This window comes from Sulfitobacter sp. G21635-S1 (genome assembly GCF_027213915.1).
GTDB lineage: Bacteria > Pseudomonadota > Alphaproteobacteria > Rhodobacterales > Rhodobacteraceae > Sulfitobacter.
This window is the reverse complement of sequence record NZ_JAPWGV010000003.1, coordinates 1-114,143: the sequence shown is the minus strand read 5'-3', so window position 1 is coordinate 114,143 and position 114,143 is coordinate 1. Positions and strand designations below refer to the sequence as shown.

General features: G+C 63.2%; 109 protein-coding genes and 1 pseudogene (1 of these 110 running past the window's edge). 37 read left to right on the top strand and 73 right to left on the bottom strand.

Annotated elements, in window-relative coordinates; translation table 11 throughout:
• Both gltX and gltA read left to right on the top strand, forming a co-directional pair.
• Positions 1–112: the 3' portion of a glutamate--tRNA ligase gene (gene gltX / locus O4H53_RS04650; RefSeq protein WP_269361706.1), read on the top strand. Its footprint begins 1,289 nt before the window's first position; only the last 112 of its 1,401 coding nucleotides appear in the window; the start codon falls outside the window, past its left edge; it ends in the stop codon at positions 110–112.
• A 117-nt stretch (positions 113–229) separates the two neighbouring features.
• A complete protein-coding gene (gene gltA, locus O4H53_RS04645; protein ID WP_269361705.1) occupies positions 230–1,525 on the top strand; it encodes a citrate synthase in 1,296 nt (431 codons plus the stop codon).
• 23 nt (positions 1,526–1,548) lie between these two features.
• On the opposite strand, the gene O4H53_RS04640 is transcribed toward gltA, so the two are convergent.
• Positions 1,549–1,890 (bottom strand): hypothetical protein, encoded by a 342-nt coding sequence (locus tag O4H53_RS04640; protein ID WP_269361704.1) that lies wholly within the window; start codon positions 1,888–1,890, stop codon positions 1,549–1,551.
• 133 nt (positions 1,891–2,023) lie between these two features.
• On the opposite strand from O4H53_RS04640, the gene O4H53_RS04635 reads away from it, so the two are divergent.
• Positions 2,024–2,335, top strand: coding sequence for a hypothetical protein (locus O4H53_RS04635; RefSeq protein WP_269361703.1), 312 nt, complete (start codon positions 2,024–2,026; stop codon positions 2,333–2,335).
• Positions 2,336–2,950: 615 nt separating this feature from the next.
• Here the strand turns inward: O4H53_RS04635 and O4H53_RS04630 are convergent.
• From O4H53_RS04630 to O4H53_RS04585, 10 genes are all read right to left on the bottom strand, one after another.
• Positions 2,951–3,727 (bottom strand): enoyl-CoA hydratase-related protein, encoded by a 777-nt coding sequence (locus O4H53_RS04630; RefSeq protein ID WP_269361702.1) that lies wholly within the window; start codon positions 3,725–3,727, stop codon positions 2,951–2,953.
• Between the two features lie 75 nt (positions 3,728–3,802).
• Positions 3,803–4,255, bottom strand: a complete 453-nt coding sequence (locus O4H53_RS04625; RefSeq protein ID WP_269361701.1) for a cytochrome c-type biogenesis protein — start codon at positions 4,253–4,255, stop codon at positions 3,803–3,805.
• Positions 4,252–6,219: a heme lyase CcmF/NrfE family subunit gene (locus tag O4H53_RS04620; RefSeq protein ID WP_269361700.1), complete on the bottom strand. Its 1,968-nt coding sequence runs from the start codon at positions 6,217–6,219 to the stop codon at positions 4,252–4,254. Before O4H53_RS04620 ends, O4H53_RS04625 begins: the two co-directional genes overlap by 4 nt.
• Positions 6,220–6,304: 85 nt before the next feature.
• Positions 6,305–6,877 carry a holin family protein gene (locus O4H53_RS04615; RefSeq protein WP_269361699.1) on the bottom strand — a complete coding sequence of 191 codons (573 nt, stop codon included), beginning with the start codon at positions 6,875–6,877 and terminating at the stop codon, positions 6,305–6,307.
• Complete coding sequence (locus tag O4H53_RS04610) at positions 6,868–7,479, bottom strand: holin-associated N-acetylmuramidase (protein ID WP_269361698.1); 612 nt, start codon at positions 7,477–7,479, stop codon at positions 6,868–6,870. Before O4H53_RS04610 ends, O4H53_RS04615 begins: the two co-directional genes overlap by 10 nt.
• Before the next feature lie 79 nt (positions 7,480–7,558).
• Positions 7,559–8,002: a cytochrome c maturation protein CcmE gene (gene ccmE / locus O4H53_RS04605; protein WP_269361697.1), complete on the bottom strand. Its 444-nt coding sequence runs from the start codon at positions 8,000–8,002 to the stop codon at positions 7,559–7,561.
• A 15-nt stretch (positions 8,003–8,017) separates the two neighbouring features.
• The gene (gene argC, locus O4H53_RS04600) at positions 8,018–9,046 is read right to left on the bottom strand and encodes an N-acetyl-gamma-glutamyl-phosphate reductase (protein ID WP_269361696.1); all 1,029 of its coding nucleotides are present in this window, start codon (positions 9,044–9,046) and stop codon (positions 8,018–8,020) included.
• 38 nt (positions 9,047–9,084) lie between these two features.
• Positions 9,085–9,894, bottom strand: coding sequence for a glutamate racemase (locus O4H53_RS04595; RefSeq protein ID WP_269361695.1), 810 nt, complete (start codon positions 9,892–9,894; stop codon positions 9,085–9,087).
• 9 nt (positions 9,895–9,903) lie between these two features.
• The gene (locus O4H53_RS04590; RefSeq protein WP_269361694.1) at positions 9,904–10,785 is read right to left on the bottom strand and encodes a lysophospholipid acyltransferase family protein; all 882 of its coding nucleotides are present in this window, start codon (positions 10,783–10,785) and stop codon (positions 9,904–9,906) included.
• Positions 10,786–10,849: 64 nt separating this feature from the next.
• The gene (locus O4H53_RS04585) at positions 10,850–14,263 is read right to left on the bottom strand and encodes an indolepyruvate ferredoxin oxidoreductase family protein (protein WP_269361693.1); all 3,414 of its coding nucleotides are present in this window, start codon (positions 14,261–14,263) and stop codon (positions 10,850–10,852) included.
• 164 nt (positions 14,264–14,427) lie between these two features.
• Here O4H53_RS04585 and O4H53_RS04580 point away from each other — a divergent pair, with 164 nt between their 5' ends.
• From O4H53_RS04580 to purL, 3 genes are all read left to right on the top strand, one after another.
• Positions 14,428–15,333 carry a LysR family transcriptional regulator gene (locus tag O4H53_RS04580; protein WP_269361692.1) on the top strand — a complete coding sequence of 302 codons (906 nt, stop codon included), beginning with the start codon at positions 14,428–14,430 and terminating at the stop codon, positions 15,331–15,333.
• Between the two features lie 85 nt (positions 15,334–15,418).
• On the top strand, positions 15,419–15,622 hold the full coding sequence (locus O4H53_RS04575) for a hypothetical protein (protein ID WP_269361691.1): 204 nt from the start codon (positions 15,419–15,421) through the stop codon (positions 15,620–15,622).
• Between the two features lie 34 nt (positions 15,623–15,656).
• Positions 15,657–17,816, top strand: a complete 2,160-nt coding sequence (gene purL, locus O4H53_RS04570) for a phosphoribosylformylglycinamidine synthase subunit PurL (RefSeq protein ID WP_269361690.1) — start codon at positions 15,657–15,659, stop codon at positions 17,814–17,816.
• A gap of 222 nt (positions 17,817–18,038) precedes the next feature.
• Here the strand turns inward: purL and O4H53_RS04565 are convergent, their stop codons facing one another.
• Both O4H53_RS04565 and O4H53_RS04560 read right to left on the bottom strand, forming a co-directional pair.
• Entirely contained in the window at positions 18,039–19,316 is a 1,278-nt protein-coding gene (locus O4H53_RS04565) for a vWA domain-containing protein (protein ID WP_269361689.1), read from the bottom strand.
• 63 nt (positions 19,317–19,379) lie between these two features.
• Entirely contained in the window at positions 19,380–20,288 is a 909-nt protein-coding gene (locus O4H53_RS04560; RefSeq protein ID WP_269361688.1) for an AAA family ATPase, read from the bottom strand.
• Between the two features lie 232 nt (positions 20,289–20,520).
• Here O4H53_RS04560 and O4H53_RS04555 point away from each other — a divergent pair, with 232 nt between their 5' ends.
• The 10 genes from O4H53_RS04555 to O4H53_RS04510 all read left to right on the top strand — a co-directional run bounded on the left by O4H53_RS04555 (position 20,521) and on the right by O4H53_RS04510 (position 31,078).
• On the top strand, positions 20,521–21,555 hold the full coding sequence (locus O4H53_RS04555; RefSeq protein ID WP_269361687.1) for a glycosyltransferase family 2 protein: 1,035 nt from the start codon (positions 20,521–20,523) through the stop codon (positions 21,553–21,555).
• Positions 21,552–21,812, top strand: a complete 261-nt coding sequence (locus O4H53_RS04550) for a hypothetical protein (protein WP_269361686.1) — start codon at positions 21,552–21,554, stop codon at positions 21,810–21,812. The genes O4H53_RS04555 and O4H53_RS04550 overlap by 4 nt, the downstream gene beginning before the upstream one ends.
• 51 nt (positions 21,813–21,863) lie before the next feature.
• Positions 21,864–22,187, top strand: a complete 324-nt coding sequence (locus O4H53_RS04545; RefSeq protein ID WP_269361685.1) for a hypothetical protein — start codon at positions 21,864–21,866, stop codon at positions 22,185–22,187.
• The gene (locus O4H53_RS04540) at positions 22,188–24,542 is read left to right on the top strand and encodes a glycosyltransferase family 2 protein (protein WP_269361684.1); all 2,355 of its coding nucleotides are present in this window, start codon (positions 22,188–22,190) and stop codon (positions 24,540–24,542) included.
• Positions 24,543–24,545: 3 nt separating this feature from the next.
• Complete coding sequence (locus O4H53_RS04535) at positions 24,546–25,256, top strand: FkbM family methyltransferase (RefSeq protein ID WP_269361683.1); 711 nt, start codon at positions 24,546–24,548, stop codon at positions 25,254–25,256.
• Positions 25,257–26,306 (top strand): glycosyltransferase family 2 protein, encoded by a 1,050-nt coding sequence (locus O4H53_RS04530; RefSeq protein WP_269361682.1) that lies wholly within the window; start codon positions 25,257–25,259, stop codon positions 26,304–26,306.
• Between the two features lie 204 nt (positions 26,307–26,510).
• Positions 26,511–27,443, top strand: coding sequence for a phosphoadenosine phosphosulfate reductase (locus O4H53_RS04525; RefSeq protein WP_269361681.1), 933 nt, complete (start codon positions 26,511–26,513; stop codon positions 27,441–27,443).
• 225 nt (positions 27,444–27,668) lie between these two features.
• Positions 27,669–28,700, top strand: a complete 1,032-nt coding sequence (pyrC, locus tag O4H53_RS04520) for a dihydroorotase (RefSeq protein ID WP_269361680.1) — start codon at positions 27,669–27,671, stop codon at positions 28,698–28,700.
• A gap of 51 nt (positions 28,701–28,751) precedes the next feature.
• Positions 28,752–29,429: an orotate phosphoribosyltransferase gene (locus O4H53_RS04515; RefSeq protein ID WP_114275513.1), complete on the top strand. Its 678-nt coding sequence runs from the start codon at positions 28,752–28,754 to the stop codon at positions 29,427–29,429.
• A 149-nt stretch (positions 29,430–29,578) separates the two neighbouring features.
• Positions 29,579–31,078: a replicative DNA helicase gene (locus O4H53_RS04510; protein WP_269361679.1), complete on the top strand. Its 1,500-nt coding sequence runs from the start codon at positions 29,579–29,581 to the stop codon at positions 31,076–31,078.
• On the opposite strand, the gene O4H53_RS04505 is transcribed toward O4H53_RS04510, so the two are convergent.
• The 3 genes from O4H53_RS04505 to O4H53_RS04495 form a co-directional block, all read right to left on the bottom strand.
• A complete protein-coding gene (locus tag O4H53_RS04505; protein WP_269361678.1) occupies positions 31,066–31,350 on the bottom strand; it encodes a hypothetical protein in 285 nt (94 codons plus the stop codon). The genes O4H53_RS04510 and O4H53_RS04505 overlap by 13 nt on opposite strands.
• Positions 31,351–32,664: an alpha/beta hydrolase family protein gene (locus O4H53_RS04500; protein ID WP_269361677.1), complete on the bottom strand. Its 1,314-nt coding sequence runs from the start codon at positions 32,662–32,664 to the stop codon at positions 31,351–31,353.
• Positions 32,665–32,737: 73 nt separating this feature from the next.
• Positions 32,738–33,472, bottom strand: a complete 735-nt coding sequence (locus O4H53_RS04495) for a sterol desaturase family protein (RefSeq protein WP_269361676.1) — start codon at positions 33,470–33,472, stop codon at positions 32,738–32,740.
• Positions 33,473–33,534: 62 nt separating this feature from the next.
• On the opposite strand from O4H53_RS04495, the gene O4H53_RS04490 reads away from it, so the two are divergent.
• The 8 genes from O4H53_RS04490 to O4H53_RS04455 all read left to right on the top strand — a co-directional run bounded on the left by O4H53_RS04490 (position 33,535) and on the right by O4H53_RS04455 (position 42,338).
• A complete protein-coding gene (locus O4H53_RS04490) occupies positions 33,535–34,872 on the top strand; it encodes an MBL fold metallo-hydrolase (protein ID WP_269361675.1) in 1,338 nt (445 codons plus the stop codon).
• 31 nt (positions 34,873–34,903) lie between these two features.
• Positions 34,904–35,938 (top strand): alanine racemase, encoded by a 1,035-nt coding sequence (gene alr, locus O4H53_RS04485; RefSeq protein ID WP_269361674.1) that lies wholly within the window; start codon positions 34,904–34,906, stop codon positions 35,936–35,938.
• Positions 35,935–36,369 carry a paraquat-inducible protein A gene (locus O4H53_RS04480; protein ID WP_269361673.1) on the top strand — a complete coding sequence of 145 codons (435 nt, stop codon included), beginning with the start codon at positions 35,935–35,937 and terminating at the stop codon, positions 36,367–36,369. Before alr ends, O4H53_RS04480 begins: the two co-directional genes overlap by 4 nt.
• 199 nt (positions 36,370–36,568) lie before the next feature.
• The gene (locus O4H53_RS04475; RefSeq protein WP_443069514.1) at positions 36,569–37,303 is read left to right on the top strand and encodes a DNA repair protein; all 735 of its coding nucleotides are present in this window, start codon (positions 36,569–36,571) and stop codon (positions 37,301–37,303) included.
• Between the two features lie 56 nt (positions 37,304–37,359).
• Positions 37,360–38,979 carry a peptide chain release factor 3 gene (locus O4H53_RS04470; RefSeq protein ID WP_114275520.1) on the top strand — a complete coding sequence of 540 codons (1,620 nt, stop codon included), beginning with the start codon at positions 37,360–37,362 and terminating at the stop codon, positions 38,977–38,979.
• The gene (locus O4H53_RS04465; protein ID WP_269361671.1) at positions 38,976–39,914 is read left to right on the top strand and encodes a glycosyltransferase family 2 protein; all 939 of its coding nucleotides are present in this window, start codon (positions 38,976–38,978) and stop codon (positions 39,912–39,914) included. Before O4H53_RS04470 ends, O4H53_RS04465 begins: the two co-directional genes overlap by 4 nt.
• Positions 39,915–40,049: 135 nt before the next feature.
• Entirely contained in the window at positions 40,050–41,561 is a 1,512-nt protein-coding gene (locus O4H53_RS04460; RefSeq protein WP_269361670.1) for a DEAD/DEAH box helicase, read from the top strand.
• Positions 41,562–41,681: 120 nt separating this feature from the next.
• The gene (locus O4H53_RS04455; RefSeq protein WP_269361669.1) at positions 41,682–42,338 is read left to right on the top strand and encodes a hypothetical protein; all 657 of its coding nucleotides are present in this window, start codon (positions 41,682–41,684) and stop codon (positions 42,336–42,338) included.
• 120 nt (positions 42,339–42,458) lie between these two features.
• On the opposite strand, the gene O4H53_RS04450 is transcribed toward O4H53_RS04455, so the two are convergent.
• From O4H53_RS04450 to O4H53_RS04285, 34 genes are all read right to left on the bottom strand, one after another.
• Complete coding sequence (locus tag O4H53_RS04450; RefSeq protein ID WP_269361668.1) at positions 42,459–44,126, bottom strand: ribonuclease J; 1,668 nt, start codon at positions 44,124–44,126, stop codon at positions 42,459–42,461.
• 1 nt (position 44,127) lies between these two features.
• Entirely contained in the window at positions 44,128–44,904 is a 777-nt protein-coding gene (locus O4H53_RS04445) for a type III pantothenate kinase (protein ID WP_269361667.1), read from the bottom strand.
• A 17-nt stretch (positions 44,905–44,921) separates the two neighbouring features.
• A complete protein-coding gene (locus O4H53_RS04440) occupies positions 44,922–45,653 on the bottom strand; it encodes a biotin--[acetyl-CoA-carboxylase] ligase (protein WP_269361666.1) in 732 nt (243 codons plus the stop codon).
• Positions 45,654–45,708: 55 nt separating this feature from the next.
• Positions 45,709–47,151: an NADH-quinone oxidoreductase subunit NuoN gene (nuoN, locus tag O4H53_RS04435; protein ID WP_269361665.1), complete on the bottom strand. Its 1,443-nt coding sequence runs from the start codon at positions 47,149–47,151 to the stop codon at positions 45,709–45,711.
• Positions 47,152–47,164: 13 nt separating this feature from the next.
• On the bottom strand, positions 47,165–48,727 hold the full coding sequence (locus O4H53_RS04430) for an NADH-quinone oxidoreductase subunit M (protein WP_114275527.1): 1,563 nt from the start codon (positions 48,725–48,727) through the stop codon (positions 47,165–47,167).
• Positions 48,727–50,895, bottom strand: a complete 2,169-nt coding sequence (gene nuoL / locus O4H53_RS04425; RefSeq protein WP_269361664.1) for an NADH-quinone oxidoreductase subunit L — start codon at positions 50,893–50,895, stop codon at positions 48,727–48,729. Before nuoL ends, O4H53_RS04430 begins: the two co-directional genes overlap by 1 nt.
• Positions 50,896–50,900: 5 nt before the next feature.
• Positions 50,901–51,206, bottom strand: coding sequence for an NADH-quinone oxidoreductase subunit NuoK (gene nuoK, locus O4H53_RS04420; RefSeq protein ID WP_025048953.1), 306 nt, complete (start codon positions 51,204–51,206; stop codon positions 50,901–50,903).
• A 158-nt stretch (positions 51,207–51,364) separates the two neighbouring features.
• Positions 51,365–51,967 (bottom strand): NADH-quinone oxidoreductase subunit J, encoded by a 603-nt coding sequence (locus O4H53_RS04415; RefSeq protein ID WP_269361663.1) that lies wholly within the window; start codon positions 51,965–51,967, stop codon positions 51,365–51,367.
• Entirely contained in the window at positions 51,964–52,365 is a 402-nt protein-coding gene (locus O4H53_RS04410) for a carboxymuconolactone decarboxylase family protein (protein WP_114275530.1), read from the bottom strand. The genes O4H53_RS04415 and O4H53_RS04410 overlap by 4 nt, the downstream gene beginning before the upstream one ends.
• The gene (nuoI, locus tag O4H53_RS04405) at positions 52,362–52,856 is read right to left on the bottom strand and encodes an NADH-quinone oxidoreductase subunit NuoI (RefSeq protein ID WP_269361662.1); all 495 of its coding nucleotides are present in this window, start codon (positions 52,854–52,856) and stop codon (positions 52,362–52,364) included. The genes O4H53_RS04410 and nuoI overlap by 4 nt, the downstream gene beginning before the upstream one ends.
• A 1-nt stretch (position 52,857) precedes the next feature.
• Entirely contained in the window at positions 52,858–53,898 is a 1,041-nt protein-coding gene (gene nuoH / locus O4H53_RS04400; protein ID WP_269361661.1) for an NADH-quinone oxidoreductase subunit NuoH, read from the bottom strand.
• Between the two features lie 6 nt (positions 53,899–53,904).
• Positions 53,905–54,264 (bottom strand): hypothetical protein, encoded by a 360-nt coding sequence (locus O4H53_RS04395; protein ID WP_269362075.1) that lies wholly within the window; start codon positions 54,262–54,264, stop codon positions 53,905–53,907.
• A 20-nt stretch (positions 54,265–54,284) separates the two neighbouring features.
• A complete protein-coding gene (gene nuoG / locus O4H53_RS04390) occupies positions 54,285–56,300 on the bottom strand; it encodes an NADH-quinone oxidoreductase subunit NuoG (RefSeq protein WP_269361660.1) in 2,016 nt (671 codons plus the stop codon).
• Positions 56,301–56,304: 4 nt separating this feature from the next.
• Positions 56,305–56,784, bottom strand: coding sequence for a DUF5333 domain-containing protein (locus O4H53_RS04385; protein ID WP_269361659.1), 480 nt, complete (start codon positions 56,782–56,784; stop codon positions 56,305–56,307).
• A gap of 24 nt (positions 56,785–56,808) precedes the next feature.
• Positions 56,809–57,147 carry a hypothetical protein gene (locus tag O4H53_RS04380; RefSeq protein WP_269361658.1) on the bottom strand — a complete coding sequence of 113 codons (339 nt, stop codon included), beginning with the start codon at positions 57,145–57,147 and terminating at the stop codon, positions 56,809–56,811.
• On the bottom strand, positions 57,147–57,860 hold the full coding sequence (locus O4H53_RS04375) for a class I SAM-dependent methyltransferase (protein ID WP_269361657.1): 714 nt from the start codon (positions 57,858–57,860) through the stop codon (positions 57,147–57,149). Before O4H53_RS04375 ends, O4H53_RS04380 begins: the two co-directional genes overlap by 1 nt.
• Before the next feature lie 68 nt (positions 57,861–57,928).
• Positions 57,929–58,432 carry a DUF3291 domain-containing protein gene (locus O4H53_RS04370; RefSeq protein WP_269361656.1) on the bottom strand — a complete coding sequence of 168 codons (504 nt, stop codon included), beginning with the start codon at positions 58,430–58,432 and terminating at the stop codon, positions 57,929–57,931.
• Between the two features lie 168 nt (positions 58,433–58,600).
• Positions 58,601–59,017 (bottom strand): MAPEG family protein, encoded by a 417-nt coding sequence (locus tag O4H53_RS04365; RefSeq protein ID WP_269361655.1) that lies wholly within the window; start codon positions 59,015–59,017, stop codon positions 58,601–58,603.
• 42 nt (positions 59,018–59,059) lie between these two features.
• Entirely contained in the window at positions 59,060–60,355 is a 1,296-nt protein-coding gene (gene nuoF, locus O4H53_RS04360) for an NADH-quinone oxidoreductase subunit NuoF (protein WP_269361654.1), read from the bottom strand.
• Between the two features lie 66 nt (positions 60,356–60,421).
• On the bottom strand, positions 60,422–60,649 hold the full coding sequence (locus tag O4H53_RS04355) for a DUF5337 domain-containing protein (RefSeq protein WP_269361653.1): 228 nt from the start codon (positions 60,647–60,649) through the stop codon (positions 60,422–60,424).
• A gap of 27 nt (positions 60,650–60,676) precedes the next feature.
• Positions 60,677–61,513, bottom strand: a complete 837-nt coding sequence (locus tag O4H53_RS04350; protein WP_269361652.1) for a hypothetical protein — start codon at positions 61,511–61,513, stop codon at positions 60,677–60,679.
• A 39-nt stretch (positions 61,514–61,552) separates the two neighbouring features.
• Positions 61,553–62,815 (bottom strand): NADH-quinone oxidoreductase subunit E, encoded by a 1,263-nt coding sequence (locus tag O4H53_RS04345; RefSeq protein ID WP_269361651.1) that lies wholly within the window; start codon positions 62,813–62,815, stop codon positions 61,553–61,555.
• A gap of 73 nt (positions 62,816–62,888) precedes the next feature.
• Positions 62,889–64,133, bottom strand: coding sequence for an NADH-quinone oxidoreductase subunit D (locus tag O4H53_RS04340; RefSeq protein ID WP_269361650.1), 1,245 nt, complete (start codon positions 64,131–64,133; stop codon positions 62,889–62,891).
• A 115-nt stretch (positions 64,134–64,248) separates the two neighbouring features.
• A complete protein-coding gene (locus O4H53_RS04335) occupies positions 64,249–64,422 on the bottom strand; it encodes a hypothetical protein (protein WP_205388237.1) in 174 nt (57 codons plus the stop codon).
• Complete coding sequence (locus O4H53_RS04330; protein ID WP_269361649.1) at positions 64,422–65,030, bottom strand: NADH-quinone oxidoreductase subunit C; 609 nt, start codon at positions 65,028–65,030, stop codon at positions 64,422–64,424. The genes O4H53_RS04335 and O4H53_RS04330 overlap by 1 nt, the downstream gene beginning before the upstream one ends.
• Before the next feature lie 24 nt (positions 65,031–65,054).
• Positions 65,055–65,600, bottom strand: coding sequence for a NuoB/complex I 20 kDa subunit family protein (locus tag O4H53_RS04325; protein WP_114275544.1), 546 nt, complete (start codon positions 65,598–65,600; stop codon positions 65,055–65,057).
• Positions 65,591–65,956, bottom strand: a complete 366-nt coding sequence (locus O4H53_RS04320) for an NADH-quinone oxidoreductase subunit A (protein ID WP_067287807.1) — start codon at positions 65,954–65,956, stop codon at positions 65,591–65,593. Before O4H53_RS04320 ends, O4H53_RS04325 begins: the two co-directional genes overlap by 10 nt.
• A gap of 158 nt (positions 65,957–66,114) precedes the next feature.
• The gene (locus O4H53_RS04315; RefSeq protein WP_269361648.1) at positions 66,115–67,014 is read right to left on the bottom strand and encodes an NAD-dependent epimerase/dehydratase family protein; all 900 of its coding nucleotides are present in this window, start codon (positions 67,012–67,014) and stop codon (positions 66,115–66,117) included.
• Positions 67,015–67,068: 54 nt separating this feature from the next.
• Positions 67,069–68,040 carry an ABC transporter ATP-binding protein gene (locus O4H53_RS04310; protein WP_269361647.1) on the bottom strand — a complete coding sequence of 324 codons (972 nt, stop codon included), beginning with the start codon at positions 68,038–68,040 and terminating at the stop codon, positions 67,069–67,071.
• A 66-nt stretch (positions 68,041–68,106) separates the two neighbouring features.
• A complete protein-coding gene (locus O4H53_RS04305) occupies positions 68,107–68,898 on the bottom strand; it encodes a crotonase/enoyl-CoA hydratase family protein (protein WP_269361646.1) in 792 nt (263 codons plus the stop codon).
• Positions 68,891–69,757, bottom strand: a complete 867-nt coding sequence (locus O4H53_RS04300) for a hydroxymethylglutaryl-CoA lyase (protein WP_269361645.1) — start codon at positions 69,755–69,757, stop codon at positions 68,891–68,893. Before O4H53_RS04300 ends, O4H53_RS04305 begins: the two co-directional genes overlap by 8 nt.
• A 47-nt stretch (positions 69,758–69,804) precedes the next feature.
• Positions 69,805–70,470 carry a glutathione S-transferase family protein gene (locus tag O4H53_RS04295; RefSeq protein WP_114275548.1) on the bottom strand — a complete coding sequence of 222 codons (666 nt, stop codon included), beginning with the start codon at positions 70,468–70,470 and terminating at the stop codon, positions 69,805–69,807.
• 294 nt (positions 70,471–70,764) lie between these two features.
• Complete coding sequence (locus O4H53_RS04290) at positions 70,765–72,711, bottom strand: acetyl/propionyl/methylcrotonyl-CoA carboxylase subunit alpha (protein WP_269361644.1); 1,947 nt, start codon at positions 72,709–72,711, stop codon at positions 70,765–70,767.
• 153 nt (positions 72,712–72,864) lie between these two features.
• Complete coding sequence (locus O4H53_RS04285; RefSeq protein ID WP_269361643.1) at positions 72,865–74,469, bottom strand: carboxyl transferase domain-containing protein; 1,605 nt, start codon at positions 74,467–74,469, stop codon at positions 72,865–72,867.
• Between the two features lie 117 nt (positions 74,470–74,586).
• Between O4H53_RS04285 and O4H53_RS04280 the strand changes: the two genes are divergently transcribed.
• Entirely contained in the window at positions 74,587–74,844 is a 258-nt protein-coding gene (locus tag O4H53_RS04280; RefSeq protein WP_269361642.1) for a type II toxin-antitoxin system HicA family toxin, read from the top strand.
• A complete protein-coding gene (locus O4H53_RS04275) occupies positions 74,841–75,203 on the top strand; it encodes a type II toxin-antitoxin system HicB family antitoxin (RefSeq protein ID WP_269361641.1) in 363 nt (120 codons plus the stop codon). The genes O4H53_RS04280 and O4H53_RS04275 overlap by 4 nt, the downstream gene beginning before the upstream one ends.
• Here the strand turns inward: O4H53_RS04275 and O4H53_RS27170 are convergent.
• The 8 genes and pseudogenes from O4H53_RS27170 to O4H53_RS04240 form a co-directional block, all read right to left on the bottom strand.
• A pseudogene (locus O4H53_RS27170) lies at positions 75,198–75,359 on the bottom strand (methylcrotonoyl-CoA carboxylase); the annotation flags it as partial. The gene O4H53_RS04275 and the pseudogene O4H53_RS27170 sit on opposite strands and share 6 nt — an antisense overlap.
• 1 nt (position 75,360) lies before the next feature.
• Positions 75,361–75,825, bottom strand: coding sequence for a lysozyme inhibitor LprI family protein (locus tag O4H53_RS04270; RefSeq protein ID WP_269361640.1), 465 nt, complete (start codon positions 75,823–75,825; stop codon positions 75,361–75,363).
• A complete protein-coding gene (locus tag O4H53_RS04265) occupies positions 75,822–77,348 on the bottom strand; it encodes an AMP-binding protein (protein ID WP_269361639.1) in 1,527 nt (508 codons plus the stop codon). Before O4H53_RS04265 ends, O4H53_RS04270 begins: the two co-directional genes overlap by 4 nt.
• Positions 77,349–77,411: 63 nt before the next feature.
• Positions 77,412–77,813: a DUF1622 domain-containing protein gene (locus tag O4H53_RS04260; RefSeq protein ID WP_269361638.1), complete on the bottom strand. Its 402-nt coding sequence runs from the start codon at positions 77,811–77,813 to the stop codon at positions 77,412–77,414.
• 25 nt (positions 77,814–77,838) lie between these two features.
• Positions 77,839–78,123 carry a hypothetical protein gene (locus tag O4H53_RS04255; RefSeq protein ID WP_269361637.1) on the bottom strand — a complete coding sequence of 95 codons (285 nt, stop codon included), beginning with the start codon at positions 78,121–78,123 and terminating at the stop codon, positions 77,839–77,841.
• Positions 78,124–78,126: 3 nt separating this feature from the next.
• The gene (locus O4H53_RS04250; protein ID WP_269361636.1) at positions 78,127–79,290 is read right to left on the bottom strand and encodes an isovaleryl-CoA dehydrogenase; all 1,164 of its coding nucleotides are present in this window, start codon (positions 79,288–79,290) and stop codon (positions 78,127–78,129) included.
• A gap of 296 nt (positions 79,291–79,586) precedes the next feature.
• Complete coding sequence (locus tag O4H53_RS04245; protein ID WP_269361635.1) at positions 79,587–80,780, bottom strand: DegT/DnrJ/EryC1/StrS family aminotransferase; 1,194 nt, start codon at positions 80,778–80,780, stop codon at positions 79,587–79,589.
• Positions 80,777–81,451 (bottom strand): HAD-IA family hydrolase, encoded by a 675-nt coding sequence (locus O4H53_RS04240; protein WP_269361634.1) that lies wholly within the window; start codon positions 81,449–81,451, stop codon positions 80,777–80,779. Before O4H53_RS04240 ends, O4H53_RS04245 begins: the two co-directional genes overlap by 4 nt.
• 129 nt (positions 81,452–81,580) lie before the next feature.
• Between O4H53_RS04240 and glmU the strand changes: the two genes are divergently transcribed.
• Genes glmU through O4H53_RS04220 form a run of 4 tightly spaced genes read left to right on the top strand, consistent with a single transcriptional unit; the run spans position 81,581 to position 85,989 of the window.
• Complete coding sequence (glmU, locus tag O4H53_RS04235; RefSeq protein WP_269361633.1) at positions 81,581–82,933, top strand: bifunctional UDP-N-acetylglucosamine diphosphorylase/glucosamine-1-phosphate N-acetyltransferase GlmU; 1,353 nt, start codon at positions 81,581–81,583, stop codon at positions 82,931–82,933.
• Between the two features lie 2 nt (positions 82,934–82,935).
• On the top strand, positions 82,936–84,756 hold the full coding sequence (gene glmS / locus O4H53_RS04230; RefSeq protein ID WP_269361632.1) for a glutamine--fructose-6-phosphate transaminase (isomerizing): 1,821 nt from the start codon (positions 82,936–82,938) through the stop codon (positions 84,754–84,756).
• Positions 84,756–85,310: a pyridoxamine 5'-phosphate oxidase family protein gene (locus O4H53_RS04225; protein ID WP_269361631.1), complete on the top strand. Its 555-nt coding sequence runs from the start codon at positions 84,756–84,758 to the stop codon at positions 85,308–85,310. Before glmS ends, O4H53_RS04225 begins: the two co-directional genes overlap by 1 nt.
• Positions 85,285–85,989, top strand: a complete 705-nt coding sequence (locus O4H53_RS04220) for a DNA alkylation repair protein (RefSeq protein ID WP_269361630.1) — start codon at positions 85,285–85,287, stop codon at positions 85,987–85,989. Before O4H53_RS04225 ends, O4H53_RS04220 begins: the two co-directional genes overlap by 26 nt.
• Positions 85,990–86,491: 502 nt before the next feature.
• Here O4H53_RS04220 and O4H53_RS04215 read toward each other — a convergent pair.
• A complete protein-coding gene (locus O4H53_RS04215; protein WP_269361629.1) occupies positions 86,492–87,016 on the bottom strand; it encodes a hypothetical protein in 525 nt (174 codons plus the stop codon).
• Positions 87,017–87,101: 85 nt separating this feature from the next.
• Between O4H53_RS04215 and moaA the strand changes: the two genes are divergently transcribed.
• The 3 genes from moaA to O4H53_RS04200 are packed head-to-tail and all read left to right on the top strand — an operon-like array spanning position 87,102 to position 90,430.
• The gene (gene moaA / locus O4H53_RS04210) at positions 87,102–88,109 is read left to right on the top strand and encodes a GTP 3',8-cyclase MoaA (protein ID WP_269361628.1); all 1,008 of its coding nucleotides are present in this window, start codon (positions 87,102–87,104) and stop codon (positions 88,107–88,109) included.
• A 7-nt stretch (positions 88,110–88,116) separates the two neighbouring features.
• Positions 88,117–89,403 carry a 3-deoxy-D-manno-octulosonic acid transferase gene (locus O4H53_RS04205; protein WP_269361627.1) on the top strand — a complete coding sequence of 429 codons (1,287 nt, stop codon included), beginning with the start codon at positions 88,117–88,119 and terminating at the stop codon, positions 89,401–89,403.
• Positions 89,396–90,430: a glycosyltransferase family 4 protein gene (locus tag O4H53_RS04200; protein ID WP_269361626.1), complete on the top strand. Its 1,035-nt coding sequence runs from the start codon at positions 89,396–89,398 to the stop codon at positions 90,428–90,430. Before O4H53_RS04205 ends, O4H53_RS04200 begins: the two co-directional genes overlap by 8 nt.
• A gap of 429 nt (positions 90,431–90,859) precedes the next feature.
• Here the strand turns inward: O4H53_RS04200 and O4H53_RS04195 are convergent, their stop codons facing one another.
• From O4H53_RS04195 to O4H53_RS04175, 5 genes are all read right to left on the bottom strand, one after another.
• Positions 90,860–92,023, bottom strand: coding sequence for a M20 aminoacylase family protein (locus O4H53_RS04195; protein WP_269361625.1), 1,164 nt, complete (start codon positions 92,021–92,023; stop codon positions 90,860–90,862).
• A 101-nt stretch (positions 92,024–92,124) separates the two neighbouring features.
• Positions 92,125–93,291: a M20 aminoacylase family protein gene (locus O4H53_RS04190; RefSeq protein ID WP_269361624.1), complete on the bottom strand. Its 1,167-nt coding sequence runs from the start codon at positions 93,289–93,291 to the stop codon at positions 92,125–92,127.
• A gap of 23 nt (positions 93,292–93,314) precedes the next feature.
• Positions 93,315–94,658, bottom strand: a complete 1,344-nt coding sequence (locus O4H53_RS04185) for an NAD(P)/FAD-dependent oxidoreductase (protein ID WP_269361623.1) — start codon at positions 94,656–94,658, stop codon at positions 93,315–93,317.
• 112 nt (positions 94,659–94,770) lie between these two features.
• Positions 94,771–95,934, bottom strand: coding sequence for an acetylornithine deacetylase (gene argE, locus O4H53_RS04180; protein ID WP_269361622.1), 1,164 nt, complete (start codon positions 95,932–95,934; stop codon positions 94,771–94,773).
• Positions 95,935–96,018: 84 nt separating this feature from the next.
• Positions 96,019–97,851: an ABC transporter ATP-binding protein gene (locus O4H53_RS04175; RefSeq protein ID WP_269361621.1), complete on the bottom strand. Its 1,833-nt coding sequence runs from the start codon at positions 97,849–97,851 to the stop codon at positions 96,019–96,021.
• Between the two features lie 308 nt (positions 97,852–98,159).
• On the opposite strand from O4H53_RS04175, the gene O4H53_RS04170 reads away from it, so the two are divergent.
• From O4H53_RS04170 to O4H53_RS04155, 4 genes are all read left to right on the top strand, one after another.
• A complete protein-coding gene (locus O4H53_RS04170) occupies positions 98,160–99,872 on the top strand; it encodes a peptide ABC transporter substrate-binding protein (RefSeq protein ID WP_269361620.1) in 1,713 nt (570 codons plus the stop codon).
• 120 nt (positions 99,873–99,992) lie between these two features.
• Entirely contained in the window at positions 99,993–101,030 is a 1,038-nt protein-coding gene (locus tag O4H53_RS04165) for an ABC transporter permease (protein WP_269361619.1), read from the top strand.
• A complete protein-coding gene (locus tag O4H53_RS04160) occupies positions 101,023–102,021 on the top strand; it encodes an ABC transporter permease (protein WP_114275570.1) in 999 nt (332 codons plus the stop codon). Before O4H53_RS04165 ends, O4H53_RS04160 begins: the two co-directional genes overlap by 8 nt.
• A gap of 301 nt (positions 102,022–102,322) precedes the next feature.
• Positions 102,323–103,360 (top strand): YeeE/YedE family protein, encoded by a 1,038-nt coding sequence (locus tag O4H53_RS04155; RefSeq protein WP_269361618.1) that lies wholly within the window; start codon positions 102,323–102,325, stop codon positions 103,358–103,360.
• 19 nt (positions 103,361–103,379) lie between these two features.
• On the opposite strand, the gene O4H53_RS04150 is transcribed toward O4H53_RS04155, so the two are convergent.
• From O4H53_RS04150 to O4H53_RS04110, 9 genes are all read right to left on the bottom strand, one after another.
• Complete coding sequence (locus tag O4H53_RS04150; RefSeq protein ID WP_269362073.1) at positions 103,380–104,663, bottom strand: DUF3422 family protein; 1,284 nt, start codon at positions 104,661–104,663, stop codon at positions 103,380–103,382.
• A 155-nt stretch (positions 104,664–104,818) separates the two neighbouring features.
• Positions 104,819–105,199 (bottom strand): carboxymuconolactone decarboxylase family protein, encoded by a 381-nt coding sequence (locus O4H53_RS04145; protein ID WP_269361617.1) that lies wholly within the window; start codon positions 105,197–105,199, stop codon positions 104,819–104,821.
• Complete coding sequence (locus tag O4H53_RS04140) at positions 105,196–105,570, bottom strand: MerR family transcriptional regulator (protein ID WP_269361616.1); 375 nt, start codon at positions 105,568–105,570, stop codon at positions 105,196–105,198. Before O4H53_RS04140 ends, O4H53_RS04145 begins: the two co-directional genes overlap by 4 nt.
• Before the next feature lie 219 nt (positions 105,571–105,789).
• Positions 105,790–106,047, bottom strand: a complete 258-nt coding sequence (locus O4H53_RS04135) for a hypothetical protein (protein ID WP_269361615.1) — start codon at positions 106,045–106,047, stop codon at positions 105,790–105,792.
• 88 nt (positions 106,048–106,135) lie between these two features.
• A complete protein-coding gene (locus O4H53_RS04130) occupies positions 106,136–107,578 on the bottom strand; it encodes an NAD(P)(+) transhydrogenase (Re/Si-specific) subunit beta (protein ID WP_269361614.1) in 1,443 nt (480 codons plus the stop codon).
• Positions 107,579–107,591: 13 nt separating this feature from the next.
• Complete coding sequence (locus tag O4H53_RS04125; protein WP_269361613.1) at positions 107,592–109,166, bottom strand: Re/Si-specific NAD(P)(+) transhydrogenase subunit alpha; 1,575 nt, start codon at positions 109,164–109,166, stop codon at positions 107,592–107,594.
• A gap of 1,183 nt (positions 109,167–110,349) precedes the next feature.
• Positions 110,350–111,126, bottom strand: a complete 777-nt coding sequence (locus O4H53_RS04120) for a gamma-glutamyl-gamma-aminobutyrate hydrolase family protein (RefSeq protein WP_269361612.1) — start codon at positions 111,124–111,126, stop codon at positions 110,350–110,352.
• Positions 111,127–111,192: 66 nt separating this feature from the next.
• Entirely contained in the window at positions 111,193–111,618 is a 426-nt protein-coding gene (locus O4H53_RS04115) for a GlcG/HbpS family heme-binding protein (RefSeq protein WP_269361611.1), read from the bottom strand.
• A 73-nt stretch (positions 111,619–111,691) separates the two neighbouring features.
• On the bottom strand, positions 111,692–113,824 hold the full coding sequence (locus tag O4H53_RS04110; RefSeq protein ID WP_269361610.1) for a malate synthase G: 2,133 nt from the start codon (positions 113,822–113,824) through the stop codon (positions 111,692–111,694).
• Positions 113,825–114,143 lie beyond the last annotated feature (319 nt).

Genomic DNA, 114,143 nt, shown 5'->3' with positions numbered 1-114,143 from the left:
GCCCCTTCGGGCTGCCCTTGCTGGGCGCGCGGTCACCCCATCCGTTTTTGACATGATGCTCGTGTTGGGACGTGATGAGACCCTCGCCCGACTGACGGATGCGGCGGCGTGAACAGGGTTAACCCCCTGGAAACGCCACGCGCGATAACACATCGGCAGGTCCTGTCTCAGGGCCTCGTCGTGACGGCGGGCAATACGCCCTGCCGCCAGCTCAAGGGGAAGGGACCGCATGACTGAGAGCACGAAATCCGCAACGCTGACCATCGACGGCAAAAACTATGATCTGCCGATCTTTTCGCCAACCGCAGGCCCCGACGTGGTCGACATCCGCAAGCTCTATGCGCAGGCCAATGTCTTTACCTATGACCCCGGCTTCACCTCCACCGCCGCTTGCGACAGCACCATCACCTATATCGACGGCGATGCCGGGATCCTGCTGCACCGGGGCTATCCCATCGACCAGCTGGCCGCCAAATCGCATTACCTCGAAGTCTGCTACCTGCTGCTATACGGTGAGCTTCCCTCCCCCGCAGAGCTTGAGGATTTCGAAAGCCGCGTGACCAACCACACCATGCTGCACGAGCAGATGATGAACTTCTTCCGCGGGTTCCGGCGCGATGCGCACCCGATGGCGGTCATGGTGGGCGTGGTGGGCGCAATGTCCGCCTTTTATCACGACAGCACCGACATCAACGATCCCTGGCAGCGCGAGGTCGCGTCGATCCGCCTGATCGCCAAGATGCCGACGATCGCCGCGATGGCCTATAAATACACCATCGGCCAGCCCTTCGAATATCCGCGCAACGATCTGGACTATGCGTCCAACTTCCTGCGCATGTGCTTTGCCGTCCCGGCAGAGGAATATGTCGTCGATCCGATCCTGAGCCGGGCGATGGACCGCATCTTTACCCTGCATGCGGATCACGAGCAGAACGCCTCCACCTCCACGGTGCGTCTGGCGTCCTCCTCCGGGGCCAACCCCTTTGCCTGTATCGCGGCGGGCATTGCCTGTCTCTGGGGCCCTGCCCACGGCGGCGCCAACCAGGCCTGCCTGGAAATGCTCAAGGAAATCGGCACGCCCGACCGCATCCCCGAATTCATTGCCCGCGCCAAGGACAAGAACGATCCGTTCCGCCTGATGGGCTTTGGCCACCGCGTCTACAAGAACTTCGACCCGCGTGCGACCGTGATGAAGGAGAGCGCGGACGAGGTTCTGGAACTGCTGGGTGTGGAGAACAACCCGATCCTGCAGGTTGCCAAGGAACTTGAGAAACAGGCGCTCAACGATCCGTATTTCGCGGAAAAGAAACTGTTCCCGAACGTGGATTTCTATTCGGGCATCATCCTTGAGGCCATGGGCTTCCCCACCTCGATGTTCACCCCGATCTTCGCGCTGTCGCGGACCGTCGGCTGGATTTCGCAGTGGAAGGAAATGATCGCCGATCCGCAGAACAAGATCGGCCGGCCGCGCCAATTGTACCTTGGCCAGACCGCCCGCGATTACACGGACATCGAAAACCGGTGATCCGACCCCGGCAAACGCCCCGTTCAACGGGGCGTTTCGCTTTGTTGCCCAAACGTAAACAACCTTCCCATCAGAACGGGAAGTTTTCGGGGTGCTGATCTTCGCCGGCGGATCAGCTGCCGGTTCGGCTGACCGCCAAGAATCACAACTTTCCCTTCCGCGCCCAAGAACCAAAGGCCGCTGAGCCTGCCGACTGTTTCAGCCGTCATTGCCCAATGCGAAACACCGGCCCCTGAAACATGGCTAAATTGTGGCATTGTTTCGCCCTTCCAGACAATCTGCGAGGTTGCTTGACCGCCCTTCAAAAGCACCGTTAACCTGTTGAGAAATGTAGCGAGGAGGCACCATGTCGCTTTGGTTTTCATGCGGGTCGATTGTGCTGGTCGTTGCCACACTGATCCGGACCACACGAACAGATCAGGCTTTGTTGCGGCCTGTTCTGGTCCCGATCCGTTACAAAACAGTTGCGCCCGGTCCCTTGCGGAAATGGAGGCCCACATGACAGATTGCCGCTCGGACCGCCCGATGGAGGGCAGATTGCGCTGGGACCGCGCGGCAGGCTTGTTGCCCACCGCGGCGCGGTCAGGACCGGGGCCGCAGGGCGCGCTGGTGCCCGCAGGCCTGCGTGACAACGATCAGATCGCCGTGATCTATGACAAGGGGCAGACCCCGCCGGAAATCACCATCCGGCAGGTGTCGGGTACGGTCCATACGGTTCTGGCGGATGGTGTTGCGGTCGCCGTTGTGGCCAGCGCCAATGGCCCCGCCCCCAGCAAGGACGATGTGCTGCTGGTGGAACGCTCGGTCTGACCGGCATCGCGCTGCCGGCGCGTTTCGCGTCAAACTTGAACCACCTGCTGATTTGCATCCATTTCATCACCCATCGGCTCGGAAGACCGACAGAATTCCGCAAGCCTTTCAACTGGATTGCTTTCGAACGGCAGTTCGTGGACTGCGCGGCGAAGGTCAGGAAAGAGCCCTTTCCTCTACCCTCGCGCGGAATCAAGGCCGCAGGCCGCCGCGCATCGCCGGGCCGTCCCCTGGCACGGCGATTTGGCTGCTATTATGCCTGACAGACGGGTAGAATGTGCTTGGCTGCCATAAAGTGCCAGTCACAGAGGTCGGATCGCCGCACCACGGCCCGTCGATGCGCGGCTTGACGTTTCGCAGCAAACGGCAGCAAAGTCCCGCACAGCAGACTCCCGATCTGGCCAGTCTGAATATCCACTTTCAATGTGGCTCATGCGGGCTGAGGATGTCGGTTTTGACTGCCCCGTTCTGATGAAAGTCGATGCCCAAGGCCGTCGATATGTGCACCCATCAGCAACTGCCTGAAGTCACGGATTTCAGATCAGGGGTGTCTCAAGGCTGATGCGAAAGACCGCAAAAGCCCCGGAGCCCACACCGGGCCACAGGGTCCGACATTCAGCGCCCCTCGAAGGTCGCCTTGCGTTTCTCGGTAAAGGCCAGCACCCCTTCCTTGAAATCACGCGTTGCGCCGCATTGGCCTTGCGTCTCGGCCTCCTGCGCCAGCTGATCTTCATAGGAATTGTCCCAGGTCCCCCGGATCACCTGTTTGACCCCGGCATAGGCCGCTGTCGGCCCCTGCGCCAGCTGCGCCGCGCGGGCCTGCCAATGGGCCGCAAAATCCGCATCTGCAACAGCTTCCCAGATCATGCCCCAGTCGTCGGCCTGCCGCGCGCTGATCTTGTCCGCAAAAAGTGCGGCCCCCATAGCCTTGGCCGTGCCCATGTTGCGCGGCATCACATAGGTGCCGCCCGCGTCGGGGATCAGGCCGATCCGGGTAAAGGCCTGCATGAAATAGGCGCTTTCAGTGGCAAAAACCACGTCACAGGCCAGCGCCAGGTTCGCCCCTGCCCCCGCCGCCGGTCCGTTCACCGCAGCAATGGTCGGCACCGGGCAGTTCACGATGGCACGCAGCATCGGCGCATATTCATCGCGCAGCGTGCGCTCCAGATCGACAGAGGCCGCGGTGGCCCGATCCCCCAGATCCTGGCCGGAGCAGAACGCCCTGCCCGCCCCGGTGATCACCACCACCCGCGCTTCCTTGCCGCCCTGGGTTGCGGCATGTGCAATCTCGGCGCGCATCTGCGTGGTCAATGCGTTCATCTTGTCCGCACGGTTCAGCGTGATCGTGGCAATGCCCTCTGCCACATCATAGGTGATCGTCTGATATTCCATGTTTACGGTATCCTTCGCTTGAGGCCTTTGCCCCTTGATACCAAAGCGGGTCACACGGACCAGCAAAACCGCACGTCAATCCTTGAGAATCTCGCGCAGCCGGGCCTCTTCCTCCGGGCTCAGAGGTGTCTCTCCGGCCTGGGTGGCACGCGACCGGCCGCGCAGATAGACAAAGCCGACACCCCCCGCGATCAGCAGCATCAGCGGCCCCGCCCCCCAGAGCAGCCAGTTCGCCCCCGTCACCTCGGGCCGCAGCAGCACATATTCGCCGTAGCGTTGCACGATGAAATCCACCGCTTCGGCGTCCGTGTCCCCGGCAACCAACCGCTCGCGCAGCAGGATGCGCAGGTCACGCGCGAGACTTGCGTTGCTCTCATCGATACTTTCGTTGCGGCAGACAAGACAACGCAGCCCCCTGGACAGGTCCCGCGCCCGTGCCTCCAGCGCGGGATCCTCCAGCATCTCATCGGGCTGCACGGCAGCCAGCGGCGAGGCCAGCAGCATCAGGATCAGGACAAGACGTTTCATGCCGCAGGCACCGGCGTGGCGCGGGTCTTGCGCGCGCCTGCCGCCACGCGGAAGCGCCGGTCGCTCAGGCTCAACAGCCCTCCCAGCGCCATCAGCCCGCAGCCGATCCAGATCCAGTTGGTCAGCGGCTTGACATAGACCCGCACGGTCCAGCCGCCATTGTCCTGCTGATCCCCGATCACCACATAGACATCCCGCGCGAGGTTGTAGTCGATGGCAGCCTCGGTCGTGGGCATACGGGCGACCGGGTAGAACCGTTTCTCGGGCTTGAGCTGCGAGATCACGCTGCCGTCCTTCGACAGGGTCACATCGGCCTGCGTCGCCTGATAGTTCGGTCCGCGTATCTCGTTCACCTCGTTCAGCGTCAGGGTGTAGCCGCCCACATCCCAGGGCTGCCCGATCTGGGCCACGCGGATGTCATCCTGTGTCCAGGCGGTCAGCCCGGCGATGCCCGCCATGGTCACGCCAAGCCCCGCATGGGCCACGGCCTTGCCCCAGTCCGCGCGCGGCAGCCGGCGCAGCCGCGCCCAGCGTCCCGCCCCGCGCCCCGTGCGCTGCGCCAGTTCGACAACCACACCGGCCACCAGCCAGGCCCCGAGGAACAGGCCCATCGGCCCCAGCAGGCTGCGCCCCGACTGCATCGTCCAGGCCAGCCCGCCCACCGCCAGCGCCAGCACAAAGGCATAGCGCAAGGGCCGGACAGCACGGGCAATGCGCGCCCGTTTCCAGGGCAGCACCGACCCCACCGGCAGGATCAGCCCCAGAAGCACCATGAAGGGGGTGAAAGCCGCGTTGAAGAAGGGCGGCCCGACGCTCAGCTTGCGGTCAAAGAACATCTCGGCCAGCAGCGGCCACATGGTGCCGACAAAGACCACGAAACAGGCCACCGCCAGCAGCAGGTTGTTCACCACCAGGGCAGATTCGCGGCTGACCAGTCCAAAGACGCCCTTGGCCTCCATCGCGCCCGCGCGCAGGGTGAAGAGGATCAGCGCGCCGCCCATGAAAAAGGCCATGATCGCCAGGATGAACACGCCGCGTTCGGGATCGTTGGCAAAGGCATGAACAGAGGTCAGAAGCCCCGAGCGCACGATGAAGGTGCCGATCAGCGAGAATCCGAAGGCGAGGATCGCCAGCAGGATCGTCCAGCTTTTCAGGCTTTCGCGTTTTTCCACCACGATGGCCGAATGCAGCAGCGCCGCCGCCAGCAGCCAGGGCATGAAACTGGCGTTTTCCACCGGGTCCCAGAACCAGAAACCGCCCCAGCCCAGCTCGTAATAGGCCCACCAGGACCCCAGCGCGATGCCGATGGTCAGGAAGATCCAGGCCGCCAGTGTCCAGGGCCGCACCCAGCGGCCCCATGCGGCATCCACCCGCCCCTCGATCAGCGCCGCCACGGCAAAGCTGAACGCCATGCTGAGGCCCACATAGCCAAGGTAGAGGAACGGCGGATGAAAGGCCAAACCCGGGTCCTGCAGCAACGGGTTCAGGTCACGCCCGTCAAAGGGCGGTGTCTCCAGCCGCAGGAAAGGGTTGGAGGTGAAGATGATGAAGGCGAAGAACGCCACCGCGATGGCCGATTGCACCGACAGCACCCGCGCCCGCAGGCTGGGCGGCAGGTTGCCCCCGAACCAGGCCGCCATGGCGCCGAACAGCGTCAGGATCAGCACCCAGAGCAGCATGGAGCCCTCGTGATTGCCCCAGGTGCCGCTGATCTTGTACAGCATCGGTTTCGCCGAATGGCTGTTCTCGACCACCAGCTTCAGCGAGAAATCGGAGTTGATGAAAGCCCACATCAGCGCGCCGAAACTCAGTGCCGTCAGGGCAAACTGCGCGCCTGCCGCCGGTTCCGCCACCGCCATCCAGCCGGGCCAGCGTTTCTGCGCCCCGATCAGGGGCACGATCATCTGAACGATCGCCACCGCAAAGGCGAGGATCAGCGCGAAATGTCCGAGTTCTGTGATCATGCCCCGATTATAGGCGGGGGCCGGGGCACCCGCCACGGGATTCTGTCACAATCGGCGCATCAAAGCGTCGCAGCCTGCGCAACTGTCAGGCCGCGCGCTTCCAGGCCTCCAGCGCCGGGTTGCTGTCGGGTGTGATCACCGCCAGGGAAAGGCCCGCGTCATTGCCGGTTTCTGCCGCCCGCGGGCTGTCGCTGCGCAGGGCCTTGATGGCGCTGATGTTCTCCAGCACCTGGGGCAGCCGGGTGACCGTGCCTGCAATCTCGCGCTGGAACTGCTGGGCTTTGACCTGATGGCGTGCCCCGAAATAGAAGGACACGATCACCCCCAGCAACCACCACAGCGGCTCCGGCACCAGGGCGATGCCCTGCATACGCTCTGAAAACCACAGCGGATCAACCATGGCCGAGACGAACAGCCCCATCGTCCCCAGCGCCAGCGCCGGGCGTGGCAGGCGGTTCAGCCCATCCATGAAACGGTCAAAGCCGCCCTGCCGCGCCACCGCGAATTCCGCGCCATATTGCGACATCGCCTGCCCCTGCGCCGCCGCGGCCCGCACCGCCCCCGCCTCTGCGTTCTCGCGAAAGACTTCCACGGTTTCGCGCACCACGTTACGCTCGCCCCCGAACATCGAGCCAAAGATGCGTCCGATTATCCCCATGCCGAGATCCTTTGCCGAAATGCCGCCGTGCTGAGATGATACTGCGGCGAGATGAATTCCTCGGCCCGGAGGATCCAGCCGCCCTTGCCGCCCGCCCGGTTGCGCGCATATTTGCGGCTGGCCGGGCGGCGGTCTGCCAGTCTGAAATAATAGTTCCGGCGCGCGATCCCATAGGCATCGACAAAGGCATCAGCGCCCCGCCGCATGGCCCCGCGCACCGCGCCGATGCTTTGCGGCCCCAGCGCGCCATCAACCACCACGTCATATCCCATGTCGCGCAACAGCCGTTGCAGGATCTTCACCGCATTGGCCCCCGCGTTGACATACATGTCAAAGACACTGGGTTGCAGGATGCCGGGCAATTCCCCGATCAGCGGCCTTTCGAAATAATGCCGGATGAAGATATCGACGGCCTGCGCGCGGGTCAGGCTGCGCACATCGCTGACGTCGACCTGCCCGTCCCCGGTCAGGTCCAGCCCCAGCCGCCGCATCGTGTGGATTGTCACACCAAAGTTCGTGGCCCCGCCCGGATCGTCCGGATCATTCACGAATCCGCCTTCCCGCGCCACGATGGCCTCGGCGATCTGCCTGACCGTCTGCATTGCTGCTGCTCCTTGCCCGTTGATCGGGGCAAAGACTGCTCAGAGAATGGTTAACAGATCTGGCGGCAGCGCGCGTTGCTCAGCCTTCGGGGTCCTTGTAGACGCCCTGCGCCTTGAGCGCGTCCACGACCTCTTTCGGCATGTAGGTTTCATCGTGTTTTGCAAGGATTTCAGTGGCTTCGAAAACACCGTTGATGTAACGGCCGGTGCCGACCATACCTTGATTTTCCGCAAAGAGATCCGGCAGGACACCGCTGAAGGTCACCGGCACCGTGGCCCCGCCATCGGTCACGTTGAAGCGCACGACCTCACCATCGCCGCGGATCAGACTGCCCTCTTCCACCAGCCCGCCGATGCGGAACACTTCTGTCGGCGCGGGCGGTTCCGCCATCACCTGAGAGGGCGCGCGGAAAAAGTTGATGCCGTCGCGCATCGCATAGCCGATCAGCGCAGTGGCGGCGACCAGCGCCACCACCGCCACGGCGATCACTTGAATACGGCGTTGCTTTTTCAGGCTTTTCATCGGCTTAGCATGGCCTCACGGGAACAGGGGCGCCATCATCAGCCCCTCGGTCTCTGCAATACCTAACATCAGGTTGGCGTTCTGCAATGCCTGCCCGCTGGAACCCTTTGTCAGGTTGTCCAGCGCCGCGATGACAATGGTGCGCCCTTCGATCCGGTCCGCCACCACGCCGATATGGCAGAAGTTCGAGCCGCGAATATGCCTTGTGCTGGGGGCCTCGCCCAGCGGCAGAACCTCGATGAACGGCTCGGCCTCATAGGCATTTTTCAACGCGTCATGAATGGCTTGCGCCTCACCTTTCACGTAGCATGTCGCGAGGATACCCCGATTTGCCGGGACCAGATGCGGCGTGAACTGCACCTTCACGGGCCGCCCCGCAAGCGCCGAAAACTCCTGATCGAACTCGCCCAGGTGCCGGTGTGTCCCGCCCACCGAATAAGCGTGGTAGCCTTCGGACAATTCCGCGTGAAGCAGGTTTTCCTTCAGCGACCGGCCCGCGCCCGACACCGCGCATTTCAGATCCAGGATGATCTCATCCAGGTCGATCACCCCGGCCTCGATCAGCGGGCGCAGGGCAAACTGCCCCGTGGCCGCGTTGCAGCCCGTGCCCGCCACCAGCCGCGCGGCGGCGATCTCCTTGCGGTAGAATTCGGTCAGCCCATAGACCGCCTCCTCCTGCTGCGCCAGCGCGGCATGGTCGTTGCCATACCATTTCTTGTAGGCCGCCGGATCGCGCAGCCGGAAATCCGCTGACAAATCAACGATCTTGCGGTCTTTCGGCAGCGCCGCGATCACCTCTTGCGAGGTCTTGTGCGGCAGGGCGCAGAAACACAGGTCGATGTCGGAAAAGTCGATTTCCTCGATGGTCACCAGGGCGGGCAGATCAAGGTGGCGCAGGTGCGGAAACACTTCTGCCATGCTTTGCCCGGCCTTCGAGTTCGCACCCAAGGCCTTGATTGTCATGGAGGAATGTCCGGCGATCAGCCGGATAAGTTCAGCACCGGTATAGCCGGATGCGCCAAGAATGGCGATGTTATGGGTCATGTCGTGGTCCCTCTTGCAGGGGATGGAATATCGGGGGTTCAGGCGGCGGTAAATGTGATCGGTCGTCGCAGGAACTGGGTCGCGCGGGCGCTCACCTGCTTGGGGTCACCCGTTGTCAGAAAGGCCCGTTCGCCCGTGCCCAGCATGTTGGGATGCCGGGTCAGGTAATCGGCCAGGCTTTCGGCCACCAGATTGGCCTGGCTGAACACCTGCACATCGGCGCCCAGGGCATCCTGAAAGGCATCCTGCATCAGCGGATAATGGGTACAGCCCAGAATCGCGGCCTGCGGATGCGGCATCTTGCGTTTCAATGCATCCACATGGCTGCGCACCAAGGCTTCTGCCAGGATGAAATCACCCTCTTCGATGGCATCGACCACGCCGCCGCAGGCCTGCGCCTCCACGTCCACGCCGATGGCGCGGAACGACAATTCGCGCTGAAAGGCGCGGCTGGCGACGGTTGCGGGCGTGGCAAAAAGCGCAACATGGTTCAGCGCCACTTCGCGCGGCGGGGAGTTGTCGCCCCATTGCCGTTCGGTCAGCGCCTCGATCATCGGGACAAAGACCCCAAGCACACGCTTGTCCGTGGGCACCCATGATTCCTGCATCCGCCGCAGCGCTGCGGCAGAGGCCGTGTTGCAGGCCAGAACCACCAGATCGCAGCCCGCATCGAACAGGCGCTGCACCGCCGCCGTGGTCAGATTGTAGATGTCATCAGACGTCCGCACGCCATAGGGCGCATGGGCGCTGTCGGCGATATAGGTGAAATCCACCTCAGGCAAACGCGCCTGCACCGCCTGCCAGACGGTCAGACCGCCCAACCCACTGTCAAAAATGCCAACCGCCATGTCGTCCCTTCAGGCGCGATGCCTTGCTTCGAATTCATAGCCCAGTTCATGCGCATGAACCGGGTTCGGGGACAACTCATATGTCGCTTTGCGGAGGAAATCCATCATCGCTTTTGCATCGCCGCGCAGCGGGTCCAGAAGGTCACGCCCCAGCGGCGCGCCGATGGCGACACGCACCGGCGTATCCACGCGTTTGCTGAACTCCTTGATCAGCAGACCCATGCGCAAAGTGGCGTGCAGATGGCTGGCAATCTGGAACATCCGGCTGCACTGGCCGTCGAAAAAGACCGGCACGACAACCGCATCGGATTTGGCGATCATCCGCGCGGTAAAGCTGCGCCAGCCGGGGTCCAGCGGCCGCGAAAAGGGTCTGGCCGCCGTGCTGACGGTGCCGCCGGGAAAGATGCCGATGGTGCCGCCCTGCCCCAGATAGTCCAGCGCGGCCTTGCGGGTCGCCAGGTTCAGCGCCAGCGCCTCCCTACCGGGTGCAAAATCAATCGGCAGCAGATGGCGGTTCAGGTCCGGCGCACGGTTGAACACCGCATTGGCGAGGATCCTGAAATCCCCACGGCTGCGCGACATCATATGGCCCAGCATCAGCCCGTCCAGAATGCCATAGGGGTGATTGGCGATAAAGATCACCGGCCCGCTGCGCGGAATCAGGTCCAGACTGCCCGCCACCACATCGAGCGAGAGCCCGTAGCGCGCCGCCATCACGTCGAAAAAACATGCCCCCGCGCCGATCTCGTCCTCGTAGCCCGCCGCACGCCTGATCAGGCGCAGCCGGCCGGTGGAATTTTCCATCAACCGGATCAGCGCACGCCCCCCGCGGCTTTGCGCGGACCATGCGTAGGATATGTCACTGGCCCGGTCCGGTCTCAGCTTGGGCATCGCGGCTCCTGAACGACGGTCACGGCGCATCAGATAGCGGCGAAATGCAACAGTCGCGTGACAGTTACTCCGCCGCCTTTGCGGCTTCCGCCCCGCCGGACCGGATCACCGCCAGCAGCTCCTCGCGCCGTTTGGCGGCCTTGGCTTCATTGGCCTGTTTGACCGGGCCGAAGCCTCGGATCTGCAGCGGCAGTTCGGCCAGCGCCACGATGGCATCGCGGGTCCGGTCGGTCAGCCGGGGCAGCACATCGGCCATATCCCCCTCATACTGCTTGATCAGCGCGCGCTCCATCCTGCGCTCGGCCGTATAGCCAAAGACATCCAGCGGCGTGCCGCGCAGGCGCTTCATGCCCGCCATCATCCGCAGCGGTCTTTCCAGCCACTGGCCGAACTCACGCTTCACCGGGCGGCCGTCCGGCCCCTGTTTCGAGATGATCGGCGGGGCCATGTGGAAGGTCATCTTGAAATCACCGTCGAACTCAGCGGCGGCCTGTTCCCGGCTGCGCAGCAGCAGGCGGGCGACTTCGTATTCATCCTTGTAGGACAAGAGCTTGTGATAGCCCAGCGCGACCGCTTCTTTCACCCTGGGGTCACTGATCTGGTCCAGCATCTTGCCATAGCGTTTGGCCAGCCCCTTGCCCTGATAACCGGTCAGATGCTCCTTGCGATAGGCGATCCTGTCGTCCAGCGATTTGGGCAGCGACACGACCTTGGGCGTGATCACCGCCGCCGCATCCTCGGGATAAAGCACCGCCCAGCGCCCGATCTCGAAGGCGCGCAGGTTGCGTTCGACCGCGGCACCGTTCAGGCGGATCGCCTCCTCGATGGACTCGAAGCTCAGCGGGATCAGACCCTTCTGCCAGGCGCCACCAAAGACCATCATGTTGGAATAGATGCTGTCGCCCAGCGCCGCCTTGGCAAGATCGGAGGCATCGAACAGCGCCACATCCTGCTTCAGCCGCGCCTCCAGCGCCAGGGTCAGCCGGTCATAGGGCATCTGGAATTCGGTATCGCGGGTAAATTCGCCGGTGATGATCTGGTGCGAATTGACCACCGCACCAGTGCGCCCGGCGCGCGTCAGCCCCAGCGTCTTGTTGCCCGCCGAGACAACAAGGTCGCCGCCGATCAGGGCATCGGCCTCGCCGGTGGCGACACGGATGGCGCTGATGTCTTCAGGCCGCTCGGCGATGCGGCAATGGATGTGGACCGCGCCGCCCTTCTGGGCGAGGCCCGCCATTTCCATCATGCCGGCCCCCTTGCCATCAAGCTGCGCCGCCTGCGCCAGAACCGCACCGATGGTCACAACCCCGGTGCCGCCGACCCCGGTGACCACAACGTTATGGGTGCCCTTGATCACGGGCAGATCGGGTAAAGGCAGATCGGGAATGTCGATTTTGGTGGTGGGGTCCTTGCGTACCTTGGCCCCTTCCAGCGTCACGAAAGACGGGCAGAACCCTTTGACGCAGGAGAAATCCTTGTTGCAGGACGATTGGTCGATGGCGCGCTTGCGGCCCAGTTCCGTGTCCTGGGGCACGATGGAGACACAGTTCGACTGCACGCCGCAATCGCCACAGCCCTCGCAGACATCCGTGTTGATGAACACCCGCTTGTCCGGGTCGGGGAACAGCCCCCGCTTGCGGCGGCGGCGTTTCTCGGCGGCGCAGGTCTGGATATAGACGATGGCCGAAACGCCTTCGATCTGTTCGAACTGCTTTTGCACCTTCATCAGTTCGGCGCGTTCATGCAGCGGCACCCCCTTGAAGGCGGCAAAATCCACGTCTTCTTTCTCGTCATAGACCACGGCCAGGTGCTTGACCCCCATGGCGCGCAATTCGGCCACGATGCGCGGCGCATCCAGGTCGCCCTCATTGTGCTGGCCACCGGTCATGGCCACCGCGTCATTATAGAGGATCTTGTAGGTGATATTGGTCTTGGCAGCGATCGCGGCACGGATCGCCTGCACACCGGAGTGGTTGTAGGTGCCATCGCCGAGGTTCTGGAACACATGCTTGCGGGTGGAAAACGGCGCCTCGCCGATCCAGTTCGCGCCCTCGCCGCCCATATGGGTAAAGCCGGTGGTTTCGCGGTCCATCCACTGCACCATGTAGTGACAGCCGATCCCGGCATAGGCGCGCGCGCCCTCGGGCAGCTTGGTCGAACTGTTGTGCGGACAGCCCGAGCAGAAATAGGGTGTGCGCGCTGCGATATCCTCGGCGTTGTCGGCACGGCGCGCATCGTCGAGCGATTGCAGGCCGGCGCGGATGCCATCGGTGTCGCGGCCCTCTTCCAGCAGGATGCCGCCCAGCTTTTCCGCAATCCAGATCGGGTCCAGCGCACCCCGTGTCGGGAAAAGCTCCTCGCCGTGCTCCATCCCCGCGCCGGACTTGTGCCAGCCATAAACGCGGCGGTGGGTGTCGTTGAACAGCGCCTCCTTGATCTGGATCTCGATCAGCTTGCGCTTTTCCTCGACCACCACGACCAGATCCAGCCCCTCTGCCCAGTCATGAAACCCATGCATGTCCAGCGGAAAGGTCTGCCCGACCTTGTAGAGCGTGATGCCCAGCCGCTCCGCCTCGTTCTGGTCGATGTTGAGCAGGCTCATGGCGTGGATCAGATCAAGCCAGTTCTTGCCCGCCGCGACAAAGCCGATCTTGGCCCCGCGCTTGCCCCAAAGGCGTTTGTCCATCTTGTTGGCATGTGAAAAGGCTTCCGCCGCAAAACGCTTGTGGTCGATCATCCGCGCCTCTTGCAGATGCGGCGTGTCCTGCAGACGGATGTTCAGCCCGCCCTGGGGCAGGTCGATCTCCGGCACCGCCAGCTGCATGCGATGCGGATCGCCGTTGACGACAGAGGTCGCCTCCACCGTGTCCTTCATCGTCTTCAGGCCAACCCAGAGACCGGAAAACCGGCTCAGTGCCCAGCCGTAGATGCCGTAATCGAGTATTTCCTGCACCCCGGCAGGCGAGACCACGGGCATATAGGCATCCACCATCGCCCATTCGGACTGATGCAGCACGGTGGAGGATTCACCGGTATGGTCATCGCCCATCGCCATCAGCACGCCGCCGTGCTTGCTGGTGCCCGCCATATTGGCATGGCGCATCACGTCGCCCGACCGGTCCACGCCCGGCCCCTTGCCATACCAAAGCCCGAATACGCCGTCGTATCTGCCCTCACCGCGCAGTTCCGCCTGCTGGCTGCCCCAAAGCGCCGTCGCGGCCAGATCCTCGTTCAGACCCGGCTCAAAGCGGACCTGATGTTCCGTCAGCACCTTCTCGGCCCGTGCCATCTGCAGGTCCACCGCCCCTAGCGGGCTGCCGCGATATCCGGTCACGTAACCCGCGGTATTCAGCCCCGCCGCCTTGTCGCGCGCCGCCTGCATCAGCATCATCCGCACCAGCGCCTGCGTGCCGTTCAGGAGCACAGGGCTCTTATCAAGGTCGAAACGATCGTTGAGTGAGATTTTCTGCGTTGTCATGGCGTCCTCCCAGAACGTCGGTTCGCGTGATACGGGATACATAGGTCATTAATGCTGACCTGTATAGCGGGTTTTTTGCCGTATCTCCGCAATATTCCAACTGTGAGACTTTATCTTATATCTATTTAGGATAGAGACAGACAAAGCCAAAGAAAGCGCCGATCATGGATTGGGACAAACTCAGAATCTTTCATGCCGTGGCCGATGCCGGCTCGCTCACCCATGCGGGTGACAAACTGAATCTGTCGCAATCCGCCGTCAGCCGCCAGATCCGCGGGCTGGAAGAACAGCTGAACACCAATCTGTTTCACCGCCACGCGCGCGGCTTGATCCTGACCGAACAAGGCGAGCTGCTGTTCGATGCAACGCGGTCGATGACCAAGCGGGTCGATGCCGCCACCGCACGCATCCGCGACAGCGAGGAAGAGGTCTTTGGCCAGCTGCGGGTGACCACCACCACCGGCTTCGGCACGCTCTGGCTCGCCCCGCGCCTGCCCAAGCTCTACGAGAAATATCCGGACCTCTCCGTCGATCTGATGCTGGAGGAACGCGTGCTTGACCTGCCCATGCGCGAAGCCGATGTGGCCATCCGCATGAAGGAACCCAGCCAAGCGGACCTGATCCGCAAGAAGCTGATGATGATCCGCATGTGCCTTTACGCAACCCCTGCCTATCTGAAGGCGAACGGCACGCCGATCCGGCTTGAGGATATGTCCGACCATCGGCTGATCTGCCAGAATACCGAAAGCGCCCAGGTTGCGGCGGGCCAGAACCTTGTCCAGCAGCTCATGCTGAACGACGTGCGGTCCCTGCTGACGGTGAACAATTACTTCGGCGTGCTTCAGGGCGTGCTGCACGATCTGGGAATCGGGGTTCTCCCCGACTACCTGACACAGGACTTTCCCGACCTTGTGCGCATCCTGCCGGATATCGAGTCGGCGGATGTCCCGGTTTTTCTCGCCTATCCGGAGGAATTGCGGCAATCAAAACGCGTCGCCGCCTTCCGGGATTTCGTCCAGGATGAGATTATTACCTACCGTAAACGCCTGCGGGATAAAGAAAACGCCTAAGCTATGCGCAACAAGCATACCCGACATGCTATGGAAATTGAAAAACTGACTTGATCCAGGGCACGGTGCTACCTAATTCAGCGTTATGAAGATTGATGCGCTTCGAACGAGTTCCAGGCGCGTCGCTTCATACCTCCCTGTTGGACTTGGGCCGAGCTTCGTGCTCGGCCTTTTTTTTGGCCCCGCGCGACCGGCCTTGCGTGACAAACCCGCGACAGCATCCGGTCAGGTCCTGACAGCACGGATTGAAGGCCGCTTTGCCCTTTTCCCCTTCCTGCGCTTCAATTAAGACAGCCCCATGAACGCCATCGGGGATACCGCACATGACCGAACCTGAGATCACACCGGAAATCATCAAAGCGCACGGGTTCACCCCCGAGGAATTCGCCGAGGTGAATGCGATCCTGGGACGGGCGCCGAATTACACCGAGATGGGGATCTTCTCGGCCATGTGGAACGAACATTGTTCCTACAAATCCTCCAAGAAGTGGCTGCGCACCCTGCCCACCACCGGCCCGCAGGTGATCTGCGGCCCCGGCGAAAACGCAGGCGTGGTCGATATCGGCGACGGTCAGGCGCTGGTCTTCAAGATGGAAAGCCACAACCACCCCTCCTACATCGAACCCTATCAGGGGGCTGCCACCGGCGTGGGGGGCATCCTGCGCGATGTCTTCACCATGGGCGCGCGGCCCATTGCAGCGATGAACAGCTTGAGCTTCGGCCGCCCCGACCACCCCAAGACGCGCCAGCTGGTGCATGGTGTCGTGGCGGGTGTCGGCGGTTACGGCAATTGCTTTGGCGTGCCCACCGTGGGCGGCGAGGTCCGCTTTGACGCGGCCTATGACGGCAACTGCCTGGTCAACGCCTTCGCCGCGGGCCTCGCGGATGCGGACAAGATTTTCTACTCCGCCGCCTCGGGCGTCGGCATGCCGGTGGTCTACCTTGGTGCCAAGACCGGGCGTGACGGCGTTGGCGGGGCCACCATGGCCTCTGCCGAATTCGACGACACCATCGAGGAAAAGCGCCCCACCGTGCAGGTCGGCGACCCTTTCACCGAAAAGCGCCTGATGGAAGCGACGCTGGAACTGATGGCGACCGGCGCGGTGATCTCGATCCAGGACATGGGCGCGGCGGGCCTGACCTGCTCTGCGGTGGAAATGGGCGACAAGGGCGGCCTTGGCGTGCGGCTGAACCTGGAAGCGGTGCCCCAGCGCGAAGAGAACATGACCGCCTATGAAATGATGCTGTCGGAATCCCAGGAACGCATGCTCATGGTGCTCAAGCCCGAGCTTGAGGCCGAGGCGCGCGCGGTCTTCGTGAAATGGGACCTCGATTTCGCCATCGTCGGCGAAACCATTGCCGAGGACCGTTTCCTGATCACCCTGAACGGCGAGGTCAAGGCCGACCTGCCGCTGAGCAAACTGGCATCGACCGCCCCCGAATATGACCGCCCCTGGGAGGAAACACCCCCCGCGGCACCGCTGACCGATGTGCCGGGGGTCGATCCCATCGACGGGTTGCGCGCACTGTTGTCCGATCCGAACCACGCCTCCAAGGCCTGGGTCTACGAGCAATACGACACCATGGTCATGGGCGACAGCGCCCGCACGCCGGGTCTGGGGGCCGGCATCATCCGGGTGCATGGCACCGACAAATCCATCGCCTTCACCTCGGATGTGACACCGCGCTACGTCAAGGCGAACCCGGTCGAGGGCGGCAAACAGGCCGTCGCCGAGGCCTACCGCAACCTGACCGCCGTGGGGGCGACCCCGCTGGCAACCACCGACAACATGAACTTCGGCAACCCCGAAAAGCCCGCGATCATGGGCCAGTTCGTGGGTGCCATCAAGGGGATTGGCGCCGCCGTCACCGCGCTGGACATGCCGATCGTCTCGGGCAACGTCTCGCTCTACAACGAGACCGACGGCACCGGCATCCTGCCCACCCCGACCATCGGGGCGGTGGGGCTGATCACCCATCCCGACGAGATCATCGGCTGCGAGGTGCGCGACGGCCATGTGGCGCTGGTACTGGGCGAAACCACAGGCCACCTGGGCCAGTCCGCCCTGCTCGCCCGTGTCCACGGCCGCGTCGAAGGCGACGCGCCGCCGGTCGATCTGGCGGCGGAAAAGGCCCATGGCGATTTCATCCGCGCCAACCGCGCCCACATCAAGGCCTGTACCGACCTCAGCGACGGCGGTCTGGCACTGGCGGCTTTCGAACTTGCCGAAAAGTCCGGCGTCGGCGTCTCGCTGGACGCGGGCGACACCCCGACCCTTTTCGGAGAGGACCAGGCCCGCTACCTGATTGCCTGCAACTTCGACCAGGCCGAGGCGCTGATGATCGCCGCCTCCCGCGCGGGTGTGACCCTGACCAGCGTCGGCAAATTCGGCGGCAGCGAGGTCAGCTTCGGCGGCGTCTCCGCCCCATTGGCCGACCTGTCAGAGACCTACCGCACCACCTTCGCCGCCACTTTCGCCTGAACCTTTGGTTTCGGAGCCGCCTTTGCTTGCGCAAGGAACGGCGGCGCGCGGGGTGATTGCCAAGGGAAATCGCCGAGGGGCCCCTTTGGGGAGACGGCTATTTCCCTTGGGAAGCGCCGCGCGCGTTGCCATGACGGGCGCGATCAAAGACGGGTCCGAAATCCATTGGTTTTGGTGAGACCTGCAGCGCAAAAAACAATAATGTAATGCGCCTTAAGGCGCTCAATTTTCCAACACCCCCATCAGGCGCGTCTTCTCGCCGGTGTCATCCGGTTTCGAGATCACCGCCGCCAGTTCTTCGAGCGAGGCAATCGAATGGCCTGCGCGAAAACTGTCCACATGGGGCAGCATCGCACGGATGCCCGCCGCCTTGGGCGCAAACCCGTCCCAGCGCAGCAGCGGGTTCAGCCAGATCAGCCGCCGCGCCGTCAGATGCAGGCGCTGCATCTGACGGGCAAGGGCACTTTCTTTCACGCCGTCCCCGCCCGCATCCCGGTCCAGCCCGTCGGTGATCAGCAGCACCACCGCGCCCTGCCCCATGACCCGGCGCGACCAGTCTCGGTTGAACATCTCCAGACAGGCCCCGATCCGCGTGCCGCCCTCCCAGTCCTGCGCCTCTGCCCCGGCGGCGGCCAGTGCCGCATCCACGTCACGGGTGGCCAGGTGCCGGGTGATGTTGGTCAGCCGGGTGCCGAAGGTAAAGGCATGCACCTGCGCCCAGCCTGCCCCGCGCGCATTGCTGACCGCATGCAGGAAATGCAGGATCACGCGGGAATACTGGCTCATCGACCCGGAAATGTCGCAAAGCACCACGAGGTTGGGATAGCGCGGGCGCGGTGTCTTGAAGGCGAGCCTGTCCATCTCCCCGCCCCGCCGCAGCGCGCCGCGCAGGCTGCGGGCCGCGTCGATCCGGCCCCGCTGCGACACCATTCCGCGCCGGGAGGGGATCGGTTTCACCGGCAGCTTCAGCCGTGCCAGCATCCGTTTCGCCTCGGCCACCTCCGCCAGGCTCATCTGTTCGAAATCCAGCGTCTTCAGCCGTTCCGCGGCGGACATGGTCAGGCTTGCGTCCAGCTCGATCAGCGCATCCTCGTCGCGCGGCTCCTCCGCATCCTCACCCGGCGGGGCCTCTGCCCCGTCCAGCAGCGCCTCCGCCGCGCGTTTCTCGGCGGCCTGGGCGGGCCGGTCCACCTGCACCCCCCGGATCGCGGGCAGCATCGCGGCCATCATATGTTCAAGGTACCGCGGATCGCGCCAGTAGAGCCGGAACAGCTGGGCAAAGACGCGCCTGTGTTCGGGCCGGTTCACGAAACAGGCATGCAGGGTCCAGTAGAAGTCGCGCCTGTCGGTGAAGCCTGCCGCCTGGACCGCGCGGATCGCGTCGATCACCCGGCCCGGCCCGATGGGCAGGCCGGCCCGGCGCAGGGCGCGGGCGAAATGGGTGATGTTGCCCGCAAGCTTGGGGTCATCGGGCAATTCAAGCGGCGGCAGTTCAGCCATGACTGGCTGAATGGAGGGCGCTGCCCTCCAAACCTCCCGAGATATTTTCTGCCAAAAAGAGGATCATGCCGGTTCCAGGCTGGCGCGCGCCTGGTCGAGAATGCGCTTGGCCTCGGATCCCTGCAATTTGGCGATGTCGTCCTGGTATTTCAGCACCGCGCCCAGCGTATCCGCGATCACCTCGGGCGAGAGGGTCATCACGTCCAGCGCCAGCAGGCATTTGGCCCAGTCGATGGTTTCGGCCACGCCGGGTTTCTTGAACAGGTCCTCGGTGCGCAGCTGCTGGACAAAGGCCACCACCTCGCGGCTCAGCGCCTCTGCGGCTTCCGGCGCGCGGGCGGCAAGGATTTCCATTTCGCGCCCGAAATCGGGATAATCCACCCAGTGATAGAGACAGCGGCGCTTGAGCGCGTCATGCACCTCCCGCGTGCGGTTGGAGGTCAGGATCACGATGGGCGGCTCCGGCGCCGTGATGGTGCCCATCTCGGGGATGGTGACCTGAAAATCGCTGAGCGCCTCCAGCAGGAAGGCCTCGAAAGGCGCATCGGTGCGGTCCAGCTCGTCGATCAGCAGGATCGGCGCGCCGTTCTCATCCGGTCGCAGGGCCTGCAGCAGCGGGCGTTCGATCAGGAATTCATCGCTGAAAAGCGATCTGGTGAGCGCGGCGCTATCCGTGCCCCCCGTTGCCTCGGCGCTGCGGATCGCCACCATCTGGGCCGGAAAGTTCCATTCATAGACCGCCGATGCCGCGTCCAGCCCCTCGTAACATTGCAGGCGGATCAACCTCCGGTTCAGCCCGGCCGCCATGGCCTTGGCAATCTCGGTCTTGCCGACGCCCGCCTCCCCCTCAAGGAACAGCGGCCGGCCCAGCCTGAGGCTCAGGAACACGACCGTGGCAAGCGCGCGCCCGCAAACGTAGCCTTGCGCATCCAGCATCTTCTGGACCGCGTCGATGGATGTCATTTCTGTCATGGTGCCTCCCCGCTGCCGACAAAGGTGCATCTGCACCGGGCGGGGTCAAGGTGCCAAAAAGTGCCGATTTGTCACGCGCACCCCCACAGATACGCGCCAGATTGACGCGATTCCACCGCGCTGCCATAATATTTACGAATAAAGATGAGGTTGGGGGCATCCTGCCACCGAACCCAGAGGCGGAAGATGAGACAGACAACAGACACCCCGATGACGGTCGGCGGCTGAGGCCATGCGCATCACGGCAGTCACCTGCGTCAAGAACGAAGGGCCCTTCCTGCTGGAATGGATCGCCTTTCATCGGATCATCGGCGTCACCGATTTCCTGTTTTATTCCAACGATTGCACCGATGCGACGGACCGGCTGCTGGACCGGCTGGAGGGGCATGGCATCTGTGCGCATCTGCCGAACCCGGCAACCAACCGCAATTACCAGATGCAGGCGCTGAAGAAGGCCCGGCGGCATCCGCTGATCAGATCGGCCGATTGGGTCTGGGTCGCGGATGTGGACGAATTCCTGAACATCCATGTGGGCGATCATACGATCCCCGCGCTGATTGCGGCCTGCGGCAATCCCAAGGCGATATCGGTGACCTTTCAGTTCATGGCCAATGGCGGGGTGGAGGCATTTGAGGATGCGCCGGTGATCACCCAGTTCCTGCGCTGTCACAATCCGGACATCTGGTGCGCCGAGACCGCGATCGAGGTCAAAAGCCTGGTGCGCGGGGATTTCCCGCTGGAATATTACGGCGCGCACCGCCCGTTCCACGACGAGGCAAAGGAACGCCCGCAGTGGACCGACGGATCAGGCCGCCCGGTGCCACCGCCGTTTCGCAAGCAGTCGAACAAGCGCCGCATCCGCGCCTATCCCGCAAGAGGGGCGCGGGAATTTGCCACGCTCAACCATTATGCCCTGCGCTCGCTCGACAGCTATCTGGTCAAGAACGACCGCGGCGATGTGAACCGCGAACACCGTGCCTTTGACGATACCTACTGGCGCGAGCGCAACGACGGGGCCTGGTTCGACGACAGTATCCTGCGCTACGAAGCGGCACTGCGGGCCGAGATGGACAGGTTGAAGGCGCTGGAAGGTGTGGGCGACTTGCATGACGAGGCGGTGCGCCTGCACCGCGCGAAACGCGATGCCCTGCTGGCGCAGGAGAGCTACCGCGAGATGCAGGCGCAATTGCGCGCAGCCAGCCCCTATGCCGCGGCCGAAGCCGCCCTGCGCGATGCGATCGGTCTGCAGCCGGGGGAAGCGCTTTGAGCCGTTTGCGTGTCGTCAACCTCGCCCTGCCGAAAACCGGCACCACCACGCTGACGGATGCGCTGCGTCAGGCCGGTCTGACGGTGGCGGACTGGAAGATCCGCCCCGGCCAGAGCAGCCGCAGCGACATTCCCCGCCAGCACCTGGGCAAGGTGATCTATGAGGATTACTTTGCCAGTGGCGATCCGCTGGCGCGGCTGGATGAATTCGACGTGATCAATGAAATGTCCGCGGTGCGCCAGGACCGCTCGCTCTAGCCGCAGACCGACTGGGGGCTGATCAGCGCCATTGCCGCGCATCATCCCGGTGTGCGGTTCATCCTGACCACCCGTGACCCGGCAAAAGCTGCCAACAGCATGATGCGCTGGAACAATCTGGGCAAGCGCCGCCTGCCGCAGGCCGACATCCCCGGCCTGCCGCGCGGTTTCGGCAGCACCGAGGCCGAGCTGGCGCGCTGGATGGCGGGGCATTACGCCTTTTGCCGCCGTGTCTTTGCGGGGGCCGGCAATTTCATGGAATACGACATCGAAGATGCGGATGCGCCGGAGAAGATCGGAAGCTACCTGGGCCTTGACCTGCCCTGGTGGGGACAGAGCAACATGGGCAAGCCCCAGGCGCAGGAGGCCGGCTAGATGCGTCTGACGCTGTTCATCGGCCCCACAGAGAAAGCCGCCATGCGGCTGCGGGGGCTTTTCAAGGAAAAGGAAGCGCCGCTGGCCAAACAGGGGGTCATGGCCCCCGACTGGAACCATGTGCGCCTTTATGCCGCCTGCGCCGAGGCCGAAGAGATCAGTTCGCTGCGCCACAAGCGGGGGCTGGACAATCCGCTGGTGCAGCAGACCCTGACGGCGGAGTTCCAGAGCCTGCTGGCAAGGGAATTGCCCGAAATGAAGGGCAATCATGTGGTTCTGGCTGCGGCGCAGCTGGGCAGCCTGCTGTCCCGGCCCGCGGAACTGGCGCGGCTGCACGATCTGCTGGCGCCGCATTTCGAGCGGATCGAGATCGTGGCGCATCTGGAGGAACAGGCACGCGCCCTGACCCGGCATTACAACCTTGCGGTGCTGGACGGGCGGCGGCGCGATCTGGGGCAGGAACTGGCGCTGGCGGGGCAAAAGGACTGGTGGAAAGGCGCGCTGGCGCTCAGGGGCGAAAACGACAGCTATCTGGCGCAGTTCAACGATGTGCAATGCCCGCCTTTCTGGCTGGACTACAAGGCGCTGCTGGCGGCATGGGAAAAGGCATTTGGCAAGGGCCGGGTGACATTGCGCCCCCTGGATCTGCCCGCGCTTTGTTCCGAAACCGGCACGGCAGAGCTGGAAGCTGTGCTGGGGGTCAAATCGCTTGGCAAGGTACAGCCGGACCGCATCCCGCAGCAGGAGGCGGCGGCCTCCCTCACCCGGATCAGGCAGATGAATGAAGGTCTGGCGCGATACGCCCGGGCCAGACAGATCATCATTGCGCGCGACTTCTGCCAGCAGATCCGCTTGGCGGTGCGCGTCGGCGGGCCGGAAATCGCGCCGGGCAGCCTGCATGCGATCTCGAAACATTTCAAATCCGCCAATGCGGCATTGGTCAAAGGCTTTCCTGACCTCAAGGCGGCGCTGACGCCGGATGCGCCTGCCCCCGACTGGCAGGAAGCGGACCCCACCCTGGGGTTCCGCGCGACGCAATATCTTGCCGCCTTTGCCTTTGGCATCAACAAGAACGCCACCCCGATGGCCAGCAAGCGCGCCGAAGCCGAAGCGGTGGAGGAAGCGGCGGAAAAGTTCGACGAGCTGTTGCCGGCGGACAGCCGGGATGACGCCGAACAGGACGCCAACACGCGGCTGCTGAACCGGGTGAAGGTCAATCACCAGATGGTGCTTTCCACCCAGTTCCGGCCCCATAACAACCTTGGCGCGGTGAACGAGGAGGAATTGGGCGCGGCCTATGCCCCGGCCCCGGCACGGGTGCTGAAACCCGGCTCAACCGGCAATGTGATCGTCGGCTGCATGAAGAACGAAGCGCCCTATATCGTCGAATGGATCGCCTATCACCGCGCCATCGGGGTCGATAACTTCCTGATCTACACCAACGATTGCAGCGACGGCACCGATGCGGTGCTGGGCCGCTTGCAGGAAATGGGCGTGATCCAGCACCGCAACAACGACAACTGGAAGGGCAATTCGCCCCAGCAATACGCGTTGAACCAGGCGATGAAGGAACCGGTGATCGAGAATGCGGAGTGGATCATCCATATCGACGTGGACGAATTCATGAACGTGCGCACCGGCAATGGCACGCTGGAGGACTTCTTTGCCGCTGTGCCCGATGCCACCAATGTCGCGATGACCTGGCGGCTCTTCGGCCACAACGGCGTGACGCAGCTGCGCGATGAATTCGTGATCGACCAGTTCGATACCTGCGCGCCGAAATACTGCCCCAAGCCGCATACGGTCTGGGGGTTCAAGACCATGTTCCGCAACATCGGGGCCTATGCGAAACTGTCCTGCCACAGGCCGAACAAACTGGCGCAACCCTTTGAAGACAAGGTGAAATGGGTCAACGGATCGGGCCGTGACATGACCCGCGATGCCGCCCATAACGGCTGGCGGTCGTCGAAAAAGAACGTGGGCTACGACCTTTTGCAACTGAACCATTATGCCCTGCGCTCGGCTGAAAGTTTCCTGATCAAACGCCAGCGCGGCCGCGCCCTGCATGTGGACCGCTCCATCGGGATCAACTACTGGATCCGCATGGACTGGTCCGATTTCCGCGACATCACCATCAAGCGCAACATCCCCCGACTGCGCGCCGAATACGACAGGCTGATGCAGGATGACATCCTGCGCGCGGCCCATGAGGCGGGCTTTGAATGGCACAAGGCCAAGGCACGCGAATTGCATGGCATGCCGGAGTTCCGCGACCTTTACACGCAGGCGCTGGAGGTCAAACTGAACGAAACGGAGCGGGTGGCCTATGCGCTCTCGCTCGACATGGAGAGTTGAGACATGGACGGTAACTCAGTCGATACGCCCGGACGCAAGACGAACGCCCAATTCGTGATGTCACGCGGCATGCGATTCCCCAAACATCCCGACATCATCCAGGGCCGCGTCCGCAAGCTGTTGCGCACCAACCAGTATGAAGCCAAGGAGACCGAGGCCGCCCTGCGGGTCGTGCGCGAGGGCGATGTGGTGATGGAACTGGGGGCCGGCATCGGCTATATGTCCACCCTGGTCGCCACCAAACGCAAGATCGCCTCGGTCCATTCCTTCGAGGCCAATCCGCACCTGATCCCCTATATCCAGACCGTACATGCCGCCAATGGCGTGAAAAACGCCTCGGTGACCAATGCCATTCTCGGCCCCCGCAAGGGCACCGTCGATTTCTATGTCCGCGACGCGCTGCTGGGATCCTCCCTGCAGGTGCTGGAGGGTGAGGTGGACCCGCCCGCCACCAAGGTCGATGTGCTGAACATGAACACGGTGATGAAAGAGATCAAACCCAATGTGCTGATCTGCGACATCGAAGGGGCCGAAGCGGATCTGATCCCGCAGATGGACCTGTCAGGCCTGCGCGCCGCGATCCTGGAGACCCATCCGCAATGGATCGGCCCCGAGGGGATCAACAAGATTTTCCGCGCCTTCATGGATGCGGGCCTCGCCTATTACCACCGCGGCTCGCAGGGCAAGGTCGTCTGTTTCCGCACGGATTGGTAAGTGACCCATACCGCGCTTTTGTGCGTCCGCAACGAGGGCGCTTTCCTGCTGGAATGGCTGGCCCATCACCGCGCGGTGGGCTTTGACCATTTTGTCGTCTTTTCGAATGATTGTCAGGATGGCACCGATGACATGCTGGACCATCTGGCGACGCAGGGCTGGCTGACCCATCTGCGCAACGACGGCCCCTATGACAAGGGCGGCATCCAGTTCACCGCGCTGAAGGCGGCGGCAAAGCACAAAGAGCTGCGCCGCGCCGACTGGCTGTTGCCGCTGGACGTGGATGAATTCGTCAACATCCACGCGGGCGACCATACGCTCACCGCCCTGCACGCCGCCCTGCCGGAGGCCACGGCGATCACGCTCACCTGGCGGCTGTTCGGTACGGCGGGTCAGGTCCGCTATCAGGATACCCCGGTGACAGAGACCTTCACCCGCTGCGCCCCTGTCGTGCTGCACTGGCCTTGGCGCGCGGCGATGTTCAAGACGCTTTACCGCAATGACGGCACCTACGGCAAACCGGGTGTCCACCGCCCCCGCGCGCCCGACCCCGTGCGGCTGGAACAGGCCCGCTGGTTCGATGGCCATGGCCGCCCCCTGCCCGACCAGTTCAAGACCAAACGCATCTTCTCCAACTTCGGCCAGGACAATTACGGTCTGGCCCAGCTCAACCATTATCCGCTGGGCGCGCTTGAATCCTATGTGCTCAAGGCCGACCGGGGCCGCGCGGTGCATTCGGATCACCTGCTGGGGCTGGATTACTTCGTGGAGCGGAATTTCAACACCGACAGGGACACCAGCATCAATGCCATCGCCCCCCGGCGCGATGCCCTGCTGAACGAATTGCGCGCCGATCCCACCCTGGCCGCGCTGCATGACGCCGCCGTCACCTGGCGCAAGCAAAGGTTCGAGGCATTGCTGCGCCTTGAACCCTTCCGCGCCCTCTTTGGCAGGCTGATGATGGCACAGCCGACCCAGCCCCTGCCCCGGCAGGCCGCCCGTTTCCTGGTGCATCACGCCAACCTGGCGCGGCAGAGCAAGGGCGATTAAAGCGCTTCGGGATATACCTGAATCACTTGTTCGCTGCCTCTCCCTTCGGTCGAACGCGAAAAGTGACGCGGGATGTTTCAAGTTTATCCCGAAACGCTGTAGCGCCAATTTCGCAAAATTTCTCCCAATTTTTGCCGCATTCCCGATCTATTGCCTGCATAATCATACGCTCCAGACGTATGAAACCGGCTTGAGGATGCGGCAATGGCTGACGAACCCCTTACCCTGAAGTCTTCGCTGGCTGACCTGTCCAAACGGGACTGGCTCGCCGCGGTGTCTGAACTGTGTGAGGAAGACGGGTATTTCGAACCCCTGGGCAAGCGCCACTTCGCGGCCTTCATCGAGCGTGATTCTACCCTTCTGGTAAGCTTTGAAACCATTCAGGGCATGCATGCGCTGTCGGACAAGGCACAGCCGCTGGGCTGGGAGATGATCGAGACGGGCAACTGGTCGCACCTGTGCCTTGCCAGCGACGGCGACACCTGGTTTCGCGACCAGGCGGTACATGGCTATTTCGACCGGCTGATCGACGATGGGTTCTTTGACGAATTCGAAACCGTGCTGTTCTATGGCGCGGGGCCCTGCGGCTATGCCGCTGCGGCCTATTCCGTTGCCTCCCCCGGTGCCCGGGTGTTGGCGATCCAGCCGCAGGCCACGCTGGATCCGCGCGTCACCGAATGGGATCCGCGGTTTACCGACATGCGCCTGCAGGATTTCACATCCCGCTACGGCTATGCCCCCGACATGCTGGATGCCGCCGACCACGCCTATGTGCTTTATGACCCGCGCGAGGCGCTGGACGCGATGCACGCGGCGCTGTTCACCCGCCCCAATGTGACCAAGCTGCGCATGCGCTTCATGGGCGATGCCCTGCAGACCGATCTGCTTGAGATGGAACAATGGGCCCCCCTGCTGATCGCAGCCGCCGACGGCAGCCTTGATGCGGCGGCTTTTGCCACCACCTATCGCGCGCGGCGCGAATACCGCCCCTATCTGCGCAATCTGCTGAACGCGCTGGACGACGACGACCGCGACGGGCTGATCGAGATGCTGTGCCGCAATGTCGCCGGACGTATCGGCGGGCGGCGCTTTGTGAACCGGCTGGCGCAACTGGAAAAGGCGCGCGGCGAAGGGTGATCTGATCCCGCGCCGCCTGCCCCTCACGCACAACTCCGGCTCGACGCGCTCTACCTGCTCGATCGACCTGCCCGACGCCCCACCCCCGAAAGATGACATGTCATATGTGACCTGTCTTGGCAGCAGGCGCCCCGGACAATGCACCAGCGCGCCACGGGTCACCTTCTGCCCCGGAAGTGCCAAAGGATACTGGCCCCCCCGCCGCCATTGTGCTAGCGCGAGGCCATGACACAGACACTGACAATCCGCCGCCCGGATGACTGGCACCTGCACCTGCGCGACGGCGACATGCTGCGCGCCGTTCTGCCCCATACCGCGCAGCATTTCGCCCGCGCCATCATCATGCCCAACCTGGTGCCGCCCGTGGTGACCGGGGCCGAAGCCGCCGCCTACCGCGACCGGATTCTCGCGGCCCTGCCAGAGGGGGCTGATTTCACCCCCCTCATGACCCTCTATCTGACCGAAGACACCGACCCCGACGACGTGGCACAGGCCCATGCCTCGGGGCTGATCCACGCGGTCAAACTCTATCCCGCCGGGGCCACCACCAATTCCGCCAGCGGCGTCTCCGACTTTTCCCGCGTGGCCGCTGTCCTGGGCAGGATGGCAGAAATCGGCCTGCCGCTTTGCACCCATGGCGAAGTCACCGATCCGGCCATCGACATCTTCGACCGCGAGGCGGTGTTCATCGAACGGGTGCTGGACCCGATCCGCAAGGCCCACCCGGAGCTGCGCGTGGTGATGGAACATATCACCACCTCCGATGCGGTCGACTATGTGATGGCCTCCGACCGGAACCTTGCCGCAACGATCACCACCCATCACCTGGTGATCAACCGCAACCACATCCTCGCCGGGGGCATCAAACCGCATTACTACTGCCTGCCGGTGGCCAAGCGCGAAACCCACCGCCTGGCCCTGCGCCGCGCCGCGACCAGCGGCGATGCCAGGTTCTTTCTGGGCACCGACAGCGCGCCGCATACGGATGCCAACAAGCTGCTGCCCTGCGGCTGTGCCGGCTGTTTCACCGCCCCCAACACCATGTCCATCCTCGCCGAAGTCTTCGAACAGGAAGCGGCGCTTGACCGGCTGGAGGCCTTTGCCTCCCGCAATGGCCCGGCCTTCTACGGCCTGTCCGTGAACGAGGCTACCCTGACCCTGGTGCGCGAAACCCCGGATTTTCCCGGCCATATCGACACCCCCGATGGCCCGGTCACGGTTTTCGATCCGGCCATGCCGCTGCACTGGACCGCCTGATTTCATTGTTCCAAAAATACACCAAAGCACCGCCAGCAAAGGACGCAACCGATGATCCCAACCAGCTATCCCTCGCCACAGGAAATGGCCCGCCTCACCGCCCGGATGCTGCTTGAGATCAAGGCGGTCCATTTCAACGCCGCGGAACCGTTCATCCTGGCCTCCGGCCTGCCCAGCCCGACCTATATCGACTGCCGCAAGCTGATCTCCTACCCCCGCATCCGTGCCACGCTGATGGATTTCCTGACCGTGACCGTGATGCGCAACGCAGGCTTTGAGGCCTTCGACAACATCGCGGGCGGCGAAACGGCCGGTATCCCCTTCGCCGCCCTGGTGGCCGAACGCATGGGCCTGCCGATGACCTATGTGCGCAAGAAACCCAAGGGCTACGGGCGCAATGCCCGTATCGAGGGCGACATGAGCGAAGGCCAGCGCGTGCTGCTGGTCGAGGATCTGACCACCGACGGCGGATCCAAGCTCAGCTTCGTGGATGCGATTCGCGACACCGGCGCGAGCTGCGCGCACACGGCGGTGATCTTCTACTACGGCATCTTCCCGCAGACCGAAAAGACATTGGGTGATCATGGCGTTACCCTGCATGCGCTCTGCACATGGTGGGATGTGCTGGCCGAAGCCAGGGCGCAGAACGCCTTTGACACGAAGACGCTGCAGGAAGTGGAAAGCTTCCTCAACGCCCCGAAGGCATGGCAGGACGCCCATAAATCCTGAGGATTTCCCACCTCATCTTGACCCGGGGGCCCTTTCCCGGGCAAGATGTGGTGTGCGGGCGGTTCTCCACCAGATATCCACAAAAACATACAATTTGCCCCCGCGCAGCGCGCTGCCTATGACAGCCCTGGGGACAAACGGGTGAGACAATGAACGAGATCACGTCGCTGAACGCGAACAATATCGCCGTGCAGGCACCGGAAACGATGCCGCATTCAATCGAGGCCGAGCAACAGCTTCTGGGCGCGATCCTGACCAATAACGACATCTATGACCGTGTCGCCTCCATCATCGGGGCCAGGCATTTCTACGACCCCGTTCATGCCCGCATCTATGACATCGCGGCCCAGCGGATCGCCAAGAACAACCTCGCCAGCCCGGTGACCCTCAAGGCCTTCATGGAAGACGACGAGGGCCTCAAGGAGCTGGGCGGACCGGCCTATCTCGCCCGCCTTGCCGGTGCGGCGATCAGCGCCTTTGCGGTGCGCGACTATGCCCAGATGATCTATGACCTCGCGGTGCGCCGTGATCTGATCCAGCTGGGCCGCGACATCTCTGCCAAGGCGGCACAGGTCGATATCGATTCAGAGCCGCGCGAACAGATCGTCGAAGCGGAACAGAAACTCTACCAACTGGCCGAACAGGGCCAGGTCGAAAGCGGATTTCAAAGCTTTCTCAAGGCGGTAACGGACGCTGTTAATGTCGCCAACGCGGCCTATCAGCGCGACGGGGGGCTGTCGGGTGTCTCCACCGGGCTCATTGACATGGATGCCAAGCTGGGCGGGCTGCACCGCTCCGACCTGCTGATCCTTGCGGGCCGCCCTTCAATGGGCAAGACCTCGCTGGCGACCAACATCGCCTTCAACGTCGCCAAGGCCTATAAGCGCGGGATAACCCATGATGGCACCGAAGGGGCCGTCGATGGCGGCGTCGTGGGGTTTTATTCGCTGGAGATGAGCGCGGAACAGCTGGCCGCGCGCATCCTCTCCGAAGCCGCCGAGATTCCCTCCCAGCAGATCCGGTCCGGTGACATGACCGAAGCCGAGTTCCGCCGTTTTGTCGATGCCGCCAAGGCGCTGGAGGCCTGCCCGCTATTCATCGACGATACGCCCGCCCTGCCGATCAGCCAGCTGGCCGCCCGCGCACGCCGCCTGAAACGGACCCATGGCCTTGACCTGCTGATCGTGGACTACCTGCAACTGGTGCGCGGCACCGGCAAGTCCGAGAACCGGGTGAACGAGATTTCCGAGATCACCATGGGCCTCAAGGCCATCGCCAAGGAGCTGGACATTCCGGTCATTGCCCTGTCCCAGCTTTCCCGCCAGGTGGAAAGCCGCGAGGACAAACGGCCACAGCTGTCGGACCTGCGTGAATCGGGCTCCATCGAACAGGATGCCGATGTGGTGATGTTCGTGTTCCGCGAGGAATACTACAAGGAACGCGAGAAACCCGGTGACCACGAGCTGGAAAAAATGGCCGCCTGGCAGGAAGAAATGGAACGCCTGCATGGCCGCGCCGAGGTGGTGATCGGCAAGCAGCGCCATGGTCCCATCGGCACGGTCGACCTCAGCTTTGAAGGGCGCTTTACCCGCTTTGGCAACCTGGCCAAGCCCTGGCAGCAAAGTGGCGGCAACGATCAGGAATTCTGACGGCCTGCGATCCGCGCCGGAATTTTCAAAAATTCCGCACCGATTTTTTCGAAAAAATCGCCTCCTATTGAAAGGGCACCGTGCAAAAGCCGGTGTCCTTCGTCATTGAACGGATCGTCCCGGCGATGCAGGGCGGCTGCCGCAAAAGCGAGGATCAGGGCGCCGGCCCTGCCGCGTCCCGCACCGGAATTTTCAAAAATTCCGGGCCGATTTTTTCGAAAAAATCGCCCCCGCAGAAAGGGCACCGCGCCAATGCCGGTGCCCTTTGTCAATCACTCGGGTGATTTGACCTCATAGACCAGCCCCTTGGCCGTGCCTTCCGGAAAGCCTTTCCAATAGCTGTGGTCTTCCTTTTCAGTGCCGTCCTCGTTCATCGACCAGACACCATCGTTGGAGTTTTCCACCAGCTCAAGATAGGCACCGGCCCCGGCATCGCCTTTCAGCTGTTCATCCAGCCAGGCGGTCACGAAATGCTGCGCGATGTTGTTCATCCGCGCGGTGTCCCAGACCGCATCCGTGTAATGTTCGGAAATGTTGAACCCCTTGTCCTCGCTGAAATAATAGCTTTCTTCCGGGGCGGGCATCGGCGCACCGGCGTTGTGATCCGCATTGATGTAGGTCAGCAGCGCCGTCTTCACGCCCGACACGTTTTCCCAGATCGCCCGCACACCCTTTTCATAAAGCGATGTCTCATCCCGCGAACCCGCAATGAAGAGCATCGGAATCTGCACGCCTGCCAGGCCTTCGGCGTCCCAGAACCCGGTGTTCATCCCCCAGGGGCCAAAGGCAACGGCGGTCTTGATGCGCGGATCGGGCAGGTTCTTGTGGGTTTCGGACCCGGCCTGATGGATGCCCAGCGTGCCATGCGGCCCGCCCCATGGATAGCCGACCGAAGCTTCGGTCACGCCGCCCCCGGCGGTGATCACGGCGCCGTATCCGCCCATGGAATAGCCGATCAACCCGGTGTTTCCGGCGTCGTAGAGCCCCGCGAACTCACCGCCCTCGGCCGCCTTCTGCGCCATCTGCTCCAGCACGAAGAGCTGGTCCAGCGACCGGTTCACCAGGGTCGAGCCAAAGGCCGCCTGGGTGCGATAGGTGCTGTCGGTATGGTCGATGGAGGCCACCACATAGCCCTTGGAGGCCAGGTTCTCTGCCAGGTGCGACATCAGGAACCGGTTGCCGGGATAGCCATGGCTGATCAGCACCAGCGGATAGGCCGCCGCGCCCGCCGCAGGCTCTGCGTCCCGGTGGGCCTTTCCGACCAGTGTGACCTCGGTGACACCGTCGCGCAGATAGGCCTTCATGCTGGTATCGCCCTCGGCCCCCTCTGACGCAGGATACCACATCTCCACCGTCAGCGGACGGTCATAGCGGGGCCATTCGGCGGGCTTTTCCGCCTGCGGGTCGATGGCCAGGATGTCGATCTGGCCGGGATTGACCATCTCGATCGTGCGGACCCCGACCGGCAGCGCTCCGTAGGCTGCCAGTTCCGGCGCGTTTGGCAGTTGGGTGTCGATGCGATTTTCGGCCAATGCGCCCCCCGTCCCCAGGGCAAACGTCGCCGTGGCGATGATAAGATGTTTCATGGTCCTCTCCCTTTATGAGTGCATCCAGACCTTAGGCGCATCTCGGGACAGGGCAAGCGGTGATAAAGTGACGTTACGAAGACTTCATATTTGCGGCCTGCGCCATCTGTGCGGCGCTGATGCCAAAGCGCGGCCCAAAGCGCGCCCGTGCCGCTATCAGACGCGGATCGTCCGGCCGCATGCCCAAGGTGCGGATAAAGTCGATGCGCTGGCGGGTCTTCAGCGCCTCGCGGTCGATGTCGGTGCCCATCGCACGGTCGATGATCTGGCCGCCCGGGCTGACATGGAACCATTTTGAGAAATCGCGGAAATGGTGCTGGTTGTGCAGGCGCGTGACATGGGTGGCAACGCGGGACTTGGGGATGTTCAGATGCGCCGTCATGTGGAACCATTCATAGACCATGAACATCGCCACCCCGCCCACCGGCACGATGGCCACGGCAATCCACAGCGCATCGGTCAGACCCGACAGGGCCGCGATCCCCCAGACCAGCAGGAAATTGCCTGCCAGCATCGGCAGTGCCACCCAGACCGGGACAAAGAACAACCCGGTGTTTGTCGGGAAATCGTGATGCCCGTAATGTGCGCGATAGAGCAGGTCAAAGGCCCATTGCCGGCGCGGCGGGTGCAGGTGAAAGACAAAGCGATGCAGGTTGTATTCATTCAGCAATTGCGCCCCGATGCCCAAAGGCACCAGCGCCCAGACCCAGCCCGGACCGGCGCGCAGCAGCGCGGCCAGCCCAAGCGCAAAGGCCAGCGCCATGACCACAAGCGACAGATGCGATGCCATGATCTTCACCCGCTGCATCTGCTTTACCCCCCTGGTGGTCTTGGTTAGACGGAAACAACCCTTCCCAGCGGAGCATCGTGATGCAGATCGAATTCGTCAACCATGCCTCGGTTCTGATGACCCATGGTCAGGTTGGTCTGCTGTCAGACCCCTGGTACAGCGGCCCCGCCTTTCACAAGGGCTGGCGCCTGCTGGTGGAAACGCCCGAGGACCGCATCGAAGAGCTGCTGTCCCGCGTCACCCACATCTGGATCAGCCATGAACATCCCGATCATTTCTCCATCGGGTTTTTCAAGCGCTGGGGCGATGTGATCCGCCAGCGCGGCATCAAGCTGCTGTTTCAGGACATCGACGATCAGCGGGTGGCCGACTTCCTGCGCGCACAGGGGATGGCGCTGACCGAACTGACATTCGGCAAGGCTCATGATCTGGGCAGCGGCGTTTCCGTCACCTGCCTGAAGGATGAATTCTACGATTCGGCGCTCTCCGTGCGGATGGGCGACACCCATGTGCTGAACCTGAACGACTGCGCAGTGCGCACGCCGGAGCGTGCCCGCGAGATCCGTGATGCGGTTGGCACCTGCGACATCCTGCTGACCCAGTTCAGCTATGCCGCCTGGAAAGGCGGGCGGGAAAACCGCGACTGGCGCGCGGAAGCCGCGCAGGAAAAACTGAACAATATCAGAATACAGGCAGAGGTTCTTGAACCGAAAACAGTGATCCCCTTTGCCAGCTTTGTCAGCTTCGCCCATCAGCGCAACGCCTATCTGAACGATGCCGCAAACCGGCCTGAGGACGTGATCGCGGCGTTTCAGGCCGCGCCCTTCGCGCTTTGTGTGATGCAGCCGGGCGATGTGACCGACGGCACGGTGCCCCCCGGCCAGAACGCCGCCGCCGTGGCCTTCTGGGCCGAACATTATGACCGCGCGGGCCAGGACCTGATGACCTATGACAGCGTGGAGGAAGCGACCCTGCGCGAGAGCTTTGCCAGCTGGCGCAAGCGCGTCTTCACCAACAATTCCCGCCCCGCGATGCGGCTGGCGCAAACGCTCTCTCCGATCCGTGTGCTGCAGCCCGTGGTGGTGCGCCTGGACGATACCGGCCAAAGCTGGCGGATCGACCCGCCGCGCGGCACGCTGGACAAGACCGATGACCCCGCTGATCTGATCATGCATTCCGAAAGCCTGAACTTCCTGTTCTCTAATTCCTTCGGTTTCGACACCCTGGGCGTCAACGGCACGTTTGAAGAGGCGCGCGAGGGCGGATTTTCCCGCGCCGCGCGCTCCATCTCCATCGAGAACCTGAACAATCTCGGCATCCGCTTTGGCCCCGGCCTTTTCCTGAACCCCAAGATCATCGGAATCTTCCTGGAACGCCTGCGCGGCGTCAGCGCAAAGATGAAGCGCAGCGACAGATGACCCTTTTCCCCGATAGGACCCACGAGAGCCCATGACCACACCGACCCTGACCATCGACCTGACCGCCATCGCCGCCAACTGGCGCGCGCTGGACGCCCTTTCCACCTGCGAGACCGCGGCGGTGATCAAGGCCGACGCCTATGGGCTGGGTGTCGCCCGTGTCGGCCCTGCCCTGGCCGAAGCCGGCGCGCGGACCTTTTTCGTTCATGCGGCAGAAGAAGGCGTGCATCTGCGGCGCGCCCTCGGGGCCGGCCCTGTCATCAACGTCTTTTCCGGCCATATGCCCGGTGACGCCGACATGATCCGCGCGGCGGGGCTGGTGCCGATGATCAATTCGGTCGATCAGCTTCTCACCCATGTGGAATCGGTGCCGGGCCACCCCTTTGGCCTGCAACTGGACAGCGGCATGAACCGGCTGGGGATGGAACCTGCCGAATGGTCCGCCCTGCGCGACATCGCATTGGCGCAAAAGCCGAGGCTGATCATGTCGCACCTGGCCTGTGCCGACGAACCGGACCACCCGATGAACGCCATGCAGTTGCAGAATTTCAGGGACATGACCGACGGGCTGGATGTGCCCCGGTCGATCGCCGCGACCGGCGGCACCTTGCTGGGGCCGGATTTTCATTTCGACATGACCCGGCCCGGTGTCGGGCTTTACGGCGGGTTGCCCTTTGTCGATGCGACGCCGGTGGTCACCCTGGACCTGCCCGTGGTGCAGGTGCGCGAGATCGCAGCCGGAGAGACGGTGGGTTACGGCAATGCCTTTATCGCACCCGGCCCGATGCGCATCGCGACCGTCTGCGGCGGCTATGCCGACGGGCTGATCCGCGCCATGGGGAACAACGCGACCCTGACCTTCGAGGAACACAAGCTGCCGCTTGTGGGGCGCGTGTCGATGGACATGATCACCGTCGATGTCACCGCCCTGTCAGAGGTGCCGGAACACCTTCAACTGATCGGCCTGCACCAGTCGGTGGATACCATCGCCGATTTTGCCGGGACCATCGGTTACGAGATCCTGACATCGCTGGGCGCGCGCTATGACCGGGTGTATCTGAAGTGATCCTCAAGGCGCTGAACCTTGCGCTGCTGGTTCTCTACCCCATCGCATGGGCCGCCCCGCTGATGCGGGCGGGCCTGCTGCCACTGTTCGGGCTGGAGGAGATTTCCGTGCTGACCGGGCTGCAATCGCTTTGGGCTTCGGACATCTTTCTGGGGCTGGTGGTCACGCTCTTTGCGCTGTTTGCGCCTTATATCAAGACCATCGGCCTGTCGCTGGTCCATTTCGACCTGCTCAGCCGCCGCGCGCTGCCTGTCCTGTCCTTTCTGGGCAAGCTGGCAATGGCGGACATTTTCCTGATCGCGCTTTACATCACCCTGTCGAAGGGAATCGGCGTCGGCCGGATCGAAACCGCCTGGGGATTGTACCTGTTTACCGGCTGCATTCTTGCCTCAATCTTCGTTTCCTGGCGGACTGAACAATCAGGCGGCTAGCGCCCGGATTGGTCCCGATCAGGAAACAGCCACATATCGGAATGTGTCACAGGACACCGATTCGTTAACTTTTCCGTCGAAAACCTTTTTTTTCATGGCAAAAGTCATGGATCAGCATAAACTTGCCGATGAAGGTTATCCGTGGGGGAATAATCGCTTGTCTCATTTTCGTGCTGTTGTTTACCTGTTCCAATACCTGATGCAGCGCCTTGCATTGGCCATATTTCTTGTGGCCGCACTGGCCCTGCTGGGGGCAACCGCCATGGCAGCGCTTGGGCAATGGTCCTGGGTCAGCCTGACCGTCTATTTCCAGGGCCAGCCGGTGCCGGAGGCCGGGATGTACGCCCAGATCGGGCTGACCGTGCTGGCGGTGGGCCTGTGTTTCTTTCTGCCCTCCAACCGCCGCATCATGCAGCTTGAGAACTCGCACCGTTCCTTTTCCATCGGGATGCGCGATGTGGCCCGTGCCTATCACGCGGTCCATGCCGCGGACCGGGCCCAGACCTTCAAGCTCAGCTCCGAATTCGATGCGGTGCGCGAGCGTCTGGCCTATCTGCGCGACCATCCGGACCTCAGCACGCTGGAACCCTCCCTGCTGGAGGTCGCCGCCCAGATGAGCCACATCAGCCGCGAGCTGGCCACCGTCTATGCCGATGACAAGATCGCCCGCGCGCGCGGCTTCCTTGAGCAGCGCCAGCAGGAGATCGAACTGTTCAACAGCAGGCTGGAACAGGCCAAGGCCATTTCGAACGAATTGAAACACTGGGTCCACGAAATCGAGCTTGAGGAAAGCGTCGCCGCCGCCCAGCTGGACCGCTTGCGCCGCGAGATGCAGGAAATCATGCCGGAACTCGGCCTTGAGACAACCGTGCGTACTGATCCCACCGCGCTGGACAACACCATCGTCGACCTGCAACCCAAAGCGGCGGAATAACCGGCAGGCTCAGGTCGCGCTTGCCCCGGACTGGCCCCGAATATATACGCCAATCCATGTTGGACACCCCCCAGAACCGCCCCGAATTGCCGCCCGAAATCGCGCGGCGCCGCACCTTTGCGATCATCAGCCACCCTGACGCGGGCAAGACCACGCTGACGGAGAAATTCCTGCTGTTCGGCGGGGCGATCCAGATGGCCGGACAGGTGCGCGCCAAGGGCGAGGCGCGGCGCACGCGGTCGGACTTCATGGCAATGGAAAAGGACCGGGGCATCTCCGTCTCGGCCTCTGCCATGTCCTTCGATTTTCAGGGCAAGGACCGCAATTACCGGTTCAACCTGGTGGACACGCCCGGCCACTCGGACTTTTCCGAAGATACCTACCGCACGCTGACAGCGGTGGACGCGGCCGTGATGGTGATCGACGGCGCCAAAGGTGTGGAAAGCCAGACGCAGAAACTGTTCGAGGTCTGCCGCATGCGCGACCTGCCGATCCTGACCTTCTGCAACAAGATGGACCGCGAATCGCGTGATGTCTTCGAGATCATCGACGAGATTCAGGAAAACCTTGCCATCGACGTGACCCCGGCAAGCTGGCCCATCGGCGTCGGCCGCGATTTTCTGGGCTGCTATGACATCCTGCGCGACCGGCTGGAACTGATGGACCGCGCCGACCGCAACAAGATCGCCGAAAGCATCAAGATCGAGGGGCTGGACGACCCCAAGCTGGCCCAGCATGTGCCGCCTGCCCTGCTGGAAAAGCTGCGCGAGGATCTGGAGATGGTGCGCGAATTGATGCCGCCGCTGGATGCCGCGCTGATGGCCGAAGGCTCGCTGACCCCGATCTGGTTCGGCAGCGCGATCAACAGCTTCGGCGTCAAGGAACTGATGGACGGCATCGCCACCTATGGGCCGGAACCGCAGATCCAATCCGCCGAGCCGCGCCAGATCCTGCCGGAGGAAAAGAACGTCTCCGGCTTTGTCTTCAAGGTGCAGGCCAACATGGACCCCAAGCACCGCGACCGCGTGGCCTTTGTCCGCCTTGCCTCGGGGCATTTCACCCGTGGCATGAAACTGACCCATGTGCGGTCGAAAAAACCGATGTCCATCACCAACCCGGTGATGTTCCTCGCCTCTGACCGCGAACTGGCCGAGGAAGCCTGGGCCGGCGACATCATCGGCATTCCCAACCATGGCCAGCTGCGCATCGGCGACACACTGACCGAAGGCGAGGCGATCCGCGTGACCGGCATCCCCTCCTTCGCGCCGGAACTGTTGCAGGGCGTGCGCGCGGGCGACCCGATGAAGGCCAAGCACCTGGAAAAGGCGCTGATGCAATTTGCCGAGGAAGGGGCCGCCAAGGTCTTCAAGCCCTCCATCGGTTCCGGTTTCGTGGTGGGTGTCGTGGGCCAGTTGCAGTTCGAGGTGCTGGCATCACGGATCGAGCTGGAATACGGGTTGCCGGTGCGGTTCGAGGCCTCGCAATTCACCTCGGCCCGCTGGGTCAATGGCACCAAACAGGCGGTGGACAAGTTCACCGAGGCCAACAAGCAGCACATCGCCCATGACCACGACGGCGACATCGTGTACCTCACGCGCCTGCAATGGGACATCGACCGGATCGACCGCGACTATCCCGATGTGCGCCTGACCGCGACCAAGGAAATGATGGCGTGAGCCCGCGCTGGGGATTGGTTGCGACGATCAAGGCCCCGGCGGAGGAGATCCTGCGCTTTGCCGCCTTTCACCTTGAGGCCGGCGCGCACCGGTTGTTCATCTATCTGGACGAGCCGAACCCGGCTGCGCAGAGCGCGCTGGAAAACCACCCGAAATGCCGGGTGACCCTGTGTGATACCGCCCATTGGAAGATGCTGATCGGCAAGCGCCCGGTCAAACACCAGTCGCGCCAGACCCTGAATGCGACCCATGCCTATGGCCGCGCGGGGGATGTGGACTGGCTGGCCCATATCGATGTGGACGAGTTTCTGGTCAGTGACCGCCCGGTAGCCGACCATCTGGCAGATGTCCCGCCGCAGGTGGAAACCGCCCGCGCCCGCCCGATGGAGATGCTGGGCGGTGACGGCACGGCCTTCAAACGTTTCATCCCCAATGGCCCCCGACGCGAGCGCATCGTGAACGCGGTGTACCCGACCTTTGGTGAATATATCAAAGGCGGGTTTCTGAGCCATCTGGCCGGCAAGGTCTTTGTCAGGACGGGTATGGAGGGCATCACGATCCGCATCCACAACGCCTTTCGCGGCTCCGAGATGATCGAAGGCACGCAGGAGCTGTCGGAACTGCGGCTGGCCCATGCCCATGCAAAATCCTGGGAAGACTGGCAGGCCGCCTATCGGTTCCGGCTTGAGAAAGGCTCCTACCGCGCCGATCTTGGCCCCGCCAAGCCCCGCGTGCGCGGCGGGCTGACCCTGAACGAATTCTTCGCCATCCTTGAGGCGGAAGAGGGTGAAGCGGGATTGCGCGCCTTTTACGACGAAGTCTGCGCCGACACGCCCGACCACCGCGCGCGGCTGGCGGCCCATGACCTGCTGCACCGCGCCGATCTGCGGCTAAGCACCCATTTGGCCACATATTTCCCCGATTGGGCGGGCTGAACGGACATCTGTTTGACCGCAGCCAGTTATGTTGCTATGCGGTCGCAACATGTAGCGGCAAAGTCGCCTTGGGCCATGGGGGCCTGCATGATTGCTGCTGCGGGCCAAATGAGTGTCCGCAAAACACGGACACACATGACAAAATTCTCTGATCTGAACTTGAATCCCAAGGTCCTCAAGGCGATTGCCGAAGCGGGCTATGAAACCCCCACACCGATTCAGGCCGGGGCCATCCCCCCTGCCCTTGAAGGTCGCGACGTTCTGGGTATCGCCCAGACCGGCACCGGCAAGACCGCCAGCTTCACGCTGCCGATGATCACCATGCTGGCACGGGGCCGCGCAAGGGCGCGGATGCCGCGCAGCCTGGTGCTTTGCCCCACGCGCGAACTGGCGGCACAGGTGGCGGAAAACTTCGACACCTATGCCAAACATGTGAAACTGACCAAGGCGCTGCTGATCGGCGGCGTGTCGTTCAAGGAACAGGACACCGCCATCGACAAGGGCGTGGATGTGCTGATTGCCACACCGGGCCGCCTGCTGGACCATTTCGAGCGCGGCAAGCTGATCCTGAATGACGTCAAGGTCATGGTGGTGGACGAAGCCGACCGGATGCTCGACATGGGGTTCATCCCCGACATCGAGCGTATCTTCGGCCTCACGCCCTTTACCCGGCAGACGCTGTTCTTCTCGGCCACCATGGCGCCCGAGATCGAGCGGATCACCAACACCTTCCTGTCCAACCCCGCCCGCATCGAAGTCGCGCGGCAGGCCACGACGGGCGAGAATATCACCCAGGGCGTGGTGATGTTCAAAGCCTCCCGCAAGGACCGCGAAGCAACCGAAAAGCGCAACCTGCTGCGCGCGCTGATCGACGGCGAAGGCGACAAATGCACCAACGCCATCATCTTCTGCAACCGCAAGATGGATGTGGACGTGGTGGCCAAGTCGTTGAAAAAATACGGCTATGACGCGGCACCGATCCACGGCGACCTGGACCAGAGTCAGCGCACACGCACGCTTGACGGGTTCCGCGCGGGCGATCTGCGCTTTCTCGTGGCCTCCGACGTGGCCGCGCGCGGCCTTGATGTGCCGGCCGTCAGCCATGTCTTCAACTTCGACGTGCCCAGCCATGCCGAGGATTACGTACACCGCATCGGCCGCACCGGCCGCGCGGGCCGTGACGGCAAGGCGATCATGATCTGCATCCCCCGCGACGAAAAGAACCTCGCCGATGTGGAACGTCTGGTCGAACGCGAGATCCCGCGCCTGGACAACCCGCTGGGCAATGGCAATGCGGCAGAGGCGGCACCCGTGGCCGATGACACTGCCGACAAGCCCAAGAAAAACCGCTCGCGCAGCCGCAGCAAGCCCAAGTCAGAGGCACCAAAGCCCGAGGCGGACGCCAAACCGGCAGCCGAGGCAAAGCCCAAGGCCGAGCCTCAGTCAAAACCGGAACCCAAGCGCGAGAACGCGCCGAAGTCCGAGCCGAAGCAATCCGCGCAATCCAACCGGAACGATGCGCAGGACCGCAGCAGCAGCACTTCACGCAGCCGCAGCCAGAACAGCCGCGGCAATGACAACCGCGTCGTGGGCCTGGGTGATCACACCCCGGATTTCATCGGGCTGAGCTTCGAAGACCGCGAGTAAGGTCAAAGCCCCGGGCCGTCACGGCCCATCGGCAGAAAGCAGCGCGTAGACGTCAGGACCACATGGCGCGCCCCTCCGGGGCGCGGTATTCAGGGCCGAACCCTTTTCAAGGCCTGACAGATGCTCCGCCCTTTCCTTGCCCTGCTGTTGATGATCTCCGCCTCTGCCGCCGCGGCAGAGCGGTGCCGCGCCGTGGTCAACGGCAGCGAAATCGTGATCGAGGCGGATAATTTCGCCACTTTCGCCGAAGACGTCAAAACCCGCGAGAAACTGATGCGCTGGCCCTCGGCCAGGTGGAACCGCGCCTGGGGCACGCCCCCCGCCTGCCTGAGCGCTGTGCTCTACGATTACCTCGCAACGACGGTGCCCGACAACCAGATCAAGGGCTATTGCCTGACACAGGACGACAAGACCGGGTTTTTCCTGGTCCCCGGAGAGCGCAATTTTCGCGGGCTCTGCCGCACGACGGTCTGCGAACGGGTAAACACGACAAAGGCCGAAACGCTGGCCGTGACAAAATCCATCGCAAATGCCGCCCTGACAACGGTGACGGACCCGGCGGCGGCGGTGGCCGTGGCGCATAAATCCGGCGCGATGATCCTGTCGGGCAGCGCCAGCACGCTGATCACCAACCTGAACGCCACCAGCTCAACCGTGGTCACGGCCCTGTCCACCCCCGCCGCGCTGACGGCGGTGGGCGTATCGGTGCTTGCGGTTGGCGGTGCAGTCTACATGTGCAGCGGCGATGCGCCGGAGGAGGATGTTCCCGCCGAATGATCCGGCGGGAACGAGAAAGCGTCATGCGAAAAACCCGAATCACATAGCGCTGCCTGAAATCAAAGATTTCAACGCGTTACGTGATGCCTGATGCCTCAGGTATTTCGTCAGACGCTATGGTCAGCTCAACCGGCTGACCACCACTGTCACTTCCGGCTTCTTGCCGATCTCGTCCTGCGCGGACTGGCGCACGGCGCGCTTCAGCCCCTCGTTCAGCTTGTCATCGTCGCGCAGCGTGGCGGCCTTGGACCGGCCCAGGAACTGGCTCAGGTCCGCTTCGATCACATCGGCCAGCGGCGCCTTGGAGCGGCCCGTTTCCGGCAGGCCCATCATGTCGACCCAGGGATCACCCAGCGGCTCGTCATCCTCGTCCATGATCACGGTGACGGTCACATGACCGTTCAGCGCCATGCGGATACGGTCGCGCACCACCCCGTCCAGCGCGCCGATCTGCACCGAGCCATCCAGATAGGTGCGCCCGGTCTCGACATATTCGGCCACGCTCGGCTTGTTGCCGCTGAGGTCGATCATCATGCCATTGACCGCCAGCACACCGGTCATGCCCTTGCCCTCGGCGATCTTCACATGCTCGCGCAGGTGGCGGTGTTCGCCGTGCATCGGGATCAGCACCTGCGGTTTGACCACGTCATGCAGGGTTTCCAGGTCAGGCCGGTTCGCATGGCCGGACACGTGGTAGAGGCCCGAACTGTCGTCCACCACATCCACACCGATTTCGGAGAACTGGTTGATGATGCGGATCACGCCGCGTTCATTGCCGGGAATCGTCTTGGAAGAGAACAGGAACATGTCCCCTTCCTTCATCTCGATCCCCTGATACTTGCCCCGGGCAAGCTGGGCCGATGCCGCGCGGCGTTCGCCCTGCGACCCGGTGACCAGCAACAGCAGGTTCTCGCGCGGGATGCCGCGCGCCTCTTCGGGGCTGACGGTGTTCGGGAAATCCTGCATCACGCCGGTTTCCAGCGCCGCCTCGACCATGCGTTTCATTGCGCGGCCCAGCAGCACGATGGAGCGCCCCGCCTTGTCGCCCGCGACCGCCAGCGTCTTTACCCGCGCCACATTGGAGGCAAAGGTGGTCGCAACCACCATGCCCGACGCGCCGCTGACCAGCTTTTCGATCTCGGGGCCAAGCGTCGCTTCCGACCGGCCCGGCAGCGGCGAGAACACATTGGTACTGTCACAGACCAGCGCCTTGATCCCGTCCTTGCAGACCTCGGCCCAGAGTTCCGGGTCAAAGGCTTCGCCGACGCCGGGGGTCAGGTCGATCTTGAAATCACCGGAGTGGATCAGACGCCCCTCTGGCGTGTCGATCACCAGCGCGGAGGATTCAGGGATGGAATGCGATATCGGCAGGAACCCCACCTGGAACGGCCCCGCCCCCTGCTGGTGCGGCCAGGCCCCCACGGTCTGCACCGCGTCATCGGGATGGCCGTGTTCGGACATCTTGCGCCGCGCAATGTTGGCGGTGAAGGTCCGGGCATAGATCGGCGCCTGCAGCGCCTCGTAGGTATGGGCGATGGCGCCAACGTGGTCTTCATGCGCGTGGGTCACGAAAATCGCCTCGATCCGGTCGCGGCGTTCCTTCAGCCACTGGATGTCCGGCAGGATCAGGTCCACGCCGGGGCTGCCATCCATATCGGGAAAGGCCACGCCCATGTCCACGACGATCAGCCGCTCCTTGCCCGGTTTCCCGTAGCCATACACATAGGCATTCATGCCAATTTCACCCGCCCCGCCGAGGGGAAGGTAGATCAATCTCTCGCTGCTCATATTATTCAGCTTTATCCTTGTTATACTTATGGATCACGGTCAGGCCGTGCATCGTAAGGTCATCTTCAATGACGTCGAAAAGGTCTTCGGTCTGGGCAAACAACGGGGCCAGCCCGCCGGTTGCGATAATCTTCATGTTCTGGTCGCGTTCGGCCTTGATCCGGGCACAGATCTCCTTGACCAGGCCGACATAGCCCCAGAACACGCCCGATTGCATGCAAGCGACCGTATTGGTGCCTACTACACGTTGTGGCTTGGTAATGTCCACATGTGGCAGTGCGGCGGCGGCCATATGCAGCGCTTCAAGGCTCAGGTTCACGCCGGGTGCAATGACCCCGCCCACATATGCGCCATCATGGCCCGCCACATCAAAGGTGGTGGCGGTGCCGAAATCGACCACGATCAGGTTGCCACCGTGCCGGTCAAAAGCCCCCGAGGTGTTGACCAGCCGGTCCGGCCCCACGATCGTGCCCTGGTCCACGCGCGGCGCGGCCGGCAGCAGGCAGTCGGGCTTGCCCACCACCATCGGACGGCAGTTGAAATACTGGTCGGAAAAGACACGCAGGTTGAACACCACCCGCGGCACGGTCGAGGAGATGATCACATCGGTGATGTCGGGCTTGATCTGATGATGGTTCAGCAAGGTCGAAAACCAGGTGAAATAGGCATCCGCCGTGCGCGCGTGATGGGTCGATGTGCGCATGGTGCACAGCGCCCGCCCCTCATCATAGATGGAAAAGACCGTGTTGGTGTTCCCGCAGTCAATCGCCAAGAGCATCCCCTGCCCCCCTTCTTTCAGAAAAACACATCCGCAGCGGCAATCGCGACCCTGCCCTTTGCCGTGTTCAATATCAGATTCCCGTTCTGGTCCACATCCTCAAAGACGCCACTGGTCTCATCCCGGGTCGTGCGCGCGCGGATGACCTCGCCCAGACGTGCCGCATGGGCCAGCCAGGCGGTGCGGATGGGATCGAACCCATAGGTGGTGAACTGCGTCTCAAGCACCGCGTATTCGGCCGCCAGCACATCCAGAAACGCCTCTGGCGCAACTCCGATCCCGAATGCCCCGGCAAGGCTGACAGGGGTGACAGCCCCCGGTTCCACCTGATCCGCGCCCGGCGCATGGGCCAGGTTGACACCAATGCCGATCAGCAGATGCGGACCGTTTGTTTCCAGCAGGATGCCAGCGACCTTGCCGCCGTCCAGCAGCACGTCATTGGGCCATTTCAGGGCAAAACGGTTTCCCTGCCCGGTGACCGCGACAAAGCTGCGATAAAGCGCCAGCGAAGAAACAAAGGACCGCAGCGCGGCAATGCCCGGTGCCTCGGCATTGGGCAGGACCAGCGTTGCCGCGAAATTCCCCCGGGGGGTGGACCATGCGCGGCCCCGCCTGCCCCGTGCCGCGGATTGCTCCTTTGCCAGGATCCATTCCGGACCGGAGAGGTCACGCAGCCGGCGCCCGGCCTCTGCCAATGTGGAATCGACCGTGTCCAGCACCAGCCGCCCATATCCTTCGGGCCAGCCCATCAAGGGGTGAGGGTCCGTGAAAGCGGCAAGCTCAGCCTGTCAGACCGCAGAACGGTCAGTTGACAAGCGCCCCGGCGGCGGCCGCAGCCACGCCTTCGACACCAAACATGTTGATGATGCCCAGCACCATGATCAGCGCCGAAGCCATCAGGAAGCCCGAGAGCACGCTGCTGCCGGACCGGTCCAGCGTATCCGCCTGTTCGGACCCGAAGTACATGTAGAACACGATCCGCAGGTAATAATATGCCCCGATCACCGATGCGATCACACCGGCCACCGCCAGCCAGGCCAGCCCGGCGTCATAGGCGGCGCGCAGCACGTAAAGCTTGCCGAAGAAGCCCAGCATCGGCGGCACCCCCGCCAGCGAGAACAGCAGCACCAGCATTGCCAGCGCCCGGCCCGGGTTGGTCTTGGCGTACATGTTGAGCGATGCGATATCGGTCACCGGCGCGCCATCCCGGCTCATCAGCAGGATAAAGGCGAAGGTGCCGACGTTCATGGTTACATAGATCGCCATATAGACCAGCATCGCCTGCACGCCCAGGGCGGTGCCGGCGGCCAGCCCCATCAGCGCATAGCCCATATGCGCGATGGAGGAGAAGGCCATCAGCCGCTTGATATTGGTCTGGCCGATGGCGGCAATGGCGCCCAGGAACATGGACAGCACCGAAAGCAGCGCGACAATCTGGCTCCAGTCCGCAACGGCATTGCCGAAGGCGTCATGCAGCACGCGGGCGAAAAGGCCCATCGCCGCGACCTTGGGCGCGGTGGCAAAGAAGGCGGTGACCGGCGTGGGCGAGCCTTCGTAGACGTCCGGCGTCCACATGTGGAACGGCACGGCGGAAACCTTGAAGCCCATGCCCGAGATCAGGAAGACGATGCCAAAGAGCAGGCCCAGCGAGGTCTCGCCCGATTGCGCGGTCTCGATGATGCCGGAGAACAGCGTGGTGCCCGCATAGCCGTAAACCAGCGAAGCGCCATAGAGCAACAGGCCCGAGCTGAGCGCGCCCAGAACGAAATATTTCAGCCCCGCCTCGGTCGAGCGCACGGAGTCGCGCCGCAGGGAGGCGACCACGTAAAGCGCCAGCGATTGCAGTTCCAGCCCCATGTAAAGCGCCATCAGGTCGCCCGCGCTGACCATCATCATCATGCCCACGGCGGAGAGGGCCACCAGCATCGGGTATTCGAACCGCAGCAATCCGCGGGCTTTCATATAGCCTTCGGACATCAGCAGCACGGCAGCGGCGCTGAGCAGGATCGTGACCTTGGCGAAACGGGCAAAGCCGTCTTCGATGAACATGCCGTTGAAGGCCAGACGGGTGCCTTCGCCGGTAAAGCCGATCCAGGCTGCCAGCAGAACAAAGACCGCCGCGGTCAGCCAGATCAACAGGCTCCCCACCTTGTCCTTGGTGGTATAAACCGCGACCAGCAGTCCCAGCAGCGAAAAGCAGGACAGCAGGATTTCTGGCAGGATGATGTTCAGATCAGCGGAAATCATCGCACGGGTCCTTTTAGTTCGACACTTCGGCGGTCTGGATTGCGGCGCTCGCCGCCTCCAGCGCGATGTCATAATTTTCAACAAGTTCCGTGACCGAGGGGCCGATAATGTCCAGCACCAGTGACGGGTAGACGCCCAGCAGCAGTGTCATCACCACCAGGGGCGCGAAGATCCAGCGCTCGCGCGTGGTCATGTCGGTGATCGACCGCAGGCTTTCCTTGATCAGGTCGCCCATGACCACCCGTCGGTAAAGCCAGAGCGCATAGGCCGCCGAGAAGATCACCCCGGTGGTCGCCACGGCGGCAACCCAGGTGTTGACCTGGAAAGTCCCCATCAGCGTCAGGAATTCACCCACAAAGCCGGAGGTGCCCGGCAGGCCCACGTTGGCCATGGTGAACAGCATGAAGATCAGCGCATAGGCGGGCATCCGGTTCACCAGCCCGCCATAGGCGTCGATGTCGCGGGTGTGCATCCGGTCATAGATCACGCCGACGCAAAGGAACAGCGCGCCCGAGATGAAGCCGTGGCTGATCATCTGGAAGATCGCACCATCGACACCCTGCTGGTTGGCCGCAAAGATGCCCATGGTCACAAAACCCATATGCGCAACCGAGGAATAGGCGATCAGCTTTTTCATGTCTTCCTGCACCAGCGCCACCAGCGAGGTATAGACGATGGCAATCGCGCTCATCCACAGGATCAGCGGTGTCAGCACCTCTGCCCCCACCGGGAACATCGGCAGGCTGAACCGCAGGAAGCCGTAGCCGCCCATCTTGAGCAGGATCGCCGCCAGCACCACCGACCCCGCCGTCGGGGCCTGAACGTGGGCATCGGGCAGCCAGGTATGGACCGGCCACATCGGCATCTTGACCGCGAAGCTGGCGAAGAAGGCGATGAACATTAGCGTCTGCATCCCGCCGATCACCTGCACGCCCATCAGGCTGAAGCTGTCAGAGGCGAAGCTGTGGTTCAGCAGGCTGACATCACAGGCGCCGATGCAGGTGGTGCCGGCGTCGGTGTACATCGCCACCATGGCCACCAGCATCAGCACGGAACCGAGGAAGGTATAAAGGAAGAACTTGAAGCTGGCGTAGATCCGGTTGGCCCCGCCCCAGATGCCGATGATCAGGAACATCGGGATCAGCCCCGCCTCGAAGAACAGGTAGAACAGGATCAGGTCCAGCGCCATGAAGACGCCCAGCATCAGGGTCTCCAGCAGCAGGAAGGCGATCATGTATTCCTTGACCCGGTGCTCGACATTCCAGCTTGCCGCGATGACCAGCGGCATCATGAAAGTGGTCAGCATCACGAAGAGCACCGAAATGCCATCGACGCCCAGGCGGTACTTCAGCCCCAGCAGCCATTCCGATTCCTCGACGAACTGAAACCCGGTGTTGCTGGGGTCAAAGTCGAACAGCACGAAAAGCGAGATCAGGAAGGTTGCCGAGGTGGTGATCATCGCCAGCCACTTGGCATTGCGCGCCGCTGCCGCATCCTCACCACGCAGGAACACCGCAAGGATCAGCGCCGCAAAGGCGGGCATGAAGGTAATGATGGAAAGAAGATGCGTGTCCATCAGTGGGACCCTCCGGTCATCGTCATCCATGTGACCAGAACCGCGATCCCGATCACCATGGCAAAGGCATAGGTAAAGATATAGCCGGACTGCGCCTTACCGGCGAGCCGCGTGAACCAGGGCACGATGCCCATCGCGACCCCGTTCAGGGTGCCATCGATCACGTCGCCGTCGCCGCGCTTCCACAGGAAGCGGCCAATCGCCTTGGCCGGACGGACAAAGATCACGTCATAGATTTCGTCGAAGTACCATTTGTTCAGCAGGAACAGGTAAAGCGGCTGCTGGTTCGCGGCCAGACGGCCGGGCAGTGTCGGGTTCCAGATGTAGAACCACAGCGCCAGGACAAACCCCATAAGCATCGCGATGAAGGGGCTGACCTTGACCCAGACCGGTGCCTCATGCGCCGCTTCCAGCACGTGGTTTTCGGGACCGAAGTACAATGCCCCCTCGCCCGGCGCGCCGCCAAAGGCTGCGTGATGTCCGCCGCCGTGGCCCGCTTCGGCCGTCTCGCCGTGACCAGCTTCGGCAGTCTCGCCGTGGCCCGCTTCGGCAGTCTCGCCGTGACCGGCATCTTCTTCGGTTGCGGCATGGGCTTCGCCCGCGCCTTCGGCATGGGTTTCGCCACCAGCCGCCATTTCGGCCAGCGGGATGTCGTAGAATTCTGCCATCTCCTCGGTCGAGCCGAAGAAGCTGCCGTACCACAACATGCCGGAGAAGACGGCACCAAGGGCCAGAACACCCAGCGGCACCAGCATGGTCATCGGGCTTTCATGCGCGTGGTCATGGGTGTGTTTGTCGCCACGCGGCTTGCCGTGGAACGTCAGGAAGATCAGGCGCCAGCTGTAGAAACTTGTCATCGCAGCGGCGACAACCAGCAGCCAGAAACCATACATGGACCCGCCGCCCCAGGCGCTTTCGATGATCGCATCCTTGCTGAGGAAGCCGGCGAAACCGATATGTGTCAGCGGGATGCCGACCCCGGTGATCGCCAGGGTGCCGATCATCATCGCGGCATAGGTATAGGGGATCTTTTTGCGCAGACCGCCATAGTTGTTCATGTCCTGCTCGTGATGCATGGCATGAATGACCGAGCCCGCACCGAGGAACAGCATCGCCTTGAAGAAGGCATGGGTGAACAGGTGGAACATCGCTGCCGAATACATGCCAACGCCTGCGGCGACGAACATGTAGCCCAGCTGCGAACAGGTGGAATAGGCGATGACGCGCTTGATGTCGGTCTGTACCAGACCCACGGTCGCGGCGAAAAAGGCGGTGGTGGCGCCGATCACGGTGACAAAGGTCATCGCCTGGGGCGCGAATTCCATCAGCGGCGACATGCGGCAGACCAGGAAGACACCCGCCGTCACCATGGTCGCGGCGTGGATCAGCGCGGAGACCGGTGTCGGGCCTTCCATCGCATCGGGCAGCCAGGTGTGCAGGAACAGCTGGGCCGATTTGCCCATCGCCCCCACGAACAGCAGGAAGGCGATCAGGTTCGCGGCGTTCCAGTCGGTCCAGAGGAACGAAATGGTCTGCTCTGCCAGATCAGGGGCCGATGCAAAGATATCGTCGAAACGGATGCTGTCCGTCATCAGGAACAGGGCAAAGATGCCCAGGGCAAATCCGAAATCCCCCACGCGGTTGACCACGAAGGCCTTGATCGCCGCGGCATTGGCGCTGGGTTTGCGGTAGTAAAAGCCGATCAGCAGGTAGGAGGCGACGCCGACCCCTTCCCAGCCAAAGAACATCTGCACCAGGTTGTCGGAGGTCACCAGCATCAGCATGGCAAAGGTAAAGAACGACAGATAGGCAAAGAACCGGGCGCGGTATTGCTCGGTATCCTTGAAGTTCTCGTCATGGGCCATGTAGCCGAAGGAATAGAGATGCACGAGGCTGGAGACCGTCGTCACCACGATCAGCATGATCGCGGTCAGCCGGTCCAGCCGGATCGACCAGTCGGTGGACAGGCTGCCGGAATCGATGAACCGCAGGATCGCGATATGTTCGGTGGGCCCGTCGAAGGTCAGGAATACGATCCAGGACAGGATCGCGGCCAGGAACAACAGGCCGGTTGAAACCCACTGCGCCGCTGGCTGTCCGATGATCTTCCAGCCGAAACCGCAGATCAGTGAACCGACAAGCGGGGCGAAAAGGAGTATGGTTTCCATTGCCCTCAGCCCTTCATCACGTTGACGTCTTCGACGGCGATGGTGCCGCGATTACGGAAGAAACAAACCAGGATCGCCAGACCGATCGCCGCCTCGGCGGCCGCGACGGTCAGCACGAACAGCGTATAGACCTGCCCCACCAGATCGCCGAGAAAGCTGGAGAAGGCGACAAAATTGATGTTCACCGCCAGCAGCATCAACTCGATGCTCATCAGCAGGATGATCACGTTCTTGCGGTTCAGGAAAAGCCCGAAGATGCCGATGACAAAAAGCGTCGCCGCCACTGTCAGGTAATGTTCAAGTCCGATCATGTCGTCCCTCGTCTCGCGCCCTGTTGCCGGGCTTCTAGTCTTTCGTGTTCCCGACTTCCACCGGGAACCCGCCGCTCCGCCGATAAATCAGCAGGCATCCTTCGCGACCAATCCGCCAGCGATGTCTGCCATCGCCGCCGATATGATCACAGCCGGTTTCACAAGCCCTGCCCCGGTTTCACGTCACGCAGTTCCATCGCCTTGGCCGGATCGCGCATCATCTGCGCCACAACGTCCTGACGCTTCACATCCGCGCGGTGGCGCAGGGTCAGAACGATGGCCCCGATCATCGCAACCAGCAGGATCAGACCCGCCAGCTGGAACAGCAGGAAATACTGATCATAGAGGATCAGGCCCAAAGCCTCGGTGTTGAAGGTGTTCGGGTCCGCCACCTGTGCGCGCAGCCCCTCGGCGGCGTCGTTGGTTTCCCAGGCGCCAAAGGCCATGACGAACTGCATCAGGATCACAAGGCCGATCAGCAGGGCCAATGGCATGTATTTCGCCATCTCCGCCTTCAATTCGGCAAAATCGACGTCCAGCATCATGACCACGAAAAGGAACAGCACCGCGACCGCGCCGACATAGACGATGATCAGCAGCATCGCGACGAATTCCGCCCCCAGCAGAACAAAAAGCCCCGCCGAGCTGAGAAAGGCCAGGATCAGCCAGAGCACCGAATGCACCGGATTCCGGCTGACCACGGTCAGAAGCCCGCCCGTGATCACGCAAATGGCAAACAGATAGAATGAAAAGACCGTCATTCCTTACCCTCTTTTTCGTCCCAGACCTGCCCGGCCAGTTCCATGGCGCGCGACATGGCCGGTACGCCGGCAAATACCGACATCTGGCCAATTGTCTCGGTGATATGTTTCTTGGTGGCACCGGCCTCCAGCGCGTGGCGCACCGTCTGGCGCACCGCCACATCGTTCTGAGCGCCCTGCATGGTCAGCCCCGCAAGGGTCAGCAGCAGCCGCGTCCGCGCGTCCAGCCCACCCTCGTTGACGGCATTGCCGAACATCATTTCCATCATGTCCTTGGGCATGGTGCCCATCATTGCCTCGAACACCTTGGGGGAAAAGGCATCCATTGCCGGAAAGGACTTTGCCATCTCCTGCGCCTGGCGCATCATCGCCTCGAAGGGGTTGGTGGGATCACTCATCTGTAAGGCGCATCTATTTCGAGGTTGCGGGCAATCTCCGCTTCCCAGCGTTCACCATTCGCCAGCAGCTTGTCCTTGTCATAGTACAGCTCTTCGCGGGTTTCGGTGCTGAACTCGAAATTCGGCCCCTCGACGATGGCATCCACCGGGCAGGCCTCCTGACAGAAGCCGCAATAGATGCACTTGGTCATGTCGATGTCATAGCGCGTGGTGCGGCGGCTGCCGTCGTCGCGCGGTTCCGCGTCGATGGTGATCGCCTGCGCCGGGCAGATCGCCTCGCAAAGCTTGCAGGCGATGCAGCGCTCTTCGCCGTTGGGATAGCGGCGCAGCGCATGTTCACCGCGGAAACGCGGGGACAGCGGCCCTTTTTCGTGCGGATAGTTCACCGTCGCCTTGGGGCGGAACATCTGCTTGAACCCCAGCGCGAAACCCTTGGCGAAATCCTGCAGCAGGAAATACTTGGCGGCGCGGGCATAGTCGATTTGTGTCATGTCAGCCTCCTACGGGCCAGCGGGCATAGATGCCCCAGAACCATTCGAATTTTGCCGCGAAGGCCACGAAAACCACCCAGAACAGCGAGAACGGCAAGAACACCTTCCAGCCCAGGCGCATCAGCTGGTCATAGCGGTAGCGCGGGGTGATCGCCTTGACCATGGAGAACATGAAGAACACCAGCAGCATCTTCAGGAACATCCACAGGAAGCCATCCGGCAGGAACGGGATCGGCGACAGCCAGCCGCCCAGGAACAGCAGCGAAACCAATGCGCACATCAGCACCACGGCGACAAGTTCGCCGATCATGAACAGCAGGAACGGCGTCGAGGAATATTCAACCTGATACCCCGCCACCAGCTCTGATTCCGCTTCCGGAAGGTCAAAGGGCGGGCGGTTCGTTTCGGCCAGGGCCGAGATGAAGAACAGGATCAGCATCGGGAAATGCGGCAGGAAGTACCAGTTGAAGATGCCCCCGGCCCCCTCCTGCGCCGCAACGATGGCGGAGAAGTTCATCGACCCGGTGGAGATGATGACACCGATGATGATCAGGCCGATGCTGACCTCATAGGAAATCATCTGCGCGGCAGAGCGCAGCGAGCCCAGGAACGGGTATTTCGAGTTCGAGGCCCAGCCGCCCATGATCACGCCGTAAACCTCCAGAGAGGAAATCGCGAAGACATAGAGGATCGCCACATTGATGTCCGACAGCACCCAGCCGTCGTTGAAGGGAATCACCGCCCAGGCCACCAGCGCCATCACCAGGCTGACCATCGGGGCCAGCAGGAACACCGCCCGGTCGGCCCCGGCGGGAATCACCACTTCCTTGACCACGTATTTCAGCAGGTCGGCAAAGCTTTGCAGCAGGCCAAAGACACCCACCACATTGGGCCCGCGCCGCATCTGGACGGCCGCCCAGATCTTGCGGTCGGCGTACATCAGGAACGCCAGGCACACCAGCAGCGGCAGCAGGATCAACAAGACCTGCCCCGTGACCAGCAGCCCAATCCCCAACCCCGTGTTCGTAAAGAAGTCAGCCATTGTCCCTCACACCGTCGGTATGCCTTTTTCCACACAGCTCTGTGTGGTCACTTCAGCATCAATTGTCTTTATGCCCCGTGGCAAGCTTGGCGAGATTGTATAAACAGCATCCGCTCGCCAGATGCCACCCTCTTGCTCTACATTTGTGCGCACATGGCGCGCAAATCCGTAGCCGCGGATCAGCGTATAGCGTGCGGCGGCACATTCGGCGTAATCCGCCACGTCCTGCGTGCTGAGCGCCTTGGTCATCGCCACGTTGAACTGCACCAGGTCACCATCCAGCAAAACAGTCTCTACCCCCTTGTATTCCGGGATAAAATCAGAGGCCACGGGCACCTGCGGTTCACATGCACCCAAGGTCATCATCGCAAGGACGGCGGTTGTTCTCACTCCGCCGCCATGGGTTTGGCGCGGCGCGCCGCGGCATTGGCCGAAAGCTCCGCCATCAACTGGCTGGCCCGGGCAATCGGATTGCTGAGGTAGAAATCCGCAATCGCCTCGCCAAAGGGTGCCGCATCGACGCTGCCGCGTTCCAGTGGCGTCCACGCGTTTTCGGCAACCTCGTCAACACGGGCCAGATGCGGCACGTCACTGACCAGCGCGCGGCGCAGGGCGGCGATGGAATCAAACGGCAATGTCGCCTCCATCTCGGCGCTCAGCGCGCGCAGGATGGCCCAGTTTTCCTTGGCCTGACCGGGGGCAAAGCTGGCGCGTTGCGCAAGCTGCGGACGGCCTTCGGTGTTCACGAACAGGCCCGGTTCCTCGGTATAGGCGGCGCCGGGCAGGATGATGTCCGCGCGGTGCGCACCCCGGTCGCCGTGGCTGCCCTGATAGATCACGAAAGGACCGGCGGGAATGTCGCCCTCATCCGCGCCAAGGTTATAGATCACGTCAGCTTCCAGAACGGCAGGCACGCCGCCGTCGGCAGTGGCGCCGATATCCATCGCACCGACACGCGATGCAGCGGTGTGCAGCACCATGAAGGAGGATTTTGTTGCTTCCGCCAGCGCCATCGCATCGGCCAGCACTGCGGCACCGTCTTCGCGGGTCAGGGCCGCCTGCCCCACGATGATCACCGAGTGCTTTTCCTGCACAGCGGAATGATCGCGTTGCAGCAAATCGGCCATGACCGACGGATTGTCACCGATGTGGGCATATTCATAGGTCAGATCGACCTGCGGCCCGATCACACCCACGTTTGCGCCGCGCGACCACGCCTTGCGGATACGCGCGTTCAGCACCGGAGCCTCCACCGCCGGGTTGGTCCCGATCAGCATGATCGCCTTGGCAGTGTCCAGTTCTTCGACCGTGGCTGTCCCGACATAGCCGGAGCGGTTGCCCGCAGGCAGCTTGGCCCCATCGGTGCGGCATTCGACGATACCGCCCTGCCCTTCGATCAATGTTTTCAATGCATAGGCCGCCTCGACCGAGGACAGATCGCCGACCAGACCGGCAACTTTCTTGCCCTTCATCGCGGCAGCAGCGGCTGCCAGCGCCTCGGGCCAGTCCGCTTTGCGCAGCTTGCCGTTCTCGCGGATGTAGGGCGTATCCAGCCGCTGGCGGCGCAGCCCGTCCCAGACAAAGCGGGTCTTGTCGGAAATCCATTCCTCGTTCACGCCGTCATGGTTGCGCGGCAGCATCCGCATCACTTCGCGGCCCTTGGTGTCGACACGGATGTTCGACCCCAGCGCATCCATCACGTCGATGCTTTCGGTCTTGGAAAGCTCCCAGGGACGCGCGGTAAAGGCATAGGGTTTGCTGACCAGCGCCCCCACCGGGCAAAGGTCGATGATATTGCCCTGCAGGTTCGATTCGAGCGTTTCCCCCAGGTAGGAGGTGATCTCCGCATCTTCGCCCCGGCCGGTCTGGCCCATCTTGTGCACGCCTGCGACCTCGGTGGTGAAACGCACGCAGCGGGTGCAGGAGATGCAGCGGGTCATATGGGTTTCGACCAGCGGCCCGAGGTTCAGATCCTCGGTCGCGCGCTTGGGTTCGCGGTAGCGCGAGAAATCCACACCATAGGCCATCGCCTGATCCTGCAGATCACATTCGCCACCCTGGTCGCAGATCGGGCAATCCAGCGGGTGGTTGATCAGCAGGAACTCCATCACGCCTTCGCGCGCCTTCTTGACCATCGGGCTGTTGGTTTTCACCACCGGCGGCTGGCCCTCGGGACCGGGGCGCAGATCGCGCACCTGCATCGCGCAGCTTGCGGCGGGCTTGGGCGGGCCGCCCACGACCTCCACCAGACACATGCGGCAGTTCCCCGCAATCGAAAGCCGCTCGTGATAACAGAAACGCGGGATCTCGACGCCCGCCTGCTCGCAGGCCTGAATGAGCGTCATCGCCCCTTCGGTTTCGATTTCCTTGCCATCAATGATGATCTTGCGAAGGTCGCTCATAGGTTCACTTTGCTCTCAGTAACGAACCGATCCGGCTCTGTTTTTGAATCTCTTCGAGTCCAAGCGCACAATAGCTTTGTGGATCAGAAGTATCGACCCCCCTCGCCTTGAAAAACGCCCTTCCGCGCGCTTTGAGCCGTTCTTTTTCCGCATCGCTTTTGCGATAGGCGTCGATTTCAGCATCCGTATAGCCCAGATCATTGGCCTGGCCCTTGATTTTCCACAGAAAACTGGTGGCCCTGATCAGCCGGGCATCTATCGTGGGACAATTCTTGCGGATCGCATCGGCGATTCCGACATCCAGCAGGGCATCGTCGATCGCGGCGACCTCGCGCAGCGGTGGTTTCGCCGAAACCGGGGCGGCAAGCACCGCCAGACCAAACAGGGCAATCATCATCAAACGCATTTCACTCTCCTTCGGAAGTTGACCGACAGCTGGGTGAGCCTGCGCTGATATGCAATAACACCCGGTCCCGACAGCCATTTTCCGCAGGTTTCAGCGCATGGCCTATTGGGCCTGCGGGCAGGTCCCCTGATAGGTCAGCGTGTCATCGACGATGCGCAGCTGGTCTGCCGGCGTGTCCGGCCCCACCACCCAGTCGATGTCGGAACTGCCATAGGTCGCCACGCAATAGCCGTTTGCCGCGTGCAGCGCGGCCCCCCGTGCCCCTTCGAAGGATTGCGAGACACCTTTCACCGTCGCCACGAAGACGTCGCGTTGCTTGTCGACCCGCTTGACCTTGGTGCGGAAATACTTGCCGTCAAAGGCAAAGCGGTTCTCGCTGTCGGAGCAACCAGCCACAAGGGCGGCGCAAAGCAGCGCCATGACGCTAATTCGGGTCTTCATCATTTCTGCACTCTCGAATGGGTGGGGCGTTGCGCTTCGGCCTTGTCGATCACGACAATGGAATCATGCACATGCACGCCGCTGATTTCGCGCTTCATCTGCGGAAGCTGCGCCGGTTTGTTGTTGTGATACCACATGTGCATGTCATCAATCATTCTGCGCACCGTGTTATAGAAATTCTCCGGCGCGTGAAAGCCACCGCCGAAACGCGGGTAATAGGCGGTGTGCAGATCCTCTATCATATAGGTGCCGCCGGTGGTCAGCAGCGGGAACAACACCCGCAGCGAGGCTTCGATATGGGCCATCCGGTGGCTGCCGTCATCCAGCACCACATCGACGCCGCCCATCTCCTCGACCACCTTTGCCAGGAATGCCGGATCGTCCTGCGAGCCGATGCGCACCATGCCGGACTGGCCGTCGTATTGCGCGCAATCGGGGTTGATGTCGATGCCGCAGAGCACCGCGTCCTTGCCCAGGTAGCGCCGCCACATCTGCAAGGAGCCGCCGTTGTTCACCCCGATCTCAAGGAATTTCACCGGCGTATTCCGGTAGCGGCTGAAATAGCGGTCATAAAGCGGCAGGTAATGATGCCACTTGTGCACCTTCACCCCGTCGTTCTGCGCATAGATGTCCAGCAGGTCGCCGTCAAATCCGTATCGTTCCCTGATGTCAGCGGCGACATCCCCGTCTTCGGGAAATCTGAACTTCTTCATTGGCGGTCTCCTGCACGGCCCTTTGGGGTTTTCCCCTTATTTCTCAACATATCCGCCAATTCGGGATTTCAGGCAACCTCTGTCTGGCGGCAACCGTGGGTCCTGTGCATTGTTGCAGCAGGCAGGTGACGCCAGCCAAAGGCATGATCGCTGTCGCCATGGGCGCGCAGATGGTCGAGCCGGTCCAGCGCCTCGCCCAGGCCGGGCCGATGCCCCGGCGGCACCCACCACATCACGAAATGCATCGCTCCCAACACCTCGAACCATTCGGCGCGGCGTTCGTAGAATTTCTTGTGCACCGTGCCCCAGACAAAGGTTTCCAGCGTGGCGACACTCTCCCAGACGCTCAGGTTCGGAATGAACAGGGGATCGCCGTCAATTGCGGTATCGGTGTTGCCTGCCCCGGTCTCGCCTTCCATCATCCACTGGAAGCCGGGCATCCGCTTGGCCAGCCCGTTGATCCGGTCAAGGTTGGCCATGAATTCCGCCACGCGGGGATCATCCTTGGCGGCGACAAGCCTGCCCACGTTCAGCTCCGCCAGATGCATGCCCTTGTGTGCCCCGCCCTGCATCAAACGGTCCCCCGGCGACAGGTCTTTCCGCGACCGCGCGCATCATGAAACCCCGCTGCGAACTTCACCCCCGCTTGTCCACCCGCGCTGCATGTTGCCCAGAGGTGCCAAAGGGGTTCTCACGGACCGGCCTGGCCCCAATCCCAAAATCCGCGACAGGGTCTTGCATCAAAAGACTGCCACAACCGCCATCAGGCCCAGAAAGACACAACACGCCCAGCCAAAGGTGTAGATCATGGTGCGGAGGCCGAGGTTTTCCTTGCCGATACCACGAATATGCACAAAGGCCACCACCACACGGCTGATCAGAAACAGCGAGGCCAGCAGATTCACCCAGAACGGGCTGGCCCCGGCAAGGATCGCCGCAACGGTCACGGCGGCGAACATGCCGCTCATTTCCATCGCGTTCATATAGGCCCGGCTCAGCCGATAGCTGGCATTGCTGTAGTCGGCGGCGGGCATATCGCCTGCCGTCACCCCATCCGCCGATTTGCGCGCGGCGGAAATCGGGCTGAGCAGCAGGCCGATAAGGCCGAACAAGGCCAAAGACATGATCGCATGGCCGTAGTCAGAAAACTGTTCCATTGCAGAACCTCCTTCTTGATGAACCAAACGAAATGCCGGTTCCTATTCCGCTGCCACGGCGCTGACGCGCCCTGTCCGCTTGTGCTTGATCCGGTCTTCGATTTCATCGCGGAAATGCCGGATCAACCCCTGGATCGGCCAGGCCGCCGCATCGCCAAGCGCACAGATCGTATGGCCCTCGACCTGCTTGGTCACATCCAGCAGCATGTCGATTTCCTCGGGCTCCGCATCGCCTGTCACCAGCCGGTCCATGACCCGCATCATCCAGCCGGTGCCCTCGCGGCAGGGCGTGCACTGGCCGCAGCTTTCGTGCTTGTAGAACTTGGACAGCCGCCAGATCGCCTTGATCACATCGGTGGAATTGTCCATCACGATCACCGCCGCCGTGCCCAGGCCCGACCGCTGCTCGCGCAGATAGTCGAAATCCATGATCGCGTCTTTCATCTGCGCGCCGGGGATCAATGGCACGGAGGACCCGCCGGGGATCACCGCCTTGAGATTGCTCCAGCCGCCCCGGATGCCGCCGCAATGGGTCTCGATCAGCTCTTCGAAGGTGATGCTCATCGCCTCTTCGACCACGCAGGGGTTGTTCACATGGCCCGACACGGCAAACAGCTTGGTCCCCGCATTGTTGGCCCGGCCGAAACCGGCAAACCATTCCGGCCCGCGCCGCAGGATCGTCGGCACCACGGCAATGGATTCCACGTTGTTCACCGTGGTCGGGCAGCCATAAAGGCCCGCCCCCGCCGGGAACGGCGGCTTCATGCGCGGCATCCCCTTCTTGCCTTCGAGGCTTTCCAGCAGGGCGGTTTCCTCGCCGCAGATATAGGCCCCCGCGCCATGGGCCAGGTAGAGGTCGAAATCCCAGCCGGATTTCGCCGCGTTCTTGCCCAGCAGGCCCGCGTCATAGGCCTCGTCGATGGCCGCCTGCAGCGCCTCGCGCTCACGGATGTATTCGCCACGGATGTAGATGTAGCAGGCATGCGCATTCATCGCGAAAGAGGCGATCAGGCACCCTTCGATCAGCGTATGCGGATCATGGCGCATGATCTCGCGGTCCTTGCAGGTGCCGGGTTCGGATTCATCCGCGTTGATCACCAGATAGGCCGGACGCCCGTCGCTTTCCTTGGGCATGAAGGACCACTTGAGCCCGGTGGGAAAGCCCGCGCCGCCCCGGCCGCGCAATCCGCTTGCCTTCATCTGGTCGATGATCCAGTCGCGGCCCTTCTTGATGATCCCGGCGGTGCCGTCCCAATGGCCACGCTGCTGCGCGCCCTTCAGGGTGCGGTCATGCATCCCGTAGATGTTGGTAAAGATGCGGTCCTGATCTGCAAGCATTGCTGCGTCCCTTACGTTTGTCTCGACCCCAGAGGGTCGTTTGTCTGTTGCTCCGAAAGGAGCGTTCTATCCATCATCCGCAGCCCGGCGCGCCTGCCAGAGCTGATAGGCCACCACCAGCGACCAGAACAGCGCCGCAAGTGCGGCAAAGTCGATCAGCAGCGCATAGCGCCCCGGCAATCCCAGTGCCGGACCGGCCCAGTTCGCGGCCAGCCAGATCAGCATGGTCCCGGCAATCACCAGTGCCACGGTCTGCCCCTTGCGAGACTGTGCCTTGTCGCTTTGCTCACTCATGCCTGGCCCGGTTGCCCCCTCGGCGGTTTACTTCTTTTTCTTCTTCGAAAACTCGGTTTCGCCGCCTTTTGCAAGGATCTTGGCCTGGCTCATCCAGTCGTCGCGTTCGATCCGGCCCTTGAAGCGCAGCCGCGCATCGACCCAGGCGATCTCTTTCTTGCGCCAGCCCGCGACCTGGCTGTAATGCCAGATGCCCAATTCGTTCAGCGTCTGCTCCAGCTTGGGGCCGACACCGCTGATCAGTTTCAGATCATCGGCACCTTCGGCGCGCGGGGCGTCCATCAGATCGGGCTTGCCGTCAGCCGCCACCGGCGCACGCTTGGCCCTGGCCGGTGCGGCCTTTGCCGCTGGTGCAGGCTCTGCCACGGCCGCCGAGGCGCTTGCCGCAGCCTTTGCCGGGGCCGCTTTCCTGGCAGGCGCTTCCGCGCCCTCTTTCTCGTATTTCCATTCGCCCTTGCGCGCCGCCAGTTCCGCCTGACCCGCCAGCGTTTTCGTGGGCTTGATGACGGAACCCGATGCAGGCGCAGCCGCTTTCGGCGTGTCAGCCTCCGCCGCGGCTGCCGGTTCCTCAACCGCCTCGGGCGCGTCGGAAACGGCCGGGGCCACGGCAGATGCAGCAGCAGTCGGTGCAGCAACGGCATCAGCCGCCGGCGCTGCCACGGCGCTGCCGCTGGTTGCACCCGGACAGATGACCAGGGAAAGGAACAGACCGACAACCAGCGCGATGACAACGGCCAGGATCAGGGCAGCGGCAAAGCCCCACCCGCCGACCAGCATCAGCAAAAGCCCGATCACAAGGCCCGCAACAATTGCCAGTGCCCAGCTTTTCGCCGTGCAGCTCATCGAATTGTCATTCTCAGCCATCTAAAGTTCCCTCTCCCGTCAGACCGGTAGCGGCCCGGATTACGTGTCGTAGAGACCATCCTTGCTGGCACGGGCAGAAAACTCGGTCTCCTCCCCAGCAGCCAGGCGCGTGGCCTGATCAACCCAGTTGTCGCGCGACACACGGCCTTTGAACCCCTTGAGGTTCTCATCGACCCAGGCCACTTCCTCCGCGCCCCAACCGGCAATCTGATCGTAATGGAAGAATCCCATATCGTTCAGCATTTTTTCCAGCTTGGGCCCGACGCCCCTGATCATCTTGAGATCATCCGCCCCGCTATCGCGTGCGGCGGCCATTGTGGCGGGCTTGGTGCCCGGCCCCTCAGACGCTGCTGCGGCTTGCGCCTTTGTTTCCTGCTTGCCGCCGGGGGCGACACTGCCCTTTGCCGGTTTCGCCTTGGCCTTGACCTTGGGCGCTTCACCTTCAGCCTCGGCGTGTTTGTCGGAACTGTCACCCTTGTTGCGCGGGGCCTTGGCCTCTGCCTTGCTGCGGCCGGCCTGCGCGCCATCCGGGCCTTTGGGCGGCATCAGTTCGTCCCGCTTGGCCTTGGCCGGTTTGCCGCCCGCATTGGCGGCCTTGCCCTGCCAGGGCGTCAGCAGCGGCACCTCTGTGCCGTCGATCCGCTTGATCGTGTCGCCGATATCGACCGCAAGCTGCACGCTGGCGTTATACTGCGTGCGGCCGCTGTCGTGATCCTTGAGGCTGGTCAGCCCGCCCAGAGGCTCGGAAGCATAGCGCCCGTTCTGCGGACCCGGCACCGGCACCTTGCCCGCCGCCAGTTCATCCAGCAGCTTGCCAAAGCCCTCTGCGGTCAGATCCTCGTAATAATCCTTGCCGATCTGCGCCATCGGCGCATTGGCGCAGGAACCGAGGCATTCGACCTCTTCCCAGGAAAACTTGCCATCCGCCGAAAGCTCATGGGCATTGGGCGCGATTCGCTCCTTGCAGACGGCCATCAGGTCCTCTGCCCCGCAGATCATGCAGCTGGTGGTGCCGCAGACCTGAATATGTGCCACGGAACCAACGGGTTGCAGCTGAAACATGAAGTAGAAGGTCGCGACCTCAAGACCCCGGATATAGGCCATGCCCAGCATCTCCGACACATGCTCGATCGCCGGGCGGGAGAGCCAGCCCTCCTGCTCCTGCGCACGCCACAAGAGCGGGATGATGGCAGAGGCCTGCCGCCCATCGGGGTATTTGGTGATCTGCGCTTCGGCCCACTTCTGGTTGGCAGGCGTGAAGGCGAAACTCTCGGGTTGTTCGTGGTGCAGTCGGCGGAGCATCAGTGGGTCTCTTTCGAATTCGCTGTCTGGCTTGCGGCACCGGGAAAGCCCGCAAAGAAATGAGGTCTCGGCATCACCGGTCAATCTCCCCGAACACCACGTCCATGGTGCCGATGATCGCGGCGACATCTGCCAGCTGGTGGCCTTTGGAAATATGGTCCATCGCCTGCAGATGCAGGAAGCCGGGTGCGCGGATCTTGGCGCGGTAGGGTTTGTTGGAACCATCCGCCACAAGGTAGACGCCGAATTCGCCCTTGGGCGCCTCGACCGCGCAATAGACCTCGCCCGCAGGCACGTGGAACCCTTCGGTGTAAAGCTTGAAGTGGTGAATCAGGCTTTCCATGTCGGTCTTCATCGCGGTGCGGCTGGGCGGTGTGATCTTGCCACGGGCCAGCACATCGCCCTTCCCTTCGGGCGCGCGCAGTTTTTCGATGGCCTGTTCCATGATGTGCACGGACTGGCGCATTTCCTCCATCCGGCAGAGGTAACGGTCAAAGCAGTCGCCGTTCTTGCCCACCGGCACCTGGAAGTCGAATTCGTCATAACATTCATAGGGCTGCGAGCGCCGCAGGTCCCAGGCCAGGCCCGATCCCCGCACCATCACGCCGGAGAAGCCGTAGTTCAGGATGTCCTCTTCGCTGACCACGCCGATATCGACATTGCGCTGCTTGAAGATGCGGTTCTCGGTCAGCAGACCGTCAATGTCCGCAAGGATTTCGGGGAAGGATTTGCACCAGGCCTCGATATCGTCGATCAGCGCTTCGGGCAGGTCCTGATGCACGCCGCCGGGCCGGAAATAGGCCGCGTGCAGACGCGCGCCACAGGCCCGTTCGTAAAAGATCATCAGCTTTTCGCGCTCTTCAAAACCCCAGAGCGGCGGCGTCAGCGCGCCCACATCCAGCGCCTGCGTGGTCACGTTCAGCAGGTGGTTCAGCACGCGGCCGATCTCGCAGAACAGCACCCGGATCAGCGAGGCGCGGCGCGGCACCACCGTGCCGGTCAGCTTTTCGATGGCCAGACACCAGGCGTGCTCCTGATTCATCGGTGCCACGTAATCCAGCCGGTCGAAATATGGCAGGTTCTGCAGGTAGGTCCGGCTCTCCATCAGCTTTTCGGTGCCACGGTGCAACAGCCCGATATGCGGGTCGCAACGTTCGACGATCTCGCCGTCCAGCTCAAGCACCAGCCGCAAAACCCCATGCGCCGCGGGGTGTTGCGGGCCGAAGTTGATGTTGAAATTGCGGATCTTCTGTTCGCCCGTCAGAGCATCGGTCGATCCGTCGTCATAGCGGTTCACGCGAATATCGCCGTCCATCATTTAGGTCCCTTCAACTGGCGCTGCTGCGGATGAGGACGGTTCGCGCGGACCCGCACCGGCAACTCCTGGCGGGTGCCGAACAACCGGGCCAAAACCTCTTCCAGAAATGCGATCATCACAGTTTCTCCAACTCTTGCAGTTTGAGCCCCATCCACCACAGCAGCGCAATGGTGCCAAAGGGGATCAGACAGGCCGCCGCCCAGTATTTGTTGATGCCGAAGAAGGGCAGCAGTTTGACCATCGGAATGGCTGTCAGCGCGGACAGGAGAAGCCACCAGAATCCGCCCATTACTTGGCTCCTTCCGCCTTGTCGTCACCCGGCAGGATGTATTCCGCGCCCTCCCAGGGCGACATGAAATCAAACTGGCGGTATTCCTGCACCAGCGACACCGGCTCATAGACCACGCGTTTCTGCGCCTCGTCATAGCGGACTTCGGTATAGCCCGTGGTCGGGAAATCCTTGCGCAGCGGATAGCCGCGAAAGCCATAGTCGGTGAGGATGCGGCGCAGGTCCGGGTGACCGGAAAACAGGATGCCGAACATGTCGAAAACTTCACGCTCGAACCAGTTGGCCGAGGGGTGGACGCTGACCAGGCTCGGCACCATGTCCTTTTCCCGTGTCGCGACGCGCAGGCGGATGCGGTGGTTCTGATACATGCTCAGCAGGTGATAGACCACGTCGAACCGCTTGGCCCGGCCGGCATAATCCACCGCCGTGATGTCCACGAGGGTGGAGAAACGGCAGGTCGGATCGCCCCTGAGGAATTCCACCAGCCCGGCGATATTGGTCAGGGTGACATCCATGTTGAGCTCACCCTGCGCGATGTCCCACGCGAGGATGCAATCGGGGCGTTTGGCCTCGATATAGGCACCAAGTTCCTGAAGTTGCTCGCTCATCTCAAATCCTTCCAGACGCGCGGTTCATCGCACGATCGTCCCGGTCCGGCGCATCTTGCGCTGCAGCTGCATGATCCCGTAAAGCAGCGCCTCTGCCGTGGGCGGGCAGCCCGGCACATAGACATCCACCGGCACGATCCGGTCGCAGCCGCGCACCACGGAATAGCTGTAGTGGTAATAGCCGCCGCCATTGGCGCAGGAGCCCATGGAGATCACATAACGCGGCTCGGGCATCTGGTCATAGACCTTGCGCAGCGCCGGGGCCATCTTGTTGGTCAGCGTGCCGGCCACGATCATCAGGTCGGACTGGCGCGGCGAGGCACGCGGCGCGGTGCCGAAACGCTCAAGGTCATAGCGCGGCATGGAGGTATGCATCATCTCGACCGCGCAGCAGGCCAGACCGAATGTCATCCAGTGCAGCGACCCGGTGCGCGCCCAGTTGATGATGTCGGCGGTGGAGGTGACAAGGAATCCCTTGTCCTGCAACGCGGCATTCAGATCCTGCGTGGCAACCTCGCGGTCCGGTCCGGCCTTGTAGCTGCCCGGTGTGCCTGCGTCCGTTACTGCCATTCCAGCGCCCCTTTCTTCCATTCATAGGCAAAGCCAGCCGTCAGCACGCCCAGGAAAACCATCATCGACCAGAAGCCGACCATCGAAATGTCCTTGAAGGCGACCGCCCAGGGGAACAGGAACGCGATTTCCAGGTCAAAGATGATGAACAGGATCGAAACCAGATAAAACCGCACGTCGAATTTCATGCGCGCATCGTCGAATGCGTTGAACCCGCATTCATAGGCCGAGACCTTTTCGGGGTCCGGATTGCGCACGGCGACGATGACGGCGGCAAGGATCAGGATGGCTCCGAATCCGATGGCTACGGCCAGAAAAACGAGGATAGGCAGATATTCCCGCAGCATGTCGTCCAAGGGGAGGCTCCTTTATGGTGCTGGGCACAGATGCGCCGGGGCGCTCGGGCCAGTCATGGCTTGGCTTCGGGTTTACTCTGCCGTCCCGACAGGGTCAACCAAGGGGGCATGATTTTGGCAGTCTGAAACGGACACCCGCAGGCCGGGATCATCAATGCCTAAACGCCATGCAGATCAACCAGATCGCGCCAGCGGTAAATCGGCTCGAACCCCAGCAGCTTGCGCGCCTTGGCGATGCTGTAAAAGGTCTCCTCCTCGCCCATCTCGCGCATGACCGGGACATCCGGGTAGAACCTGTCCAGCAGGGCCTGCGTGGTCAGTCCGACGGAATGTTCCGCATTGGCCGCGTTGAACACCTGGTATCCCAGACCGTCGGTCTGCAGGCAGCGCTCCACCATCTGGCCCAGGTCGCGCGCGTCGATATAGGCAAAGATGTTGCGCTCGCGCTGTTCGGGGTTTGCGACGAACTGCGGGAAAAGCGTTTCATATTCATGCGGCTCGATCACATTGTTGATCCGCAAGCCATAGATATTGGCCCCGGACCGGGCCTGAAAACTGCGCGCCGTCGCTTCGTTGCAGACCTTGGACATGGCATAGCTGTCTTCGGGCACGGTGGGGTGTTCCTCGTCCACCGGCAGATAGTTGGGTTTGCGCGACCCATCGGCGAAACAGACGCCATAGGTCGTCTCCGACGAGGCAAAGATGATCTTGGGGATGCGGTTCTTCACCGCCGCGTCGATGACGTTATAGGTGCTTAGCGTGTTGTTGCGAAAGGTCTCGTTGTCCGGCCGGATCAGGATGCGCGGCACGGCGGCAAAATGCACAACCGCGTCAAAGGCGGGCACGCCGCCGCCCGGCACCAGCTCGGACAGGTTGGCATAGCTTTGCATCACGTCGAACACCTGCCCTGCATCGGTCAGATCGGCGATCCGGTTGTCGACGCCCTCATGCTCCAGCGGTGCCAGATCGACGTTGAGCACCTGATGCCCCTGCGCCAGCAGATAAGGCACCACATGCCGCCCGGCTTTTCCGGTGCCACCGGTGAATAAAATGCGCATTGTCTGGTTCTCCTGTTGCTGTCCAAGGGTCAACGCGGCACCGCCCGCTGCGGTTCAGGACACGACCCTTGCCATCCATTTTGCAATCATGTCGTGCTGCACCCGCGCCTGTTCCGCCACGCGGTAAAAGCTGACCAATTCGCGCACCGGCGCGCTGATCTTCTCGAAACCGGAGATGAAGGCCACGATCACCCCCACCTGGGTCTGCCCCTGCATCACCAGATATCCGCCAAAGATCAGCACCGACAGCGGCCCCAGCGCATTCAGCAGGTTCAATGCCGCCTTGAGCGCGAATTTCAGCAGGTTGAAACGGATGCGGTTGTCAAAGATCCGGTCGAGAATACGGGCCCCCTCCTCCTGCACCGGTGCATCCATGTCTGATATCCGGTCACCCAGTTCGCGGATATAACCCACCCTTTCCGCCACCAGTTCGTTCAGGCGGTGCTGCAGGAAGGGTGTCAGAATGATTTGCGGCACCATGAAGGCCAGCGCAAAAAGCGCGATGCTGGGCTGCACGACAAACATGTAACCCAGCACGCCCAGCAGGATGGCCAGATTGGCGCAGGACTGGGACAGCGCCTCGCCCACGAAGCCGCCCAGTTTCTCGACCTCGGAACCGATGATGGACACCACCCGCCCCTCACTGTCCCGTGTCGTTTCGATCTTGTCGCCATAAAGTCCCAGCAGGTGCCGCCGGGTATAGATGTTGGTGCTTTCCGTCAGCCATGACTGATAGGCACGCAGTGCGAATTTGCCGGCCTGATGCAGGACAATGACGGCAAGATAGGCCAGCCCGAACCGGATCAGCAGCGGCACATTCTGCGTCTCCACCACCTCGTTCACGATCCGGCGCTGCAATTCGATGGGGGCGAGGTTCAGCAGGGCGACAAGCACCGCCCCGGCACAACAGCCAAGCTGGTGCCAGCCCGTCATCCGCCAGACGTAGCCCCAGATCGTTTTCGCAGCACTGTCATCCCCGGTCCGTTCGATGTCACGGGGGCGGAAGTAATCGACAAGGGATTTCAAATGGCGCTCCGGCGTTTCAGATCAGTCTGGCCCGAGCCTTGCGTCAAAGCCCGCCCCGCGCAAGGGTCAGGAGGACGTAACCACCCAGGCCGCCTTGCGCTTGTCAAAGAACGCGCCGATCCCCTCGGCGGCTTCCTCGGTTTCCCAGCGGGCAGCGAGTGCTGCGATGGACATCTCCACCGCCTCCTGCGTGGCAGCACCGCCCAGATCCAGCGCCAGCGCCTTGGCCGCCGCCACGGCCCCCGGTGCGCAGGACAGGTAAGGTGCCACCTCGCGTTCCACCGCCGCGTCAAGGTCACCGGCGGGCACCGCGCGGGCCAGCAGGCCCAGCGATACCGCCTCTGCCGCGTCGAACAGCCGGGCAGACATGAAGACCCGCCGCGCCATCCCCTCGCCCATGCGGGCAATCACGTAAGGTCCGATGGTGGCCGGGATGATCCCCAGCCGGGTTTCGGTGAAGCCCATGCGCAGGCTGTCCACCCCGATGGCCACGTCACAGACGCTGGCCATGCCGACCCCGCCGCCAAAGGCATTGCCCTGCACCCGCCCGATCAGCGGCTTGGGCAGCCGGTTCAGCGCGCCCAGCATATCCGCCAGCTTGCGCGCCTCTGCAGAGCGTGTCGCGGCATCCATGTCGCGCTGGTCGCGCATCCAGCCCAGATCGCCCCCCGCGCAGAAGGAGGCCCCCGCCCCGGTCAGCACCACCACACGCACCGCGTCATCCGCCCCCAGCTGTGCCGCCGCCGCGGTCAGGTCCGCCAGCATCTGCGCCGACATGGCGTTGTGCTTGTCGGGGCGGTTCAGGGTCAGTGTGGCGACGCCGCGCGCGTCGGTGTCGATCGTGATCGTCTCAGGCATCCACCGGTCCCCGCATTGCCTGCGCCATGGCCGCGGCCTCCTGCACGATGGCCTGGTCGATCCCGGTCTTGTAGCCCAGCGCCAGCAGATGCGCATTCACCGCTTCCGTGGCCACATTCCCCGCCGAACCGGGCGCGTAGGGACAGCCGCCCAGCCCCCCCACGGCGGCGTCAAAGACCCGCAGACCCAGCGACAGGGACGTGTCGATATTGGCCATCGCGCGGCCATTGGTGTCATGGTAATGCCCCGCAAGCCGCCCCACGGGCACCACATCGCGCACCGCAAGCAGCATCCGTGCGATGCTGTCGGGCCTGCCCGCACCGATCGTGTCGCCCAATGAAATCTCATAGCACCCCATCGAGAACAGGCGGTCCGCCAGAGCCGCCACAGCGCCGGGGGCCACCGGCCCGTCATAGGGGCATTCCACCACACAGGAGATATAGCCCCGGACGGGCACGTCCCGATGGCGCGCATCCTCCAGAATTGGGGCAAAGCGTTCGATCGATTCCGCCACCGAGGCATTGATGTTCTTGCGGCTGAACCCTTCGGAGGCCGAGGCAAAGATCGCCACCTCGTCCACACCTGCCGCCAGCGCATCCTCGTAACCGCGCATGTTCGGCGTCAGCGCGGCATAGCGCACCCCGTCGCGGCGGCTGATCCCGGCCATCACCTCGCCCGAGCCGGCCATCTGCGGCACCCATTTGGGCGACACGAAGGAGGCGCATTCGATGCGCCCGAAACCCGCGCCCGACAGCCGGTCAATCAGCGCGATCTTTTCCGTCACCGGTATCTCGCGCGCCTCGTTCTGCAACCCGTCGCGGGGGCCGACTTCAAAGATCTCACAAGGTCCAAGGCTCATATCGTCCCCTTTCAGGTGTTGTCAGGCACGAACGGGTGCCAACCGGGTCATTCAATCGGCCAGGGCGGATAAAAGTCCTTTTCATAGATACCCTCCCCCTGCGGCAGGCTTTCGGCGAAACTCTCGCGCTCGGTGATGCGCTCGTACCATTCCGCCACCGCCGGATGCGCATCCAGCCTGGCAAAATACTGCGACATGTACACCGCCTGCCCTACGGAAATATCCACCGCCGAGAAGCCGCTGGTCAACAGATAGTCGCGGTTCTCGACCGGCGTCGACAGCCGCGCCTCCAGCGCATCGTAGCATTTGCCGATCCGCGCCGCCTCCAGCTTCATCACGATGGGGCTGCGCATGTGGTCCTCGCGCAGGGCGATGTGCTGCTGGGTCAGGGCCGCCGTATGCTGGCTGATCGTCTCGGCGAAATGCAGCCAGACCAGCCAGGCCATGCGGTCCGGCACGCCGGGCATCCGGCCCAGCCGCTCCGGGCTGAACCTTTCACACAGGTATTCGGTGATGGCACCGGTCTCGAACATCCGCTCGCCGTCGATCTCCAGGGCCGGCACGCGGCCCGCAGGCGACAGGGACAGATAGGCCGGATCGCGCAGCGAGCGGTCAAAGGCATAGGTGCGGACCTGATATTCCACATCCATTTCGTTGAGCAGCCAGAGCGTGCGCATCGACCGCGTCTGCGGACAGTGATGCAATGTAATCATCGGGGAAACCTCGTCATAATCATCTACCTGCCAACATGACATGGGGCGTTTTTCCGGGGGTCAAGCGGCCCGGCAGCGGCCTTGCGGCCCGCCGCGCCACCTCATGCCCCGCGAATGTGCAAAAGGCGCGCAACGCCATGTGGCACCGGCCCCGCCCCGACATCTGCAGCACCGCAATATGCCACATCATCAACAGGATCGCCGCCAGGATCGGCGGCTCCTCCCCCGGGACATATGCGATAATCCCGGCAGCTGCCAGTGCGGCCGGCACCAGGTGATGCCACGCCCGCCCGTTCACGCGGCAGCTTCCGGCTCGGCCTCCAGCCGGACCAGCGCGGCCCCGGCCTCCACCTGATCGCCTTCGGCGGCCAGCACCTCGGCCACCACGCCGTCGCGCGCGGCCAGCAGGCTGTGCTCCATCTTCATCGCCTCCAGCACCGCAAGCCGGTCGCCCGCAGTGACCTTCTGGCCCACCTTCGCATCGACCAGCCGCACCATGCCGGGCATCGGTGCCTCGATCAGATTGCCGTCACCGGACTTGCCCGCCGCCCGTGCCAGCGGGTCGATCACGTCAAACCCCATGCCATAGCCGTCAAAGACCGTCACCACCGACCCGGCCACGGCAACCGAAGGGGCCATGTGCCCGTCCAGATACCAGCGCCCCGCCCTGCGCTCGGCGCTGAGCTCGGTCTCACCCACCGACCAGGACTGCCGGTCAGGCGACAGCACCCGGACCTTGAGCAAAGTTTCCTCCCCGCCATGTGCCAGCATCACCTGCCGCCGGAGCGGTCGCCACAGGGTAAACCCCGTCTCCGGCTGCGGTGCCATCAGGCCCAGCGCCGCCATGCCCGCCAGGGCCATGTGCCAGGGTGCCACCGCGGGGGCTTCGGTCAGTGCCGCGATGTCGCGTGCGATCAACCCGGTGTCGACGTCGCCTGCGGTAAATCCCGCATGTCCCGCCAGCGCCCCCAGAAAGGCCAGGTTGGTCACGGTGCCCGCCACCTCGCAGCCCGCCAGCGCCGCGCGCAGCCGCGCCAGCGCCACGTCCCGGGTGGGGCCATGTACGATCACCTTGGCAATCATCGGATCGTAGAACGGGCTGATGGTATCCCCCGCCCGCACGCCGCTGTCGGCCCGGGTCTGATCGGTGAACTGCAGATGCGTCAGCGTACCGGTCGCCGGCAGAAAGCCTTTCGGCACATCCTCGGCGTAAAGCCGCGCCTCGAAGGCATGGCCGTTGATCGTCAAGGCCTCCTGCCCCATGGGCAGGCTTTCCCCCGCCGCCACGCGCAGCTGCCATTCCACCAGATCGACGCCGGTGATCGCCTCGGTTACGGGATGTTCCACCTGCAGGCGCGTGTTCATCTCCATGAAGAAGAACCCTTCCGCGCGCAGCCCCTCCGAGCCGTCGACGATGAATTCCACCGTCCCCGCCCCGGCATAGCCGATGGCCTCGGCCGCCCGCACCGCCGCCGCGCCCATCGCGGCGCGCATCTCTTCACGCATGCCCGGTGCCGGGGCTTCCTCGATCACCTTCTGATGGCGGCGCTGCAGCGAACAATCGCGCTCGAACAGATGGACGGCCCTGCTGCCGTCACCAAAGACCTGCACCTCGATATGGCGCGGCTTGGTCACGAATTTTTCGACCAGCACGTCGGAATTGCCAAAGGCGGTCTTCGCCTCGGAGCGGGCGGAGTCCAGCGCGGCCTGGAAACCCGATGCCGCATCGACCTGCCGCATCCCCTTGCCGCCGCCGCCCGCCACGGCCTTGATCAGCACCGGATAGCCGATCTTCTCCGCCTCCGCCGCCAGCAGCGCATCGTCCTGATCCGCGCCGTGATACCCCGGCACCACCGGCACGCCGGCCTCGACCATCAGCGCCTTGGCGGCATCCTTCAGACCCATCGCGCGAATGGCCCGGGCCGAAGGGCCGATGAAGACAAGCCCGGCCTTTTCCACCGCATCGACGAAATCGGGGTTTTCCGACAGAAATCCATAGCCGGGGTGGATCGCCTGCGCGCCGGTGTCCAGCGCCGCCCGGATGATCACATCACCGCGCAGATAACTCTCCGCCGGGGCCGAGCCACCGATATGCACGGCCACATCCGCCATGGCGACATGTTTTGCACCCGCATCCGCATCCGAATAGACCGCGACACACCGCACCCCCATGCCCTGCGCCGTCTCCATCACCCGACAGGCGATCTCGCCCCGGTTCGCAATCAGGATCGTGTCAAACATCGCGCATCCTCTCCAGTTGATCTCTACTCATCATTTCTTTTTGGCCCCAAATATTCCCGGGGGAGCAGCCGCAGGCTGCGGGGGCAGCGCCCCCTGTGCACAGGCGGTGCATGAACAGGGCACGGCCCCTGACCGGCAATGCGCAATCCATCCTCACATCCGGAACACGCCAAAGCGTGTCGGCTCGATCGGGGCGTTCAGGCTGGCCGACAGGCTCAGGAACAGCACATCCCGGCTCTTGCGCGGGTCGATGATGCCATCGTCCCACAGCCGCGCGGAGGCATAGAGCGGATGGCTCTGTTCCTCGAACATGTCGATGGTGGGCTGCTTGAAGGCGGCCTCTTCCTCCTCGGTCCAGGTCTCGCCCGCCCGCTCCATCGCATCGCGTTTCACGGTGGCCAGCACCCCCGCCGCCTGCGGCCCGCCCATGACCGAGATCCGGCTGTTGGGCCAGGTCCACAGGAACCGCGGGCGATAGGCCCGCCCCGACATGCCGTAATTGCCGGCACCGAAGGAGCCGCCGACCAGCATGGTGATCTTGGGCACATTGGTGGTGGCCACCGCCGTCACCATCTTGGCCCCGTGGCGCGCGATGCCCTCGTTTTCGTATTTGCGGCCCACCATGAAGCCGGTGATGTTCTGCAGGAAGACCAGCGGGATATTGCGCTGGCTGCACAATTCGATGAAATGCGCGCCCTTCTGGGCCGCTTCCGAGAACAACACCCCGTTGTTGGCCACGATCCCGATGGGGCAGCCCTTGAGGTGGGCAAACCCGGTCACCAGAGTTTCGCCAAAGCGGGATTTGAATTCGTCAAAGCGGCTGCCGTCCACAAGCCGGGCAATCACCTCGCGGATGTCATAGGGCGTGCGCAGATCGGCAGGCACCACACCCAGCAGTTCCGCCGGGTCATAGGCGGGCTCCTCCGGGCTTTCCCATTGAACGGTCGCAGGCCGGGTCCGGTTGAGCTGCGCCACCGCGCGGCGCGCAAGGCTCAGCGCATGGGCGTCATCCTCTGCCAGGTAGTCGGCCACACCGGACAGGCGGGTATGCACATCGCCGCCGCCCAGATCCTCGGCGCTGACCACTTCGCCCGTCGCCGCCTTGACCAGCGGTGGCCCGGCCAGAAAGATGGTGCCCTGTTCCTTCACGATGATCGTCACATCCGACATCGCGGGCACATAGGCCCCGCCTGCGGTGCAGGACCCCATCACCACGGCAATCTGCGGTATCCCCTTGGCCGACATCCGCGCCTGATTGTAGAAGATCGCGCCGAAATGGTCCCGGTCCGGAAAGACCTCGTCCTGGTTCGGCAGGTTCGCGCCGCCACTGTCCACAAGATAGACGCAAGGCAGATGGTTCGCCTCGGCGATTTCCTGTGCGCGCAGGTGCTTCTTGACCGTCATCGGGTAATAGGTGCCGCCCTTCACCGTGGCGTCATTGCACACCACCATGACCTCATGGCCCTGCACCCGGCCAATGCCCGCGATGACGCCTGCGCAGGGGGCTGCGCCATCGTAAAGTCCATGTGCCGCCGTTGCCCCGATTTCGAGGAAGGGCGATCCGGGGTCCAGCAGGTTGGCCACCCGTTCCCGCGGCAGCATCTTGCCCCGGCTGGCATGGCGCGCGCGCGACTTCTCGCCGCCGCCAAGGGCCGCCGCCTCCGCCGCGGCCGCGACGGGTTCCAGCGCCTTGAGATGGGCGGCTTCATTGGCCTTGAAGGATTCGGAGGACGGCAGAGCCTGAGATAGCAGTTTCATTTGCAGAATTCCCCCTTGACGATATCACTTTTTGATACTAATTTGCAATCTGTTCGGTGAAGGTGCGCAGGTATGAGTGCTGGAGACACAATGTTATCTCCATGAGGACTTCTGCGAATGGTATCTTCCAAACACGCGGCAACACTTGCTGCACTTTTCCAAAAGCCAGACCGGGCCAATATCCGCTGGCGTGACGTTGAAAAACTGCTGCTGGCATGCGGCGCCACACTGAAAGAAGGCGCAGGCTCGCGCATCCGCCTAGAATTGAACGGGATTCGAATGACACTGCACAAACCACATCCCAAACCCGAGATGGACAAAGGTGCCGTCGTCACGTTGAGACGTTTTCTCCAACAGGCCGGGGTCTCTCCATGAAGCCCTACAAAGGTTATACCGCGTCGATCTGGTACGAGAGCGACGATTTGCTTTTTCACGGCACCGTCGAAGGTATCCGCGATACGGTCCACTTTGCCGGAGCTTCTGCGCAGGAACTGGAGCGCGCGTTTAGAGACAGCGTCGACGATTACCTGAATTGGTGCGCCGAGGACGGTGTCGAACCGAACAAGCCCTATTCTGGTAGACTCGCCTTTCGCACGACTCCTGAACACCATCGACTGATTTCCGAGGCCGCATCGGCGCAGGCCCGTTCGATCAATCAATGGATGGACGAAGTCCTCGAGGAAGCGGCGCGCAAGACGCTGGATGAAGGGCGGCAAAAGATCAAATTCGGGTAGCATTATTCTTTTAAATCCCCTAGCGCGCGACTTCTCGCCGCCGCCAAGGGCCGCCGCCTCCGCCGCGGACGCGACGGGTTCCAGCGCCTTGAGATGGGCGGCTTCATTGGCCTTGAAGGCTTCGGAAGACGGCAGAGCCTGAGATAACAGTTTCACATCAATTTCCCTTCATGTCGCGCAGCTCCAGCGAGCGCCGGGCTGTCATCACCAGCATGCAATTGGCATGGACGATGCTGCGGATCGAACCGTCCTGCCAGCGTGCGTAATCCAGCGCGCATTCCGCATCGCGAAAGGCGATCCAGGCCCGTTGCGCCGTCAGCAGATGGTCCTTGAGCGCCGGGTCCTGCGCGCCCAGCGCCGTGCGGGTGCTCTTGTATTCTTCGTTCAGGATCGCATCCCAGACCGCTGTTTCCGCCTGGATGCACTGGGTCATGCCCATGGTGGTGTCAAAACCCTGATCCTGGCAGCTGTTCGATGCGGCCCCCAGGCAATCGGGAGAGATCTCTCCGATCGGGGTCTGCGCGAAACAGGACCAGACCGTGCCACTGTCGACCTGCTGCGCCCAGGCGCCACCGGACCAGAGCCCGGCCCAGAACATTGCCATGATAACCATCCGTCTCATTGCCGGGTCTCCTCTGTCGCCATCTGTTTGAGCATGCGTCGGATCACCTTGCCGGTGACCGTCATCGGCAGCTCTTCAAGAAAGGTGATTTCCCTTGGATATGAATAGCTTGCAAGCCGTTCCCTGACCCAGTCCTGCAATTCGGACGCGGTCACCTCGGCCTTGTCCTTGCGCACCACATAGGCCTTCACGATCTCGGTGCGCAGCGCATCGGGCTTGCCCACGACGCCGCAGGTGGCCACGCCCGGATGGGTCAGCAGGCAATCCTCGATCTCCGCCGGGCCGATCCGGTAGCCGGCAGAGGTGATTACATCGTCCTCACGCCCCACAAAGCGCAGGAAATCGCCCTCCCACCGGCCCCGGTCCCCCGTCACCAGCCAGTCGCCGCGAAACTTCCCGGCGGTGGCTTCGGGCCGGTTCCAGTATCCCAGCATCATGGAGGCCGATCCGCGCCGCACGGCCACGTCACCCTCGCCCTCTCCCTCAACCGGCTGGCCTGCATCGTCGATCACCGCCACCTCATGCCCCGGCACCGCCTTGCCAATACAACCTGCGCGGGCGGGATAGTCCACCCCGCAGCTTGACGCGACCATATTGCATTCCGTCTGGCCGTAGAATTCGTTGATCTGAAGGCCGAATGCACCCTGCCCCCAGGCCAGCATCTCGGCCCCCAGCGGTTCGCCCCCGCTGGCGACAGAGCGCAGGCCCGGCAGCGCCCGGTCTGCGGCCTTGAGCATGCGCAGGGCCGTTGGCGGAAAGAAGACGTTGCGCACATTGCCGCGTGAGATGACATCGGCGCAGCCTTCGGGGGTGAACTTGGCCATCCGCGCGGCCACGACGGGCACGCCCAGCGCAAGCCCCGGCATCAGCACATCGAACAGCCCGCCGATCCATGCCCAGTCGGCAGGGGTCCACAGGCAATCATCCGGCTGGCCAAGGTGATCGTGGCTGATCACCACGCCCGGCAGATGCCCGGTCAGGACCCGGTGGCCATGCAAGGCCCCCTTGGGCGTGCCGGTGGTGCCGGAGGTATAGATCAGCACGGCAGGGTCATCGGGCCCGGTATCGGCAAAATCCACGGGCGCACCGTCAATCCCGACTTCTCCAGCGATCCAGGGTTCTGCCAGCCCACCAAGCAGATCGGCCCCTTCCGGGTCCGTCAACACGATCTCGCATCCCGCGTCGCCTGCGCGGGAGGCCAGGGCATCCTGTTTGAACAGCTTGAACAGCGGGACCGAGATTGCGCCGATCTTCCAGATCGCCAGATGCGCCGCCGCGCACCACGGCCCCTGGCTGAGCAGCACGCCCACCCGATCCCCCGGCACAACACGCGCCATCAGGGCGCGCGCAAGGCCATCCGTCATCCGCGACAGTTCCCCATAGCTGACATCGCGCCGCACCGGCCCGGTCAGATCGACGATCGCCAAAGCATCAGATGGCCTGGCGAGACATTGCGCGGCCATGTTCAGCCGGGTCGGCAGATCCCAGGTGCCATCCGCTCGCAGCCCTTGCAGATCACTCATCTGCGATGCTCCGGCACGGCACATCCGATCCGGCGGCAAACGGACTGTGGCAGATCGCTGAGGTCAGTCATTTCCCAACTCCTTTTGAAGTTGTCCAAGCTCCCGATCCAGGAAGAAGGATGTGATCGAGCGGATGATCACCAGCAAAAGCAGGAATATCAGGTCGGTAAACCGCAGGCTCAGCGCGGTGTGGATCACGTCGGAGACGATGAACAGCTCCAGACCGGCCAGGATATAACGCCCCAGTTCGACCCGCTCACGGTTGGTGCGGCGCACCCGGTCGACACCGCGGCGCGCAATCTCTGCCTGGGTCACCCCCAGGATGAAGCGCGCGGCACCGACCAGCAGCAGCGCGATGGCCGCCAGATCAATGAAGGTGGCGCACCATTCCAGCACCACGACAAGACCGTGGAGGTGCCCATGCAGAATTCCGCTCTCTGCCTTGAGGTCGATCAGGCTGTCCATTCCGTTTGCTCCCTTGATACGTCCGTCATGCCTCGGGCCCTTCCGGCAGCGAGATCAGCCGCCCCGCCCGGTCCACGGGATAGATCGCCACATCCCCGCAATGCACCTCGATCCAGACCTGCGCACTGCGGCCCGGCACGGCAACACAATCGGACTTTTGCCCGCCATGCTCGGCCACATATCGTGCGGCGAAATGGTCGATCACATCCGTCTCCGTCATATGCGCGGCGATCCAGCCCTGCCGGAACAGCAGCAGCCCCGCCAACAGGGTCAGCACCGCCAGAGGTGTCCACCACAGCCAGCGCGGCATCGCCTAGCCCATCGCCGCCATCATCTCGCGGCCCACCAGCATCCGCCGGATTTCCGAAGTGCCGGCCCCGATCTCCATCAGCTTGGCATCGCGGAAGATGCGCGCCACGGCCGTGTCGTTCAGATAGCCCGCACCGCCCATCGCCTGCACCGCCTGATGCGCCTGTGTCATCGCCTGTTCCGATGCGTAAAGGCAGCAGGCCGCCGCGTCCTGACGGGTCACGTCACCCCGGTCACAGGCCTGTGCCACGCTATAGACATAGGCCCGGGCCGAGTTCATCGCCGTGTACATATCCGCCAGCTTGCCCTGCATCAGCTGAAAGTTCCCGATCGGCTGACCGAACTGCTTGCGTTCGCTCACATAGGGCATGACCTCGTCCAGGCAGGCCGCCATGGTGCCAAGGCCGATGCCCGCCAGCACGACACGTTCGTAATCCAGCCCCGACATCAGGACCGCCACACCGCGCCCCTCTTCGCCCAGCACGTTCTCGAAGGGCACTTCGACATCGTCAAAGACCAGCTCACCGGTGTTCGATCCGCGCATCCCCAGCTTGTCCAGGTGGTGCGGGGTGCTGAACCCCTTCATGCCGCGTTCGATCAGAAAGGCGGTGATGCCCCTGGACCCGGCCTCCGGGTCGGTCTTGGCATAGACCACCAGGGTCTCCGCATTGGGCGCATTGGTGATCCAGTACTTGTTGCCCGACAGGCGGAAATGATCGTTGCGCTTTTCCGCGCGCAGCTTCATCGACACCACGTCGCTGCCTGCCCCCGCCTCCGACATGGCCAGCGCACCGACATGTTCGCCGGTGCACAGCTTTGGCAGGTATTTCGCCTTTTGCTCCGGCGTGCCGTTCAATTTGATCTGGTTGACGCAGAGGTTCGAATGCGCGCCGTAGGACAGAGAAACGGAAGCCGAGGCGCGGGCGATCTCCTCGACCGCGACGACATGGGCAACATAGCCAAGGCCGGAACCGCCGTATTCTTCCTCCACCGTCATGCCCAGAAGGCCCAGTTCGCCCATCTCGGTCCAGAGTTCGGGCGGAAAGTCGTTTTTGGCGTCGATCTCCGCCGCCATCGGTTTGACCCGTTCCTGTGCCCAGCGGTGGACCATCTCGCGCAGTGCCGCGACATCTTCACCCAGATCGAAACTCATACTCGCGTTAAACATCGTCGCCTCCCCCAAGGTCATTTATTGAACGCACGTTCATTACCTACGCCCCGCCCGTGGTTGCGTCAAGCCTCTCTGCTTCTGTGACGCGGCGCCCCTCCCGGTGGCAGGACCCGGGCAGCACAGCAATGCAGGCAAAGGATACATCAAGGGCAAAGAATCCGGGAAGGAATTCTGGGACCGGATGGCGGACCTGCGTGCCGGAGTTTGGGGAACCCCCTGCGTCTGAGACCCAGGGTGAGTTTACCGCCGTTCATTTGATACGGAGCCAGCCCGGAGCCCTCCCGCCGCTGGTCTCAGGCCTTTTGAAACACCGCGCTCACTTCCGCACGGATGATCCGGGCGATCAGCGCGCAATCGTCCAGCGAGAATGTCAGCGGCACCCGCATGTCGACAATCCCCGCCAGCACCGCATCGCTGGCGGGCATTTTCTCGGACGCCACGTAGCGCCATGAATCGTAGCGGCTGGTAAAGCCTACCGGCTCCGCCGCGCCGAACCATTTCAGCTCCACCCCGCGCGCCAGACAGCGGCGCAGAACGTCCCTCACCGCGCCCGCCTCCCAGCCTGCCAGCAGGAACTGTATCGAAGAGCCCACGATGCTTTCCTCAGCAGGCCTTTCGATCACCGTCAGACCCGGCGTGTCGCGCAGCCCCGCCTCGATCGCGTAATAACGTTCATTCCAGCGCGCACACTGCCGGTCCAGATCGCGCAGCTGGGGCCGCAGGATCGCGGCGCGCAGATTGTCCATCCGGCCCGACACATTGGGGGTCTCGTAGCGGATTGTCTCGAAGGTTTCTTTCGGCGGCCCCGCGCGGTGGCTTTCATAGAGCATGTAAGAGCCCGAGAGCATCACCGCCCGGGCGGCGACCTGCGGATCGTCGGTCACCAGCAGGCCACCTTCGCCTGCGTTCATATGCTTGTAGGTCTGGCAGGAATAGCACCCCACCTTTCCCTGCGTGCCGGAGGGCACGCCTTTCCAGGCGGCCCCCATGGTATGGGCACAATCCTCGATCACCGTGATACCATGGGCATCGCAAAGCGCCATCAGCGCCTCCATATCGGCAAGATGGCCGCGCATGTGGCTCAGCAGCAGCACATCGGCCTGACCGGCCTTTGCCGCCAGATCCTCCAGATCAATCACCAGCTGCGGGGTCACGCCAACAAAGACCGGCTGCGCGCCCACGGCGGCAATCGCGCCCGGCACCGGGGCCAGGGTAAAGGCATTGGTCAGCACCCTGTCCCCCGGCCTGACGCCAACCGCACGCAGGGCCGTTCCCATGGCGTAGCCGCCGGAGGCCACCGCAAGGCAATAGCGCGCGCCGACCTTGGCTGCGAATTCCTGTTCCAGCAGGACGGTCTGCGCCACCTCGCCGGGGGCCGTGTTGTAGCGGTGCAACCGGCCCGAGCGCATGACGGCGACCGCCGCCTCGATCCCCTCTTCGGGGATCGGCTCCTGCTGGGTGAAACTGCCGCTGAACACCTCCGTCACGCCGCGGCCCCCACCAGGCCCAGGATGATGTCATGCAGATCGTCGTAGTGATTCAGCAGCGCCTCGGGCTCCAGCGCCGCCATATCGCCACCTGCCGGGCCGAAGGTGACCAGCACGCAGGGCACGCCCGCGTTGCGCGCGGTGTTGCGGTCGGTGTCGCTGTCCCCGATCAGCACACAAAGCGCCGGATCACCCCCGGCGCGGCGCGCGGTCTCGAACAGATGTTCCGGGTCGGGTTTGCGGACGGTCAGGGTGTCGGCCCCCAGCATCGCGTCGAACCTGTCGCGCACCCCCAGCCGTGTCAGCAGCGCATCGGCCAGCCGCTCGGGCTTGTTGGTGCAGATCGCCACGCGAAAGCCTGCGCGTTTCAGCCTCGCCACAGCCTCCATCGCGCCGGGATAAAGCGTGGTATGGGTGTCGATGTTGCGGGCATAGGCCTCCAGCAGCTTGGGGTAATAGGCGTTGATCGCCTCCTGATCGTCCGAGCGCCCGAGCCGCCCCAGCCCCAGTGTCAGCATGGCGCGCCCGCCGCGCAGGGCGGTGCCGGCATCGGCCACCGGGTCCAGCAGATCGCCTGCTCCCATCTCCCGGAAACAGGCATTCGCCGCCGCGATCAGATCACCGCTGGTGTCCGCAAGTGTCCCGTCCAGATCAAAAACAACCGTCTTCATACTACCCCCGTCTGCGCGGTTCCCCGCCCGCTCTTGTTGCAAGCCGCAACCTATCTTGATGCCCGCCACCCTTGCGCCTTTGTGCGTAGGGGGTAAAGAGAATGCAAGGTAGAGCATAAAGAGAACGATATGAAAACGTCACTGATCATCCTTGCCGCAGGCAAAGGCACACGGATGAATTCGGACCTGCCCAAGGTCCTGCACACCATCGCGGGCGAGCCGATGTTGATCCATGCCATGGAAGCCGGCCGCGTGCTGGAACCGGAACTGACCGTCGTCGTTGCAGGCCACAGCGCCGAGCAGGTGCGCGCCGCCACCCTGGCCCATGACCCCGATGCAACCGTGGTCGAGCAGCAAGAACAGCTTGGCACCGCCCATGCGGTCGCCCAGGCCCGCCCGGCGCTGGCGGATTTCGACGGCATGGCCGTGGTGCTTTACGGCGATACCCCCTTTATCCAGCCCGAGACGCTGGAGCGGATGCAGGCCGCGCTTGACCACCACGATGTCGCGGTCCTGGGGTTCCAGGCCGCCGATCCCGCCCGCTATGGCCGGCTGGTGATGCAGGGCGACACATTGGAACGGATTGTCGAATTCAAGGACGCGACAGAGGCGGAGCGCGCGATCACCCTGTGCAACTCCGGCGTGGTCGCCGCACGGGCCGGCCTGCTGTTCGAGCTGATCGACGGGGTCGGCAATGACAATGCCGCCGGTGAATATTACCTCACTGACATTGTCGGCCTGGCCCGCGCGCGCGGTCTGAGCGCCACCGCGGTCACCTGCGACGAGGCCGAGACCATGGGCGTGAACTCCCGCGCGGATCTGGCCCTGGCGAATGCCGCCTTCCAGACCCGCGCCCGCGCCGGCCTGCTGGAGGATGGCGTGACCCTGATGGCCCCCGAAACCGTCTATCTGGCGCGCGACACCTACATCGGACGCGACACGCTGATCGAACCCAATGTGGTCTTTGGCCCCGGTGTCACGGTCGAATCCGGTGCCACGATCCGCGCCTTTTCCCACCTCGAAGGCTGCCATGTCTCCCGCGGTGGCATCGTCGGGCCCTATGCCCGCCTGCGCCCCGGTGCCGAACTGGCCGAGGATGTGCGCATCGGCAACTTTGTCGAGATCAAGAATGCCCAGGTGGCCGAAGGGGCCAAGATCAACCACCTCAGCTATGTCGGTGACGCCTTTGTCGGTGCCGGTGCGAACCTTGGCGCGGGAACGATCACCTGCAACTACGACGGGGTGATGAAACATCACACCCATATCGGCGCGCGCGCCTTCATCGGCTCCAACACCATGCTGGTGGCCCCGGTCAGCATCGGCGACGGCGCGATGACCGGCTCAGGCTCCGTCATCACATCGGATGTGGAACCCGACGCCCTGGCCCTGGCCCGTGCGCCACAGGTCGAAAAACCCGGCATGGCGCGGAAATTATTCGAAATGTTGAAGGCCAAAAAGGCCAGAACGCAGCGAGGCAGCTGATTATGTGTGGAATTGTAGGAGTCCTGGGCAACCACGAAGCAGCGCCCATTCTGGTCGAGGCACTGAAACGGCTCGAATACCGCGGCTATGACAGCGCCGGGATCGCCACCCTCAACCACGGCAAGCTCGACCGCCGCCGCGCGGTGGGCAAGCTGGTCAACCTCAGCGATCTGCTGGTGCATGAGCCGCTGGCCGGAAAGTCCGGCATCGGCCATACCCGCTGGGCCACCCATGGCGCGCCCACCGTGACCAATGCGCACCCCCACCGTGCAGGTGGCGTGGCGGTGGTTCACAACGGCATCATCGAGAACTTCCGCGAGTTGCGTGAGGAACTCGCAGGCCACGGCGTCAATTTCGTGACCGAAACCGATACCGAAATCGTGGCCCTGCTGACCCAGCATTACATGGCACAGGGTGCCGCCCCGGTTGCGGCCGCCAAACAGGCCCTGTCGCGGCTGACCGGCGCCTTTGCGCTGGCCTTCCTCTTCGATGGGGAGGATGACCTGATGATCGCCGCGCGCAAGGGCTCGCCCCTGGCCATCGGCTATGGCACCGGCGAGATGTTCGTGGGCTCCGACGCCATCGCCCTGTCCCCCCTGACCGACCGGATTTCCTACCTGGAGGAAGGCGACACCGCCGTCATCACCCGCACCTCGGTCGAGATCACCGACAGCACCGGTGCAGCCGTGCAGCGCCCGGTCAAGACCATCCAGATCGACAGCACCCGCATCGACAAGGGCGGCCACAAGCATTTCATGGCCAAGGAGATCGCGGAACAGCCCGGCGTGCTGGGCCAGGCCCTGCAACATTACATCAGCAATGACGGGCAGATCCACCTGCCGGGGGCCGGGCTCGATTTCACCGGGATCGAACGCATCACCATGGTTGCCTGCGGCACCGCCTTCTATGCCTGCCTGACCGCGAAATACTGGTTCGAACAGATCGCGCGCATCCCCGTCGAAGTCGATGTCGCCTCCGAATACCGCTACCGCGAACCCCCCATCACCTCCGGCACCCTGGCGATTTTTGTCAGCCAGTCGGGCGAAACCGCCGATACCCTGGCCGCCCTGCGCTATTGCGCGGGCAAGGTGGATACCATCGCCTCGGTGATCAACGTCCCCGAAAGCTCCATCGCCCGCGAAAGCGACCTTGCCCTGCCGATCTATGCGGGTGTCGAGGTTGGTGTCGCCTCCACCAAGGCCTTTACCTGTCAGCTGACGGTGCTCTTCATGCTGGTGCTGAAAGCCGCCCGCGACCGCGGCCTGCTGGACACCGCCGCAATGGCGGACCACATCCTTGCCCTGCGCGGCCTGCCATCGGTGATCAACAGCGCGCTGGAACAGAACCAGGCCATGCGCGACACCGCCTACAAGCTCTCGACAGCCCGCGACGTGCTCTTCCTGGGCCGTGGCCAGATGTACCCGCTGGCGCTCGAAGGCGCGCTGAAGCTCAAGGAAATCAGCTATATCCATGCCGAAGCCTATGCCTCGGGTGAGTTGAAACACGGCCCCATCGCCCTGGTGGACGAAGAGGTCCCGGTGATCGTCATGGCCCCGCGCGACGCGCTTTTCGACAAGACGGTCAGCAACATGCAGGAAGTCATGGCGCGCAAGGGCAAGGTGATCCTGATCTCGGATGCCAGGGGTCTGGCCGAGGCCAGCGAAGGCACCTGGGCCTGCATCGAAATGCCCACCATCGCCGATGCCCTGGCCCCGATCCTCTATGCCCTGCCCGCACAGCTTCTGGCCTATCACACGGCAGTGGCCAAGGGCACGGACGTGGACCAGCCCCGCAACCTCGCGAAATCGGTGACAGTGGAATAATGGCAAAGCAGTTTGACAGCATCACCGAAGACCACAGAAAGTTCATCGAGGCGCAGCACATGTTCTTCTGCGGCAGCGCCGCCGAGACGGGCCGCGTGAACATCTCGCCCAAGGGGATGGACAGCTTGCGCGTGCTTGGCCCCCACCGGATCATCTGGCGCAATCTCACCGGCTCGGGCAATGAAACCGCCGCACATCTGGCGCGCATCAACCGCATGACCCTGATGTGGTGCGGGTTTGAGGCGCGTCCGATGATCATGCGCGCCTATGGTTCCGCCCGCACCCTGCATCCGCGCGATGCGGCGTTCGACGCCCTCAATGCGCATTTCCCGCCCGATCCCGGCGCGCGGCAGATCTACGACATGACCGTGGATCTGATGCAGACCAGCTGCGGCTATGCGGTGCCCTTCTATGAGCACAAGGGCCCGCGCGAGGTGCTGCACCATTGGGCCCGCGACAAGGGGCCCGACGGGGTTGCCACCTATTGGCAGGACCGCAACCAGCACAGCATCGACGGGCTGCCCACGCATGTTCTGGCCGACCCCGATGCATGAACCCTATCTGGCCGCACTTGAAGAACTGGCCGACCCCGACCGCGCGGCCCAGATGCGCGCCTATCACAAGGCGGACCGCCGCTACCTTGGCCTGACCAATCCCCGGATCAACGATCTGACCCAGACCTGGCGCGGCGAGACCGATGCCGAAACCCGCGTCGCCATCGCAGACGGACTGTGGCAGACCGACATCTTCGAGGCGCGCCTCGCCGCCGCCAAACTGCTGACCCAGGCGCGCATCCGCCCCGATGACACCCCCGCATGGGATCTCATCATCTCCTGGACCCCGGATTTCGACAGCTGGGCGATTGCCGATCACGCCTGCATGGCCGGGGCCAAACGCCTGACCGCCGATCCCGGCCGCCTTGATACGGTTGCGACCTGGGTCACCTCAGATCACATGTGGACCCGCCGCGCCGCCCTCGTCTCCACGCTCCCCTGGACCAGGCAGAACCACCCGAAACCGCAGGAACTGGCCGACCGCGACCGTATCCTGGGCTGGGCCGCAACCCTGGTGACCGATCACCAGTGGTTCATCCAGAAAGCCATCGGCTGGTGGCTGCGCGACCTGTCAAAACACGATGCCCCCCGCACTCGGACCTTCATCGACACCCACGGTGCCGCGATGAAACCCTTCGCGGTAAAGGAAGCCCTGCGCCACCTGAAGAAAACCACCTGAAACATCCCTGGTCTGGCGCCGCCCTTGCTTGAGCACGTCAGGGCGCCGGCCGACCGGATTGCCAGGCACAATCGCCGAGGGGCCCCCGCAGGGGGAGACGGCTATTGTGCTTGGGAAGACGGGCGGATGGTGCCATGAAAGAGATCAATCAAGGGCGGCACCAGACCTTCCTGGGATGGTGGGCCCGCAGCGAAAATCCATAATGTAACCTGCGCGCAGCGCAGTCCTTCGGATCACGCTAGGCTCTGGACCCATTAATCTTACATGCTCAGTTTGACAGATTTTTTCGCTGACTAGGAAAATCTGCGCAAGAATAGTGGTTCTATTTCAAGCAGATGTGACGCAGGCTGCGGGAAAATCCGTCAAACCCGAAGGGCGGCGATTTCACTTCATTTCAACGTCTTGGGTCGCTTGCAAATAGAACCACTATTGGCTGCACGCCCCAAACCTTTGAAATTTCGTGAAATCGCCGCTGAGCACGTAAGATTAATGGGTCCAGAGCCTAACCCTCCAGCGCCACCTCGACCTCTGTCAGCTCTGTCAGGGAGGCACCGATCAGGCGCAGGGCCGACAGCGACATCTGGCTGCCCGCCGTCGCGGCACCGCCCAGCGGAATCAGCGTCACCGCCGAGGATTTCCCCGTCGCCGGATTGGTCACCCGCCCCTTGGCCTCTGCCGCCACCAGGGGTGTCTTCAGCCACAACCCCGGCTGGGTCGGATCCCCCAGGGCCGCCACCGTTGTGCCCAGCACCCGGCCCCCGGCCGCCGCGGGCACAGCCGCCGCGGCACGCTGTTCCGGCGTGGTGGTGTCCAGCGCCTCGGCCGAGCGCGCCGCAGGCGGTGGCGGCGGTGCCGCCGTGGCAAGGTCAAGCGTTGGCACCTCAGCCGGATCAGCGGCGACAAAAGGATCAATCGGACCTTCCTGCGCAGTGCCACCCGCCTTGCGCCCAAGGCCAAAACGCTCGGTCACGGCGGCACAGCCCGCCACGCCCAGAACCAGTATCGTCAGGATCAGAATTCTTTTCATGACCGCAGGCTACCGCCCGCCCGCCCCCACATCAATCTGAGAAATGCCGCTTGCGGGCTTACCGGCGGGCGATTACCTATAAAGCATGAATGCTCCATTGATCGACCCATTCGCCCGCGCCATCACCTATCTGCGCGTCTCCGTCACGGACCGCTGCGATTTCCGCTGTGTCTACTGCATGTCCGAGAACATGACCTTCCTGCCCAAGAAGGAACTGCTGACGCTGGAGGAACTGGACCGGCTCTGTTCCACCTTCGTGGGTCTCGGGGTGCAAAAGCTGCGCATCACCGGGGGCGAGCCGCTGGTGCGCAAGGGCATCATGACCTTCTTTGACAGCATGACCCGTCACCTTGACGCGGGCACGCTCAAGGAGCTGACGCTGACCACCAACGGCAGCCAGCTGGAACGTTTCGCCGGGGATCTTTATGCCGCCGGTGTGCGCCGGGTGAACATCTCCCTCGACACGCTGGACGATGCCAAATTCGCCGATATCACCCGCTGGGGCCGCCTGCCCCAGGTGCTGCGCGGCGTCGATGCGGCGCAAAAGGCGGGGCTGCGGGTCAAGATCAACGCCGTGGCCCTGAAAGGTTTCAACGAGGATGAGCTGCCCGCCCTCACCCGCTGGTGCGCCGAACGCGACATGGATCTCACCTGGATCGAGGTCATGCCGATGGGCGACCTGGGCAATGAGGACCGCCTGGGCCAATACTGGTCCCTCAAGGATGTCCGCGCCCGCTATGCCGAAGAATATACCGTCACCGATCTGGCAGAACGTTCGGGCGGTCCCGCCCGCTATGTCCGGCTTGAGGAAACGGGTCAGAAGATCGGCTTCATCACGCCGCTTTCCCACAACTTCTGCGAAAGCTGCAACCGCGTGCGCATCACCTGCACCGGAGAGATCTACATGTGCCTCGGTCAGGAAGACGTGGCCGACCTGCGCGCGCCCCTGCGCGCCCACCCCACCGATGATGCCCCGCTGGAGGCGGCAATCCGCGCCGCCATCGACCGCAAGCCCAAGGGCCATGACTTCGACTATTCCCGCCAGCAGCTCGACGGGCAGATGCCCCGGCACATGAGCCACACGGGCGGCTGAGCCCGGCATGGCCCCGCTGCTCTACCGCCTCTGGGTGGGGGCCAGCATGGCGCTGGTGCCCTTTGCGACCTGGGCTGTCACCCGCAAGCTGCGCCGCGCAGGCGTGCCGGTGGTGCGCTGCCACGAAAAGCTCGGCCATGCCACCGAACCGCGCGACCCCGACGCTGCGCTGATCTGGTTCCATGCCGCCTCCGTGGGCGAGACCCAGGCGGTGCTGGCGCTGATCACCCGCATGGGCGTGGCGCTGCCGCAGGCGCAGTTTCTCATCACCTCGGGCACTGCGACCTCCGCCACCATGGTCGCCCGCCGGATGCCGCCGCGCTGCGTGCATCAGTTCTCGCCGCTCGACGCGCCCGGAACCCTGCGCCGCTTCCTGCGCCACTGGCGGCCCGATGCGGCGCTCTTTGTGGAAAGCGAACTCTGGCCGCAGATGCTGCGCCGCACCCATGCGCAGGGCGCGCGGATGGCGCTGGTCAACGCGCGGCTCTCGGCCAGATCCATCGCCAACTGGCGCCGCTTCCCGAAAACCGCGCGCTACCTTTTCGAGGTCTTCGACCTGATCCTGACCCAGAACGATGCCATGGCCAAAGCCATGGTCGAGATCAACGCCCCCGCCGACCGGGTCGCCCGGGGCATCAACCTCAAGTCGCTGGCAGGCCCCCTGCCGCAGGATGAGGATGCGCTGTTCGAGGCGCGCGCAGCCCTGGGTCATCGTCCGGTCTGGATCGCCTCCTCCACCCACCCGGGCGAGGAGGAAACCGTGCTGGCCGCCCACAAGTCCCTGCTGGAGCAGCACCCCGACCTCTGCCTGATCCTCGTGCCGCGCCACCCCGAACGCGGGCAGGACGTGACCAACCTGATCGCCGGTGCGGGCCTGAGCCTGACCCGCCGCACCCGTGGGGACATGCCCGGCGGACAGGTCTTTCTTGCCGATACGCTGGGTGAACTCGGCACCTGGTACGCGCTTGGCGATATCGTGTTTCTGGGCGGCTCCCTGCGCCCCATCGGCGGGCACAACCCGTTTGAGGTCGCCCAGGCCGGGGCGGCGGTGCTCTCGGGCAACCACGTCGCCAATTTCGCCGAAACCTTCGCCGAAATGGAGGCGCGCGGCGCCGCGCGTCTGGTGGCCGACGCCGGGGACCTCGCACTGCGTGTCGGCGCGCTTCTGGACGATCCCGCGGCACTGGAGGCCGCCAAAGCCGCCGCCACGGCGTTTACCCGGGACCGGACCGACATGCTGGACGGCATCGCCGCGCGGCTGATCAAGGCGCTGGAGCTTGCCCCCGGTGCCTGAGCTTTTTGTCACCAATTACAATCCGAATTTCACCGGCGTCTCGGCGACAGCGGCCAATGTGATCCGCCAGCAGATGCAGCACCATGACCTTGCGCTGGTGGGCCGGCCCCTGCCCGGCTGCCCCGACCCGCTGACGCCTGCGCAGGCCCATCTTGCCTGCCGCCAGGGCGCGCCGGAAAACCGGCCTTTCGCGATCTGGCATGTGCGCCGCAACCCCGAGATGCGCAGCGCCATCTGGCTGCGCGATATGCGCCGCGCGCCGATCCGCATCGTCTTTACCTCTGCGGCGCAGCGGCTGCATTCGGCCTATCCGCGCTGGCTGATCAGCCGCATGGATGCGGTGATCGCCACCACGGACAGGGCGGCGGAATTCGTCCCCCACGTCCGCGCCGTGGTTCCGCACGGGGTAGATACCGATCTCTTCACCCCGGCATCCGACCGCGCCGCCGCCTGGCGCGCCCTGGGTTTCGGCGGCAGCCGCGGGATCGCCACCGTGGGGCGCATCCGCCCCGAAAAGGGTACGGATGTCTTTGTCGAGGCGATGCTGCGCTTCCTGCCCGATCACCCCGATGTCACTGCCCTGGTGGTCGGCCGCGCGGGCGGCAAGTTCGAAAGCTATCTGACCGGCCTCAGGACCAAGGTCGCGGCGGCAGGGCTGACCGACCGCCTGCGCTTTGTGGGGGAGATACCGGCCCCCGACCTGCCCGCCCTGATGCGCGCCCTGTCGCTGGTCATGCAATTGCCCCGCTATGAAGGCTACGGCATGGTCCCGCTCGAAGGTCTTGCCAGCGGCACGCCTTTTGTGGGCAGCGAGGCAGGCTATTACCGCAGCTTTTCCGATGCGGGCAAAGTCGGCACGATTGTGCCCCTCGACAACGCCGAAGCGGCCGCAGCCGCCGCCAGGACGCTGCTCGACCGAACCGACATGATCGCCGGGGCCGCACGCGAGACCGCCCTGACCCGCTTCAGCGCCCGCGCCGAAGCGGAAGGGATCGATGCGGTCTATCAATCGCTCTGGCAGGGCTGACAAGGGCGCGCCGGGTGGCTTGAGCGCGCATCCCCCGCTTGTTTAGGCCAAGACAACCGGAACGACGCGAGGCGCTCTGGCAGCCGGGCCCGGAACAAGCCGAAGGCGCCGGGCCATCGCCTGCCCGGCCGTCGCACCGAAGGTGCGCCCTTGATCGTCGGCATGCCTTTGGCATGACGGGCAGGCGATATGGTTAGGCTGGTCGTGCCACCGATGGGATTCATCATGGCTGAGAAATAAAGTGGCATGAGCGAGGTCGACATCGCCTACCCCGGGCAGGCGATGGCCCGGCTTGTGCCTAATCTCGGGGTTCGGAGGGCCTCAATCCTGCCCTTAGCTGCATTATCCATGAATGACCGCTGGGCGTCTGCCCCCGCCTGCGCCCCTTGTGTGGCACGGGACGGACCCATGCCCGCCCCGCGCTGACAATCAGGCCGCTGGCATCCGCTGCTCTACGATACCCGCCCACCAGCTGCAGCCCGCCGGGATCGCCTCGTCATTGAAGTTGTACATCGGGTGGTGCACCATCGCCCCGTCGCCGTTGCCCACCAGAATATAGGCCCCGGGCCGTTCTTCCAGCATGAAGGCGAAATCCTCGCCCCCCATGACCAGCGGCGCCTCGTCGCACTGGCCCGACACGCTGCGTGCCACTTGGGCGGCGAATTCGGTCTGCTCGGGATGGTTCACCATCACCGGATAGTTGCGCTTGTAATCCACCGTGGCCTTGGCACCAAAGCTGGCGGCAATGCCCTCGCAGATCTCCGTCACGCGTTTTTCCGCCAGATCGCGCAGATCGTTGCTCAGGGTGCGCACGGTGCCCATCAGGTTCACCCGCTGCGGGATCACGTTGAAGGCCTTGGAGGAGGATTCGATGGAGGTGATCGAGACCACGATATTACCAATCGGATCCGCATTGCGGCTGACGATGGTCTGCAGCGCGGTGATGATATGTGCCGTCACGACCCCGGTATCAATCGTCTCATGCGGCTTGGCCGCATGGCCGCCCAGCCCCTCGACCTCGATCTTCAACAGGTCGGTGGCGGCAAAGAACGGGCCGGTGCGGATGCCGAAACTGCCGGTGGGCATGCCCGGCCAGTTGTGCATGCCATAGACCTCCTGGATGCCCCAACGCTCCATCATGCCGTCGTCGCACATGACCTTGCCGCCGCCGCCGCCCTCTTCGGCAGGCTGAAAGATCACCACGGCGGTGCCATCGAAATTGCGGGTCTCCGCTAGATATTGCGCCGCACCCAGCAGCATTGCGGTATGGCCGTCATGGCCACAGGCATGCATCGCATTCGCCGTCTTGGAGGCGTAGTCGAGCCCGGTCTGCTCGTGAATCGGCAGCGCATCCATATCGGCGCGCAGCCCGATCACCTTGCCCGACGCGGTGGTCTTGCCCTTGATCACGCCCACAACCCCGGTGCGCCCGATCCCCTCGACCACCTCGTCACAGCCAAAGGCGCGCAGCTTTTCGGCGACAGTGGCCGAAGTGCGGTGCGTCTCGAACAGGATTTCGGGGTGTTCGTGCAGATCTCGTCGCCAGGCGGTAATGTCATCATGCAGTTCGGCAAAGCGGTTCTTGACGGGCATCGGGTTTCCTTTTCGATGGTTTGGGGCACGGGGCCGCCACGCGGGTCGGCAGCGTGCAAAACGTCCGGCAGATGGGCGAACCGCCCACCTTTCGCCTTGGTCTATCCCACCGGCATCCGGGTTTCCACCAGTTCGGCGAACCACGAACAGCCCGCCGGGATCGCCGCATCGTTAAAGTCATACGCCGGGTGGTGCAGCGAGGCGCTGTCACCATTGCCGATCATCATATAGGCCCCCGGCCGCGCGTTCAGCATGTAGGAGAAATCCTCCCCCGCCATCACGGGCGGCAGATCGCGGATCACGCCGGGTGCCACCTTTTCGGCCATGTCGGCGGCGAAATCGGTCTGGTCGGGGTGGTTCACCGTCACCGGGTAGCCGCGCATGTAGGAGATCTTTGCCCCGCATTGATAGGCCGCTGCGGTATGGGTGACGACGTCGTGAAACCGCGCTTCGGCGAGGTCGCGCACCGCCTCGTCCAGCGTGCGCACTGTGCCCCGAAGCCGCACGGACTGGGGCAAGACGTTGTGGCTGTCCGTATCGCTCTGCACCGTGGTGACGGAGACCACCACCTGTTTCACCGGATCCACATTGCGCGACGCGATGCTTTGCAGCGCCACGATCACATGCGCCGCCGCAAGGTTGCTGTCCGCGCCGTTATGCGGGGCCGCCGCATGGCTGCCGCGCCCTTCGATAATGACCTCGAATTCATCCGCCGCCGCCAGCAATGCGCCATGCCGGATCGCGAATTCACCCGCCGGAAAGTCCGGTATGTTGTGCATGCCGTAAACTTCCTGGATGCCCCATCGGTCCATCAGGCCGTCCTTGACCATCTCGTTGCCGCCGCCGCCGCCTTCCTCCGCTGGCTGAAAGATCAGCACGCAGCGGCCGTCGAAATTCCGTGTCTCCGCCAGATACTGCGCCGCGCCCAGCAGCATCGCGGTATGCCCGTCATGGCCGCAGGCATGCATCTTTCCCGGCACCTTTGAGGCATAGTCCAGCCCCGTGGCCTCGGTCATCGGCAGCGCGTCCATATCGGCCCGCAGCCCCAGGGTGCGCCCGGAGGAGTTGCTGCGCCCCTCGATCACCGCGACCAGCCCGGTCTTGCCGATCCCGGTGGTGATGTCGGTAATGCCGAAGCTGCGCAGCTTTTCCTCGACGAATTTCACCGTCTCATGCACATCGAACAGCAATTCCGGGGTCTCGTGCAGATGCCTGCGCCAGGCTGTGATCTCGGCATGGGTCTCGGCAAAGCGGTTCTTGATCGGCATGGCATGTCCTTTGCAGCAATGGTTCAAAGAGGCGGCAGTTTGATCGCGCTCCCATCGGTGAATCGGCTGGCGCGGAATCTGCTCAGATCATGGCCCAGCTCGCCGCCTGTGACCAGAGCGGCCAGGCACCGCCCGACCCCCGGCCCGATGCCAAAGCCGTGGCCCGACATGCCGGTGCCGATCACCAGCCCCTCGATGTCGGGGCTGCGGTCGATCACCGGCACGATGTCCGGCATGGTGTCGATCATGCCCGCCCAGGCGGCCTTGACCTTCACCGGCCCCAGTTCGGGATACCGCACCTCAAAGCCACGGCAGGCCCGGTTCACCAGCCGCCGGTTCGGCGCGGGGTCCAGAATGCGCATCCGCTCAAACGGGCTTTCCTCCGCACCGCTCCAGCGCCGCGGCGTGCCCCAGGCGTCGGGATAGCCGCGGGGTGCCGCCGGGCTGTAGCTCTGGTCGAAGGGGGCTGCACGCAGCTGCGGCAGGTAATGCGGCAGCGCGCGAAAGGCGTCCGGCCCGATGAAAAGCTCGGCCCTGCCGCTGCCCGCAAGGGTATATCCCCCATCCTCGCGCCGCCGGAAAGCCAGCCCGTCGTCCGCCGCGGCACCGGCATGTACATCCGCCAGGGGTTCCGTGGCCACCACGGTTTCGCGCACCGACAGCTGCGGCAGGGAAATACCGTGATTGCGCAGGAACAGCGCCGACCAGGCCCCGCCTGCCAGCACCACCTGTGCGCAGGCAATGCGGCCGGTCTCGGTCAGAACGCCGGTGACGCGCCCCGCCGCGAGATCCAGCTGCCGCACCGCGCAGTTCTCCACAATGCAGACCCCGGCGCGCGCGGCGATCCCCGCCAGCACCGGCACCGCCAGCCAGGGCTCCGCCCGCATGTCCGACGGGGTGGTCATGCCCCCCGCATAACGTCGCGTCAGCCCCGGGAACATCGCCGCCACTTCCTCCGGTGACAACATGCGGGTGTCCAGCCCCTGCGCCGCGGCGATCCCGGCCCAGGCCTCGTAGCTGGCCAGCGTCTTGCCGGTCTCGGCCAGATAGGTCACCCCGGTCTGGCGCAGACCGAAATCTTCGTTGGTCCCGGCCGCCAGATCCTGCCAGAGCCGCCGCGCCTCCATCATGATCGGCAGCTCCGCAGGGTCGCGGCCCTGCTGGCGGATCCAGCCCCAGTTGCGCGAGGATTGCTCGCCCGCGATGCGGCCCTTTTCCAGCAGCGTCACCCGCTGCCCCGCCCGCGCGAGGTAGAGCGCCGCGCAGACCCCGATGACCCCGCCGCCGATCACCACCACATCCGTGTCGGGGGGCGGCGGCCCGGGATAGACCACCGGGTTGCGCATCGAAATCGGGAAACCCTTCATGCCTGGACACCTCGTGCCGGGGCTGGCGACCCCCCGGCTTCTTTTGTCAAAAATACACCAAGGCAACGCGGCCCCCGGAGAGCCGGTCACGCGAGCGCGCCACCGGCGTTGCTCAGCCGCCCAGCCGCGCCACCAGTTTCTTCATGAAATCATGGCCCGCCTCGAACTGGCTGACCTCGATGAATTCATTGGGCTGATGGGCCTGGTCGATGCTGCCGGGGCCGCAGATCACGGCGGAATAGCCCGCCTCCTGAAACTGCCCCGCCTCGGTGCCGTAGCTGACCTTGTGGCTGGCGTTGTCGCCGGTGATCTGGCGCACCAGTGTCTCGGCCTCGCCTTCCGTTTCGGGCTGCAGCGCGGGCACGTCGAATCGCGGCGTGACCGAGATATAGGTCTCCGGCACCACGGCCTGCATCTGCTTTTCCACCGCGCGCACCTTCTTGAGGTAAGCAGTGCCCCAGGCATCCTTGTCCTCGCCCGGCACCACGCGGAAATCCATCGCGAAATGGCAATCCTTGGCGGTGATGTTATGCGCCGTCCCGCCCGAGATCATGCCCACATGCGCCGTGGTGAAAGGCGGGTTGAACATCGCCGCCAGCTCGGTCGGCTTGCGCTCCATGTTCTCGGTGTTCATCTCATTGGCCCATTCGATCAGCTTGGCCCCCGCCATGATCGCATTGACGCCGGTATGCAGCAGCGAGGAATGCACCTCGAAGCCCACCACATGGGTGTCGAACCCGGTGCCGCCCTTGTGGCCCGTGACCGCCTGCATCGACGAGGGTTCCCCCACGATCACCGCGCTGCCCTTCGGCAGAACCGGCTGCATTGCCTCGATCATCGGCGGCGCGCCGGTACAGCCGACCTCTTCGTCGAAACTCAGCGCAAGCTGCAGGGGGCGGGTGACACCGGCATATTTCGCCTCCACCAGCGCCCAGAGCGCCAGCGCATCGAATCCCTTCATGTCGCAGGTGCCGCGGCCATAGTATTTGCCGTCCCGCTCGACGACGCTGAACGGATCGCTGTCCCAGGGCTGCCCGTCGATCGGCACCACATCGGTATGTCCCGACAGTACCACCGCGCCTTCCTCCCAGGGGCCCACATGGGCAAAGAGCGCATGTTTGGGCTGTTCGGGGTCGATGTAGCGATGCGATTCGATGCCATGGCTGCCCAGATACGCCGCCACCCAGTCGATCAGCGGAATATTGGTATCGCGGCTGACGGTCGGAAAGCTGACCAGCTTTTCCATCAGTTCAAGGGGAGAAAGGCGGTCGGTCATGATGGGTCCATTCGTCGAAGGCCCCTTTTCCCGAACAGGAAACGGGGCGCGTGGTCGGGGATAAACGGTGGCTGTCCCGGCAAGTCAGTAGCCGCTGTCCGAGGTCAGCACCAGATGTCCCGGCTCCACTTCCCGGTATTCCGAGGGGCCCGCGACATAGTCGACCGGACGGATCGGCGAGGGAATCGGTTTGAAGTTCAATTCGCTCTCTTTCTTGCGCTGGCGGGGGTCCGCGACCGGCACCGCCTTCATCAGGGCCTGGGTATAGGGATGCTGCGGATTCTCGAAAACGCGGGCGCGCGGCCCCAGTTCCACGATGCGCCCCAGGTACATCACGCCGACCTGATGGCTGACCCGTTCGACCACCGCCATGTCATGACTGATGAACAGGAACGACAGTCCCAGTTCGGCCTGCAGTTCCATCATCAGGTTCAGCACCTGCGCCTGAACGCTCACGTCCAGCGCGCTGACCGCTTCATCCGCGATGATCAGCTTGGGGTTCAGCGCCAGCGCACGGGCAATCGCGACCCTCTGGCGCTGACCGCCCGACAACTCATGCGGGAAACGGCGCATGAAGCTGCGCGGCAGTTCAACCCGGTCGAACAGCATCTCGACCCGTTTGCCGACATCGCCGCCCTTGAGCGTTCGGAAATTGTGGATCGGCTCCGCCACCTGGTCGGCCAGCTGCATCTGCGGGTTGAGCGAGGCGAAGGGATCCTGAAAGATCATCTGCATGTCCAGCCGCGCGGTGCGCAGATCGCGCTGGTTCAGCGCCATGATGTCCTTGCCGTCAATGTTGATCTCGCCCGACAGCGGCTCCACCAGCCGCAGGATCGACCGGCCCGCGGTGGATTTCCCGCAGCCCGATTCCCCCACCAGGCTCAGGGTCTGCCCCTTGTTGATGGTAAAGGACAGATCCTCCACCGCATGGACATTGGCCACCGTGCGGCGCAAAAAACCGCCCGTGACCGCAAACCGCGTGGTCAGGTTCTTGACCGTCAGCAGGGTCTCGTTGGTGCCCTTGATCGGCTTGATCTCCTGCCCCCTGGTCCCCAGCAGTTTCATCGGCTCCGGATAGGCCTTGCCGGTCATCTCGCCCAGCTTGGGCACCGCCGCCAGCAGCGCCTTGGTATAGGCGTGCTTGGGGTTTTCGAAGATCTCCTCGACTGTCCCTTCCTCGACCTTGAGACCGCGGAACATCACCACCACGCGGTCCGCCATCTGGGCCACCACCGCCATGTCATGGGTGATGAACATCACCGCCGTGCCGGTCTCGCGTTTGAGCCGGTCCATCAGCGCGAGAATCTCCGCCTGAATCGTCACATCCAGCGCCGTGGTCGGCTCATCCGCGATCAGCAGGCGCGGCTCGCAGGCCAGCGCCATGGCGATCACCACACGCTGGCGCATGCCCCCCGACAGCTCATGCGGATATTGTTTCAACCGCCGCTCCGGCTCGGGGATGCGCACCTGTTTCAGCAGTGCCAGCGCCCGTTCCTCCGCCTGCGACTTGCTGAGGTTCTTGTGCAGGCGCAGCCCTTCGGTCATCTGGCGGCCCACCGTAAAGACCGGGTTCAGCGCCGTCATCGGTTCCTGAAAGATCATCCCGATCTCATTGCCCCGGATGCGGCGCATCAGCGCCTGATCGGTCTGGGCGAGGTCGATCTCGCCGCCCTCCGAGCGATTAAAAAGCAGGCGTCCGCCCGCGATTTCACCGCCGCCATACTCGATCAGCCGCATCAGCGACAGCGAAGACACCGATTTGCCGGACCCGGATTCGCCCACCACACAGACCGTTTCACCCGGATTGATGTCAAAACTGACATCTTCGACCCCGACTACCGGCCCATCCTTGGTCTGAAATTCGACACGTAGGCCCTTGATCTGTGCGATTGGTGACGTGCTTGATTGATCCAGCATGTTTTCCCCCGGTGAGCTCCGCGAATGCAGTTGCCGAACGCTAAGGCCAATCCGAACCTGCGTCAAACCACTGTCGCCCGAAGACGGTTGAAATTGCTGTCGGCAAATCTCGGGACTTGCATTTCTTCGAAAACCTGTTTCGATACTGCGCATGCGCTCCGGGGGACGGACCCGCACTTCTTTGGTATTTATCCTAGTTTACGCAAGGTTAGAGACCATAGTTAATCCGGCCTTCGGGTGGCAAGACAAGACGGGCACAACCCCGTAGCAGAACGCGGCGCACCAATGCGTCCAACAAGGAGTATAAAATGAAACTGAGAACCATACTGATGGGTGCAATCGCCACAACGGCCTTTGCCCCCCTCGCGCTGGCCGATGGCGAGCGTGGCAGGGACGGCGAGGTCAAGATCATTTATTGGCAAGCCCCCTCCATCATGACCCCCTATCTGTCTGGCGGCACAAAGGATCTCGAAGCGGCCAGCCTGGTGATCGAACCGCTCGGCCGCTATGACGAAACCGGCGCGCTGGTGCCCTTCCTTGCGGAAGAGATCCCTACCGTCGAAAACGGCGGCGTCAGCGAAGACCTGAAATCCATCACCTGGAAGCTGAAAGAGGGCCTGCTGTGGTCCGATGGCACGCCGGTGACATCGGCAGACGTCAAATTCACTGCTGAATACTGCATGCACCCCGAAGGCGGCTGTGCACAGGGCGCGAAGTTCGATGGGGTTGAATCCATCGACATCATCGACGACCTGACGCTGACGGTGAATTTCTCCGAAGCCAAACCAAACCCCTATGGCCCCTTCATGGGCGCGCAATCGCCCATTATTCAGGCAGCGCAATTCGCCGAATGCCTTGGCCCCAAGGCCCCCGAATGTACCGAGGCCAACTTCAACCCCATCGGCACCGGCCCCTTCATGGTCACGGATTTCCGTCCCAACGACGTGATCCAGCTTGAAGCCAACCCGAACTACCGCGATCCAAGCAAGCCCGCCTTTGCGTCCGTGACGTTCAAGGGTGGCGGCGATGCCGTTGCGGCGGGTCGTGCCGTCATGGAGACAGGCGAATACGATTACGCCTGGAACATGCAGCTTGCCCCCGATGTGCTGGCCAAGATGGCCGAAGCAGGCAAGGGCAAGCCGATCTCGGCCTTCGGGACGCTGGTTGAGCGGATCGAGATGAACATGACCGATCCTTCCCCCGACCTGCCGGAGGGCGAACGTTCCACCGTGGCGCATCCGCACCCGATCCTGTCGGACTTCAAGGTGCGCAAGGCGCTCTCCATGGCCATCGACCGCGAACTGCTTGTCGAAGTGGGCTATGGTCAGGCCGGTCGCCCGACCTGCAATCTGGTGCCGGCACCGGCGCTCTATGCCTCTGACAACACAGAATGCCTGACGCAGGACATCGAAGGTGCCAAGGCGCTGCTGGAAGAAGCGGGCTGGACCGACACCGACGGTGACGGCGTGCGCGACAAGGACGGCAAGAAACTGTCTCTGCTGTACCAGACATCGACCAACGCCGTCCGGCAGGACTTTCAGGCGCTGATCAAGGATTGGTGGAGCCAGATCGGCGTGGAAACCGAACTGCGCAACCTGGATGCATCCGTGTTCTTTGGCGGTGATCCCGGTTCGCCCGACACCTTCCAGAAGTTCTATGCGGACGTGGAAATGTACGCCAACAACTTCGACGGCACCGATCCGCAGGCCTATCTCTCGCAGTATCGTTGCGGCAACGAGCCCAAGCCAAGCAGCCAGTGGCAGGGTGAGAACATCAACCGCTTCTGCTCGGAAGAATACGACGCCCTGCTGGACGAATTGTCCCGCACCGGCGAGCTGGACAAGCGCGGCGAGATCGCCAAGCAGCTCAACAACATGTTAACCAAGGACACGATGACCATCGTGCCGCTGGTGGACCGTGGCCGTGTCTCTGCCGCGTCCAACACCCTGGGCGGTGTGATCCTGAATACCTGGGATTCCGAACTGTGGAACGCAGCGGACTGGTATCGCATCAAGGAATGATGTAACCGGCGGGGCGCGCAGCAATTGCGCGCCCCTTTCCGGTCGCTTTCCATCGCGGTTTGCGGCTCCTGGACCCGACCCGCATACCCTCCCTAAGACCGATAAGAAAAGGCGGCGCTTATGTTGACCTTCACCATCCGACGATTGTTGTTGTCGATCCCGACGCTTTTGCTGATCAGTCTTGTGATTTTCGGCCTGTTACAACTGGCCCCCGGCGACCCGATGGCCCAGGTCCCCCTGACCGTGCCCCCGGAAGTGAAACAGAAGATGCGCGAGGCGCTTGGCCTGGGCCAGGCCTGGTACGTGCAATACTACAAGTGGCTGGTGCAGTTCTTCTGGATCGAACCCAAGGTCCTTGTCGACTATCTGACCAACTCAAGCACCCTGCTGGGCTGGCTGCCCGACACTTCGCTCTACAACGGTGAGCTGCGGGTGATCTCCTGGCAGACCCGCAGCCCGGTCATGGACATCGTGGCCCAACGGATGCCGCAGACCCTCTGGGTTGTCGGGCTGAGCTATATCGTCGGAATCGTGATCGCCATTCCCATCGGCATCTATTCTGCCTACCGGCATTATTCGGTGTTCGATCAGGCGGGGACCTTCATCACCATGATCGGCTTTTCCATTCCGCCGTTTTTCACCGGCCCCCTGCTGATCGTGATCTTCTCGGTCTATCTGGGCTGGCTGCCCTCGATCTATGACACCACCCATGTCGTCAACGACTGGGCCAGCTTCAAGGTGCAGTTCTTTCAGATGATCATGCCGGTGATGGTGCTGGCCCTGCAAACCACCGCACAGATCAGCCGCTATATGCGCGGTGCCATGCTGGACAACCTCAATCAGGATTACGTGCGCACGGCCCGTGCCAAGGGCCTGAAGGAAGGCGTTGTCGTGATGGTCCATGTGCTGCGCAACTCGATGATCCCGGTCGTCACCGTCATCGCCCTGGGCATGCCCGCCATCTTCGGCGGCGCGATCATCACCGAGAATGTGTTCAAGGTGAATGGCATCGGCCAGCTGCTGCTGACGGCGCTTTTTGCCAACGATCTGCCGATGGTGATGACCCTGACCTTCATCTTTGCGATCCTGATCGTGCTGTTCAACCTCATCGCAGACGTGCTTTACGGTCTGCTCGACCCGAGGATCCGCTATGACTGAGCAAGCGACACCTGCCAGCCCGCTGGAGGCCGATATCGAAACCATCGGCGCGCTGATGGACAAGGGGCCGTCCAAGCCGCCCCGCAGCCAGTGGCGCGATGTCTGGGACCAGTTCCGCAAACACAAGGGCGCTGTCTTTGGCGGCGGGTTCCTGTTGCTGATCACTTTCGCCGTGGTTTTCGGCCCCTATATCTGGGATGTGGACCCCAAGGCGCTGGACATTCGCAACAAGAACTGGCGTCCCGTCTATACCCTGCTCTGGGATGGCGGGGCCAATGCAGGCTGGGCGCATCCCTTTGGCACCGATCAGCTGGGCCGCGATATCCTGGCGCAGATGATTTCCGGCGGGCGGGTGTCGATGGCCGTGGGCTGGCTCGCCATGGGGCTCGCGCTGGTGATCGGCACAGCTGTCGGGGTGATCGCAGGCTATTTCAAATGGCTCGACTTCTGGCTGATGCGCTTTACCGATCTGGTCCTGTCGCTGCCGATCCTGCCGCTGGTGCTGCTGGCCGTGACCCTGTTCCGCCAGCCGCTGAACTCGCGCTTCGGGCCGGAGGGCGGCATGTTCATCCTCATCGTCTCGGTGATCGGGCTGACCTCCTGGATGCAGACTGCACGGATCGTGCGCGGCGATATCCTGGCGCTGAAAGAGCGTGAATTCATCCTTGCCGCGCGGTCCATCGGGACCACCAGCGGCAAGATCATCCGCCGCCACCTGCTGCCCAATGTGATCTCGCCCATCATGGTCTCGGCCACGCTGGGCCTGGCCACCGCGATCATCACCGAAAGCGCGCTCAGCTTTCTTGGCGTCGGTTTCCCGTCAGACTATCCCACCTGGGGCAAGCTGCTGGCCGATGCGGTGCCGCGGATGCAGGATTTCCCCGAAAGGGTGCTGCTGCCGGGGATCGCCATCTCGCTGACCGTGCTTGGTGTGAACTATCTCGGCGACGGGTTGCGCGATGCGCTCGACCCCCGCATCCGGGGCAGATAGCCCCAAAAAAGGACCATGACACCGCCCCGGCCCCAGGCCGGGGCCGGTCTGACCTTTCGGTGCGCCATCAGCTGAAAGCCGTCCCGCTTTCGCGAAGAATTCCGGAAATCTGTTCCCTTTGGCACCGCCATGTCCTCCGCCGCAGTGCTTGATCCCTGCCCCGGACCCCGCCAAATGGGAAATAATTCTGCTTTTGCGGCTCTTCGCGGATTTCCTGCCAGAACTGGCAGGAAATCACCTTGAAAGCAAGACAGGATATCTGATGACCGGCGCGATACCGGCACCTTGGGGAATTTTGGCGATGTTTGAATCATTCGGCTTCGAGAGCCTCACCGCGCCGCAGGCGGTTGTCTATTTTGCCCTGGCCATCGGGCTTGTCTTCGGCCTCCTGGCGCAGATCACCAAATTCTGTTTCCGCCGCTCCCTTGTCGGCGAGGACAGCCGCGCCGCCGCCGGTGTCTGGTTCACCGCGCTTGCCGTGGCGGTGCTGGGCACCCAGGGCGCGGTTGCCCTGGGCTGGATCAGCTTTGCCGACCACCGTTTCATGGTGTCCGAAGTGCCCGTGCTTGCCATTGCGGTGGGCGGGCTGCTGTTCGGCGCGGGCATGGTGCTGACCCGTGGCTGCATCTCGCGGCTGACGGTGCTGACCGGCACCGGCAACCTGCGGGCAGCCGTCGTCCTGCTTTGCTTTGCCGTGGTGGCGCATATGACCCTGAAGGGGGTGCTGGCCCCGCTCCGCGTCGCCCTGGGCCAGGTCACCTTGAACATGGGAGAAGCCGTCAGCCTTGCCGCCCTGCCCGGCGGTGCGCTGCTCTGGGCGGGGCTGATCGCGGCCGCCGCACTGGCCATTGGCCTGCGGTCGGGCAACCGCCCGCTGCACCTGGTACTGGCCGTGCTGATCGGCCTGCTGGTGCCGCTGGCCTGGGTCGGCACAGGTTTCATCCTTTACGACGATTTCGACCCGATCGCGATGGAAAGCCTGTCCTTCACCTCCCCCTCTGCCGAAACCCTGTTCTGGAGCATCGCCAGCACCTCGATCCCGGCAGGATTTGGCGTGGGATTGCTGGGCGGCGTTGTCGCCGGTGCCCTGCTGGCCAGCCTCATCTTTGGCGGCTTTGCCTGGCAAAGCTTCGAGACGCCGCGCCAGACCGGGCGCTATTTGCTGGGGGCGGTGCTGATGGGCATCGGGGGCGTGCTGGCGGGCGGCTGTACCCTTGGCGCGGGGCTCTCCGGTGTGCCGACACTCTCTGTCGCTGCCGTGCTGGCCATCGTGATGATCGGCATCGGCACCAGGGCGACACATGCCCTGCTCAGCGATGCGGCGGTCCGGCACGCCTGAACCGGGCGCGGTCCCCCAGTCAGTCCAGGTGCTTGCGCAGCCTGCTGATCAGCAACCACACCACCGCCACCACCGGCAGGGTCACAGCAGCGGTCAGCAGCCCCTTGCTGAGGCCTGTCGCCTCGGCCACCGGGTACAGCAGGTATCCCGCCAGAGACACCGCGTAATAGCTGATCGCCACCACCGACAGCCCCTCGACCGTGCGCTGCAGGCGCAGCTGAAGGTCGGCGCGCCGGTCCATGCTGGCCAGGATCGCCTGATTCTGCGCAGACCGTTCCACATCCACCCGGGTGCGCAGCAGCTCTGAGGCGCGGATCGACCGGGCCGACATGATGCCCAGCCGCCGCTCTGCCGATTGCACGGTGCGCATTGCCGGTTCGTACCGGCGCATCATGAATTCGGCAAAGCCCTGCTGCCCCATGAACCGCGTCTCGCGCAGCACCTCGATGCGTTGGTCCACAATCGCCTGATAGGCCCCCGTCGCCCCGAAGCGGAAGGCGGATTGCGCGGCCAATGTCTCCAGCTCCACCGAAATGTCCAGCAGCGCATGCAGCGTGTCTTCTGCCCGCGCTGCCGGCCCGCGCATCTCTGCCATCAGGTCGGTCAGCTTGGTATCCAGCCTGTTCAGCTGGGGGCCAACCTCGCGCACCATGGAAAAGCCCAACATCGAGGCCGCCTTGTAAAGTTCGATCTCGCAAAGCCGCTGCACAATGCGCCCGATCCGGCCGCTGCCGGTGGTGGCGTCGGGAAAGACGGCGATCCGCAGATGGCCGGATGAATCGATGCGGAAATCGCTGGCCACCACCGCCGCCCCGTCCAGCACCGAAGCCACGGCAAGGCTTTCCGGCACGAACCAGTCGCGCAGATGGGACGATATGGTCTCGTCCTCCTGTGGCCGCTCCATGACCCGCAACAGGGCCGAGGTAATCCGCCCGCCGGGCGCCTCATCAAGCCAGTAGTCGGGAAAGACATCGAATTGCGACGGGTCGAAGGGCCGCGCGCTCAGGTCATTGCGGATCACCATATAGGTGACCAGTTCGGTGTGCTGTTCCCACTTCAGCCAGTATTTCCCCATCTCGCCGGAGTAATGGGTCGCATTGGGATCCGGGCGGGGCGCGCCATAGTGATCCAGCAGGGCCGCTAGATGTGCAAAATCCGCAGACCTGTCGCGCGAAGCCGCATCCAGGGGTTGCTTGATCGCCAGAAAGGCGACCGTCGCCGGGGCCTTGAGCGAGGGAAATGGACGCGCGTGCAATTCGCCCGAGAGCGCGTAGCGTTGGGGATAGTCCTTGATCGGGGCCATGGCGGGTCCGTCCAGCAATTGCATTTCGACGAAACATAGGGGAATTTTCCACATTTAACAGAGAAAACTGATTTTATTCAACATGTTGTCAGTACACCAATGTATACTGACCCGCCATCCGGGACCGGGAAATCACCGGCGTCCGCCCCAACACTTCAGCTTTTTGCCGCCTCGAAAACCTCCAGCGCCGCATTCAGCCCGTTGATCGCCGCAGGCATCCCCGCATAGACCGACATCTGCCAGATCACCTCCACGATCTCGCGCCTGTCCGCCCCGGCGGCGAGGGTATGTTCGATATTGACCTTCAGCTGCGGGCCGGTCCAGCCGCCCATCGACACCAGTGCGGCCACCGTGCACAATTGCCGGGTCCGGTTGTCCAGCCCGCCGCGCGTGTAATGCTGGCCGTAGGCCCAGTCGATCAGGCTTTCGGCCATGCCGGGGACAAGGTGATCGTATTTGCCCGCCAAGGCCTCTTCCAGACCGGGGTTCATGCCGGCCACATGGTCCCGGCCGCGTTCCAAAGTTGCATCGGTCATATCTGTGGTGTCTCCGTTTCAGCCTCAAGTGTTTCATAAAGCGCGACCTTGTGGTCCATCAGCGCCATGGTCTGCTGCATCAGTTGCAGTTTCTCCCGGATCACCGCGCGGTGCGCCTCCAGCATCTCGCGGCGGGCGCGCAGGGTGCTGTCGCCCTGCTGGTGCAGCTTGGCATAACGGATGCGGTCCGCCTGCTTCATGCCGGTGGCATTGAGCTGTTCGAGAAAACCGACCCAGCCCAAGACGTCCTTGCCATAGACCCGCCTGCCCGCGTCGTTGCGCATCGGCGGTGCGATCAGGCCGATCTTTTCGTAGAACCGCAGCGTGTCGATGCTGAGCCCGGTGCGGTCGGATACTTCGCCGATCATCATGTCCTTGCTCCTATTTCCAGGTCACGAATCGACTTTACAAGCTGGAGTGCGCTCCAGCTCAAGCGGTTTTTCCGCGGAGCTGTTCCGTTTCGCGCTCCGGACCGGTGTTTTCGGAAACCCTGGTGGTTTTCTTCGCAGAAACGGATCAAGGCAATGATGCCGGGCGTCGAAGACACCCCGAGCGATTGAGCAAAGTGCCAGTTGCCTGCACCGGAGTTTTCAAAAACTCCGAACCGTTTTCTTCGAAGAAAACGTACCCCGGCAGCACCCGCAGCAACGCCACCCCATCATCTTGAGCGATTTACCATGCGCCTGCACCGGAGTTTTCAAAAACTCCGAACCGTTTTCTTCGAAGAAAACGCACCCCGGCAGCACCCGCAGCAACACCACCTCATCATCTTGAGCGATATACCATCCGTCTGAACCGGAGTTTTCAAAAACTCCGAACCGTTTTCTTCGAAGAAAACGCACCCCCAACAAAAAACACCCCGCTCTCTCGAACGGGGTGTCTTCAACAGGCGCCAGAGGTTTCGAAACCTCCGGACCGGATTTTTCAAAAAATTGCCTAGTCGATCAGCGGCAGCAGCTTGTCCAGGCTGGCCTTTGCATCGCCATAGAACATCCGCGTGTTTTCCTTGAAGAACAGCGGGTTCTCGATCCCGGAATAGCCCGTGCCCTGCCCCCGCTTGGAGACAAAGACCGTCTTGGCCTTCCAGCATTCCAGCACGGGCATGCCGGCAATCGGGCTGTTGGGATCGTCCTGAGCGGCAGGGTTCACGATGTCGTTGGACCCGATCACGATGGCCACATCCGTATCCGGAAAGTCCTCGTTGATCTCGTCCATCTCCATCACGATGTCATAGGGCACCTTGGCCTCTGCCAGCAGCACGTTCATATGCCCCGGCAGACGCCCCGCAACGGGGTGAATGGCGAAACGCACGTTCTTGCCCTGGGCGCGCAGCTTCTTGACCAGCTCGCTGACCGCCTGCTGGGCCTGTGCCACCGCCATGCCGTAGCCCGGAATGATGATGACACTGTCCGCCTCGTTCAGCGCCGCGGCAACGCCGTCGGCCTCGATGGCGATCTGTTCGCCCTCGACCGCCATCTGCTCGCCCGCCGGGCCGCCAAAGCCGCCCAGGATCACGCTGACAAAACTGCGGTTCATCGCCTTGCACATGATGTAGGACAGGATCGCACCCGAAGAACCGACCAGCGCGCCGACCACGATCAGCAGGTCGTTGCCAAGGCTGAAGCCGATCGCCGCCGCCGCCCAGCCGGAATAGCTGTTCAGCATCGAGACCACCACCGGCATGTCGGCGCCGCCGATGCCCATGATCAGGTGATAGCCGATGAACAGCGCGCAAAGCGTCATGACAAACAGCGGCAGGAAGCCACCGGTGCCGAAGTACCAGATCAGGCAGATCAGCGAGAGACCGGCCGCACCGGCGTTCAGGATATGCCCGCCGGGCAGTTTCGCAGCCGACGAATTCACCCGCCCCGCCAGTTTGCCATAGGCAATGACGGATCCCGTAAAGGTAACCGCCCCGATGAAGATGCCCAGGAACAGCTCGACCCGAAGGATGTTGATCTCCACGGCCGTCTTCTTGGCGATCAGCGCGGCAAAGGTGCCGAACTGCGCGACATCATAATTGGGGTTCAGCAGCGTTTCCTGCACATTGGCGATCTCGAAATGGGCGTTGAAGCCGACGAAAACCGCCGCCAGACCCACCAGGCTGTGCATCGCCGCGACCAGTTCGGGCATCTGCGTCATCTGCACCCGCGTCGCCAGCTGATAGCCGATGGCCCCGCCTGCAATCACCAGGATCACCGACAGGATCCATAGCCCCGAACCGGGCCCGATCAGCGTGGCCAGCACCGCCAGCCCCATGCCGACAATGCCGTACCAGACCGCGCGTTTCGCGCTCTCCTGCCCCGAAAGCCCCCCGAGCGAGAGGATGAACAGGACAGCCGCGACAACATAGGCCGCTGTTGTAAAACCAAATTCCATTGCTCTGGCTCCTTTAAGATTTCTGGAACATGGCGAGCATGCGCCGTGTCACGAGGAAGCCACCAAAGATGTTGATGCCACACATGAAGACCGACAGCGCGGCGAGGATCACCACGATGGCCGAGCCTGATCCAAGCTGCATCAGCGCACCGAGGATGATGATCGACGAGATCGCATTGGTCACGGCCATCAGCGGCGTGTGCAGGCTGTGCGCCACGCCCCAGATCACCTGGAAGCCGACAAAGACCGCCAGCACGAAGACGATGAAGTGCTGCATGAAGCTGGCAGGCGCCACCAGGCCGACCGCCAGCAGCAACGCACCGCCGATGGCCAACAGGGTCACCTGATTGCGGGTCTGCGCCTTGAAGGCCGCAACTTCCTGCGCCGCCTTCTCCTCGCGGGTCAGCTCCTTTGGCTTTTCCTTCTTCGGCGCCGCCGCAATCGCCGCTACCTTGGGCGGTGGCGGTGGGAAGGTCACGGATTTGGCATGGGCAATCGTGGCGCCCCTTATCACGTCATCTTCCATGTTGTGATTGATCACGCCGTCTTTTTCCGGCGTCAGATCGGTCATCAGATGGCGGATGTTGGTCGCATAAAGCGTCGAGGCCTGGGTCGCCATCCGGCTGGGGAAGTCGGTGTAGCCGATGATGGTGACGCCATTGTCGGTGACGATCTTCTGGTCCGGCACGGTCAGCTTGCAGTTGCCACCCTTTTCCGCCGCAAGGTCCACGATCACCGATCCCGGTTTCATGGATTTGACCATGTCCTCGGTCCACAGTTCCGGCGCTTCGCGGTTGGGGATCAGCGCGGTGGTGATCACGATGTCCACATCGGGGGCCAGTTCGCGGAACTTGGCCAGCTGCGCCTCGCGGAATTCCGGAGAGGAAACAGAGGCATAGCCGCCCGAAGCGGATCCATCCTGCTGCTCTTCCTCGAAATCGAGATAGACGAATTCGGCGCCCATGCTCTCGACCTGTTCGGCCACTTCGGGGCGCACGTCAAAGGCATAGGTGATCGCCCCCAGCGAGGTGGAGGTGCCGATCGCGGCAAGACCGGCCACACCGGCCCCGACGACCAGAACCTTGGCGGGGGGCACCTTGCCTGCCGCCGTGATCTGACCGGTAAAGAAACGGCCAAAGTTGTTGCCCGCCTCGATCACCGCGCGGTAGCCCGCGATATTGGCCATCGAGGACAGCGCATCCATCTTCTGCGCGCGGCTGATGCGCGGGATCATCTCCATCGCGATGACAGTGGCACCCTTCTCTGCGGCCAGGTTCATCCTGGCTTCATCGGCCACCGGGCTGAAGAAGGAGATCAGCGTCTGCCCGTCCCGCAGTCTTTTCATTTCTGCGTCTGACGGCACCCGCACCTTGGCGACCACATCAGCGGCCTTCCACAGGGCGGCGGCGGTCTTGACCACCTCGACCCCGGCCTCCTTGTAGGCGGCATCGGCAAATCCCGCGGCCAGGCCTGCACCGGTTTCGATCACGCAGTCATGACCCAGCTTTTGCAGCTGCAAAGCGGAGTCAGGCGTCATCGCAACGCGGTTTTCTCCTTCGAATATTTCTTTCGGCGTACCGATCTTCACACTTCTTCCCCCATTCTGGACACCAGACACACGAACGTTGAGCCCGCACTGCCTGCACTTACCCTGCGCCCCCTTGATCCACAAGCAAAACACCATGTGAAAGGTGATCTTGGGACCGGGACCAGCCGCCGGAACGCCTCTTTTTCAGGCCATGGCGCGGATTCGAATTTGAAACTTTATTTCACACAGATAAAGCGAAACGCAACAATGAAACTCCATGCCACGGCAGAAAATTCCGCAGCGCAGCGTAGGGGCCTCCCCGCCGTATACCGCCGCGCGCCGGAAACCGCAGGCTTCCGGTCCGCCCGGCGGGTTCTGCCCCGGCCTCCGGCTTAACCCCGTCTTAACCAAAATGCGCCTAGCCTGCCGCATGCCCGCCTGCCTTCACAGACGCCGCCCCGGTGGCACATATTTCTTCACAATCCGTCTGGCGGACCGCAACGATGATGCCCTGGTCCGCCGCATCGCCGAGTTGCGCCGCGCCATGCGCCACAGTCTGAAACACCATCCTTTCCGGATCGACGCAATTACCGTGCTGCCATCGGTCATCCACACGATCTGGACCCTGCCTGCGGACAGCGCCGGTTACCCCAATCGCATCGGGATGTTGAAAGCGCGCTTTTCCCGGGCCCTGCCGATGCCGCCGCATCGCACACCCGCGCAGGTCGCGCGGGGAAAAAGGGATCTGGCAACGCCGTTTCTGGGAACACGAAATCCGCGACAGCGCCGATTTCAACCGGCACCGGGATCTGATCTATCTTGCCCCGGTACAGGCAGGTCTGGCCGCGCAGCCACAGGACTGGCCCCATTGCTCATTGCACCGCGACCTCAGACGCGGCATGCCCGCATTCGCGCAGATCGGTCAGACAGCTGCGCGGATGCAGTTCCCGCCTCCCGAACAGGAACCGCTCATCCTTGTGCAATAGTGCCGGTTATCAGGTGAAACCGGCGTCACGTCACCGCGCTGACCCGGACCAATCGAGCGGCGCGCAAAACGGATAGTCGCGCAGATCGCTGCGAACGGCAGGAACCGGCCCCTCCTGGGCCTCGAAAACGAAGCGCAAGCCGAGCCAGCGCCTGCGGCTTGTTCCGGGCTTTGGCTCCACTGAGCGACGGCAGCAATACCCGCTCACCTGCCCTCGATGCGGATCGCATCAAAGCAACGCGGCATCCGCCACATCGCTCAGACCGCCTTCAGCGCCGGTGCCACTTCACCCGCAGCCCAGCTGCGCGCCGCATCCCCGAAGGCCTGGAACAATTTGCGCGACACCGGGTCCTGACCGGCGTTCCATTCCGGATGCCACTGGACCGACAGGGTAAACCCGCAGGCCCCCTTGACATAGATCGCCTCGGGCGTGCCGTCATCGGCGAAACCGTCCATCATGATCCGGGCACCGGGGGTCTTGATACCCTGCCCGTGCAGCGTGTTGGTGCGCACCTTCTGCGACCCGATCAGGTTGTGAAAGACCCCCCCCTCGGAAAAGGTCACATCATGGCGCAGCTCGAACTTCTCCTCGATGGTGCCATCGGGCGGCATCCGGTGGTTCATCCGGCCCGGCAGATCGCGGATTTCGGGGTAAAGCGTGCCCCCCATTGCCACGTTCACTTCCTGAAACCCCCGGCAAACGCCGAAAAACGGCTGCCCGCGCTCCACGCAGGCCCGGATCAGCGGCAGGACAATCGCGTCCCGCGCGCGGTCGAAGGCGCCATGCGCCTCGGTTGCCGCCTCGCCATATTCCTCGGGGTGAACATTGGGCCGCCCGCCGGTGAACAGAAAGCCGTCACAGACCTCCATCAACTCGCTGACCGACAGATGCCTGGGGTCGGCGGGAATGATGAAAGGCACGCAGTCGGAAACGGCAGACACCGCCTCGGTGTTCATCTGTCCGCCTGCATGCACCTCGTACTGGTCATTGATCAGGTGCGAATTTCCGATAATGCCAACGACAGGACGCGCCATGGGTCACCTTCTATTGCTGCAATTGCATAAACATAGGCCAAGCCCGCCGCCCGCTCAAGCACCGCGTCAGATTTCGCCCTGCAACCGGGCAGCGGCAATGCCCGCCATCGCGCATTCTGCATCTTTTTCAGACGTATCGCCGGTCACGCCGACCGCGCCGATCACCGCCCCCTTGCGGTCGCGCAGCAGCACGCCGCCCGGCACCGGAATCACCTGACCGCCGTAAACCCCGTTCACCGCCGCCATGAAATAGGCCTGATCCTCCGCGCGTTTCATCTGCGCCGTCCCCGCCATGCCCAGCATCACCGCGCCATAGGCCTTGCCATGGGCAATGGCAAAGCGCCCCGCCGCCGCCCCGTCCTCGCGTTCAAAGGCCTGCACATGGCCGCCTGCATCCAGCACCACGACAGAGAGCGGTTTCAGCTCCATCTCGCGGCCCTTCTCCAGCGCCTTGCGTATGATCGTGCGTGCTTTTCTCAATGAAACAGCCACCTGCTTCTCCTCTTTTTGGCAAAAAATATTCCCGGGGTGTGGGGCAGCGCCCCACGCAGCTTTCACCCCGCGCTCAGCCCGCCGCCTTCAGCTCCAGCCGCCGCGCATGCAGCACCGGCTCGGTATAGCCCGAAGGCTGTTCGCGCCCCTTCAGCACCAGATCGCAGGCCGCCTGAAAGGCAATGCCGTCGTAACCGGGCGCCATCGGGCGATAGGCCGGATCACCGGCATTCTGACCATCCACCACCCTGGCCATCTTCTTCAGCCCCTCCATGACCTGATCGGCGTCGATCACCCCGTGATGCAGCCAGTTCGCCAGCGCCTGGGCGGAAATGCGACAGGTGGCGCGGTCTTCCATCAGGCCGACATCGTTGATGTCCGGCACCTTGGAGCAGCCAACCCCCTGATCGACCCAGCGCACCACATAGCCCAGAATGCCCTGGGCATTGTTCTCGATCTCGCGGGTGATTTCGGCCGCGCTCAGGTTGCGCCCCTCCAGCACCGGGATCTCCAGCAGATCGGCCAGCGTGCCGCGCGGCCCGCCTGCCCGGATCTCGTCCTGCCGCGCGATCACATCGACCTGATGATAATGCATCGCATGCAGGGTGGCCGCGGTCGGCGAGGGCACCCAGGCGCAGGAGGCCCCGGCCATCGGGTGACCCACCTTTGCCGCGATCATATCGGCCATCATGTCCGGCATCGCCCACATGCCCTTGCCGATCTGCGCCCGCCCCTGCAACCCGCAGGCCAGGCCGATATCCACATTGCGGTCCTCATAGGTGCCGATCCAGGTGGCGTTCTTCATGTCGCCCTTGGGCACCATCGGCCCGGCCTCCATCGAGGTATGGATCTCGTCGCCGGTGCGGTCCAGGAAACCGGTGTTGATGAAAGCCACCCGATGTTTCGCCGCGCGGATACATTCCCTGAGGTTGGCACTGGTGCGGCGTTCCTCATCCATGATGCCCAGTTTCACGGTATGGGCCGGCAGGCCAAGCAGGCCTTCCACCATGGTGAAAATCTCGTCGGTAAAGGCAACTTCGGCAGGCCCGTGCATCTTGGGCTTGACCACATAGACCGACCCCTGCACCGAATTCCCGCCCGCGCGCTTCAGGTCGTGCATTGCGATCAGCGTGGTGATCATGGCATCCATCAGCCCCTCACCCACTTCGCGGCCCGCGCGGTCCAGCACCGCCGGGTTGGTCATCAGGTGGCCGACATTGCGCACCAGCATCAGCGCGCGGCCCTTCAGCGTCACCTCCCCGCCATCCGGCGCGGTATAGCTCCGGTCCGGGTGCATCACCCGTGTCATCGGCTTGCCGTTCTTCTCGAAGGTCTCCGACAGATCGCCCTTCATCAGCCCCAGCCAGTTGCGATAGGCCACCACCTTGTCCTCGGCATCCACCGCGGCCACGCTGTCCTCGCAATCCATGATGGTGGAGACCGCGCTTTCCAGCAGGACATCGGCCACATGGGCCGGGTCGGTCCTGCCGATGGGATGGTCCGCATCGACCGTGATTTCCACATGCAGCCCGTTGTTGCGCAGCAGGATCGCCGAGGGTGCGGCCGCATCCCCGCGATAGCCCGCAAATTGCGCAGGATCGGCAAGTGCCGGCAACAATGCGCCATCTTCCACGGCATAGCCGGTCACATCGGCATGCGAACCGCCCGCAAGCGGTGCCGCCTGATCCAGAAACGCCTTGGCCCGCGCCACCACCCGCGCACCACGCGCCGCGTCATAGCCACCCGCCGGGGGCAGATCGCCCAGCGCATCGGTGCCATAGAAGGCATCATAAAGACTGCCCCAGCGCGCATTGCAGGCATTCAGCGCAAACCGCGCATTTGTGATCGGCACCACCAGCTGCGGGCCCGGCACCGTTGCGATCTCGGGGTCTACATTGGCGGTTTCGATGGTGAAATCAGGGCCTTCGGGCACCAGATAGCCGATATCTGTCAGAAAGCTGCGGTAGCTTTCGGCGTCATGTTGCCTGCCCCGGTGGGCGATGTGCCAATCGTCGATCTGCTGCTGCAACGTCTCGCGCTCGGCCAGAAGGGCGCGGTTCCTGTCGCCCATCTCGTGCACCAGTTGCGAAAACCCCTGCCAGAAGGCATCCGGCGTCACGCCACTGCCCGGCAGGGCTTCATCCTCGATGAAAGCGACAAGGGCGGACTCCACCTGCAAATCGTGTTTGTTGATCCTGTCTGACATTGCTTGCGCTCCCTTCGCCCGGAAATTTCCAAAGGTGTACGGCGATTGGTTCCGAGCGACAAGTTTCTTGGTAAAGTAATCTTACCAAAATTCGCGCATTCCTTGCCACACTGCCCCCCACCCCTGGGATGGAGGGCAAAATGGCGGCACCGGAAACGGGTGCCGCCACCAGATTGCTGACGAACCCGGAAGCGGCTGCCGCCGGAGGTAAATCGTTCTTCTGCGCTCTGCGTTACGTTTTTGAACGAAGGGCCGCGCCCGAGCCTGGGAGGGCGCATTGAGACGCGCATTCGGAGCGCCTCCCTTACAAATATCAATG

Bases quoted from the DNA above. Each gene is read 5' to 3' on its own strand.
- O4H53_RS04385 (WP_269361659.1), bottom strand. From the start codon at position 56,784: ATGGCTGTCGGGACCGGGTGTTATTGCATATCAGCGCAGGCTCACCCA.
- O4H53_RS04130 (WP_269361614.1), bottom strand. From the start codon at position 107,578: ATGGAATTTGGTTTTACAACAGCGGCCTATGTTGTCGCGGCTGTCCTG.
- O4H53_RS04220 (WP_269361630.1), top strand. From the start codon at position 85,285: ATGTTCTGGCCGACCCCGATGCATGAACCCTATCTGGCCGCACTTGAA.
- O4H53_RS04440 (WP_269361666.1), bottom strand. From the start codon at position 45,653: ATGGGCTGGCCCGAAGGATATGGGCGGCTGGTGCTGGACACGGTCGAT.
- O4H53_RS04355 (WP_269361653.1), bottom strand. From the start codon at position 60,649: ATGAGTGAGCAAAGCGACAAGGCACAGTCTCGCAAGGGGCAGACCGTG.
- O4H53_RS04495 (WP_269361676.1), bottom strand. From the start codon at position 33,472: ATGCAGCGGGTGAAGATCATGGCATCGCATCTGTCGCTTGTGGTCATG.
- O4H53_RS04295 (WP_114275548.1), bottom strand. From the start codon at position 70,470: ATGATTACATTGCATCACTGTCCGCAGACGCGGTCGATGCGCACGCTC.
- O4H53_RS04560 (WP_269361688.1), bottom strand. From the start codon at position 20,288: ATGACAGAAATGACATCCATCGACGCGGTCCAGAAGATGCTGGATGCG.
- O4H53_RS04380 (WP_269361658.1), bottom strand. From the start codon at position 57,147: ATGAAGACCCGAATTAGCGTCATGGCGCTGCTTTGCGCCGCCCTTGTG.
- O4H53_RS04265 (WP_269361639.1), bottom strand. From the start codon at position 77,348: ATGAGTGATCTGCAAGGGCTGCGAGCGGATGGCACCTGGGATCTGCCG.
- moaA (WP_269361628.1), top strand. From the start codon at position 87,102: ATGAATGCTCCATTGATCGACCCATTCGCCCGCGCCATCACCTATCTG.
- O4H53_RS04205 (WP_269361627.1), top strand. From the start codon at position 88,117: ATGGCCCCGCTGCTCTACCGCCTCTGGGTGGGGGCCAGCATGGCGCTG.
- O4H53_RS04625 (WP_269361701.1), bottom strand. From the start codon at position 4,255: ATGAAACGTCTTGTCCTGATCCTGATGCTGCTGGCCTCGCCGCTGGCT.
- O4H53_RS04195 (WP_269361625.1), bottom strand. From the start codon at position 92,023: ATGCCCGTCAAGAACCGCTTTGCCGAACTGCATGATGACATTACCGCC.
- O4H53_RS04120 (WP_269361612.1), bottom strand. From the start codon at position 111,126: ATGGCGCGTCCTGTCGTTGGCATTATCGGAAATTCGCACCTGATCAAT.
- O4H53_RS04565 (WP_269361689.1), bottom strand. From the start codon at position 19,316: ATGGCTGAACTGCCGCCGCTTGAATTGCCCGATGACCCCAAGCTTGCG.
- O4H53_RS04590 (WP_269361694.1), bottom strand. From the start codon at position 10,785: ATGCCCAAGCTGAGACCGGACCGGGCCAGTGACATATCCTACGCATGG.
- O4H53_RS04275 (WP_269361641.1), top strand. From the start codon at position 74,841: ATGAAGCCCTACAAAGGTTATACCGCGTCGATCTGGTACGAGAGCGAC.
- gltA (WP_269361705.1), top strand. From the start codon at position 230: ATGACTGAGAGCACGAAATCCGCAACGCTGACCATCGACGGCAAAAAC.
- O4H53_RS04110 (WP_269361610.1), bottom strand. From the start codon at position 113,824: ATGTCAGACAGGATCAACAAACACGATTTGCAGGTGGAGTCCGCCCTT.
- O4H53_RS04445 (WP_269361667.1), bottom strand. From the start codon at position 44,904: ATGCTCTTGGCGATTGACTGCGGGAACACCAACACGGTCTTTTCCATC.
- O4H53_RS04290 (WP_269361644.1), bottom strand. From the start codon at position 72,711: ATGTTTGACACGATCCTGATTGCGAACCGGGGCGAGATCGCCTGTCGG.
- pyrC (WP_269361680.1), top strand. From the start codon at position 27,669: ATGACACAGACACTGACAATCCGCCGCCCGGATGACTGGCACCTGCAC.
- O4H53_RS04555 (WP_269361687.1), top strand. From the start codon at position 20,521: ATGCGCATCACGGCAGTCACCTGCGTCAAGAACGAAGGGCCCTTCCTG.
- nuoF (WP_269361654.1), bottom strand. From the start codon at position 60,355: ATGCTTGCAGATCAGGACCGCATCTTTACCAACATCTACGGGATGCAT.
- O4H53_RS04370 (WP_269361656.1), bottom strand. From the start codon at position 58,432: ATGCAGGGCGGGGCACACAAGGGCATGCATCTGGCGGAGCTGAACGTG.
- O4H53_RS04580 (WP_269361692.1), top strand. From the start codon at position 14,428: ATGGATTGGGACAAACTCAGAATCTTTCATGCCGTGGCCGATGCCGGC.
- O4H53_RS04595 (WP_269361695.1), bottom strand. From the start codon at position 9,894: ATGGCGGTTGGCATTTTTGACAGTGGGTTGGGCGGTCTGACCGTCTGG.
- O4H53_RS04150 (WP_269362073.1), bottom strand. From the start codon at position 104,663: ATGGCCCCGATCAAGGACTATCCCCAACGCTACGCGCTCTCGGGCGAA.
- O4H53_RS04395 (WP_269362075.1), bottom strand. From the start codon at position 54,264: ATGATGACCTTGGGTGCATGTGAACCGCAGGTGCCCGTGGCCTCTGAT.
- nuoK (WP_025048953.1), bottom strand. From the start codon at position 51,206: ATGATCGGACTTGAACATTACCTGACAGTGGCGGCGACGCTTTTTGTC.
- O4H53_RS04615 (WP_269361699.1), bottom strand. From the start codon at position 6,877: ATGGGGATAATCGGACGCATCTTTGGCTCGATGTTCGGGGGCGAGCGT.
- glmS (WP_269361632.1), top strand. From the start codon at position 82,936: ATGTGTGGAATTGTAGGAGTCCTGGGCAACCACGAAGCAGCGCCCATT.
- O4H53_RS04280 (WP_269361642.1), top strand. From the start codon at position 74,587: ATGGTATCTTCCAAACACGCGGCAACACTTGCTGCACTTTTCCAAAAG.
- O4H53_RS04410 (WP_114275530.1), bottom strand. From the start codon at position 52,365: ATGAGTGATCCCACCAACCCCTTCGAGGCGATGATGCGCCAGGCGCAG.
- O4H53_RS04155 (WP_269361618.1), top strand. From the start codon at position 102,323: ATGTTTGAATCATTCGGCTTCGAGAGCCTCACCGCGCCGCAGGCGGTT.
- O4H53_RS04620 (WP_269361700.1), bottom strand. From the start codon at position 6,219: ATGATCACAGAACTCGGACATTTCGCGCTGATCCTCGCCTTTGCGGTG.
- O4H53_RS04140 (WP_269361616.1), bottom strand. From the start codon at position 105,570: ATGATGATCGGCGAAGTATCCGACCGCACCGGGCTCAGCATCGACACG.
- O4H53_RS04525 (WP_269361681.1), top strand. From the start codon at position 26,511: ATGGCTGACGAACCCCTTACCCTGAAGTCTTCGCTGGCTGACCTGTCC.
- O4H53_RS04305 (WP_269361646.1), bottom strand. From the start codon at position 68,898: ATGCCTGAGACGATCACGATCGACACCGACGCGCGCGGCGTCGCCACA.
- O4H53_RS04175 (WP_269361621.1), bottom strand. From the start codon at position 97,851: ATGCTGGATCAATCAAGCACGTCACCAATCGCACAGATCAAGGGCCTA.
- O4H53_RS04575 (WP_269361691.1), top strand. From the start codon at position 15,419: ATGAAGATTGATGCGCTTCGAACGAGTTCCAGGCGCGTCGCTTCATAC.
- O4H53_RS04640 (WP_269361704.1), bottom strand. From the start codon at position 1,890: ATGAAAACCAAAGCGACATGGTGCCTCCTCGCTACATTTCTCAACAGG.
- O4H53_RS04635 (WP_269361703.1), top strand. From the start codon at position 2,024: ATGACAGATTGCCGCTCGGACCGCCCGATGGAGGGCAGATTGCGCTGG.
- O4H53_RS04350 (WP_269361652.1), bottom strand. From the start codon at position 61,513: ATGGCTGAGAATGACAATTCGATGAGCTGCACGGCGAAAAGCTGGGCA.
- O4H53_RS04365 (WP_269361655.1), bottom strand. From the start codon at position 59,017: ATGGAACAGTTTTCTGACTACGGCCATGCGATCATGTCTTTGGCCTTG.
- alr (WP_269361674.1), top strand. From the start codon at position 34,904: ATGACCACACCGACCCTGACCATCGACCTGACCGCCATCGCCGCCAAC.
- O4H53_RS04415 (WP_269361663.1), bottom strand. From the start codon at position 51,967: ATGACGGTCTTTTCATTCTATCTGTTTGCCATTTGCGTGATCACGGGC.
- O4H53_RS04250 (WP_269361636.1), bottom strand. From the start codon at position 79,290: ATGTTTAACGCGAGTATGAGTTTCGATCTGGGTGAAGATGTCGCGGCA.
- nuoN (WP_269361665.1), bottom strand. From the start codon at position 47,151: ATGATTTCCGCTGATCTGAACATCATCCTGCCAGAAATCCTGCTGTCC.
- O4H53_RS04430 (WP_114275527.1), bottom strand. From the start codon at position 48,727: ATGGACACGCATCTTCTTTCCATCATTACCTTCATGCCCGCCTTTGCG.
- O4H53_RS04460 (WP_269361670.1), top strand. From the start codon at position 40,050: ATGACAAAATTCTCTGATCTGAACTTGAATCCCAAGGTCCTCAAGGCG.
- O4H53_RS04190 (WP_269361624.1), bottom strand. From the start codon at position 93,291: ATGCCGATCAAGAACCGCTTTGCCGAGACCCATGCCGAGATCACAGCC.
- O4H53_RS04475 (WP_443069514.1), top strand. From the start codon at position 36,569: ATGCAGCGCCTTGCATTGGCCATATTTCTTGTGGCCGCACTGGCCCTG.
- ccmE (WP_269361697.1), bottom strand. From the start codon at position 8,002: ATGAAAAGCCTGAAAAAGCAACGCCGTATTCAAGTGATCGCCGTGGCG.
- O4H53_RS04315 (WP_269361648.1), bottom strand. From the start codon at position 67,014: ATGCGCATTTTATTCACCGGTGGCACCGGAAAAGCCGGGCGGCATGTG.
- O4H53_RS04300 (WP_269361645.1), bottom strand. From the start codon at position 69,757: ATGAGCCTTGGACCTTGTGAGATCTTTGAAGTCGGCCCCCGCGACGGG.
- O4H53_RS04610 (WP_269361698.1), bottom strand. From the start codon at position 7,479: ATGCAGACGGTCAGGCAGATCGCCGAGGCCATCGTGGCGCGGGAAGGC.
- O4H53_RS04165 (WP_269361619.1), top strand. From the start codon at position 99,993: ATGTTGACCTTCACCATCCGACGATTGTTGTTGTCGATCCCGACGCTT.
- O4H53_RS04145 (WP_269361617.1), bottom strand. From the start codon at position 105,199: ATGACCGATGCAACTTTGGAACGCGGCCGGGACCATGTGGCCGGCATG.
- argC (WP_269361696.1), bottom strand. From the start codon at position 9,046: ATGACCCATAACATCGCCATTCTTGGCGCATCCGGCTATACCGGTGCT.
- O4H53_RS04450 (WP_269361668.1), bottom strand. From the start codon at position 44,126: ATGAGCAGCGAGAGATTGATCTACCTTCCCCTCGGCGGGGCGGGTGAA.
- purL (WP_269361690.1), top strand. From the start codon at position 15,657: ATGACCGAACCTGAGATCACACCGGAAATCATCAAAGCGCACGGGTTC.
- O4H53_RS04160 (WP_114275570.1), top strand. From the start codon at position 101,023: ATGACTGAGCAAGCGACACCTGCCAGCCCGCTGGAGGCCGATATCGAA.
- O4H53_RS04630 (WP_269361702.1), bottom strand. From the start codon at position 3,727: ATGGAATATCAGACGATCACCTATGATGTGGCAGAGGGCATTGCCACG.
- O4H53_RS04515 (WP_114275513.1), top strand. From the start codon at position 28,752: ATGATCCCAACCAGCTATCCCTCGCCACAGGAAATGGCCCGCCTCACC.
- O4H53_RS04510 (WP_269361679.1), top strand. From the start codon at position 29,579: ATGAACGAGATCACGTCGCTGAACGCGAACAATATCGCCGTGCAGGCA.
- O4H53_RS04375 (WP_269361657.1), bottom strand. From the start codon at position 57,860: ATGAAGAAGTTCAGATTTCCCGAAGACGGGGATGTCGCCGCTGACATC.
- O4H53_RS04255 (WP_269361637.1), bottom strand. From the start codon at position 78,123: ATGCCGCGCTGGCTGTGGTGGACACCTCTGGCGGTGCTGACCCTGTTG.
- O4H53_RS04455 (WP_269361669.1), top strand. From the start codon at position 41,682: ATGCTCCGCCCTTTCCTTGCCCTGCTGTTGATGATCTCCGCCTCTGCC.
- O4H53_RS04345 (WP_269361651.1), bottom strand. From the start codon at position 62,815: ATGCTCCGCCGACTGCACCACGAACAACCCGAGAGTTTCGCCTTCACG.
- nuoH (WP_269361661.1), bottom strand. From the start codon at position 53,898: ATGGCTGACTTCTTTACGAACACGGGGTTGGGGATTGGGCTGCTGGTC.
- glmU (WP_269361633.1), top strand. From the start codon at position 81,581: ATGAAAACGTCACTGATCATCCTTGCCGCAGGCAAAGGCACACGGATG.
- O4H53_RS04585 (WP_269361693.1), bottom strand. From the start codon at position 14,263: ATGACAACGCAGAAAATCTCACTCAACGATCGTTTCGACCTTGATAAG.
- nuoG (WP_269361660.1), bottom strand. From the start codon at position 56,300: ATGAGCGACCTTCGCAAGATCATCATTGATGGCAAGGAAATCGAAACC.
- O4H53_RS04535 (WP_269361683.1), top strand. From the start codon at position 24,546: ATGGACGGTAACTCAGTCGATACGCCCGGACGCAAGACGAACGCCCAA.
- O4H53_RS04540 (WP_269361684.1), top strand. From the start codon at position 22,188: ATGCGTCTGACGCTGTTCATCGGCCCCACAGAGAAAGCCGCCATGCGG.
- O4H53_RS04185 (WP_269361623.1), bottom strand. From the start codon at position 94,658: ATGAAGGGTTTCCCGATTTCGATGCGCAACCCGGTGGTCTATCCCGGG.
- nuoL (WP_269361664.1), bottom strand. From the start codon at position 50,895: ATGGAAACCATACTCCTTTTCGCCCCGCTTGTCGGTTCACTGATCTGC.
- O4H53_RS04270 (WP_269361640.1), bottom strand. From the start codon at position 75,825: ATGAGACGGATGGTTATCATGGCAATGTTCTGGGCCGGGCTCTGGTCC.
- O4H53_RS04330 (WP_269361649.1), bottom strand. From the start codon at position 65,030: ATGAGCGAGCAACTTCAGGAACTTGGTGCCTATATCGAGGCCAAACGC.
- O4H53_RS04285 (WP_269361643.1), bottom strand. From the start codon at position 74,469: ATGAAACTGCTATCTCAGGCTCTGCCGTCCTCCGAATCCTTCAAGGCC.
- O4H53_RS04170 (WP_269361620.1), top strand. From the start codon at position 98,160: ATGAAACTGAGAACCATACTGATGGGTGCAATCGCCACAACGGCCTTT.
- O4H53_RS04335 (WP_205388237.1), bottom strand. From the start codon at position 64,422: ATGGGCGGATTCTGGTGGCTTCTCCTGTCCGCGCTGACAGCCATTCCG.
- O4H53_RS04500 (WP_269361677.1), bottom strand. From the start codon at position 32,664: ATGAAACATCTTATCATCGCCACGGCGACGTTTGCCCTGGGGACGGGG.
- argE (WP_269361622.1), bottom strand. From the start codon at position 95,934: ATGACCGACCGCCTTTCTCCCCTTGAACTGATGGAAAAGCTGGTCAGC.
- O4H53_RS04490 (WP_269361675.1), top strand. From the start codon at position 33,535: ATGCAGATCGAATTCGTCAACCATGCCTCGGTTCTGATGACCCATGGT.
- O4H53_RS04215 (WP_269361629.1), bottom strand. From the start codon at position 87,016: ATGAAAAGAATTCTGATCCTGACGATACTGGTTCTGGGCGTGGCGGGC.
- O4H53_RS04470 (WP_114275520.1), top strand. From the start codon at position 37,360: ATGTTGGACACCCCCCAGAACCGCCCCGAATTGCCGCCCGAAATCGCG.
- O4H53_RS04260 (WP_269361638.1), bottom strand. From the start codon at position 77,813: ATGGACAGCCTGATCGACCTCAAGGCAGAGAGCGGAATTCTGCATGGG.
- O4H53_RS04240 (WP_269361634.1), bottom strand. From the start codon at position 81,451: ATGAAGACGGTTGTTTTTGATCTGGACGGGACACTTGCGGACACCAGC.
- O4H53_RS04340 (WP_269361650.1), bottom strand. From the start codon at position 64,133: ATGATGGACGGCGATATTCGCGTGAACCGCTATGACGACGGATCGACC.
- O4H53_RS04325 (WP_114275544.1), bottom strand. From the start codon at position 65,600: ATGGCAGTAACGGACGCAGGCACACCGGGCAGCTACAAGGCCGGACCG.
- O4H53_RS04225 (WP_269361631.1), top strand. From the start codon at position 84,756: ATGGCAAAGCAGTTTGACAGCATCACCGAAGACCACAGAAAGTTCATC.
- nuoI (WP_269361662.1), bottom strand. From the start codon at position 52,856: ATGACACAAATCGACTATGCCCGCGCCGCCAAGTATTTCCTGCTGCAG.